The organism is Paraflavitalea sp. CAU 1676 (assembly GCF_029223285.1).
Taxonomy (GTDB): domain Bacteria; phylum Bacteroidota; class Bacteroidia; order Chitinophagales; family Chitinophagaceae; genus Paraflavitalea.
The window spans coordinates 1,038,086-1,153,428 of sequence record NZ_JARHUJ010000001.1 but is presented as its reverse complement, the minus strand read 5'-3'; the positions used below and the strand labels follow the sequence as shown (position 1 = coordinate 1,153,428).

Sequence of the window (115,343 nt, the reverse complement as noted above, 5' to 3'; positions counted from 1 at the left end):
GGATCACAAAAGGATTCTTGACGGGATTGTGAATGATCAGCGGAAAATCCATTTCATTGCTGGAGTAAGTTTTATAACCATGAGTAGGGATATCCATAGTTAATGGCTTGTTGTTATGATTACCACTATCCACCATGATACGGTACTCCAGCTGTGCTTCTTTACCCAACACCCTGCGCAAAGTTTTTGCGAGCAGGTTTACATAATGCTCTTCGAGGTATTCATAAAAGAATTGGCTGGGAACCTGAATCACCAACACATTACCTTTTATTTCTACGGGTTTAATCGGCTCGAACCAAGTTTTGAAATGTTGCCACTCAACGATGTCCTTTATTATCTCCAAACAATTGACCCAAACTTTATCAAAAGACTTTGTCATTATGCTAACAGCAGTTTATTATGTTGAGTTAAGATTATTCCTGAACTAAATCATGCCGCCTAGAACCGCGTTTTTCTATGGATGTTGGATAATGCTATACTTCCAAAAAAAGTTTTGCAGGGGTGCGAATATCAAAATTTCTATCTGAATAAAAAAATGTTTATTCCCTTGTTTTTTTGATCTCACAGACAGATACAACCTCTGCAAATTTGCTGCCTCATTTTCTCTTACCAGAAGTTTTTGGAACAATTGATCACACACGGTACAACAAGTATGTACTGCACTCAGTTCTTAGGGTTTACAATTTTTGTCCGTAGGCGAATAATAAGAAATACTTCCAGCACATAAAATAAGTAAGCGCTGCCAACTTATTTTATTGCATTACATCAGTTCAATGCTTTCGCTACCGCTGATACAAGATTTTAATAACCGGCTTCTGTCACCGGCCAATGGTTGAGTCGTTCTTTGAAAAAACATTCTACACGGTACAATTGAATAACTCCGGGTGGTGTTGCAGGAATGCCCTATGAAGAAAGAAAAGGATGTCATATGGGAAAAAGCTCTCTTCATATATAAGCTGTGATGCTATTGAAGATACAAATAATTTAATACGGACCGCATATTGTTTCCACTTTTTTTACGCCTTGAAATCAAAATATTTATTTGGCCATTCAGCATCCTGTCACCCTAAAAAAAACTAACTTATACACTACCCACTTTTGGGTACTAATACGCTTATTTTACCCATGCTGTTTCCATAACGATAGTTAGTAATCAGCCTTCTGCTGTCAGTACTGCTCTTATTTTGACATGACAATGTTGCTATAATTTTTTTATGGATGAACTTATTATATATAGCTATTTTTGCGCTTCAGCCGACAGCTTGTTCTAAGTCAAACTGTCATCAACCGATTTTTAGGTTAACTGCCTAACATCATGCAACAACAATGTACACTCAAGTTGCTGCCCGCCGAAGCAGCCTCACCCGAAAAGGTGCAACAATATGCGGCTTCCCATTTTGGTATTCCCGTATCGGCTATCAGTGGTTTTCATATCCTCAAACAATCTATCGATGCCCGTAGCAGGCAACCCTGGATACTACTTACGATTCGTGTTTTTATGCACGAACCTTTCCATGAACGTACCATTCAACAACTTGTTTTAAGGGATGTGTCCAAAGCTCCCCAAAAAGTGATCGTAGTGGGTGCAGGACCGGCTGGATTGTTTGCAGCCCTTAAACTCATTGAAGAAGGTATTCAACCCATTGTATTGGAAAGAGGTAAAGATGTGCGTGCCCGACGCCGCGATCTTGCCTTACTCAATAAAGAAGGAGTTATTAATCCGGATAGCAATTACTGCTTTGGTGAAGGTGGCGCCGGTACTTACAGCGATGGCAAGTTGTATACCCGTAGTAATAAAAGAGGTGATGTAAACCGCATCCTTAATATATTGGTGCAGTTTGGCGCCGATGAAAAGATCCTGTATGATGCTCATCCTCACGTAGGCACCAATAAACTGCCCCAGATCATCACCGCTATCCGCGAAAAGATCATCGATTGCGGCGGCCTCTTCCTGTTTGAAAAGAAAGTAACGGACCTTATTATTAAAGACAACATCATTAAAGGTGTTGTTACTGCGAGTGGAGATAGTTTTGATGGAGATGCAGTAATACTAGCCACCGGACACTCAGCCCGCGACATCTTTGCCTTATTGCACCGGAAGAAAATATTGATCGAAGCCAAGCCTTTTGCCCTTGGCGTACGCATTGAACATCCACAGTCCCTGATCGACAGCATTCAATACCATTGCCCCACACGTGATGCCTTTTTACCGCCCGCTTCTTACAGCCTTGTACAGCAGGTTAACGAACGCGGCGTTTTCTCCTTTTGTATGTGTCCGGGTGGTATCATCGCTCCCGCTTCTACCGATGCCGGCGAACTGGTGGTGAATGGCTGGTCACCTTCCAAAAGGAATAATCCCTACGCCAATTCGGGTATGGTAGCTTCGGTAGAGATGCCAGATATTGCGGCGTGGATCAAAAAAGCGGGAGGCAAAATACCTGTATCCGTGCAGGATCCCTTATCGGCTATGTACTTTCAACAATCGGTAGAACAAAAGGCCTTTCAATATGGCGGTGGTAAATTCGTAGCGCCGGCGCAAAGAATGGCCGATTTTACCCAACAAAAGGTTTCCACTACCCTACCCGACTGCTCGTACCTGCCCGGACTCCAGTCTGCCCCGCTCAATGAGGTTTTACCCGATTTCATTTATACTTCCCTCCAAGGCGCTTTCCGCGAGTTTGGCAAAAAGATGAAGGGCTATTTCACCAACGACGCTATAGTGGTGGGTACAGAGTCGAGAACATCCTCACCCGTCCGCATACCCAGGCACCCCGAAAACCTGCAACATCCACAGATTGCCCGGCTGTATCCCTGTGCCGAAGGAGCTGGCTACGCGGGCGGTATCGTAAGCGCCGCCATGGATGGTGAGCGGGTGGTAGCCGAATTTGTTAAAATACGCTAACAAATAATGGCTGCTTCCTGTAATAAATTGACGGTATTGTCTACTAAGAGAGCGGTTCTTTATCTTTAAGAGCCTGGTTCGTTCCAACTAAAACCCTCAATTCATGAATATTCTGGAGGTCAAACACCTTAAAAAGTATTTTGCCACACAGAAAGCTGTTGATGACATCAGCTTTACTCTGGCAGAAGGCAGCATTTTTGGCATGCTGGGCCCCAACGGCGCCGGTAAAACCACCCTGATCCGGATGCTCACGGGCATTACCTTTCCCGATGAGGGAGAGATCATCTTCAATGGGCGTCCGCTCGATCCTGTAAAAGATATTGGCCTTATTGGCTATATGCCGGAGGAAAAAGGCCTTTATAAGAAGATGAAGATCGGCGAACAGGCCCTGTACCTGGCCCGCCTGAAGGGATTGGGCAAGCTTGAAGCCATGGAGCGGGTAAGGGAATGGTTCACCCGTTTCGAAATGCAGAGCTGGTGGAACAAAAAGGTAGAAGACCTGAGTAAGGGAATGCAACAAAAGCTTCAGTTCGTGACCACGGTACTGCACCAACCTAAACTCATCATTCTCGACGAACCCCTTAGCGGCCTCGACCCTGTTAATGCCGACCTGATCAAGAGAGAGATCTTCCGCCTTGCCAAGGAAGGCGCCAGCGTCATTTTCAGTACACACCGTATGAAAGAGGTGGAAGAGATCTGCGACCATATCATCCTCGTCAATAAAGGACATAAAGTGCTCGACGGAACGGTAAAAGAGATCAAGCAACTGTACAAACAAAACTTATTCAGCATCAGCGTCGACAATATACCAGCCACCATCAACACCAGTGCATTTAAAGTGGTGAAACAGGAGGCAGACCAACTACTGGTAAAAGTGCAGGAAGGCCATATACCTAATGAAGTATTGCAATACTTCCTCGCTGCGGGTGTAAACATCCATTCCTTCCAGGAGCAGTTGCCTTCTTTACACGACATCTTCATCCGCGTGGTAGAAGACACGCCCACTGCCCGTCAATTTGAAAAAATAACTGCCTAAAATCTTTGTATGAATAAGACCTGGATTGTTGCACAACGCGAATTCAACAGTAGGGTAAAGAAAAAGACCTTCCTGCTGAGCACTATATTATTTCCCCTGCTCATTTTCGGCTTCTATGCGCTGATGATCTATTTCTCGGTAAAAGGGAACGACGATCTCCGCATTGCCATTGCCGACAGGGCCAATGTATTCAACGGCAAACTGGAAAGCGATAAAGAAGTAAAGTTTGAGTTTGTAAACGATACTTCGAGGGCCTCACTCGACCAAAAAGTGGCTAAGAAAGAGTTCAGCGGTTACATATTTATTCCTGCCAACTATAACCCGCTATCTTCCGATACCATGAATGTCTTTTACAACAAGACCATCGGTATGATCAGCCAGGAGCGTATTGAAAGGCGGGTCAACAAATTGCTGGAGCAAAAGCGGTTGCTGGCGCTCAACATTACCCAAACCCAGCTCGACAGTGCACGCCGTAGTTCTGAAGTAGAGTTCAAGCCTATTTCGGGCGAGAAAGACAAGAACAAGGCCGGCCTTAGCTATGCGGTAGGCTTTATTTCCGGCTTCCTTATATATATCATACTCTTCATTTACGGCACCATGGTCATGCGCGGTGTGGCAGAAGAGAAAGTGACCCGTATAGCCGAAGTGATCGTGAGCAGCGTGAAACCCTTTCAACTGATGATGGGCAAGATCATCGGCATCGGCGCTGTGGGCTTGCTGCAATTCATCATCTGGATCTTACTGGGTACGGTAACGATGGCCGTGATACCCTTATTAACGGGCGGCGACGCATCGGCTGCGCAAAACATTCCCGGAGGCGCCGGCGCCATGGCTACTGCCGCCCAAAGCGGTGCGGGCAGTGCCTTTATGGCCGTGATGGACCAGATCAACTTTGCCCTGTTGCTTCCGTGCTTCCTGTTCTACTTCCTGGGTGGTTATCTCCTGTATTCATCACTCTTTGCGGCCGTGGGCAGCGCGGTGAATGAAGATCCGCAGGATGCACAGAGCCTGATCCTTCCCATCACCCTACCGATCATTTTCGGTATCGTAATCATGACCAAGGCGGTAAACGACCCCACCAGCAACCTGGCCATTTTCGGCAGTTTGTTCCCCCTCACCTCTCCGGTGGTGATGATGGCGCGTATAGCCCATGGCGTACCCGATGGTGTAAGCGCACTCGAACTGGTACTGAGTATGGTATTCCTCGTGGCAGGTTTCCTGTTCACCACCTGGATGGCCGGAAAGATCTACCGTACCGGTATCCTCATGTATGGAAAGAAACCCACCTGGAAGGAAATGTGGAAATGGGCTTTCCGTAATCACTAATAACCCGGCGCCAAATCCTATATCAAGCGCCACGACATAGATTATTGAAGGCCGCCCCTGGACTGCGCTAAGGAATGAGAACATTCCAGGCAGCAATTCGGGGGCGGCCTCTTTATGTAGCCTTGTAACCTAAAAGGACCTAACCCTTCGAATGGCCCAAGGCATCTGCCATACAGGTCACCCACCAGTGCCACCTCCCGGCCACCTGCCCCCCAATTGTTAAAATAATAGCTTTCTCCAGACGCCATGCTACATTTTACGAAACATATCGTACATTTATACGAAGAGCATCGTATTAGTCATCTAAACAAAACCCATTGCGCATGAAAATCAATAAGAACCTCGTTCGCTGGGGCATCCCGGCGCTCGGTGTAGCCACCGCCATTACCCTGGTCGCCTGGAAAGAAAGTCCCCGCCAAACCCCGCACCTACCACAACTTATTCAGGACACCCTGCCCAATCAAAAAAAGAAAGCTACCCGCGAAAAAGAAGAAAAAGACTTCGACAAGGAGATCCGCCAGTTGGAAGAAGCCAAATCAAGCATGAAAAATGTTGACTGGGAGCATGTGAACAAGGCCATGGATGAGGTGCGCAAAAACTTCGACTCAGAAAAGATTCAGCAGCATATTGAGCTGGCCATGAAGCAGGTGGACTTTGAGAAGATAGAAAAAGAGATCGAAGCCTCGCTGAATAAGGTGGATTTTGAGAAGATAGAAAAGGAGATCAATCAATCTGTCAAAACTGCACTGTCAGAAGCAGATAAGAAGTCTATCCAGAAAGAGCTGGCCGAAGCGAAGCTGGAAGTAGACCGCGAACTCAAGAACAAAGACTGGAAGAAGGAGCTCGAAAATGCGAAGATTGAAATTGAAGAATTGAAGAAAATAGACATGAAAGAAGTGCAGGAGGAGTTAAAAGCTGCCCAGTCAGCATTTGACCGGGAAATGAAAAACCTCGATAAGGAGAAGTTTGACCTTAAGGTGGACCTCAAAGATGCCTGGAAGGAGATCGATAAAGCAACACTTGAAATTAAGGGCTACCAGGAAATGGTCTACAGCCTGGAAAAGGAAGGCCTCCTAAGCACCAAAGGCGATTACACCATTAAATACAATGAAGGCACGCTGACCGTTAACGGCAAGCAGCAACCCAAGGCAGTGGCCGACCGCTATAAAAAATATTTTAGCCATGAAAAAGTAACCGTCCGCAAAGAGGACGGCAAAATGGACGTAGATGTAGATTAAAGTGCAACTTTCTCATTTGACTGTAAACGGGGCTGTTCTCAGCTCCGTTTTTGTTTATGGGGAGGGTTAGGGCCCTTCTCTGAACGGATTCCGCACTTCAGAATGCTCCTTATAAATTGATTATCTGTCAATTACAATGCGTTCATTTGCACGTAACCGCACTGAGGATTTTCGCTGGAGTGTACAAATATGCGTACAACCTACTCTCCATCAATAGCTTACCCCTATACTACCAGCACCGGAAAATAGCCCGAACGGCACTGTTTAGTGAATGGCAGTGCGGTTTGTAGTGGATATCAGTGCCGTTATGAGAGGAGTACACCCGAATAACACCCGAAGTATACTAGCAAAAAAACGTGGCTGATAGTAGGCTTTGCCTTAGGCTACACTACTTCTTTTCGTTGCCGTCAACGCCGCCAATCTGCGACTTTTAGGGGAACTAACTGGCTCGCCCGGTAGCCCTAAGGGTGGTCAAGGATCGCAGAGCCGCCGACGGGCACAAAAAAACCGGTCGCGCCAGGGGCGCGACCGGTTGAGTATCTTAAGATTTGACCTGATTATTCGCTATCCATCATCCGCAGGGGATGGAACACATCGCTTTCGTCGTCGGCCCCTTCATTGCTGATGTCGAAGCTCAGTTTTAAAGGAACGCCCTCTTTCAGGGTAACGCCTTCTTTACGAAATGTTTTGTAACCCTTCTTTTCCAGGATGATGATCAATTCGCCGGCAGGCATTTGAGGAACTTTGAAATTGCCGGCCGCATCGGTAGTAACCTCTTTTTTATCCTGGCCTTTACCAGCGATAGATACAGTTACACCCTGAACCGGTTTCTTACTACCCATCTCAGAAACGATGCCCGAGATGGCTGGTTCAGGTTTTCCACGGTCGTCACTGCCATTATTTGCTTTAGCAAGCAAGGCAAGAGGAAGCATTGCAGCAAGCAATAACAGTTTTTTCTTTCCTCTCATAAATTAGCGTTTAAAAGGTTGGCTAAGTTTGGTTACTGCCATTCATCACTGGTTTCGGGTGCCCATCCTTCATAAAGACACGTGGCCCCTAAAGAATGTTGCATAATTCCCCAGAAAGTTACTCAAACTTCCCCACCCATTAAAGCCGATCATGTAATTTAATTACGGAACTTATCAAGACTCGCCCAGGTCGATCTCGGTATTGTCGCCGATGTTGAGGCTGCGGCTCTCTCCCTTTACTTCCGTATCGCTGCCGATGAGGGAAGTGGTGAGCACGATATCGTACAGGTCGGCAAAGGAGCCGATGATGGATTCCTTGATGATGGAATAATTGATCGTGGTCTTTTCACCGATGGTTACATTGGGACCGATGATCGAGTTCTTTATATTACATCCTTTCGCAATGCTTACCGGAGGTATAATGATCGTGTTATCCAGCACCGATTCGGCGGCGATAGACCCGCCAAACTTCTTGAGCATGGTAGCGTTCGACTCGAGCAGAGTTTCCTTCCGGCCGCAATCGAACCAGTTCTGCACCTTGAAGGCCTGGAACCTGGCTCCCTGGGTGATCATACACTCCAGCGCGTCAGTAATACTGAACTCGCCCCGGCTCATCACCTGGTTGCGGATATTGTTTTCGAGGCAATTGAACAGCAGGGAAGATTCCTTGATGCGGTAGATGCCCACGAGGGCCATATTGGATTTGGGGATCTGTGGTTTTTCCACCACCCGGCTGATGAAGCCGTCCTCCCCCATTTCCGCTACGCCAAAACTGCGGGGATCGTCGACCCTTTTCACACCCAGTGACGAACCCGGCATGTCGAGTACAGCCTTCACGTCGTATTCGGCGATGGTGTCGCCCAATACGATAAACATCTCGTCGTCGGCCACGATGTTTCGGGTGAGGGTGATCGCATGGCCAATACCATGACGCTCGCTCTGGTACACGAAATGCGCCTGCAGTCCGGGATATTTTTCCTTGACGTAATCCTGTATCTTTTCGCCGAGATAGCCAACGATGAAAATGAATTCATTGATGCCGGCGTCTTTCAACTGATCAACAATTATGCTTAGAATTGTCTTTCCTGCGAGAGGAATCAGTGCCTTGGGTTGTGTATATGTATGAGGGCGTAACTTAGTACCTGCACCAGCTACGGGAATGATCGCTTTCATTGAAAAACAAGTAAGTTGTTTTTTCGAAGCCGTGAAAATAGGAAAAATTATTCGTACCGATATTATTGCGTACTCCACACATGACAATTAGCAATGTATTTTCGTATTCTGGCAAATTTTATCCCCAACTCCATTTCGTGCGTTAATTGCTTTTGAAGTACTTTTGCGCCATGCAAAAAGACACTTTAGTTTTTGACCTCATCAACCAGGAGCTTGATCGTCAACGCAATGGCATAGAACTCATCGCCTCGGAAAACTTCACTTCCCTGCAGGTAATGCAGGCCATGGGCACTGTTGCTACCAACAAATATGCTGAAGGATATCCCGGCAAGCGTTATTATGGTGGTTGCGAAATTGTTGACCAGATCGAACAGCTGGCTATTGACCGGCTGAAACAGATCTTTAACGCCAGCTGGGCCAACGTTCAACCGCACAGTGGTGCACAGGCCAATGCAGCTGTATTCTTAGCGTGCGTAAAGCCCGGTGATAAAATTCTTGGTCTTGACCTCAGCATGGGTGGTCACCTCACCCACGGCAGCCCTGCCAACTTCAGCGGCAAAAACTACATTGCCCTTCATTATGGTGTGAAGAAAGATACCGGCCTGGTTGATTATGACCAACTGGAATCGATCGCCCGCAAGGAAAAACCCAAAATGATCATCTGCGGTGCTTCTGCCTATAGCCGCGATTGGGATTACGCCCGCATCCGCGCTGTAGCCGATGAGATCGGTGCCGTAGTACTCGCAGATATCGCACACCCTGCCGGCCTTATCGCCAAGGGACTGCTCAATGATCCTTTCGATCATTGCCACATTGTAACTTCTACTACCCATAAAACTTTGCGTGGCCCCCGTGGTGGTGTCATCATGGTACGTCACGATTTCGAAAATCCCTGGGGCATCAAAGATCCCAAGGGTAATACCCGTACCATCACCCAATTGCTCGACCTCGCCGTATTCCCCGGCATCCAGGGCGGACCACTCGAGCACGTGATCGCTGCCAAGGCCATCTCTTTCGGCGAGATCCTCAGCGACGATTTCCTCCAGTACGGCAAGCAGATCCTCACCAACGCTCAGGCCATGGCCAAATCGTTTGTGAACCGTGGTTATGACCTCATCAGTCAGGGTACCGACAACCACCTGATGCTGATCGACCTGCGCAATAAGAACATCACCGGTAAGAAAGCCCAGGAAACACTCGACAAAGCACATATCACGCTCAATAAGAATGCGGTTCCTTTCGACGACAAGAGCCCATTCGTTACCAGCGGTATCCGCGTAGGTGTACCTGCCATCACTACCCGCGGTATGCAGGAAGCCGATATGGAAACCGTTGTTTCCCTGATCGACAAAGTACTGACAAACGCCGATGACGAAAGCGTGATCAAGGCTGTGAAGGGCGATGTACAGGCCTTTATGAAGAAGTTCCCACTCTATCCCGAATTAGGATAATCATTGCGGGCGGCTTGTCTGCACGCGATCAATGTATACGCCTGATGACAGTTCAGGCAACCTGCGAAAGTGCACCTGGTAATACCGGGTGCACTTTTGATTTTTATCAAGGGGCCACGCAGACCTTTCGCCCCACGCCTGTAACAAAAGAACTTGCCTACCGACTAATGGTATAAACAATCAGCTATGTTCTCGTTTGGATTGATCGGTTTATTATGTCTGGCCTTGTGGATATTCGCGCTGGTAGATATCGTTAACAGCCGTTTCCGCCAGGATACCACCAAGATCGTATGGGCGTTGGTAGTGATCTTTATTCCCTTCATTGGCACCATTTTGTACTAACTGATCGGCAGGGAGCAGAAGCTGTAGGTCTCTTCACACATTCACCACTTTCAGGAATCCCTGCTTGTAGCTGCGGCCCAACGGCAGTTCGTGCCCGTCGATATTGATGAGGTCGTTGTTGTACCCCGATATCCTGTCGATGGCGATGATATAGGACTTGTGTATGCGCAGGAATTTATTTTCGGGTAATTTCTCTTCCATGTAGCTCAGTCGCTGATAAGTGATCAATGGCTTGTCGGTGGTAACGATCTTCACATAGTCCTTTACGCTTTCTATGTAAATGATGTCTTTCAGGAATACCTTTCTTACCTGTTTGTTTACTTTGAAATACATGTAGGCTTTCTCAAATGCATCGGGCCCTTTTTCCTGTGCCTCCACCTGCCTTAGCATATTGTACTGATTAAACTTTCCAATTGCTTTCAGGAAACGCTCAAATGAGACGGGCTTTACGATATAGTCCAATACATCGAGGTCGAATCCATCTGCTGCAAACTCCCGGTACGCAGTAATGATGATGATCTTAGGGCGGTCGTTCAGAGAACGGATCAGATCGAGCCCGGTCATCTTGGGCATCTGGATATCGAGGAAGAGGAGATCGACCTTGGTCTTTTGCATAAAGCCAAAAGCTTCGATAGCATTATTGCACCGGCCAACGATCTCCAGGTCGCCCACTCTTTCGATGTAAGCAGTCATCAGGTCGAGGGCAGGTGGTTCATCATCCACCAACAAGCACTTGATCTTCATGTGCAATCATTTTTATTTTAAGCACTACCAGGTACGATTGATCTTCTTCCATACAGCGGAACTCATACCGGTTCTTGTACAATATCTCCAATCGCTGCCGCACATTTTCCAGGCCAATGCCATTGTGTGAGCCGTTCGATTTTGCCGAAGCAGGTTTACTGTTCTCGGCTTTAATGATCAGCCAGTCGTCTTTATACAATACATCGAGCCTGATCCAGCACACATCTATTTCATTGCTGGCGCCATGCTTGAAACAATTCTCTACAATTGGCAGCAGCAGGAAGGGTGATATGCTTATCCGACTGATGTCGTTGAGTACATTCACGGCGATATCCAACCGGTCGCCATAGCGGATCTTTTCCAGTTCAATATAGTTATTGATATACTCCATTTCCTGCTCGAGCGCAATGTTGGTCTTGCGGCTATCGTACAGGGAGTAGCTCAGCAACGAGGAAAGCCGGTAAATGAGGTCGGAGGTCTTGGGACTGTGTTGCGTGGAGAGCGAATAAATATTGTTGAGCGTATTAAAGATGAAATGTGGTTGCACCTGCGATTTGAGCAATTCCAATTGTGCTTCGGCCTTGTCCTTTTGCAGGGTTTGGGTAATGCGCTGCTGTTCGTACCAGGCCTGCAGGTAATAGAACATCGCATTGAGCGCCACGATAAGATAAGTGCCTACGATCTCAAAAAGGACCTTCGGCGCAAACAGGAATGGTTGGTTCAACATCCATTCGGGCTGAAAGGTCTTATAGATAATGAAATAATTGATGGCCCTGCGCGCTATACCGAAGAACAACATGCTGCTAATGAGGCCGATCCAGAACTTGGTTTTCTCTCCTTTGAGGTAGAAGCGGTTGATCAGCACGAAAATAGTAAACAAGGTAGCCCCGATCATGATAGGCGCGAGCAACGAGGTTTGCACCAGGTGCAGCTCGTACTTGCTATCATAAGCAGCGTTGGCCAGCCATTCGTAGAGGAACCAGCAGGTCCAGAATATGAGGTTGGTGCGTACAATCTTATTCTTCAGCATATGCCTGTTTCTTTACTAAAGTTACCAAATTGTCAAGGTGCCTGCTTCATTATTCGACAAACGCCGTATATCGAAAAATACAGCTGTGGGGTGTTTGTTGCAGGCTACCGGTGTCATACATCTAAAAGGCAAATGGAACCGTTAAAATAGGTTGTTACTTTATCATGAAGTTCAAATAAAGCGGCATTCGGTGCAACATGCATCAGCACTGATCGTCCTATTGACAATAAAAAAAGTATAGCCATGAAACACATCACCCTCCACAGCCTGTTGCTGTCGTTTGTGTTTATCTTGTTGCAGGCATGCGCCTCCGGTAAGGTAAGTAGCAGCAACCACCACAGTTCGGTTCCTCCACAGGTACCGGACCTTTCCACCAGCCCGGCACCGGGCGAATCGGTATACCGCAATGAGATCGCCGTCAGGGCAGTGAGACATTTCACGAGCAGTTATCCCGATGCGCAGGAAGAACGGTGGTACCTCATCAACAATGGCTTTATGGCCAAGTTCAGCAAAGACAACGTCAAGATCCGTATCGACTATGACAAGAAAGGCAACTGGTTGTACACGATCCGGTACCTTACCGAAAAGATGCTGCCCCGCGATGTAAGGGCGCAGGTGAAGAGTACCTGGTTTGACCACAACATCTCGAGTGCCGAAGAGATCCAGGTAGGCTACTCGTTCATCTACTTACTGCATATCTATGAAGGCGAAGACTGGAAGATCATCCGCGTGGCCGATGGTGAAATGAGTGAGGTAATACCTCCCGGCAGAGCGGGTTAAGTACGACTCTTTAGTTAGGAGTATAAAATGGGAAAAAAGTGGCGGGATGTAGCTTCCTGCCACTTGCTTTTTGTAGAGTAGCCAGCAACCCCGGTGTTCCCGGGCGAGGTGGGCTGGTGCCGCATCTCCCACGGTTCGCGGCCAGCAAGACCTGCCGATTGCCTTCAGGGGTTTACTGTAAAACGGTGACCTTTAGCGTGATCGGGCAGGTAAGTGGTTTTCTATCCCAACCAGATTGCCTATTTTTGAGATACTAATTTATATCCAGATGATCCAGCGTATACAATCTGTTTGGCTTTTATTGGCTGCTGCAGCCTCTTTTCTTACCATGAAGCTTTCTTTTTACAGTGGTAATATCATCAAAGAAGCGCAACCGAAGGCCTTTTCTTCGCTGGTAGCCACCGACAGCGTATTGCTCGCCATCACTGTAGTAGCTACGGGCTTGTTATCGCTGGTAGCCATCTTCGTGTACAAAGACCGCAAGCTCCAGCTGCGGCTCAGCTTCCTGGCCCTCCTGCTTTCGGCCATCAGCGTGGTGCTCTTTTATGTGCAAACGCGCAAATTTGTTCCTGGGGAAGGCAACTTCGATCTTACGGCCGTGATCGCTCTGGTGATCCCTGTATTCATCATCCTCGCCATCAGGGGCATTTATCGTGACCAGAAACTGGTGAAAAGCCTCGACCGTCTGCGATAGGCGGGGTGAACATGAAACGACGCAAGTACTGAAGCTATCGGGGGAAGGGCGGTCTATTTACCCAATTCTATTTCGTAAGCAACAAAGGTTCTCTTTTCGACCCTGGTGGTGGTCACCTTGAGCCGAATCTCCTGTTTGCCATTGTTGTAGACCGTATGCTGGACATTGTCAATGTCGAACTTATTCGTTTGTCGGTAATTGTTGGCGAGCAGGAAGCCGGAAATTTCCCTGAACTCTTCCTTATCATAGGTGCGGTACGAAAGCATTTTACCTTTCATGTCCCGTACAGCGGCTTCCATATAGCTCACCGAGCGCACGTTGACCGGCGCATCCTCCTTGCGGGAAACATTGGAATACTGGAACAGCGAACTGGTGCTGTCTACATCTTTCTGCATCAACAGGTAACCCTTCCGCTTAAGGGTGGTATCGATCACAAAACTGTCCCAATCGAGCATAGTGATCAGTTCCGGAACACCGATCTGGGCCAATGGAGCTTTGGGTGTTTTAACAGCCACCACTTTGGGGCGCGATAAATTGATCTTCGCCTGGGCATTCACCTGGCTCGAAACGCCTAATAATACCACCACCAATAAGACCCAATATCGCATATGCTGCTTACTTTTCTGCAAAGAAACAGGTTGAAATGTTAAGACGGTGAGAAATTGCCGGGCCGGCCGCAGTGGCATCTTTTTCAACGTATTACCAGCCCTTTGCAGGCACTGTAAAAGCCTTTACAAAAATTTCCCGGTGAAGCTCGCGCTCACTTTCTTCAAGCCGGCCGGCACGCCGGCATATACGATCGTACCACCGCCATCGCCTGCTTCGGGGCCCAGGTCGATGATCCAGTCGGCACTCTTGATCACATCGATATTGTGCTCGATCACTATAATAGAATGGCCCTGGTCGATGAGGGCGTTGAAGGAAGTCAACAGTTTTTTGATGTCGTGAAAATGCAGACCGGTCGTAGGTTCGTCGAAGATGAACAGGATATGCCCCTGCGCCTTGCCTTTGCCCAGGAATGAGGCCAGCTTAACACGCTGCGCTTCTCCGCCCGACAGGGTATCCGATGACTGCCCCAGCTTCACATACCCCAATCCCACATCGCTGAGCGGCTTTATCTTCTGTATAATGTCTTTCTCGGCCTTGAAGAATTCGAGGGATTCGTCGACACTCATTTCCAGCACATCGTAAATGCTCTTGCCATCGTAAGTTACCTCCAGCACTTCTTCCTTGAACTTCTTTCCCCCACACACTTCGCAGGTAAGGTGTACATCGGCCAGGAACTGCATCTCCACTATTTGCTCGCCCTCACCCTTACAGGTATCGCAGCGGCCGCCATCTACGTTGAAGGAAAAGTGCTTCGGCTGAAAACCGCGCACTTTACTCAAAGGCTGTCGTGCATACAGATCGCGGATCTCATCGTATGCTTTGATATACGTAACAGGGTTGCTGCGGGATGATTTTCCAATGGGATTCTGATCCACCATTTCGATCTGCGACAGGTATTCAATATCGCCGGTGATGGCTTTGTGCAAGCCTACTTTATCGGCAAACTCGCCTTTGATCTTCTGCAGGCCAGGATACAGGATCTGCTTTACCAGTGTTGTTTTACCACTGCCGCTTACGCCGCTTACCACGCAAAGGGTATTCAGCGGAAACTCTACCGTTACGTCCTGCAGGTTGTTTTGCCGTGCACCTTCTACTTTCAACGAACGATTCCAGTTGCGTAGTTTCTTCGGTACATCGATCGAGAGTTCGCCTTTCAGGTACTTACCGGTAAGGCTCTTGGGATGGCTGATGAGCTCGTCGTAATTGCCGCTGGCCACTACTTCGCCACCGAGGTGCGATGCGAGCGGTCCCATATCGATGATATGATCTGCTTCACGCATCATCATTTCATCGTGTTCTACCACCACCACAGTGTTGCCGAGATCGCGCAATTCTTTCAACACCTGTATGAGGCGTTCCGTATCGCGGGAATGCAATCCAATGGATGGCTCGTCGAGAATATAGAGGGAATCGGTGAGGTTACTGCCCAGTGAACGGGTAAGTTGTATCCGCTGACTTTCGCCGCCACTCAATGAGTTGGCAAGTCGATTCAGGGTCAGGTACCCCAGTCCTACATCCAGGAGTGTTTTGAGGCGATGGCCAATCTCTATCAGGACGCGCTTGGCCACTTGTTGGTCGTATTCGCTCAGCTTCAGCGATTCGAACCAACGGGTAAGGTCTTTCACCGGCATTTCACAAAGCTCGCCAATGTGTTTGCCACCTACCTGTACGTAGAGCGCTTCCTTGCGGAGGCGGTAACCTTTACAATCGGGGCAAAGGGTGCGGCCCCGGTACCGTGATAACAGTACGCGGTATTGCACCTTGTATAAGTTCTGTTCTACTTCTTTGAAAAAGTCATCGATACCCAATACCCCATTGCTACCTTCCCACAACATTTTGTATTGTGCTTTGGTGAGGTCGATGATGGGCTTGTGAATGGGGAAGTCGATCTTTTTGGCTCCTTTGATGAACTGCTCTTTCCACCAGCCCAGCTTTTCGCCTTTCCAGGGCGCTACAGCGCCTTCATACACGCTGAGCCGTTTATCGGGTATCACCAGGTCGTTGTCGATACCCAGCACCTGGCTAAAACCTTCGCAGGTGGGGCAGGCGCCAAATGGATTGTTAAAAGAGAAGAGGTTAGGAACGGGCTCTTCGAACAAAATGCCGTCGAGCTCGAACTTATTGGAGAAGGTAAGGAGCTTAGTGGTATTCACTTCCAGTGTAAGGGCTCCTTCGCCTTCGTAAAAGGCGGTACCTACGGAGTCGGCAATACGGTGCTGATCGTCTTCGTCGAAATCCTTCACCACGATACGATCGATGAGCACGTAGGTATTCTTTGCCGGTTTCCACTTGGCATCTTCCAGTAAGTCCTCTATCCGCAGGATGGCTCCGTCATACAAACGGGAAAAGCCTTTTTGCATGAGGATATTAAGTTCTTCCTGCACGTTGCGATGCGTATGCTGTTTGAAGGGAATAAGTATAAGCACTTTATCGCCGGTACTGAGCTTGCTCATGGCATCGATCACATCCTTCACATCGTCTTTCTTGACTTCACGACCCGATACCGGTGAAATGGTTTTGCCGGCTCGTGCATATAACAGGCGGAGGTAATCGTATACTTCGGTCATACTGCCTACGGTAGAACGCGGCGTACGGGTAATGACCTTTTGTTCGATAGCGATGGCGGGGCAGAGTCCTTTTATATAATCGACATCGGGCTTTACCATCCGAGCCATAAACTGGCGGGCGTAGGCACTAAGGCTTTCTGCGTACCGGCGCTGGCCTTCGGCGAAGAGGGTGTCGATGGTGAGGGAAGATTTTCCGGATCCGGAAACCCCGGTTACGACCACTAATTTATTGCGTGGAATCTCTACTGAAACGTTTTTCAGGTTGTGCACCCGGGCACCTTTGATAAAAATATTATCAAAAGCTTTCACTGGCCGGATGGATTTTTTTGTCTCGTTTTTTTTAGCTGTATCAGGCATAAGAAAGGATCACAAAAGTATTGCAATTACGTGGGAACTGGTTCAGATATGTTCTGTCAATTATATTACATAATGTTAATATGATATTTGCTAATGAAATCACTTGCGAATTGTCAATAGGTATAACTATTTACCCCTTAATGCATAAAAAGTTTAAAAGTTCTCTTAAAGTTTTGTTTTTTGAAAAAACTCTCTATCTTTAGTTGGTAATTTGTACAATAAATCAGAAAACTAAAATTTTACTGCCTATCGACGTTGTCACTTCTACACAGAAAAGCCGTTCAAAATAAAATCCATTTCAATTTAAATATCCTATCACCTTCAAAACCGTAGAAGTTTATGAATTTACTACGCAAAAAGACCGACCATGAACTCATCCAGGATTTCCAGGATGGAGACCTGTATGCCCTCGAGACCTTAGTGCTTCGTCACAAGGACAAAATGTACACTTCAATTCTTTTCCTGGTTAAAGACAAATATCTGGCTGAAGATATTTTCCAGGACGTTCTCATCAAGATCATCGACACAATTCGTGGAGGCCGGTACACAGAGGAAGGTAAGTTTTTACCCTGGGCAATGCGTATTGCTCACAACCTGTGCGTAGATCATTTCAGAAAGGTGAAACGTACACCTTCTATCCGTACGAGCGACGACCGTGACATTTTCGAAGTCATCAACTTCACAGAGGAAGGTGCCGACATGAAGATGATGAAAAAGCAAAGCCACGACCGTGTGCGTCAAATGCTTGATCTGTTACCTGAAGATCAACGCGAAGTAATTATTCTCCGTCATTACGCAGACCTGAGCTTCAAGGAAATCGCTTCTCTTACCAACTGCAGCATCAATACTGCACTGGGAAGAATGCGCTATGGCCTGATCAATCTGCGCAAAATGATGATGCAGAAGAAGATCGCCTTGTAATTATCCTCCTTGTCTCTTGACAAAAGTTTAACTAGGACCGTAAAAATTGGGAACGGATAACTAATTAGCTTTGTGAACAACCAAAAATGAGACTGGAAAGATATTGTCATTCTGGCCCTCCATCCGACCTTATAATGATGACATTGCTTGCTAGCCGGAAGGCTGGAACAGAATGACGCCTAATTAAATCCCCGCTTCATAGGAGCGGGGATTTTTTATTGGAGACAACCAGCATTTTCAAATAGCTGTATAGGTAAAGAGGGGTTAGCGCCCTTTCTGCGACCGGTCAAATTTGTCCGCTCTCTCTAAAACCGGCTCAGGAGTTATTCCGTACCTTAGGTATGGAAAACGAAGTAAAAGAACCAGCTGTGAGCTACAGCAAAAGACTATATACCATCGAAGAATACCTCGAATCGGAAGCGCGCTCTGATATCAAACGCGAATATTATCAGGGGGAGTTATTTGCGATGGCGGGAGTTGCCCTGCCGCATAATATCATAACTTCTAACCTGCAAACCAGTCTTGGCATTGGCCTCAAGGGCAAATCCTGCAGGCCGTTCGGCAGCGATATGCGTATTCACATTCCCGCGAATACATTATTTACGTACCCCGATATATCTATTGTTTGTGGAACTCCGCAAACCCTGAACAACGATGATTTCAACGTGCTGAATCCTACAGTGATTATCGAGGTGCTGTCCCCTTCCACCAAAAACTATGACAGGGGCAATAAGTTTAAATTATACCGCGACATACTATCGCTGCGGGAATACATACTGGTCGACTCTGAATCGGTCCATATTGAAGACTTTGCAGTCAACGCCGACAATCACTGGGAACTGCAGGAATACCGAACCCTGGAGGAACGGTTGCATTTGAAGGGCATTTCACTTCAAATCCCGCTGGTCGAAATTTACGAAGACACTTCTTTACGCTCATAAAACAAAAGGGCTCACGGGGAGCCCTTTGTATATGCGATTAATGTTGATCTTCTACTTCTGCACTTGCTTGAACGCCTCCAATCCACATTCCAGCCACTCCTTATATTCCTTCTCATTCGGCGTATAACCAACCGGGCGGGTCAATAACTTTTCATCGGGCGTGATCGCTACATACAACGGCTGCGAAACGCTCGTGAAGTTCAGGCTTTGCAGGGTTGCATATACATCCCCAATCGTCTTAATGTCTTTCTTCGATCCATCGGGAAGGGTATATACAAATTGGTCATCGGGCGATAACTTCTTGCGGTCATCGACATAGAGCGATACCAACACATATTCCTTCTCAATGATCTCTTTGATCTCCGGCACCGGCCACACGTTCTCTTCCATCTTACGGCAGTTTACGCAAGCCCAGCCAGTAAAGTCCAGCAAGATGGGCTTATTGAGTTCCTTTGCCAGTTTCAATCCTTTTTCATAATCATTCATCACCTGTGCCTCTACGCCTTTGAAGGCATCTTTACCGTAGATGCTATAAGTAAGCGGCGGTGGAAAACCACTGATCAGGGCCCTGTTGGCATATTTTGAATTGGTAAGGCCAGGCACCAGGTATAGAGTGAAGGCCAGGAAGATTATAGCTAACGTAAGACGGATCTTCGTGAGTTTGGGTTTACCCTCGTGTTTGAATCGTAAGATACCAAACAGATAAAGGGTAAGCAGAATCCCGATAATGATCCAGATACCAAAGAATACTTCACGTTTCAAAATGCCCCAATGTTGCACCAGGTCGGCATTCGACAGGAACTTAACGGCCAGTGCCAGTTCCAGGAAGCCCAATACGATCTTTACCGATGTCAACCATCCGCCCGAACGGGGTAACGACTGCAGCAAGCTGGGGAATAATGCAAATATGGTGAAAGGCAATGCGAGTGCCAGGCCGAACCCGGCCATACCCATCGACAATTGCATGGCGCCTCCATCAGTCGATAAAGAACCCGCCAGCAACGAACCCAGGATAGGTCCGGTACAGGAGAATGATACCAGCGCCAGGGTAAGTGCCATGAAGAAGATGCCACCCAACCCACCAGAGCCGGCTTTTGAATCGGTTTTATTGGCCAGTCCACCTGGCATGGTGATCTCGAACAATCCGAAGAAGGAAAGCGCAAATACCACGAAGATCACGAAGAAGGCTATGTTCAGCCACACGTTGGTAGATATGGTATTCAGTATTTCCGGATTGCTGGAATCGAGGAAATGAAAAGGTATGCTCAGTATAACATAGATCAACAAGATAAAGAAGCCATACATGACCGCATTGAAAATACCCTTTTTGCGAGTAGGCGATTGTTTGGTGAAAAATGAAACTGTAAGCGGGATCATAGGGAACACGCAAGGTGTCAACAAACCGATCAAACCACCCAAAAAGCCAAGGATGAATATTCCCATCAGGCTCTTGGAGCGGTCATCTTCGATACCCGTTCCTCCGCAATCTTTCACCGGTTTGTTCATGTCGATGGAAGTCCTCTTCAGCGCCTGCGCAGCTTCAGCCGACTCCTGCAAGCCACCAGCCTTTGCACTGATCGCTCCCTTGTCATCGATCGCAAACAGGAAAGGCGCCTCCACCGGACTCGGTATTTCATCCCCTTTCATGAACATATAAGTAACAGCCCCTCTGATCTTGCCCAGTCCTTCTTTTGCTTTCACCGTTACAGTGATCTCAACCTGGTTTTCGAAGAATTTGATCTCTGCGTTATCCAACACCGGCTCTTTCTGCTGTTTAAGCTGGCCGTTCTCGATGGTCGATTCTACTGTAAGGTTAGCTGTCGTGGCACTGTCGAACCCGATGCGCGTATTCAACTCGTCGTCTTTGGCGGTGGTAGAAAAGAGGCGCCAGCCAGGTTCTATGTTGGCTTTATAAGTCAGGATGTATTCCTGATCGGCCTTTTTAGCGGCATTGAATTGCCACTGAACCTTGGGGGCAGTCGAGTCCTGGGCCTGAATGGTGAAAAGGGTACTGAGTAAAAAAAGTACGATGAAGTAAATTTTCTTTATCATGATCTGTCTCTGTCTAAAAACAAACGAGCCCCCTAGGCAGGAACCCGTTTGCTTTGATCAATTATTTTTAGTTGGTCGTTCAAAATGCTTAGCCTCCGATGTTCACCGTGAAATCATAATCCGCAGGAGGCAAACACCTTGTATTGTTACATACGGTATATTCTACTTTGCCGGTAAAGTTCGTCTTTACCTTACCCTTCAGCTTTACCACCTGCACAAACTCCACACGCTGCTCGTAATAGTTTACAACAGCATCCAGGGCTGCTTCTTTTTTGGTGATCAGCTTGCCCACTTCTTTGGGCTTGCCGTTTACCAGCACCAATGGATTCCGGTTGAAACTGATCACTGTGGGCGCCGGCATATCGGGGCCTGCATTTTGTGAATACAGGTGCCAGTTGTTACCGATCTCGGCCACGATGCGTACTTCGTAAGTCTTGTTATCGATCTTCCTGGCGTTGGCCGTCCAGTTCACAGCTTTGTCCTGTGCCTGTAACGTAGAGAAGCCTATTGTAACCAACAAGAGTAAAAAATAAGATCGCATAGCGGAAGTTTGAGGGGGTTGGGGGAAAACGTTTATCCGCCGATGTTCACATTAAAAGGAACTTCAACGGGAGGTAAACATTTCTCATCATTACATACCATGTACTCTACTTTGCCGGCGAGGTTGGTTTTGGCAGCACCTTTTACTTTAACGATCTGAACGAAGTTCACCGTCTTCTCGAAGTAATTCACTACGCCATCCCAGGCTTCTTCTTTCTTCTTAATGAGCTTGCCTTCTTCTTTGGGTTTGCCTTCCACCGTCAACAAAGGATTCTTGGTGTAAGTAAAAGTAGTAGGCACTGGTCCGTCTACACCCACCGTTTGGGAATAGATATGCCAGTTGCCGGTAATGTTCGCAGTAAAATGAACTTCGTAAGTCTTGTCTGCGATCTTTTTGGCAGTAAAATTCCAGTTAACAGGTTTCTCCTGAGCGTAAGCACCCGCAAAACCAATAACAGCCAGAGCAAGTAACAAGTATTTCTTCATAATGAGCGTTTCTATTAAAACAGAAAATAAGTGGCAATGTACTAAAGGATATCTTAAATTTTATTTAAAATACCCCTCCCCCTTTATGAATGAAACCCTGAACTTTTTAGCCCTATGCGTTGGCTACGGCAGCTGCAGAACGTGCAGCACCAGTCTTAGCATTCATTAACAATGAATTCAGTATGATACGACCGTCCACATTACCCAGCGCATCGCTGGTAGCCCTTTCGGGGTGCGGCATCATGCCAAAAACATTCCCGTTCGCATTACGGATACCGGCAATATTTCTGGTAGCGCCATTCGGATTGGCCGAAGGAATAACCGCACCGGTTTCATCGCAATAGCGATAGATCACCTGGTTGTTGGCTTCCAGTTCATCCAATACGTTAGCGTCGGCGTAGTAGCGGCCTTCCCCGTGAGCAATGGGGATCTTGAGCGCCTGATCGGGAGATCCTACACCTTTGATATATATGTTCTTGCTGATAAATTGCTGATTAGCATTCCTTAATAATACCCCGGGCAGCAAATGCGCTTCGCAAAGCACCTGGAAACCATTGCACACCCCGAGCACCTTTCCGCCCTTGTTGGCGAAATCGATCACACTTTGCATCATCGGGCTGAAACGGGCAATGGCGCCACAACGGAGGTAATCACCGTACGAAAATCCACCAGGCAGTACGATACAATCGTCTGTCGTGAACATGGTGAGGTCCTTTTCCTTGTGCCAAAGCATGATAACTTCCTGATTCAGATCATTTTGCAGCGCGTCCTGCATATCACGATCACAATTCGAGCCGGGGAAAACTACAACTCCAAACTTCATTACTGGTATTAATTTGAGGAATCGCAAAGATAAGAAAGATTCGGGTTCCTCCCTACCCTAAGCTTGTGTCCAATAACCAATGTACATCGCCCATCCGAATATAATCCAGTGCAGTGCCTGCGGAAACCATTTACTGGTGGGATAAAAATAAGCCGATGCATGGAATGCCGTGAGCGGTACCGCACACAAGAGCCAGTTCACATAGTTATTGCCCCCATTGGCCACGATGATCAGCATTGACACGATCAGGAACACCAGCAGCAGGCTCCAGCTCTTCCGCACGTTGATGAGCATCTTCGTAAGGTTATTCTGCACAAAGAATCCACCTATTATAAATGGGAATATCAATAAGGCAATGCTCACGATCACCGTAATGGAAGTGGGCATCACCGGCAGGTTGAAAGAGATATTCGGCATGATCTTTTTCCAGCTCCATTGGTTGGTGAGGTACAGTACGATGCCCATAAAATAGTAAGGCGTGGTAATTCCGAGCAATCCGATAAGCCATTCCCGCACCCGCAAAGGACGCATAATGAACAACGACATCAGCAGGAAGATGGAGAACACGATGGCCGGCTGGTACATCAGGGTCACCAAACCCATTATCAGGCCCACATTGAAGATGGCTGCTCCCGGCTTGTTGGAATTATACAGAATGCTCACCCGGTAATAGATCCAGATCAGCAGGGAGTTGATCAGCAAAGGCGCCGAAAAGTGATTCCACTCGATAAATAAGGTGGTGATGAGCATATAGGCCATGCCCGGCAGGTAATTGGGCCGCGCCAACATCTTCTGCTCATTGCAGATCTTGTTGAACATGATGGCCTGACTATACAACAGGATAAAAGCGATCAGTGTATAGATGATCGGCGGCATATGCAACGGAGCTAGGAAATCCAGCAACCATATGTAGAGGAAGTGGTCATCCGGTTGCTGCAATGGAGGCAGGGGATGCAGCAACATCCCGAATTTCAATACCAGTCCGTATATCAGCAACACCAATATGTTGCCGGAGTTCTTCTGTTTAAAAAGGCCAGTCACAAGATATGGATAGAAGGGTTAGAAATCTACTTTGGCAAAAGTCAGGTAATTCCGGTACTGGCAGGGAATGATGATGGAACGTCCGCTGATCTGCTTGCCATAACGCGGCATGAATTCGACCGCCCTGTCGAGGCCCTTCAGCGTAGGCCGGCGGGTGATCTGCCCTTCGGGTCCGATGCTTTGGTCGTTCAGCAACAGCGTGCGGCGCTCATACAAATTGAACAGGAAATGTAATTCGCCTCCTGTATTCATCACCTGGTGCGATACCAGTCCTTCGCTTTCATCATCAAACTGGCTCTTCGGTATCACATTGTTCCACTCGAGTTTACCTTCCTTGTCGAAAGACAGTATCATGATGTTTTCTGCATGGTAGCGGGTAGCCTGCGAGTTGCCCCAGCGGTTCCACGGCGAGCCCCAGGAATTATAATACGGCGAATAATAATAATCCATCGGCGAAGCCCAGGGGTTATTCCAGGAGTAATAATCCCAGCGATTAAAGGTTCCTCCCCGCGAAGTGGTGTACATCGACTCGGCCACCATAATGTACCCGCCGTCTCTCTTAACGATCATATTCTTGATGAAATAGTCGTTAAAGGCCAGTTTCACGTTGGCATCGGGCCCCTTGGCCAGCCGGCGCAATTCGTCCGAAAAGGCAAAAGCCGATTCCCGGAGGAGATCATTGGAGGCCTTATCCCAAAGGACCGTGTACAATCCTTCCACATTACCACGCTTCTGCTTATAATACAATGCCGTAAATATATAACGCCGGTTTGTGTTATCTATTTTGATCTTCACCTCATCCAATACCCTTTCGCCTGTTTTAAGATCGGTGATATCGAACTTTTCTTCCTGTGCTTTCTTGCGGATCAACTTTACGTCCGAGACGAAATCGCTCCCGTTCTTCCGGATGTACTTGCCAAAGACCATATCACCCTCGTTATCGACCAGGAAGTCGGTGAAATAGTCGTTCCGCTCCTCCATGGCCAGCTGCATGCGGTGCTTTTGCTGCAACTGCATATCGTTGTTGAACAACAGGGTGGTAAACAGGAAGTTGTTGGGGTTGCGGCTATTGATCTTGAACACGAGGATCTTGCTCTTATCGTCGCTGTAAACCGTCGTATAGATCTTGTTGCTGGCTGCCCAGCCAATACGGGTAGTATCCAGCTCGACCGGATCGGTCAGCATCTTCGCCTGCGAGTTCAGCTTAACACCCATGCAATACACCACCCCGCGGCGTTGGAACTGATAGATCATCCACACGTGATCGGGGTAAGGAACAAAGTCGACATTGATCCACCGGTCGTCCATATAGTCCAGCTTCACCCTTTCTACCAGCTTCATCTCGTTGTCGTATACGCTGATGGCATTGTCGGACCGGTTGTTCTTAAATACCAGTATGTTGGCGCCCACTTTGCCAATGATCTCAAAATTGGTGCGGCGGCTATCGTCGCGTTCCGATTCGGAGTAGAATATTCTTTGAGCTGAAGAGAGCAGCGGAAGGCACGCGATCAGGACAACGGCCAGCAATCTGCCAATTAATGGATTTTTCATCGTAGAGTTACAATGCATTAACACATTCTTGCATGCCAAATTAAGGATTGTAGTACGCCCACCCAAACTTTCCATACAATTTTAAATATTTGAATTTCGTAATAACTGTTAGTAGATGAAAGCCTTCCGCCATCATCACCCTGTCCGGTCAACCACCTGCACCAGTATATATGTAGACGAAAGTTGTGCCTAAAAAGCTGTCAGCCTGCCGGCAGCCTCTCCCGGGCCACCCGGTAGCCATTCGGTTGCCACTGACAAAAGATGTGCAGCTTCAACGAATTACACAAGGCCACACAATAAATCTTGCACTCAATTAGTTTTTTTACGTATACCTTTGTCCTGCCGGGTTCCAGTAACCCGGCATTGTAATTGATGATATTGTTAAACCCTTTGAAACGGGATAAGCTACACTACAGTGAGCAAACAGATTAACAAAGTTACCGCAGCGGGTCTTGTTGTTGCATTAGGCATTATTTACGGCGACATCGGTACTTCCCCGCTCTACGTGTTCAACGCTATTATTAGTGACCGGGTCATCAACGAAGACCTCATTATCGGGGCCCTCTCCTGTATTATCTGGACGATCACACTGCAAACCACGATTAAATATGTCTGGCTCGTATTACAAGCCGACAACCGGGGTGAAGGAGGCACCTTCGCACTGTACGCACTGGTAAGACGACAACGAAAATGGCTGGTCATCCCGGCAATGATCGGTGGCGCAGCCCTCTTAGCCGACGGCATCATCACTCCCCCCATCTCCATTACCTCGGCCGTTGAAGGTTTGCAAAAGATACCCGCTCTCGAGGGAAAGATCGATCACTACATCATTTACATCGTTATAGCCATCCTGGCTCTCTTCTTTTTCCTGCAACAATTTGGAACCGCCTCTATCGGAAAACTATTTGGCCCCATCATGCTCATCTGGTTTTCCATGCTGGCCATCCTGGGCGTCTGGCACCTGTTTGATGATATTACCATCCTCCGGGCCTTTAGCCCCTATTATGGAATTGAATTCCTGAGCACCTATCCCAAAGCCCTGTGGCTGCTGGGCGCCGTATTTCTCTGTACAACAGGGGCGGAAGCCCTGTACAGCGACCTTGGCCATTGCGGCAAAGGCAATATCCGGGTAAGCTGGATCTTCGTAAAGACCTGCCTCCTCCTAAACTACCTCGGCCAGGGAGCCTCCCTGCTGAAACACCATACGGGCCTGCAGATCACTACAGAAGTGAAAAAGACCCTCGGCATCAATGCCTTTTACGATCTGATGCCGCAATGGTTTGTACCGGTAGGCGTAGTCGTGGCTACCACAGCCGCTATCATTGCCAGTCAGGCCATGGTGTCGGGATCCTTCACCCTCATCAGTGAGGCGATGCGCCTTAACCTCTGGCCCAAGTTCAAGATCCGGTATCCATCCGAAGAAAAGGGTCAGCTGTTCATCCCCAGCCTCAACTTCATGATGTTCCTGGGCTGTATCGGTATGGTACTTTATTTCCAAACATCTTCCCGTATGGAAGCGGCTTATGGCCTCGCCATCATCCTCACCATGCTCACCACGACCATCCTCTTCGCCAACTACCTGGTGGCCAAAAGGATCAAGTCGACCTGGATATACATTTACCTGGCAGGCTATATAACAATTGAGATTACTTACCTGCTGGCGTTGCTGCAGAAATTCAGTCACGGTGGTTATATTACCCTCGTTGTAGGCGGTATCATGTTTGCCGTTATGTATATCTGGTTCCGTAGCCGCCGCATCAAGAACCGTTACGTGGAGTTTGTGCGCCTGGAGCATTATATCCCCCAGATACAGGAACTGAGCAACGACAAAACTGTACCCAAATACGCTACCCACCTGGTGTACCTCACGAGTGCCAATAACCCTAAGGAAATTGAGCATAAGATCATTTATTCCATTCTTAACAAGAAACCCAAAAGGGCCGACATCTACTGGTTTGTACACGTAGACACCCTCGATGATCCTTATACCTGCGAATACAAGGTCGATCACATCATCCCCAACGATATCATTCGTGTGGAGTTCAGGCTTGGTTTCCGTATGGAGCCGCGCATCAACCTCATGTTCCGTAAGGTGGTGGCCGACCTGGTAGCCAACAAGGAAGTAAACATCACCAGCCGCTACGAAAGCCTGGAAAGGAACAATGTGGTAGGCGACTTCCAGTTCATCGTTATGGAAAAATACCTGAGCCAGGATAATGAACTGCCTTTCTTCGAGCGGCTGATCATGAAACTCCATTTCACGTTGAAAGATTGGAGCCTGTCGGAAGAAAGAGGCTTTGGGCTCGATACCGCCAATGTAACGGTAGAGAAATTCCCGCTTATTGTGGCACCGGTCAACAACCCCAACCTGAAACGGGTATACGATCCGGAAGAAACCCTGTTATAAATTCCCCGTTCATACGAAGACAGTGCGTGCCCCTTGGGCACGCACTGTTAGTGTAAGCATAAACGCACCACCCAAAGCTCAGTGCTTTATTGTATCTTCAGGGAAGGCAACCCGTCAACGACAAATCAAAACATTATACTGCCTTGCCCGATTTCATCTGGTACATACTCGGTGGCATTGCTTTACTGACTACAGCCGCCTGGCTATTGCAGGACCGTTTTATTTTTAAGCCCGAAAGGCTGCCCGCCGATTTCAAGTTCCGCTTCGATGTACCTTTCCACGAACTGTTCTTCGATATTGCACCCGGCGTACGCATCAACGGACTTCATTTCTACCGCAAGGAACCCAAAGGACTGATCCTTTACTTTCACGGCAATACCCGCAGCATTAAAGGCTGGGCCAAATATGCACGCGACTTCTACCGCTACGATTACGATGTGGTGATGGTCGACTACCGCGGCTTTGGCAAAAGCACCGGCAAACGCAGTGAAAAGGAAATGCTCGCCGATATGCAGTTCGTGTATGCCACCCTCACCCAAACCTATCCTGAACATCATATCATCGTGTATGGCCGCAGCATCGGCAGCGGCTTTGCCTGTAAAATAGCGGCCGACAACAAACCGCGCTACCTTATCCTCGACGCCCCCTACTACAATTTCCGGAAGGTGGTAGAGCGTTTTTTACCCATATTGCCTGTGCGCTACGTGCTCCGCTATCATCTGCGCACCGACAAATGGATACGGTATGTAAACTGTCACACCTACATTATTCACGGCACCAAGGACTGGCTGATCCCCCTGCGCCACAGTGAGAACCTGCAAGCGATCAATCCCTCCAAGATCACCCTTATCCGTATTCATGGCGGAATGCATAATAACTTACCTTCGTTTCCCGAATACCACAATTTTATCCGGGACATCCTGAAATACTAAATGAAGAAGAAGAAAATTACCCGCTGGCTCAGCATTGTACTTATGCTCTATTGCCTCATAGGCATTGGTATTTATTACGGGCAGGATAAGATCATGTTCAAACCCGAAACGGTAGCGGCCGACTACAACTACAATTTCCATGATCGCTACAAAGAAGTGAATATCCCCTACACGACCGGGATTAATATAAACATCGTGCAGTTCACGACCGACTCAACACCGAAAGGAGTTGTACTATATTTTCATGGCAACATGCGGAACATCAGCCGCTATGCGCATCACGCGCCAACATTTACCAAAAACGGCTATGAAGTATGGATGATCGATTATCCCGGCTATGGTAAAAGCACCGGCAAGTTCACTGAAAAGGAATTGTACGATTGGGCGCTTACTTTCTACAAACTGGCACGCGCCCGCTTTGCACCTGATAGCATTATACTGTATGGCCGTTCACTTGGGACAGGCATTGCCACTCAACTGGCATCGGTGCGCAATTGCAAACGCCTCATACTCGAAACCCCTTATTATAGTTTCCCTTCCATTGCCGGCACCTACTTTCCCATTTACCCGGTAGAGCGGCTGATATGGCTAAAGGTCCCCACCTGGCAATACATACAACAGGTAACCGACCCCATCACCATTTTTCATGGAACAAACGATGGTGTGATCCGCTACAGCAACGGCAGCCGACTGAAGCCTTTCCTAAAAACAGGCGATGAATTTATTACCATTGAAGACGGCAGTCACAATAACCTGGGCGATTATCCGCAATACCAGCAGAAGATGGATTCCTTATTGAGTAAGTAATCCTAAATGGGTACCACATTGGCGCTTTTGTTCTTCCGCACTTTATCGGGAATACTGGCAAGTATTTCCTCTTTCAGCACTTCGATGAGGCGCTTCTTCACAAAATCACGGTGTACAACGAGACTAACCTCCCGCATGGGTGCGGGCTTTTGAAAATGACGTATCAGTTGTAAACGCTTATTGTCCATATCGAGGGTCGTGAGCTCGGGGAGGATGGTAATGCCATCGTTCAATTCCACCATGCGGCGCAGGGCCTCGATGCTCCCGGCTTCGTATTCAAAATGCGAACTCATTTCACTGGACTTGCGCAGCTCGCAAAGGTTTACGATCTGCGAGCGGAAACAGTGCCCCTCCTCCATCAGCCAAAGCTTTTCGGGGTCTATATCCTGCGCCAGTACATAGGTCTTTTTATAAGCTACATTTTTCTTCGCCACATAGGCCAGCAACTCTTCGTAGAACATCACATGTTCCTTGATCCCTTTTTCCTGCAGGGGCGTTACTACAATACCCACATCGATGCGTCCTTCGCGCAACCGGGTGATGATATATTCAGTCAGCATCTCCTGCACCACCAACTTTACTTGCGGGTACTTCTTGGCAAAGCCCTGTACAAACAAAGGCAACAGGTAGGGTGCCAGCGTTGGTATGATGCCAATGCGAAGTTCACCCGTAAGGATGCCCTTCTTATTCTGGACAATCTCCTGGATCACGTTCTTCTCAGCCAGTATCTTGCGGGCCTGTTCAATGATCTCTACCCCCGCTTCGGTGGGCACCACGGGCTGCTTGCTGCGGTCGAATATCTTAACCCCCAGCTCTTCTTCCAGCTTTTGGATCTGCATACTCAGCGTTGGCTGCGTCACATAACACCGGCCGGCCGCCATGGCAAAATGCCGGCAGGTATCCACCGCTACCACATATTCCAGTTGAACAAAGGTCATAATAGGTTCTGTCTATGATTGAATAGGTTTAATCAATTGGATTTATTGGCAAAATAAACGAAGTTTTGTATAACAAAGTCAGGAATCACGGCAAACCGGGTTTACGGGCAGAATACGAAGACTGTAAGTATACTGCGTTGAAAGGATTTACAAAGCAGCAGGCACACCGGGAAGTCCCCCCTGCTGCCAATGGGAGTTCAACAAAACTGCGTTAGCTGAAACGATCGGCAATATAGATTACACACAATGGGGGGCATATCGGAATGGTCTGGTATGCCCAATTTTTTATTCTTCGAGGGTCACTTTGTGCTTGGTCACTTTCAGTTTGTACCCTACCCCCACTTTGAGGGCATAGTTTTCTTTTTCGTGACTTACCGGGAAATTGAAACAGATGGGATAATCGTAGTCTTTAACAATGTCGTGAATGATCTCGTAGATCGTTTTGCCGAAGGGGCGTTCGGTATCCTTGTTATCCGTAAAACCACCGATGATCAGGCCGGCGAGCTTATCGAGCTTACCGCTCCGTTTGAGCTGGTACAGCATACGATCTACATTGTACATGTATTCTCCAATATCTTCCAGGAAAAGGATGCGTCCTTTGGTCTTTATATCGGAAGGCGTGCCTATTATATGAGCCAGTAAAGATAAGTTGCCACCCACCAGTTCACCGATGGCCTCGCCCTTCTGGTTGAACTCGTGCCCTTCGCCATGATACCTGGCCGTTTTTCCTTCAAGGGCCTGCTTTAACGATTGCACATACTCGTTCTTATAGCCATCGTCATTAAATGCCGCGGCCATAGGTGCATGCATAGAGGCGATGCCATAGTTGCTGTAAAGGTGCGCATGCAAAACGGTGATATCACTAAACCCGATGATCCACTTGGGGTTCTTTTTGAAGGATTTGAAACTAACCTGGTCAATGATCCTGCCCATGCCATATCCACCCCGCCCGCAGAGGATCGCCTTCACCTCTTCATCATCCAGCATGACCTGGAAATCGTGGAGACGCTCCTCATCAGTACCCGAGAAATAGTTAGTGCTATCGCTGCCCAGCGTTTTGCCCACCTTTACTTTGTAGCCCCATTGCTGAAGCACTTCTATGCAGGTTTGCGCCTTTTCCGCAGCCATAAAACCCGCCGGGCACGTGATGCCGATCGTATCGCCCGGCAATAAATAAGGAGGAGTTTTTATCATACTGGTTGCAAGTTAAGGATAGAGGAGGTCATTTTTCAACAAGGCTCACGGAAGTTGCGTCTACGGTTAGCTGATGCACCACGCCGCACTTCAGCGCAAAATTGTTCTTTTGGTGACCTACCGGGAAATCGAAACATACCGGGAAATCGTAGCGGGAAACTTTTTCCAACACGATGTCCTGCACCGTGCGGCCAAATTCTTCACCCGGATCATCGGGCTTTACTTTGAAGCCACCCACGATCAGCCCCTTCAGGTCTTCCAGTTTACCGGTGCGCGCCAGGTTCCAGAACATACGGTCAATGCTGTACAGGTACTCGCCGGTATCTTCCACAAAGAGGATCTTGCCAGCTGTATTCAGGTCCGACTTACTCCCTGCCAATGTTTCGATCGTCTTGAGATTGCCACCTACCAGCACACCGCTTACAGTACCCAATTTATTGAAGGCAGTAGGCGTGGTTGTATATTTCATCGTTTCGCCCGACAATGCCTTGCGGATAGACAGAATGGTGTCCATCTGTATAGGATCGGCCTTGGTCCAGTCTTCCGGAAAACTGTTGCACATTTTTGAATGAATGGAAGCAATACCATAGTTACGGTTAAGATGACCGTGTAATACGGTTATATCACTGAAACCGATAATCCATTTCGGTTTCGTAACCAATCTCGAAAAATCGAGCCGGTCCACGATCCGCACAAAGCCATAGCCGCCCCTGGCACACATAATAGCCTTCACGCCCGGGTCATTGATCATTTGCTGAAAGTCTTCGGCCCGTTCGGCATCACTGCCCCCAAAAGTAAAATCACGTTTGCCTACCGTGGAGCCCACCTTAATCGTGTAACCCCAGCTTTTCATTTGCTCCATCGCTGGCTCAATTTCCTTGAGGGTGATGTAACCCGCCGGACAGGTAATGCCGATGGTATCCCCCGGCTTCAGGTAGGGCGGAATGATGGGTTTCTTAGTATAATCTGGATAACTATAAGAGGCCGCAGCCGGTATCCCGGGCAACAAAGTGCCACCGGCCAGCATGGAAGACAGAAATCGCTTTCGGTTCATGAATCTTGTTTTATGACAGGCACCCCATTGGGTCTTGACCGTTGAGATGACAGCGCCTATCCCTGCAAGGAAAGCTACAATTTACAATCTGAAAAATAATTTAAAACAATTCATCCAGTTGGTTGTTATTGCTCATTGCTTGCCATATTCAAATAAACACCTATTTAAACCGGCTCATTGCAATTAAGCCGTTAATGCTGTTTTCCATTAACAGTTTTCATGTAGCTTTGCGGCCGCAAACCGAAACCTTTTAGCAAGGAATAGTTAGAACTATGGCAAGGAAATATTGTATCGCGATCATTGGTCTGTTATCCTTTTTTACAACATCCGTTACCGCCCAGGAGAAAGGGTACTGGTCATTTGTAAAGAACGGAAGTTTTTACCTGAGCTGGGGCTACAACACCGAATGGTACACCCGCTCTACCCTCCATGTAAAGCAGCCTTCACTCGGCAACGATTACAAACTGGTAAACGTCAGGGCACACGATCATCCGGGCTGGGATGAAGGACTTTTCTCCAAAGCCATGACCATCCCCCAGTACAATTACCGGTTGGGTTACTTCTTCAACGAAAAGCAGGACCTCGCTATCGAGATCAACTTCGACCACACCAAATACATCATCACAGACGGCCAGCAGGTAACCGTTAAAGGCAACCTCAATGGTCAGAAAATAAACGGAACACGTGAATTTTCCGAAAAAGAAGGTTCCTACTACTACCTGAACAATGGCGCCAATTTTCTCCTGTTCAACCTGGTGAAGAAATTCAAGCTGATAAAGCCCGGCCCCGCTAATAACCTTAAGCTCGACCTCCTGGCCAAGGCCGGTGTAGGCCCTGTTATTCCCCACGTAGAGAACAGCCTTTTCGGTCAGAAGAATGAGCCCGGCTTTCAGATCGGCGGTTGGAATACCGGCATTGAAACTGCATTCCGCCTCACCGCCTTCCGCTACGCTTACATCGAGTTCGCCCAGAAGGTCGACTATGCCCGCTACAGCAACCTTAAAGTATATGAAGGAAGGGCCCGTCAGGCTTTTGGTACTTATGAGCTCATCCTGAACCTCGGCTTTACCATACCTACCGGCAAGCACAATAAAGAATTTGCCCGGCATATCCCGGTAACGCCCGAAACAAAAGCAGAATAAGCTGTTGGCAAAGCACCATCAGCTTACACGATAAAAAGAAGGTCCGGCCTGCACGCCGGGCCTTTTTTATGTTATTCAGGCAAATTTGGCAGATTCCCCAACCTTTCACATCTCTCCTTACGTCAATAGATAGAGTACCGGCATCCGTGTGGCAGAGCAATCAGATACAGTCACCACCTATACAAACCAATCGTGCTAACAAACCGGGATGATATCATAGAAGGCTGCAAAAAACAAGATCCAAAGAGCCAGGAGGCCCTTTACAAAGCTTGTTATCCGGGCATGATCAAGCTATGTGCCCGTTATGCCCGGGACGCCGATGAAGCAGCCTCTCTGTTCAACGAAGGCATGCTGAAAGTCTTCAACACCCTGCATCAATACGAAGGCCGGGGCGATTGGATGGGATGGGTACGCCGCATTATGGTGAATACCTGTATCGATCAATGCCGCCGCCAGGCCAAATTCAATCATCAGCCATTAGAGATCGTATCGGGCGACAACAACTCGATCGACCCGGATATCTACAACCGGTTATCTGCCAACGACGTCATGCGCCTCCTGCAGGAGCTGCCCCGTAATACCGCCCTCGTCTTCAATTTGTATGTACTGGAAGGATTTAAACATGAAGAAGTAGGCCAGCTGTTAGGCATAGCAGCAGGCACTTCCAAATGGCATCTCAATGAAGCCAGGCGACTTTTAAAACACAAACTGGATACATTATTGAATAAAGAAATCTACTCAAATGCGATCTGAACATCAACATATAGACGACTTCTTCCGTAAGAAGGAAGAGGAGTACCAGCACGATTCCGGCGATCCCGGAGCCGGCTGGGAACAGATGAAAGCGCTGTTGACGCCCGGACTGCCCCCTGCCCCCAAAGGCTTCCGTATGCTGTCGACACGCCGCATTGTCAAGTACCTGGGCGGATTTACCGTGGTAACCGTAATGACACTGGTAGCCATTACCACCCTACCTTCCAAAAAGAAGATGGCCACCGGCAAAACGCTGGCCGCCAAATCAACCACTACATCTGGCAGCAGGCAGCAACTGGCAACTACGCAGCCAGCCGATACCCAGATGCCCCGGCCAAGGTTGCTGGAGAAAAAGAAGGAAATACCAACCACAGTTAGAAAGGCGGTAAAACCAACCCTACCGGCAAGCAGCGGCAACGGTCATCCGAGGCCCACGCAATCTGCCCCTGTAAAAAGGGCGATAACGCCAAAGCCTTCAGAGAAGCCACTGCCCCGGCCATCACAACCGGCCGACAGGGCGCAGCACAACACTTCCAAACCGATAAACTCTACAACAACCCATCACAAAACCACCGATAATACCGGCCTCCACAACGCATTGGCCATAGCGGATCCTGGCCGTATCACGCAGCCATCGACCGGGCAAAACAGCTATGTCGCAGGTAGCGAAAAGCCTGTCGATGCACAAAATAATTCACCTGTAGTAAAGCTAAACCTCGGTACAGGGTCGGGCCCCACCGCCAGCTCAGGAACCGAACTTACCGAAGTGATCAAGCTCACCCCCGCGCAGGCAAGGGAGAAACTGAATCAGTTTTACAAACAAATCGATAAGCCGGCACAACGCTATAACTACCACGTAAGCCAGGAAGCCACCATCACTGGTCAGCAGGGTACCCGGCTTATCATCCCCGCCAACGCCTTTGCCAACCGGAAAGGCGAGATCAGGAATGAAATAGTGACCATTGTACTTAAAGAATACTATTCGTACGACGATATGATCGCGGCCAAACTCTCCACCACAGCCGGCGACCAACAATTGATCTCCGGTGGTATGGTATATGTCGAAGCACAGGTAAATGGCGAAAAAGTGAACATTGCGCCCGGCAAACAGATCAACCTGCAAATGCCTACTCCTACAGTTGATCCCGATATGCAGCTGTTCAAAGGCACCCGCAGCAGTATCAAAAATGCCTTCCAGGCAAAATTCATGGACAACCGCATGATCGACACCATCCGGTTTCTGAAGAAAGAAGCCGATGAAAATGGAGAAATCGATTGGGTAGCCATGGGGCAAAGGCCAGGATTTGATGACCTGCTCAACCGGCAGATCAGGGTATTCAATCCTTTCGGAGATCCTTATCTGGTGCGTCACTCCAATAAAATAAAGGCCTGGTTCTATGTTTCTAAAAATTGTAAATACTCCGATCAGGAGATGAAAGAAAAGATCAGGGCGCACTCCAATTACTATTACGACAAAATAAAGATCAGGCGGGTACTGGTAGCGCCCGTCGCCAATTACAATTCGAGAGAAGATGTTGCCTCGATCGCCGGCGACTCAGTATACATGACCTTCCGGCAGGCATTGCGTAAAAAACTGCTTACCACCGAAGACAGTCTGCAAGTGTTGACACAACTGCGCCAGGAAGATGAACGACAGAACCAGCGCCGCGAGCTCATGAACAAATACAGCTTCCCCATCACCGGGCTCGGCTGGTACAATTGCGATAAGTTCAACAATGTAGAAGGCCCGAAAATCCTGTTCACCTTTAAAGCGGGTGAAGGATTTGAACCCGGCACAATGGTCTCACACCTGGTATTCACCCGTTACAAATCCATCTTAAGGGGCGCTTATGATGGTAACAAGATAGAATTTGGCCGCGTGCCCAAAGATGAGCCGGTGAAAGTTGTATGCATTGGCATCAAAAACGGAAAAGTGATGGCCTGCGTGCAGGAGCTCAACACCGGACGTGAAGCGATCGGACAGCTGGCCTTTAGAGAAACATCGCCCGACCAATTCAGACAAAACCTGCAAGACCTGGCCAAGGTGCTTCCCTAACGCATCACCGCCTTCCTATAGCAAAAAACAAACAGGGGCTGCCATCCGGCAGCCCCATTTCCGGGTTCTCCGTCAAATAGCTATTTTTGCAGACATTTGCGGCAATCAACGACAGCCAGCGGCTGACATGCCCGTAATTAAGCAGTAAAAGACGATTTGACAATGACAGACTTTAAGAGATACCTGGTAACCGCCGCACTTCCTTACGCCAATGGGCCCATTCATATCGGGCACCTGGCAGGTTGTTACCTTCCGGCCGACATTTATGTACGCTTTCAGCGTGCCCGCAAAAAAGACATCAAATTTATCTGTGGCAGTGATGAACATGGAGTGCCTATCCAGATCCGCGCCATGCGCGAAGGCACTACACCGCAAGCTGTAGTAGATAAATACCATAAACTGATGGGAGATACCTTCGAACAAATGGGCATCTCCTTCGATATCTATTCCCGTACCTCCAACAAGATCCACCACGAAACAGCGGCCGCATTCTTCAAGAAGCTGTACGATGATGGGCTATTCGAGGAAAAAGAATCGGAACAGTACTACGATGAAAAGGCTAACGCCTTCCTGGCCGACCGCTACATCGTTGGTACCTGCCCGGTTTGCGGCAACGAAAACGCCTACGGTGACCAATGCGAAAGGTGTGGCTCCTCCCTGAGCCCCGAGCAACTGATCAACCCACGCAGTACACTCAGCGATGCCGTGCCCGTAAAAAGGAAAACCAAACACTGGTACCTGCCGCTGCAGAACTACGAGCCCTGGCTCAAAGAATGGTTGCTGGAAGGCCACAAAGACTGGAAGAATAACGTATACGGCCAATGCAAAAGCTGGCTCGATAACGGACTGCAACCCCGCGCCATGACGCGCGACAGCAGCTGGGGCGTAAAAGTGCCCCTGCCCAATACAGAAGGGAAAGTGCTGTACGTTTGGTTCGATGCACCCATCGGCTACATCAGTGCCACCAAAGAGCTTACTGAACAGTGGGGCGATTATTGGCAACAGAACGATACCAAGCTGGTGCATTTCATTGGCAAGGACAATATCGTGTTCCATTGCATCATTTTCCCTGCGATGTTGAAGGCGCATGGCAATTTCGTATTGCCCGAGAACGTGCCGGCCAACGAGTTCCTGAACCTTGAGGGAGATAAGGTATCCACCAGCCGCAACTGGGCCGTGTGGGTAGATGAATACATGAAGGATTTTCCCGATCAGCAGGACCTGCTGCGCTATGTACTTTGCGCCAACGCTCCGGAAACCAAAGACAACGACTTTACCTGGAAAGATTTCCATACGAGGGTCAATAGTGAACTGGTAGATATTTTCGGCAACTTCGAGAACCGTGCACTGGTACTGATGCACAAACTTTGCGGTGGCAAGGTACCCGCCTTCCATGCAGATATAGCCGATAAGGCTGATGAAGACCTCATCGCTGCTTTTGAAAGCACCAAAACGAAAGTGGAGAACCTGCTGGAGCAATATAAGTTCCGCGATGCCCTGTTTGAAGTGATCGAACTGGCGCGGAAGGGCAATAAATACATGCAGGATAAAGAGCCCTGGATCGTAGCTAAAAGTCTGGCCGAAAAACCAGCAAACCAGAAGCGCATCGACAACTGCCTGCACGTGTGCCTACAGCTCACCGCCAACCTCGCCATCCTGATCAATCCCTTCCTGCCATTCACGGCGAAGAAGATGATCCATAAGCTGAAGGTGGTAGAGAAAATGCTCGAATGGGAAAATGCCGGAAAGGCAAAGTTGCTCAGTGTAGGCTATAGCCTGCGCGAACCGCAATTGCTGTTCCGTAAATTAGAAGCTCCCGAAATACAGGCACAGGTCGACAAACTCAAAGCCGGATTGGTGAAACCAGCCAATGCCGCTAACAGCGCCGGCAAGGATGCGAAAGAAGCACCCGCCTCCACGGAGGAAGCACCTGCATCTCCGGTTAAGGCCGAGATCGTTTATGATGATTTCGCAAAGATCGATTTGAAGGTGGGTACCATCCTCACAGCAGAAAAGGTAGCCAAGGCCGATAAGCTGCTGAAGCTCGAAGTAGACCTCGGTTTTGAAAAGCGCACCATCGTATCAGGCATCGCCCTGCACTTCAAGCCCGAAGAGATCATCGGTCAGCAGGTAGTGGTAGTGACCAACCTGGCGCCGCGCAAAATGAAAGGTATTGAAAGCAATGGCATGATCCTGATGGCAGAAGACAAAGCCGGCAAACTGCATTTCGTCAATCCCAACAACAAAGTCGACGAAGGCTCGGGCGTTAGCTAAACTATTCAAGTAATAAACATAACAAGAAAGCTCAGCCAACAACCGGCTGAGCTTTCTTGTTATAGGGAAAACCATCTGATATGACTTACGGATTTATTGGCCTCGGAAGCCTGGGCACACCCATTGCCCTGAACATTTTGGAAAGAGGCCACTCGCTGCTGGTGTACAACCGCACCATCGAAAAAACAAAACCACTCGCCGACAAAGGCGCCACTGTTTGCCATACTATCGCAGAACTGGCCGCCCAAGCTGATATCGTGTTCACGATGGTCGCCGATGATGCGGCGCTAAAAACCATTACTGCCGGTGAAAACGGATTGTTGCAGCACCTGCAGCCCGGCGCCCTGCACGTGTCGATGAGCACCATCCTGGCACAAACTGCCGGCGAACTGGCGGCCTTACACGAAGCGAAAGGACAACAGTATCTCGCAGCCCCGGTATTTGGCCGGCCTGATGCGGCAGCGGCGCGCAAACTGAACTTCGTGATCTCTGGTCCGCAGGCTGTCCGCGAACAAGCCACCCCTCTGCTGAAAGATGCAGGCGGCGCTGGCGTGTGGGATTTTGGCGATGATGTACTTACCGCCAACACCATAAAGATCTGCGGTAACTTCCTCATTGCATCAGCCATGGAGGCCATAGGCGAAAGCGTATTACTGGCAAAGAACAGTGGTGTTGATCCGCACAAAATGTGGGAAATGTTTGGTCAAACCATCTTCAACACACCGCTGTACCAGAACTACAGCAAGATCATCCTCAACCAGCAATTTGAGCCTGCGGCTTTTACTGCCAAACTGGGCCTCAAAGACCTGAACCTGGTCCTGGACCAGGGCGCTAAGGCCAATCAATCACTCCCCCTGGCCGACCTGCTTAAAAAGCATATGACCCGCCTCGTGGAAAATGGCCAGGCCTCCATCGACTGGAGTGCCGTTTCTCTCGGGGCAAAATAACCAATACCCTGTACCCTCACTCAACCTGTGTGAGGGCACAGGGTATCAGCATCTTATATATAAATTGTTGCCGGCCTCCCCTTACAACGCCCCCTTCCAAATCCCGTCGCGATGCAACCGCTGCTTTTACCCAACCTTACCACAACTCCGCCAGACTTAACGCTGCAGCACTTTTTTATTCCCCCTTTTTTATTACCTTCGGGTTAAATAGTTGTTTAACTAACTAATTATTCTATGTCAAAACGCCTCATCAGGAAAGTCGCCGTACTGGGTAGTGGAGTCATGGGATCAAGGATAGCTTGTCATTTTGCAGGAGTAGGTTTGCAGGTGTTGTTGCTCGACATAGCTCCCTCAGCGTTGACCGATACCGAAAAAGCCAAAGGATTGAACACCGATCATCCGGCTGTAAAGAACCGTATCGTCAATGAGGCACTCACCGCTGCCATCAAATCGAACCCCTCGCCTGTTTATACCAAAGAGGTCGTGAAGCGCATAAAGACCGGCAACTTCACGGATAACATGAAAGATATCGCCGGTTACGATTGGGTGATAGAAGTTGTGGTAGAAAGGCTCGATATCAAACAACAGGTATTTGAAGAAGTAGAAAAATACCGCAAGCCCGGCACCCTCATCACCTCCAATACCTCCGGCATACCCATTCACCTGATGGCAGAAGGCAGGAGTGATGATTTCAAAAAACATTTCTGCGGCACGCACTTCTTCAATCCGCCGCGTTACCTGCGTTTACTGGAAATTATCCCCACACCGCATACCGATCCCGCTGTCATCGATTTTCTGATGCACTACGGAGATCTATATCTTGGTAAAACGACCGTGCTGTGTAAGGACACACCGGCTTTTATTGCAAACCGTATCGGCGTGTTTGGCATCATGGCCATCTTTGGCCTGGTTGAAAAGATGGGCCTCACCATCGATGAGATCGATGCATTGACCGGCCCCATCATCGGCCGTCCCAAATCGGCCACCTTTCGCACGGCCGATGTGGTAGGAATCGACACCCTGGTAAAAGTAGCCAAAGGGGTACATGACAATTGTCCCAACGACGAAGCAAAGGATATTTTCAACATACCGGCCTGGCTCGATAAAATGGTCGAGAACAAATGGCTGGGGGATAAAACCGGTCAGGGCTTTTTCAAGAAGACCAAAGGCGGCGGCGGCGAAAAAGAGATCCTCGTACTCAACCTCAAGACCCTGGAGTACGAAGCGCGCAAGAAACCCAAATTCGCGACAGTCGAAGCTGCCAAACCCATCGACGATCTTAAAACAAGGCTGAAGGCCCTGTGCACAGGCATGGACAAGGCCGGTGATTTCTACCGGCAGTTTCACTATGGCCTTTTCTCTTATATATCACACCGCATTCCTGAGATCAGCGACGACATCTACCGCGTGGATGACGCTATGATGGCCGGCTTCGGTTGGGAGATCGGCGCTTTTGAAAGCTGGGATGTATTGGGCGTGGAAGGCTCCGTCAAAAAAATGCTGGATGCAGGATACGCCGTAGCCCCCTGGGTACAGGAGATGCTGGCAGCCGGCATTAAAACTTTCTTTAAAGTAGAGAATGGCAAAAAGCTCTATTACGATATAGCGTCTAAAGCTTATAAGGCGCTGCCCGGCGGTGAGGCATTCATTGTCATGAAGAACTTTGAGAACCAAACCGTATGGAAGAACAGCTCCTGCCGCACCTATCACCTGGGCGATGATGTGATCGGACTGGAATGGTATACCAAGATGGGCAGCATTGGCGGAGAAGTACTCGAAGGCATTCAAAAATCAATCACCCTCGCAGAAAACCAGTACAAGGGTTTGGTGATTGCGAATGAAGGCACTAACTTCAGTGCCGGTGCAAACGTAGGCATGATCTTCATGCTGGCCATCGAACAGGAATACGATGAGCTCGATATGGCCATCCGCCTCTTCCAGAACACCATGATGCGGGCACGTTATTCCGGTATACCGGTAGTAGTAGCACCACATGCATTATCTTTGGGAGGCGCCTGCGAATTGAGCCTGCATGCTGATAAAGTATGCCCCGCTGCAGAAACTTATATCGGACTGGTAGAACTGGGCGTAGGTCTTATTCCCGGCGGCGGAGGAACCAAAGAATTCGTACTCCGTGCTGGCGATGAAATGCACGAAGATGAGCCCGAGACAATAACATTGAAAAACCGCTTTCTCACGATTGCTACAGCCAAAGTAGCCACTTCTGCCGCAGAAGCCTTCGATCTCGGCATCCTGCGCAAAGGACATGACGAAGTGATCCTCAACCAGGGACGCCGTATAGCAGAAGCAAAGAAAAGTGTACTCGAAATTTACGATAGTGGCTATGTAACACCCGTACAACGTACCGATGTAAAAGTGCTTGGCCGTTCCGCATTGGGCGCCCTGTACGCAGGCATCAACGGTATGTGGCGCGCCGGTTACGCAACCGACCACGATGTGGTAGTGGCCAAAAAACTGGCCTATGTAATGTGCGGAGGCGATCTGAGCGAACAATCAACTGTTTCGGAACAATACCTGCTCGACCTGGAAAGAGAAGCCTTCCTGAGTCTGTGCGGTGAAAAGAAAACACTCGAAAGGATACAAAGCGTACTGAAGGCCGGAAAGCCCATACGCAACTAAGGATACTGTTAACGTTCAATTTCAAAAGGGTCACATGAGAAAGCCCGGGCGTAACCACCATGGTTACGCCCTTTTTTTATATCTTCAGCGTCCCTAACCCCACCACCACAAACGAACGACCTCATGGGAGAAGCCGAACTCAACAGATCGTCCCAGCAACTCACTATACATTCCATATTTTACTTTTATGGAGAAGCTGCCACAGCGAGCCTGGCTATCAAAATAGCCGACGATATCAGCCAGTGCTGGAACGAACCCGAGGCCACCATCACCATTCACCACCACCCGTATAACGTCAGGTTTCAGATAGAAGGTATCTACGCACCCGATCTGCAACCCGACAAAGTATGGTACAACGATCAGCCCCGGCTCAACTTTTTCCGCATCGAAGAATTTGTAGGCGGCAACGTATCGTTTGTCGATGAGATCGGCAGCAATACCGGCTATTTCAAACTCGAGAACCTGCTGCAAACCCCTACCACCGCAGCGCATGAATACGGGCATACCCTCGGCCTTAAACACCCGAAGAACCTCGATCTCCGCGGAGGCGGCATGCCCTGCATTATGCACCCAAGAGGCACCCTCGTAGATCCTCCCCTGCAGTATTACCCCACGGCAAAGCCCGGCGAAAACGGCGGCACCCTTAATCCCATTTACCGTAAAGTACTGCCGGTCGATATCGAAGCCCTCAGGCTGCACAAACTCGATTTCAACCAGCAGGGACTTGCCACCGTTGGCGAATACAGCAGCCTATACCACGAAAAACACCGCCCGGAGGATTTCCAACAGTAAAAAGAAATCACCATCTTTATACCTAATCAACTTATCCATGGCAATTCTCTCCGTCGATAACCTGCGTAAGCATTACGGCCCGGTACAGGCATTGAAAGGCGTTAGCTTCAATGTTCCCAAAGGAGCAGTATTCGGCATCCTGGGGCCCAATGGAAGCGGGAAAACGACCCTGCTCGGCATCATCGTCGATATCCTGAGAGCCAACTCGGGGTCGGTGATGCTGTTCGACGAAAAGCCCCGCCCCGAACATCGCCGGCGGATAGGCACCTTCCTCGAAACTCCGAACTTCTACCATTACCTCAATGCCGTGCAGAACCTGGAGATCGCCGCCGCCATCAAAGGCCATGGAAAAGAAGATATAGAACACGTACTGCGCCAAGTAAGCCTGGACCAACGCAAGCATTCCAAGTTCAGCACTTATTCATTGGGTATGAAACAGCGCCTGGCCATTGCTTCCTGCATGCTGGGCAACCCCGAAGTAATGATCTTCGACGAACCCACCAATGGCCTCGACCCGGTAGGCATAGCAGAAACCCGCGAGCTGATCAAAAAACTGAACCGGGAAGGAAAAACCATCATCATGGCCAGCCACCTGCTCGATGAAGTAGAAAAAGTGTGTACCCATGTAGCCATCCTGCAAAAGGGCACCCTGATCACCCACGGCCATGTAGATGAGATATTGGTGCAGGAAGACATCGTTGAAACCAACGCTATCGACAACAACCGGTTACTATCCGCCGTACAACATTTTCCCGGTGCTATCAAAGTTCATTTGAATGGACAACATGTGGAACTGTCCTTCGAACCGGGCACCGCCAACCTCGAAGCGATCAACAGGCATTGCTTCGACCAGGGTATCGTACTCAACCACCTGCGCCTGCGCAAAAAGAGTCTCGAAGCCAAATTCTTTGAACTTACCCAAAACAACAACTGATCATGCGGCAACTACTCGCTATAGAATGGATGAAACTGAAGTCCTACCGCACCTTCTGGATACTCTCCGGCTTATACCTGTTCAGCATACTTGGGCTCAACCTCATTGCATTCCGTGTTCAACAATCGATCTATGAAGCCAAGGAAGCGCAGGGCATGGCCGAAATGGTACTCGGAAGTACACCTTATTCCTTCCCAACTACCTGGCAGATGACCTCCTTTATGTCCAGCTTTCTGCTGTTCATACCAGGCCTCATCATGGTCATCCAGCTCACCAATGAATTCAGCTACCGCACCCACCGGCAAAATATCATAGACGGATGGAACAGGCGTGAATTCATCACTGTTAAGATCATGCTGGCCATGATCATGTCGGCCATTTCTACTTTGATGGTCATCGTTACAGCCACTATCTTCGGCTTCGCTGATGGCAACCGTTCATTCAGTGTCGAAAACTTCCAGTATATCCCTTATGCCTTTTTGCAAGCTTTCAGCTACTCGATGGTAGCGCTTCTAATTGCCGTCCTGGTAAAAAGAGGTGGATTGGCTATAGGCATTTACTTTATGTATTCTGTGATCATTGAAGATGTCGTAAAGCTATTGCTGAATATGCATGGAGGCTCTGCAGGTCGATACCTGCCGTTGCAATCGAGCGATGAACTGATCCGACTTCCCTTGCTGCAAAACGCACAGGATAAATTCTGGGCGCCAGCCAATCCAGTCATCATGCTTATCGTCGCGTTGACCTACCTGGCAGCGTATATCTTCTTTGTAATCCGGAAATTCGAGACCGACGATCTGTAGCTGGCATTGCAGCAACCCAACAACAGGGTTTACTCAATGCTTTTTAGTGAGATCATTTAACGCCGGCTCGATCGTGGGATACAGGAACTGAAATCCCTCGTGGCTGATCTTACTATTGCTAACGGTAGCACTCTTCAGCACTTCAATGCTTAAACCGCCCACTACGAGCTTCAATACAAAAGAGGGAACATAGAAAGGAATATAGAACCGGCCTTTTACCTTCTCAGCCAGTTTGAGGACGAAATTCTTATTGGTAATTGGTTGCGAAGCCACAGCATTGTACACCCCCTGGATCTTTTCGTTTTCAATGGCGTAGAGGAACAGTCGCGCCAGGTCATCAATATGAATCCAGCTGATCACCTGCTTGCCGCTGCCAAGGATAGCCGCGACACCAAACTTCACCGGCTTCAGGAACTCCGTAAGCGCCCCACCCTCTTTACTCAGAGCCACCCCAATGCGGAACTTTACCAGCCGCTTGCCCGGCATCTCCTGCACAGGATCCACACTGGCTTCCCATAACTGGCAGGTTTTGCCCAGGAACTCATCGTCCGCCGCATCCGTTTCAATAAAAGCCTGCTTGCCACGCGGCCGCTTAATATCATCACCATAATAGCCAATGCCGGAAGGGTTGATCAGGAGCTTTACCTTATTCTTCTCCTCCCGCAGGGTCTTTACCAGCAACTCACCGCCACGCACCCGGCTGTCAATGATTTCCTGCTTTCTCTTTTTGCTCCATCGCTTATCGGCCACGCCGGCGCCGGCCAGGTTAATGATACAGTCGGCCTTTTGCACTGCTGCTACGTCGATCACTCCTTTGTCCGGATCCCAATGCGCTTCGGAATATTGTTCCTTACCGGTAGTCGCCTGTTTCCGGGTAAGCACGATCACATCAAAGCCTTTACTGATCAGCAATTGAGTCACCGCTTTCCCTACCAATCCTGTTCCGCCGGTAATGAGAATGGTTGCCATAAGGAGTTCCGTTTATGAGTATGGTTCAGGGTTCCAAGTTACGCCAAAAAAAAATCCCTCCTGAGGAATCAGGAGGGAAACAACTAAAAACAACAATCGCTGCATGTTTAAATAGACTTCATTTTTTGCAGGGACTTGAGGTACAGAAAATATTTAGTCGGGCTTCTTACCATCGAGAAAAGTGTTGATGGTAGTGAGGTGCCCGTTGTTATTGTCGTCGGCCTTGACTTCAACATTGCTGTAGAAATTCTCTACGTTGGTGATGGTGTTGTAGAGTTCCAAATTGCGGCGGATGTAAGCCGGCACGGTTTCAAACTCATTGTTAGGATCGGCAGCATTGATGTTGAATGACAGATTACGTAATTTCTGTATCCGCTCAGCTGCCCGGCGTTTTTGTTCCTCTGCTTCGTCCTGCGGAGCAGGTTCCTCAACAGAAGCGTTCGCCATAACAATTGGGTGAGCATGATGGGCCCCAGGCTCCTCCGCCGCTGGAATGTCGTCTTTGAACACGAGTTGCATGTCATTGGAAGGTTCTTCTTCCTGGGTTGTTTTAGCACCCGTATGCAAGACAGGTTCCTTCACAGGAGCATGTTCTTGGATGGATTCCTCTCTTTTCGGTTCTGCATAAATATTGGTAGGCCTGGCCAGGTATCCTCCGGACGCTGCAGACGTCGAAGAATTAGTTATACCGGATTGAGTGGTAGATGTTGGTTGAGAAGGTACGGTAACGGGAGTTTCGGCAGGTTTGGATGGCTGCGAAAGTACCCATTCAATCCTTTCAGATTCTGCTTTTACCTCGGGATTTTTGTCCACAGTATTTTTACTAGGCTCCTCATTCGTAAAAAGCTCCAGCGGTGTAAACTTCGGCAAAGGTTCCGCATCCACCAGCTTGGGCGCCAGCTCTTCCCGGATCGTAGGCTCCAACGGAGCAGGCTTGTCCTTCTTAGGCTCCGGAGCCACCTTTGCTTTAGGCTCGGACTGGGCATTCAACGACAACACGATCTTTTCTTCCTTTTTGGGCGCCGCGGCCTTCTTTTCTTCACGCTTGGTGAAAGGATCTTTGTATTCAAAACCGGTAGCGATCAGCGTAATACCGATCTGGTCGCCCAGCGATGCATCATAACCCATACCCAATATCACATCCGTGCCCTCGCCTGCCTGTGACAGCAAGTAGTTTTGGATAATGTCCACTTCATCCATGGTAAACTCATGCTCGCCTTCGGCAGAGTTGATGTTGATCAGTATCCATTTGGCACCGCTGATCTCGTTATCGTTCAGCAAAGGAGAGTTCAGCGCTTCTTCGATCGCACGTTGAGCCCTGTCTTCACCGCCCGCAGCAGCATTACCCAGGATCGCCACACCACCGTTACGCATAACGGTGCAAACATCCGCAAAGTCAACGTTGATCTGACCGGTACTATTGATAACATCCGTAATACACTTGGCTGCGGTAGCCAGTACATTATCAGCTTTATTGAAGGCTTCCTTCATCTTCAGGTTACCAAACTGATGACGCAGTTTATCATTGCTGATCACCAGCAGGGTGTCCACGTATTGCTTCATCACCCGGATACCTTCTTCCGCCTGCAACTGACGCTTCTTTCCCTCATAAGAGAAAGGAGTCGTTACGATACCTACGGTAAGGATACCCAGGTCACGGCATATCTTGGAAATGGTAGGAGCACCACCCGTTCCAGTACCACCGCCCATACCGGCGGTGATGAATGCCATCTTGGTGTTCACCTCGAGGATACGTTTGATCTCCTCCAGGCTCTCCTCTGTGGCCAAACGGCCAATATCTGGATTAGCGCCTGCACCCAACCCTTGAGTAAGATGTGGCCCTAATTGAATTTTGTTAGGCACACGACTCTGCGCGATCGCCTGAGCATCCGTATTACAAATAATGAAGTTCACCCCTTCGATCTGCTGACCGAACATATGGTTCACCGCATTACTACCACCACCACCTACACCAATGACCTTGATGATAGATGATTTTTCCTTTGGCAAATCAAAATGAATCATAGCTTTCTTTTTTTGTCTCACCAGGCCTTGCTTCCCCGAAAGCCCATCTCGAGACTATTAAAAATAACAGGTTAGTAAAAATCAAGGAGTACCGGAACAATAACCACTCCAATAATTGTTAACGTAGGGTCGGTACATAATTCCTTGCATAAATTTCCATAGGCAAGCAATTCAAGCGGAACACCATCCAGCGCATCGATCATTCACCATGCACATCCGGCATTCATGCTGCAATCACTTACAGCGCATGATCTTCTTCCTCTTTGAACAGATCGATGATGCCGTCCTTGAATTTGCCCCAGAAATCTTTAACGCCTTTCCTGTTGTTCTTGATCCTTTCTATTGGTGCTTCTTCTGTTGTATCTTCCACTTCTTCTACTTCGGCTGTCTTTTTCAGCGCTTCTGGTATCTCCACCTTTTTGAAGCGGTGCTCAAACTGCTTTCGGTTGCTCTCGTAATCACTGTATCCTTTCAGAATGAGACCGATACAGGTTGAGTACGTAGGCTTGGCCAGTTCTTCAATATGTCCCGCAGCCAGATGCTCGGTAGGATAACCGATCCGTGCATTGAGGCCCGTTACATATTCAGTCAGTTGTATCAGGTGACGCAATTGCGAACCACCACCCGTGATCACCACACCACCATTCAGCACGCGGTTGTCCATACCCACCTGCTTCAGGTGGTAGGTCACGAAATCCATGATCTCGCTCATACGCGCCTGTATGATGTTTGCCAGGTTCTTCACGCTGATCTCCTTGGCAGGCATGCCGCGCAGACCAGGAATGGTAATGAAAGCATTGCCACGGGCCTCATTGGCGAGGGCACTGCCAAACTGCACTTTCATTTGCTCTGCCTGGGTCTTCAAAACACCCAGACCGGTCTTGATATCGTTGGTAATGTTCTCTCCACCAAAAGGAATAACAGCGGTATGCTTCAGGATACCTTCGTAGAACACGGCGAGGTCGGTAGTACCACCACCAATATCGACGATGGCCACACCGGCTTCCAGGTCTTCATGACCCATTACAGCGGCAGCTGAAGCCAGCGGCTGCAATACCAGGTCTTTGGTGATGAGGCCACTCTTTTCCACCGCCCGGTTGATATTGCGGATAGCATTCTTATCACCGGTAATGATGTGGAAATTAGCACCCACCTTTACACCACCATACCCAATCGGGTTGGGGATGTTCTGGAAATTGTCTACCGTAAACTCCTGCGGTATCACATCGATGATCTGATCACCGGCAGGGATATAAGTCTTGTACTGATCACCGATCAGCTGATCGATTTCACGTTGCGTAATTTCTTCTTCGTTTTGATGACGCACAATGTCGCCACGGGTTTGAAGGCTCTTGATATGATGGCCTGCAATTCCTACATACACTTCGCTGATCTCGAGATTGGGGTTCGAAGTGTAGCAATTCTCCAAAGCCATTTGAATGGCCTTGATCGTTTCATCGATATTCAATACCTGTCCATGCTTCACACCATTGGAGTTGGCGCGGCCAAAACCAATGATCTCCAGCTTGCCGAATTCGTTCTTTCGGCCGGCAATCGCTGCGATCTTTGTCGTTCCGATGTCCAGCCCGACAATGATGGGTTGTTGCTCGTTGTTCATGCTATCCTGTTTTTAGTTGTTGGTATGTTGATTAGTTGCACACAATGTCGGTACGCATGAACATACTTCATGCGTATCACTACGGTTAATGGTTAAAACTTGCTTCCCGGCTCGCGGTCCCTACAGACCTTGAGCCCGTCCTTGTTAAAGAACTTTCCCTGCTGATTCGCCGGCGTACTATCTGCTTCGCTTCGGCATTACAGCCTTGGGCTGTGGCTTTGCCGGCCCTTGCCGGGCGCCCGGCTTCTTCACGGGTTTGGATGAGGTTTCATAGGATCGGCCTTTCACAGGAAGAGATTTAGGGGAGTTGCTCGTTCGCTTCTGTACATTCGACACGGTGGGTATAGGTGGTTTTTCGGTCGTCGATGCTTTGGCCGGTGAATTGTTCACCGACGATAAACTAACCTGATTAACGGCCGTTTGCCGGCTGGCGGAATCACTCATGGCCCTTTGTGCCGAAGTGATGAGGCCTTGAATACTCCTCGCAGCCTGCGCAGAATCAACCCGCGCCACATAGCTGCCCTTCTTGATGGCGATCACCTGGCGATCGTATTGAACATTCAGCCGCTCGTACACATCCATGCCGGTCTTACTCAACACCAGCTTGTAGAACTGGAGCAGGCGGCCAAACTTTTTCTCATACTCACTGCCGTCGCCAAACTCGATCACATGATTACCCACCATCGGGATCATTTCAAACTTGCGGTCGGGAACAATATCCGTTTGTTCGATCTGCGCCATCCAGAAAGAATCGCGCTGAATGAACAGACTTACCTCTTTGATATGCGCCAGCAACAGGCTGTCGGCCCTGCCCACTTTTACCTTATCGGTAGGAAATCCAGTAAACACCGGCAACCTCGCTGATACTTTCTCCGACAAAGGCAGCCTTTCGCAGCTGCTGTCTATATAAAAACTGTTCCCCGTAGAAGTAAAGATTCTTGCGACCGGTTCCCGCTCGGTGATCTTCACCTGCAATACTTCATTATTATCAAAGAACAATTCAGCATCCCTGATCCATACATTGCGGCGAAGCTTCGCTTCCATCGCCCGCAGGTCGAAGCGCTTCATCGACCGGCCACGGATCACGGTAGAACCATTATTGGTAAGTATCTCTACAACCTCTTTTTTGTTCATGAACCACTGACCACCATTACCAGCCATCGAAATATCGTAGCCAGCGCAGGTCTTGTCATTCCTGTTGCGGATAGCCGCTACCAGCAATACCACCACACCGGCCCCTATGATAGTCCAGAGGGCCATAAACATCAACTTTCTGATATGACGGTTTAGCTTCATTGTTTCGTGCTGTCTCCTAATCGGCCAAGGTCTTTCCTTCGGGTCGTGCCGCAACCTCCGGCTAGTGCCTTCCGAAGCGGATTATATTGACTAATACTTTTCTTCTATGCTCTTCTTAATGGGCTGCACCAGCGCATCGATATCCCCAGCGCCAGCTGTGATCAACAACCAACCCTTACGCGTACCCTTTCCTGCCTCCACATACGCTGCCAATTGTCCATTCACCCATTTCAGTAAGTCTTCCTTACCCAGCAGCTGCTTCTGCTCATTCTTCATTTGTCCAAGGATCAGCTCACTCGTTACACCCTCCATGGGTAATTCCCGGGCCGGATAGATTGGCAACAGGATCACTTCATCGGCCATATCGAGCGTCGCTGCAAACTCCGGGGCAAAATCCCTGGTCCGGCTGAACAGGTGCGGCTGAAACAGCACCGTACAATGCAGGTCGGGAAATAAATTCTTTGCACCGGTGATCAATGCCCTTAACTCCTCCGGATGATGCGCGTAGTCATCGATGAACACGAGCCCTTCCTGCTTTTCGTCTGCCTGCTTCTTCACGATATATTCAAACCGCCGTTTTACCCCTTTAAAGGCATCAACGGCTGCCTTGATCTTTTCATCTTCGATGCCCAGCTGATGGGCAACGGTGATCGCTACGATCACATTCTCGATATTGTGCAGCCCTCCCATATTCAGCACCACATCCTTCAGCGTCCAATCCTTCATCACCACGTCGAAGCGGTAGCTGCCATACAGGTTGCGGATATTGCTGGCATACACGTCGGCCCGCTGGTCATTTAAACTATATGTGAGCCGATTAGGCGTCTTCAGGTCCGCCGATCTTTCCAGGCTGTACTTGCTCAGCAACCATCCACCTTCCTTCACCTTGCCCGAAAACTCGATGAACGCTTCTTCCATTGCTTCCGGCGTACCGTAAATATCCAGGTGATCAGGATCCATAGAAGTGATCACCGCCACATTCGGGCTCAGGCGCAAAAAGCTACGGTCATATTCATCGGCTTCTACCACACAAACATTCCGCTCATCACTCCAGTAATTACTGTTGTAATTCACGGCAATGCCACCGAGAAAAGCATTACAGCCATAACCGCTATGACGCAGCAAATGAGCCGTCATGGTACTTACGGTCGTTTTACCATGCGTACCTGCCACACAGATATTGAAAGAACTATTGGTGATCAACCCCAGCACCTCACTGCGCTTCATCAGGGGATAATTGTGTTGCTGGTAGTAAACCAGCTCCTTATGCCCCTTCGGAACAGCAGGCGTATACACGATCAACTGTGCATCCTGCGGCGCCTGGGAAAGATCTTCTTCATAATGCACCGGAATACCTTCTTCGGTCAGCTTACGGGTGAGGGGTGTTTCCGTTTTATCATAACCGCTCACTGCGCGGCCATGAAACCTGAAATACCTGGCCAAAGCACTCATCCCGATTCCGCCTATCCCGATGAAATATACCTTCTGAATATCTTTAAAGTCGATCATACACTACAGTCATAAACTTATACACTTCCCACATTCGCATCCACCACCTTCAGTATCTCTTTAGCGATCACCTCATCTGCATTGGTAACCGCCAGTTTTGCAATATTGTCTTTCAGCACCGCCTGCTGCGCTTCATTCTTTGCCAGCGCGATCACCGTATTCACCAGCTTTTCCCTGGCCTCGCTGTCTTTCACCAAAATAGCCGCCTGCTTATCGACCAGGTGTTGCGCGTTGACCGTTTGATGGTCTTCGGCTGCAAACGGGAAAGGCACCAGCACCGCCGGCTTTTTCACCACACACAATTCAGCAATCGCCATAGCGCCTGAGCGCGAGATCACCACATCGGCCGCCGCATAGGCATACTCCATCTGCGTAATGAAACTATTGGCCCACACATTCATGTTCTCCACAGCGCGTTCGCTCGCCCGCTCCACATAGGGCTTACCCGATTGCCAGATCAGCTGAATATCATTTTTAGCAAAGAGTTCTATTTGCGCATCCAACGCTTCGTTGATGCCTTTGGCGCCCAGACTTCCCCCAGTCGCCAGCACGGTCTTCTTACCGGCATCGAGTCCAAAGAACTTCATGCCTTCTTCACGGCTGATGTTGTTGGCCGCAATGGTACTGCGTACCGGATTGCCGGTGATCATCAGCTTATCGGCCGGGAAGAACTTTTCCATCCCATCACCTGCTACAAAAACCCGTGTAGCCTTCTTTCCCAGCATCATGTTTGACTTACCCGCAAAGGAATTCGACTCATGAATGAAAGTAGGGATACCCCTTGTTTGAGCATACCGCAACACCGGGAAACTCGAATAACCGCCCACACCGATCACGGCATCGGGCATGAAATCCGTAATGATCTTCCGCACCTGAAAAAAGCTTTTCAGCAGTTTAAAGGGCAGACTGATATTCTTAAGCAAAGAACTTCTGTTGAAACCAGCTATATCCAATCCCTCGATCGGGTAACCGGCCTGCGGCACCTTCTCCATCTCCATTTTCCCTTTCGCACCGATAAACAATACTTCAATGGAAGGCTCGATCTTCCGGAGCGCATTGGCAATCGCAATGGCCGGGAAAATATGCCCGCCAGTGCCACCTCCTGCTATGATGATCCTTTTGTTCAATGGTCTTGATCTTAGTATTTATGCTTCCGCCGTGGCGGCCTTATCCAAACCAGCCTTTCCTTCCGTTTGCTCCACATTGCGCGCCACACTTAATATGATACCTATCGACAAACAGGTAAACAGGAACGAGCTACCACCCATACTAACCAGCGGCAGCGTAACCCCCGTTACCGGAAACAGGTTTACCGTAACAGCCATATTGATCAGCGCCTGGATCACCAGCGTAAAGCTGAGGCCCAGCGCCAGGAAGGCCCCGAATGCATAAGGGCATTTCTTGAATACCCGGATGCTCCTTAACAGGAACAACAGGTAGATCAATATGATAAAAGCCCCTCCCACTATACCGTACTCCTCGATGATGATCGCGAAGATGAAATCCGAATACGGGTGCGGCAAAAAGTTGCGGCTCTCGCTGTTACCAGGTCCCAGTCCCAGCATGCCACCCTTGGCGATGGCGATCTTGGCCTGGTTGATCTGGTAGTTGTCGTCCTTATCGGCCGTCTTGCTGTCGTATACGAAATTCTGCACCCGCTTGATCCAGGTAGGCATACGACCTGCTTCGAGGATCGTTGGCAGGTCTTTCATTTTTCCTTCCTCTTTATCGTAATACGCCACGGCGATGGTAACAAGAATAACTACCGGTATGGCAACTATTCCGATCGTCATCAGCAAATGCTTCGTGCTTACCCGCCCGATAAACATCAGGATCATACTGGTAGCGCCCACCAGCAACGCAGTCGACAGGTTGGCTGGCGCGATCAGTATACAAATGATAACAACCGGCAGCATGACCGGTATGAACCCCTGTTTAAAATCCTTGATCTTTTCCTGCTTCTTACTCAACAACCGGCTCAGGTACATGAACAATGCCAGCTTGGCGAGGTCAGAGGTTTGGAAGGTCAAATTGATGATAGGCAGCCTGATCCACCGGCTACCTTCATTCAATCGAACACCAAAGAACAGTGTATATATAAGGAGTGGAATGGAGATCAAAAACAATATCCTTGCCACTCTTGAATACAACGTATAGTTTACGCGGTGCGAAAAATAGATCACCGCCATGCCCACAATGATGAACATGATCTGTTTGAACAGGTAGATCTCTGTATTGCCCCGGTTGTATTTATACGCCAGCAAGCCGGTAGAGCTATACACTACCAGCATCGACACCAGCGCCAGCACCAACACGATGGCCCAGATGGTCTTATCACCTTTCGTCCTGCTCAAAAGACTGCCAGGGCTTCTACCGATAGAAGCCATCTCTTCAAAACGTATATCTTTTGAGTTGCTCATTTACAAGTTCTCCTTCTTCAGCTTCCGCCTTCTTTCATTTCCTGCACAATACCTGCTTCACTGCTCTTACGCTGCATTCACCACCCGGCAGTCAGCTTACTCGTGCGTTACGTCCCTGCAATAAGATCGCCGTTACCGGCGTTTTATTAAAGTTCGCGCACAGCAGCCTTGAACTGATCGCCCCTGTCTTCATAGTTCTTGAACAGGTCGAAGCTCGCACAGGCAGGGCTCAGCAACACCACATCGCCTTTATTGGCCAGGTGAAAAGCAGCCTGCACCGCTTCGCGGGCACTGCCGGTATTGACCATTACTTCCACATCATGCTGGAAGGCTTCGTGAATCTTCCTGTTATCTACTCCCATGCACACGATCGCTTTTACCTTCTCTTTTACGAGATCGGTGAGCAGTGTATAATCATTCCCCTTGTCAACCCCACCCAATATCAGGATCGTTGGCTTGTCCATGCTTTCCAGGGCATACCAGGTACTATTTACATTCGTTGCCTTACTATCGTTGATGAAAGTAACACCCCGTACCACAGAAACCGGTTCCATCCGGTGTTCGAGGCTTTCAAAAGTTTGAACGGCATCACGGATCTTTTCCTTACGGATCCCGATCGTTGCCCCCGCTATCCCTGCTGCCATTGTATTGTATTGATTGTGTTTACCCTTCAGGGCAAAATCATAAATACTCATCTGGACCTTCTCGTCGCCACTCGCGATGGTCATTTTTCCATTTTGGATGAAAGCGCCGCGATTGATTTCTCTGCTCATAGTGAATGGTAGTGGGTTAGATTTGATAGTAAAATGCCCCAGGTTCTGCATGGTCACAGGGTCATCCTCACAATAAATAAAATAATCGTTTTCGGTCTGGTTCTCCACGATCCGGAACTTACTGTTGATGTAGTTCTGGAACTTATAATCGTATCGATCCAGGTGGTCTTCCGTGATATTGGTAAGGATTGCTATATCTGGTCTGAACGTTTTGATATCGTCCAGTTGAAAACTGCTGATCTCGGCTACATACAAAGGCTTGGGATCGAGCGCCACCTGTTTGGCAAATGAATACCCGATATTGCCTACGATCGCCGCATCCAGACCACCCACCTTACAGATATGATAAGTAAGTGCTGTGGTGGTCGTTTTGCCATTTGCGCCGGTAATACCAATGATCTTGCTATCACCCTTGTGGCGGTAGGCCAGCTCGATCTCACTGATCACCGGAATCCCCTTCGCCCTGATCTTCTTTACCAGCTCATTCTTTTCGGGAATGCCCGGACTCTTCATCACTTCATCTGCATTCAGGATCAGGTCCTCGGTATGTTTACCGGCTTCAAAAGGAATATTGTAGGATTCAAGCTCTGCGCGATAGTTGTCTTTGATGGCCTGACCATCCGATACAAAAACGTCGTATCCCTGCTGCTGACCCAATATGGCAGCACCAACTCCACTTTCACCGGCTCCGAGTATTACCAAACGTTTGCTCATGTATCTTCCAAAATCATTTAATGCCAGTTGACCGCTATAGTAGCGGCGGCCAGTTCATCGGGTTTATCCACGAATCGGATTAAGGGGGTTTTTCGGTAGTTTGAACTTTATTCCAACTACACTCTACTATGTTGGTTTTTCGTAAGAGGAACTTAGAGCACTAACTGATCAGAGGGCTAACCAAACTACTATGTATGTTTCTACTACCTGATCTTCAATGTAACGATCGCAAACACGATGCACAGAATGGTCACGATCCAAAACCTCGTCACGATCTTCGCTTCATGGTAACCCAACTTCTGGTAATGGTGGTGTAACGGGCTCATGAGAAAGATCCTTCGCCCCTCACCATACTTCTTCTTCGTGTATTTGAAATAACTCACCTGCAGTGTCACACTCAGCACTTCTACCAGGAACACACCACAGAATATCGGGATCAACAATTCCTTTCTTACAATAATCGCCAGGGCAGCAATGATACCACCCAGGGTCAGACTGCCCGTATCGCCCATAAACACCTGGGCCGGATAGGCATTGTACCAGAGGAAACCCACGCAGGCTCCTATCAGGGCTCCAATGAATATCGATAGCTCGCCCAGGTTGGGGATGTACATGATGTTGAGGTACTCGGCAAACCGCAGGTTGCCGCTGGCATAGGCAAATATGCCAAGACAGGCTCCAATGATCGCACTCACACCGCCCGCAAGTCCGTCAATACCATCTGTAATATTCGCCCCGTTCGACACCGCTGTGATGATAAAGATCACCACGACCACATACAGTATCCAGGTAAAGCCGCGCAGCGCCTCGGGCAGCAGCTTCGAATAGTTGAACTCATGCGACTTCACAAATGGGATCGTCGTAATGGGTTCATTCGCCTCAACAAAGTATTTTGCCTGTCCGTCCAGCGTTCTCTTGATGATCGTGGTGTCGCCAGGCTTCACCACGCCGGTATATTCCCGCCAAACTTTCGTATTGTCATTGAACATCAGCACGGTGCCTACCACTATACCCAACACTACCTGTCCCAACACCTTGAACCATCCTGCCAGTCCGTCCTTATCACCTTTCTTATAGGGAATCCCTTGCTGCTGGGCAATTCGCTTGGCACGCAGCTTCAGGTAGTCATCGATAAAACCAACGATACCCAGCCAGATCGTCGTGAAGATCATCACGCGGATATAGGCTTTATTCAGATCGGCCAGCAACAGCGTAGGTACCAGGATCGCCAGGATGATGATGAGCCCACCCATAGTTGGGGTACCCTTCTTTTGTTGCTCGCCCGCTAAACCCAGGTCACGCACCGATTCGCCCACCTGCCGCTTACGGAGGTAATTGATCAGCTTTTTGCCAAACACAGCCGAGATCACCAGCGATAAGATCACCGCTATCAAAACCCTCGAAGTAATGAACTGGAACAGTGCACTACCCGGGAATTTTACTCCCGCCTCCTTGAACCACTCGAATAAAGAATACAACATGTTGGCTTGTTTGACCAGGAATTAAAGAGCAGAAAAAGAAAAGAGAGGTAAGCTTCTTTCGTTCAAGGGTTTCGTCGAGTCATAAATACGATCAACATCTTCAATGGTCATCTCTTCGCTTCCCCTACTCTTTTTTACTCCTGGCTTTATATGGAACCGTCCGTAATTATTATCTTTCAAAAAGTGAGAACATTTCTGCCAGCACCTGCTTGTCGTCGAAAGGATGTTTCACCCCTTTGATCTCCTGGTACTTCTCATGTCCCTTACCCGCGATCAACACGATATCATCCGCATTGGCCATACTGATCGCCGCTTTGATGGCTTCGTGCCTGTCAACGATCGCGATGTATTTTCTCTTGGCAGCCGTGTTCAATCCAGCCTCCATATCGCGTAAGATCTGCTCGGGATCCTCACTGCGTGGATTGTCGGAGGTAAAGATCACCCGGTCACTATGCTCGCAGGCTACATCTCCCATCACAGGCCGCTTCGTTTTATCGCGGTCGCCGCCGCAGCCAACCACCGTAATGATCTGCTCATGGCCTTTGCGAAGTCCTTTAATAGTCGCCAGCACATTCAGTAAAGCATCGGGTGTATGCGCATAGTCCACTATTCCGATCACCCTGTCTTTCGACGAGATCACGTAATCGAACCGTCCTTCGGCACCACTCAACTCACTCAACACCCGCAGCACTTCGAATTTATCTTCACCCAGGCAAACGGCTGCACCGTACACTGCCAGCAGGTTATAAGCATTGAATTCACCGATGAGCCGGAAATGAACTTCCTGGTCGTTGATGATCATCACCAGCCCGGTGAGGCCATTCTCCAGTATCTTTCCTTTGAATTCCGCCATCGTACGCAGGCTATACAGATATTTATGGGCCTGTGTATTCTGCAACATCACTGCACCTCTTTTGTCATCGGCATTCGAGATAGCGTGCGCTTCCGATGGCAATGAATCGAAGAACGACTTCTTTACACGGATGTATTCGTCAAACGTTTTATGATAATCCAGGTGGTCGTGCGTGATATTACTGAAGATCCCGACCACATATTTCAACCCGGCAGTACGGTGCTGATGGATGGCGTGCGAACTGGTTTCCATGAATACATGGGTGCATCCCGCATCTACCATTTGTTTCAGCAAGGCGTTCAGGCTGATGGCATCCGGCGTCGTATGGGTAGCGGGTATCACCTCGTTGCCGATATGATTCTCCACCGTACTCAGCAACCCGCACTTATAACCAAGACCCGAAAACAATTTGAACATGAGCGTCGCGATGGTCGTTTTACCATTGGTGCCTGTAACCCCTACCAGCTTTACCTTCTCGGAAGGCTGGCCATAAAAGTTGTGGGCCAGGTAACCCGCTGCTTCTCCGCTGTTCTCCACCTGCACATACGTAACACCCTCTTTCAAAGAAGCCGGCATCACTTCACAAACCACGGCAGCGGCCCCTTTTTCGATCACGCTGTCGATATACTGATGTCCATCGGCAGCAACCCCTTTAATGGCAATGAACACATCCCCCTTACCCACTTTACGGGAATCTATATGAAGGCCCTTCACCTCTACACCGGTATTACCGTGTACAGAGCGGATCCTTACCTTATATAATATGTCCTGTAATATTGCCATATACTTCTCCCTTGTTGAAAGGGTTCAATAAATTATTGTTGTTAGTTCAATTCGATGGTTACCGGCATGCTCTTCACAAATGGCGCACCGGGCTCTACACTCTGCACTTTCACCTTGCCCCGGCCTCTCACGATCACTTTTGCCTGCATATTCTCCAACAAGTACAGGGCGTCTTTCAAACCCATGCCCCGTACATCGGGCATATTCTTTTTTGAAACCGGTTGTCCGTTCATCACCGGTGCGTAGTTCTCGGCATACAAGCGGGTCCATTCATGAACACCTGCCGAATCCTTATAGCGCCACTCCAGCGTCTTCATTACCTGTTGCATGTCTTCAGTAGCGCCGGCATATAAATAATAAGAACTGTCTTTTTTAGGAGCAGGGATCGTTTTCTTATCCTTGTCTGCATTGATCGCGTACAGTTTGTCGGCCAGTTCTTTGAACACCGGTCCCGCGATCCGGGCGCCGTAGTAAACTGGAGCAAAGGGTTTGTTCTTTACCACCACAATACAACTGTACTGGGGGTTATCCGCCGGAAAATACCCTGCAAACGACGACTGGTAAATATGATCCCTGTAGCCGTTGGCACCATTTGCCATCAACGAGGTACCCGTTTTACCCGCCACGGCATAAGGCGCTCCTTTGAAAAGCGTGAACCCTGTGCCGTGTGGATCATTACACACCCCCTTTAAAAGCTCCTGCAGTAATTTCAACGTTTGCTCATTGCAAACAGCTTGCTCCAACACCTCTGGCTGATTTTCCTTCACCACCAAACCATTCTCTTTAATGGCATTGACGAGGTAAGGTTTCATCATCTTGCCATCATTGGCGATGGCATTATATAACATTAAGGTTTGCAGGGGACTTACCAGCACTTCATATCCGAAACTCATCCAGGGCAGTGATGTGGCGCTCCAGCTTCTGTTCTTAGGGGTCTTAACAACCGGTGTTGTTTCCCCCAGCAGATCAATACCGGAGTATTGATGAAATCGCATGCGCTTAAGGTGATCCACAAACTGAGTCGGCTTTTTAGCGTAGTGGGCCATCACCAGCTTAGCCATACCCACATTCGAACTCATTTCAAAAGCCTCTTTTATCGAAACATCGTATCCGTGATTCTCACTGTCGTAAACCGTTCTGCCATTTACCGTCCACGCACCACCTTCGAGGTTCACATGCTGGTTGAGGTTGATGTACTTATCTTCCAGCAGCGATAACATGGTAGCCAGCTTAAAGGTCGATCCTGGCTCGGAAGCGCGGATCGCGTAGTTCATATCCTCCCAGTAGGTGCCATCCGTACGGCGGCCCAGGTTGGCGATGGCCTTGATCTTTCCGGTCTTCACCTCCATTACCAGGGCGGTACCATATTCACATTCATTCTCCGTCAGCACCTTCAGCAAAGCATTTTCCGCGATATCCTGGATGTTCACGTCCAGGGTGGTGATGATGTCTTTGCCATTCTGCGGCTCGATCTCCGATCCATCTACCGGTACAAAAACACCGGCTGCCACTTTCCGCATCAGGCGTCTGCCGCCCTCCCCTTTCAGGATCGTATCATAGGTCTTTTCCAGCCCTACGTTCGTGTTCCTGATCTTCCCGTCGCTATCCAGATATTCTCTCGATAATCCGATCGTTCTGTTGGCCAGCAAGCCAAATGGGTTCAGTCGTTTGTCTTTCACTTCGGGAATAAAACCGCTCTTGTCCCTGCCCTGTTTTACCAGCGGCATCGTACGGAGGGTTTTATAATCCTGGAACGACAGATTCTTCTTGAAAAGAAAATAGCGATCCTTCTTCCGGTAGCCGTTCTGCAACAGCTGCCTGTATTCAGTGGCCGTTTTATCCTTGAAGTAATCAGCCAGGCTGATCGACAAAGAATCGATATTATCCTTGAAGCGCTTTCCGTTCTTTTCCCGGAGGCCTTCGGCCATAAAATCGATATATATGTTAAAGAACGGAATGGAAGTGCTCAGCATGCTTCCATCTTCACTATAGATCGTTCCCCGCTCGGCGTCGATCTCCACGAATCTTTGCTGTTGTTCTTTCGCCTGCTCCAACCAGAAACTACCCTGCACCTGCTGAATGTAAACCGCCCTGATCAGGATCACCACACTAAACAACACTATGCCGATAAAGCATAGATACACTCTCCATAATATGTCGCGCTTCACTTCCAAGGCCCAGGTAATCTATATGTTTGGTTGTCGTCTTAATACTATTCTTCTTTTTTCAGGCTTGCCGAGTCGGTCAGTACCACCGGCGGCGTTACCAGCTCTTTCAGGCCCAGCGGCTCTACCGCTTTTGCCATTTCGCTCTGCTTGCTCCTGAACATCACTTCACTCTTCAAAGTCTTGTACTCGTACTGCAACTCTTTCAACTCCTTACTCACTTTGTTGATGCTCCGGATCGTTTTGTCTGCATAGTGACCGTTGTATATATACACCACTGCCAAAGCCGACAGGAACAGGAAGAACGGAATATTTTTAACGATCCAGCGATAGCTGAACAATTTTTTCCGCTCCCGTTTACGCTCCACTTCCTTTACTTCTTCTTGTCCTTTTTCTTCGTTCATGGTTGTAAGATTAGCGGCTGAGCAGTTACTCACCACTCAACCGCTAATGAGATTGCTGAATGTTCTACCTGGTCTTCATACAGACATTGGAATTTATACCCTTTATTTTGATGATAAGAACTCGAAACTTAGTGCAGGAAACGCTGCTTAGTACCTCCCGCAATAACCAGCCATACAATCCCATAGCAGGGTTACGGCTTTTCGGCCACCCTGAGCTTGGCACTCCGCGAACGCGGGTTACGCTTAAGCTCTACCGGTGAAGCAGTGATTGGTTTTTTGGTAATTACCTTTAAAGGAGCCTCAGGAACATTACGGGCAAAAGGATCGGTATCTACCGTCTCCTCAGTGTCGCCTTTACGGAAGAAGTTCTTGACGATCCTGTCTTCCAGCGAATGGAACGTAATGATGGCAACACGACCTCCAGGCTTTAGTAGCGAAGGAATTTGTTGCAGCATTTCTTTCAAAGCCCCCAATTCATCATTCACTTCAATGCGCAATGCCTGGAATACCTGGGCAAAGTACTTGTTGGGATTCCCTTTCACCACGTCATGCAGCGCCTGTTTAAAATTGGCAATCGTTTTAAGGCTCATCTTATCCCGCACCTGTACAATGGTCCTGGCCAGTGTTTTGGAATTGGTCACTTCGCCATACTGCTCAAACAATTTGTGCAGTCGCTGCTCATCGTAAGTATCCACCACTTCGAAAGCCGTCAACGTTTGCCGTTTATCCATTCGCATATCCATATCACCTTCAAAACGAATAGAAAATCCGCGATCAGCCTCGTCAAACTGGTGGCTACTTACGCCGAGGTCAGCCATGATACCATTTACCTGTGTTAATTTATGAACCCGCAAAAACCTCTGCAGGTGCCGGAAGTTGTGGGGAACAAAGACGATCCGGGGATCATCGGGAATGTTCCGCCTGGCATCCGCATCCTGATCAAAGGCCAATAATTGCCCGTTTTTTCCAAGCCGTTTCAGTATCTCTTTGGAATGACCGCCACCACCAAATGTGCAATCCACATAAATGCCATCTGGTTCTATCTGCAGCCCGTCTACCGTTTCCTGCAACAACACCGGAACATGATATTCCGGATTGTCGCCGGATGAATCGGCAGAGAAATCAGCGCTATGGTTATCCTGCTCACTCATGATCTTGCTTAAAGCTGAATTCCCGGACCACTGCCGGCCGCCATTACCTGTTGAGCCAATTGACTGAAAGAGTCGGGTGAAAAAGATTCAAAGAACTTTTGGTACTTATCCTTATCCCAGATTTCAATTTTGTTCATCGCCGCCACCAACACAATGTCTTTCTCCAGCCCGGCATGCTCCTTCAAATTGGAAGGAACCAGCAACCGCCCCGCACCATCCAGCTCTAAAACCGTCGCTCCATTCAAGAAGTATCTCCTGAATTCCCGAACTTTGGGATCAAAATCATTCAACTTACCGATCTCAGCAAATATGGGCTCCCAACTTTTCATGGGGTATAACGTAAGGCACTTTTCAAACCCCCTGTTAATAACAAACTGGTTTCCGGCCTCTTCCGGCAGCTGCTTTTTAAAGCCAGCCGGTAAGAGGAAGCGACCTTTTGCGTCCAAAGTTGCTTCGTATTCACCTAGAAAGCCATTCATTTTTAACGACTTAACTCCTTATCGTTTCTAATTACCACAAAATAACACTTTTTCCCACTTTCTAACGAGGATTTGGAAATTTTATTTTTTCCACAGGCCTTGATTTATCTGCAATTAGCTATGATGGCGGTCTGGCGGGCTTTGAGAGGAAGTGGGAGCTCATTCGCGTGTGTATTTTCTGTGAATTCAGGCGCATAACCTGTGGATAAGCCCCTGCCCGATGTGCATTGCCAGGTTTTATGGAGATTCAGACAGGGCACCGTTCAGCCAATACCGTCCGTAAGCAGTCCTAAGGGCTGTTGGGCCGTTTAAACAATGCCCAGTAAATTTGCAGCGACAGGACGAACAGGCAGGGTTTTCTCCCACCAAATCCCACAACATGGCAACAACCGGTTATTCGGGTACCCCATTATTGAAAAAACTAGGCATCAAGGAAGCCATGAAGCTGTGGCTGCTTCATGCCCCGGACAATTACAACCAGTTGCTGGAGGCCGACCTAAGCCATCAATTGGTGGGAAAAAAGGAGCTACCCGACCTCATTCACCTGTTTGTGACCAGTAAAAAACAATTTGAAACAGAAATGCGGAGCCTGAAAACGGTATTTCAAAGCAACCCATCCGTTATTACCTGGGTCAGTTGGTATAAAAAAAGCGCCGGTATTCCCACCGACTTAACAGAAGATGTGATCCGCGCTTATGCCCTCCAACATGACCTGGTAGATATCAAGGTGTGCGCCGTGAGCGATCAGTGGAGCGGCCTGAAGTTAGTAGTACCAAAAGCAAAGCGATAAAAATCAACGGCGCATGCCGTACCCAATATGCATCCCAAGCGTTTAGCCATTAAAGATTTCACTTACGAATTGCCGGACGAACGTATAGCCAAATACCCGCTGCCGGAAAGAGACAGTTCAAAACTATTGATCTTCAAAGAAGGACAAATTACAGAAGACGTATATCGGAACATCGATCAATTCCTGCCTTCCGATTCATTACTCTTATTTAATAATACCCGCGTGGTGGAAGCCCGCCTCCTGTTCCAGAAAGCAACAGGGGCTTCGATCGAGATCTTTTGCCTCGAACCCCACGCTCATTATCCCGACATCACCACGGCCATGTCGCAAAAAGGCAGTGTTCAATGGATGTGCCTCGTGGGCGGGTTTTCTAAATGGAAAGCCGGACAGATCCTCGAAAAATCGATCTCCCACGCAGGAGGTCATATCGAACTGCGTGCCCGCTATCTCGAAAAGATCGGCGACAGTTTTTCCATCGAACTCTCGTGGTCACCCGCCAACCTCAGCTTTGCCGAAGTACTACACCTGGCCGGTATGATACCCCTGCCGCCTTACATCAAAAGGCAGGCAGAGGCGTCGGACGCCAAGCGTTATCAAACCATCTACGCGCGTACCGAAGGTTCGGTAGCAGCCCCAACGGCTGGTTTGCATTTCACCGAATCGCTGTTCGAAAAACTGAATGCGAAAAACATACAACGAAGTTACGTAACACTCCACGTAGGAGCCGGCACCTTTCAGCCGGTAAAAAGCGAGCACATGGAAGGGCATCCCATGCATGCCGAATTCATCGATGTGCCCACTACCTTGATCCAACAAATACTGGAATACACCAATAAGCCGATCACCGTAGTAGGCACCACTTCCCTACGCACGGTAGAAAGTTTGTATTGGCTTGGCGTTAAAACGATCCTGCAGCCCGGTATAGAACCCGCGGCACTAGAGATCAACCAATGGGATGCCTATGAACTGGAAGCAGATGATATCTCCGTAGAATACGCGCTCACTTCCCTACTGCAATACATGAAAAAACAGGAATGGGACAGGATCATTACCAAAACAAGACTGCTCATCACCCCCGGTTACAGGATCAGGATACCGCAGGCGCTGGTCACGAATTTCCACCAGCCCCAATCAACTTTATTGTTATTGGTAGCAGCCTTTATCGGTAAACAATGGAAGAGCATTTACCAGTATGCGATGGAACATGAATTCCGGTTTCTCAGCTATGGTGATGGATGCTTGCTGTTTCGTCAACAGGCTTTTTCTTGAGTAGTGGCAATTCCAGGGTGAAGGCCGACCCCTTGCCCAGTACGCTTTCCACCTTGATCTTCCCGTTATGGGCGTCAACGATGGTCTTCACATAGCTAAGACCAAGTCCAAATCCTTTTACGTTGTGGATGTTACCGGTATGTGCGCGGTAAAACTTCTCGAAGATGCGACGCACCGTTTCTTTACTCATACCGATGCCGTTGTCTTCCACACGGATCACGAGGTTCTTGCTCGTACTGTGCGTGGTGATCTTCAGCTCCAGGTTTTCTTTTGAGTACTTAACGGCATTATCGATGAGGTTGGAAATAAGATTGCGGAAGTGTACAGGATCAGCTTCAATGTAATCCTGGCGGGCACTCAGGTTAAGGTCGGCATGACCATTTTTATCATCCAACTGCAGCACATAGTTGTCCATGATCTCGTTGATGAGGTCGTGCACATGAATAGGTTGCTTGTTGAGCTGCAACTCCTGGCGGTCCATCACAGCAGCCTGCAGAATCGTTTCCACATGCTTGTTCATCCGCTTGTTCTCTTCTTTGATGATGCTGCTGAAATAATCCATCTTGGTGCGGTCCTGCATCACCTTGTCGTTGCGGAGGGCATCCACGGCCAGCGAGATGGTGGCCAGCGGGGTTTTGAACTCATGCGTCATATTGTTAATGAAATCATTCTTGATCTCACTAAGTTTTTTCTGACGCAGCAGCGCTGTTACCGTCACATAGAAAGCAGCGATGATCATGATCGTAAAGAAAGCGGCCCCCACGATCATCCATTTCATTTGCTGCAGGATGATCTTCTTTACATTGGGTACGATAACGATCATATTCTCTTCCGGCACCAGGTTTTCCAGGTCACTGCCGCTGGGCGGAGAGAAATAATAAATAAACGTGATATTATTACCATTGGCGGTATCGATGTCTTCTGCCGCCTTCATGAAGCCTTTCGACTTCAGCTCGTACGACATCAGGTTCACATTCGAGTTGATCGCGAATTCAAACTTGAGGTTGTGCAGGTCGTGGTTGTCGAAAGCTTTACGCAATTTCTCCTCCACTTCAAATTCCGTAAACTTTTGAGCGATGGTGGGCGGCTTCATCAATTCCATCTGGAACTGTTCGGAAGGCCAGTTGAATCCCGGCTTGGTGCGGTAGTTCTTGAGTGAGGGCAGGGTGCCTTTCTGCTCCATGAGCAGCTTGCCCACTTCATCCATGCCGCGCGTCATTTTGAACTTGAAATCTTCATGCTTATCCGCGAGCATGGTTTGCAGCCAATTGTATTGCACATATATCGTCCCTATCAGCGAAAGGCTGATCAATACGATGATGATAGGGAATACTTTCCTTAATTGCAACTGATATGTTTTTAGCGCCACCTCCATTACCTGCCTGTTACACAGCAATTCAGCCATCTGGCGAGCCGTTGGGACTTTTCTTCAAAAGCAGACAATTTCCAATCGGCAAATTTACTAAACAGGCAACAGAACCGCCAGTGGTAAGGGATCGGGCAAAATGTATTTAACTAAGTTTTATCAAGGATGACGGCCCCGCTCCTCTCCGGAAACGACAACGCCATCCGCCAAAACGCTAACTTAGGAAGATTTGTGTAACGAATCCCAATTTTTAAACAATCATTTTGCCAGCAGTATATAAGTCTTAATTTAGGAATATGATAAAACCGGGACCAGGAACGTTGTTGATAGCAGAGCCATTTCTCAAAGACCCCAACTTTATGAGAACGGTGGTTTTTCTCTGCGATCACCAGGACGAAGGCAGTTTCGGATTCGTCATCAACCGGGCTTATGAACACACACTGAATGAGTTAATGAATGACCTGGACGAGCTCAAACTCCCTGTTTTTTACGGCGGCCCCGTTCAAATGGACACCATACATTTTCTGCATCAATACCCCGCCCTCATTCCCGGCAGCTTCCAGGTACTGGATGGCATCTACTGGGGCGGCGACTTCGAAACGGCTATTAACCTTATCCGTGACGGATCGATCGACCTCAACAAGATTCGCTTCTACATAGGCTACTCCGGCTGGGGCAGCGGACAGCTCAACGACGAACTTAAAGAAAACTCCTGGCTCACCGCCGAAGCCACCAGGAAGATCGTCTTTCACGGCAATACCGCCGAGATCTGGAAAGACTCGCTGAAACTACTGGGCGGCGATTACGAAATGATGGCCAACTTTCCCATCGACCCGCAACTCAATTGATCGCATTACAACTTGTATACAAAAAACCAGGCCCCGCAACAAAGTGCAGGGCCTTTCTCATCAAACTTTCAGCACCAGAAAAATCTTTTATTGAAGGGGGAACTTTACGCCTATTCCGGCGCCCCAGTTATCCATTCCCTGCAGATCATTATAATTAACAGGCATGCAGTTGTAATCGGCCCGTAGCGTGATGCCCGCCGGCCCGCCCTTGCGGAAAGGAATGAACACACCAGCCTCGGGCCTTGCCGCAAAGCCGAATTTCGTTTTGCTGCTGCCAAACTCACCCAGGAACTGGCGATACAGGATCAGGTTGCCACCTACTCCAACCCCTACATAGGGCTGCACAATGGCTTGCGGACTAAAATTATACTGCACCTGCGCCAATACAGGAATAGCCTGTACCGAGTTAGATACTACTGCGGAGATATCACCGCCGCCTTCCAGCTTATACGTATCCCGTGGATACTTTTGGTAGAAATCCTGGAAGCCCGTTCCCAACCCTACCGACACCTTATCGTTGATGCCATACAGTAAAGACGCGGCCCAGCTCCGGTAAGTTGTCTTATTGATAAAATCCTTGAAATCGCCCACCGGCGTACTGATCGTATAATTGATGTTGAGGTGTAAGCGCCCCTCCTGTGCGCGTGCGGCGCCCGCCACGAAAAGTCCGGCTACCAGCACTGCGAATATCTTATAGGATGTTTTCATTGTTTAATCGTTTTTACGTGCAGGAATTATTGATTCGCCTTGAAGTAAGCCGATTGATCGAACAGCCGGCTGATATGCGTGGGAACGTTGGCAGTCCTGAATACACCCGATCCGCGTACCAAGCCCATCCAGATGCCATTGATCTTTTTATCGGCGCCGGCATCTTTCAAATCGAGCGCATCGATAGAAAGCGCTCCTTCTTTGATCGAGTAGGTACCATAGTAAGAAGGAAACCCATACCCATATCCCGGATAGCCCCAGTAGAAAGGGTCATAGTAGCCATAATAACTACCCCAGTAATCAGGATAACTTACAATGCCGGTGTAGGTATTGTAGATGCGGCTCACGTTAATACCCAGGTCCGGATCCTGGTCTTTGCCCACCAGGGTATAGCCCTGCTGCTGCAGCCTGCTTTTCAATGCCGCGATCACCGCCACATCGAAATCAGACACTGCTTTTCCCTCCAACCGGTTGTTGGAGATAACGGCCACAGAGTCCACAATACTGAAGGTCTTATAACTACTAAACTGCGCAGTACTATCGTAATTGGAAATGTAGATACGGCTTTCGTCTTCTGTGAGGTTATTGAGCGGTTCCTTGGTACAACTTCCCAATAGCCCCAGCGTCGCCACTGCACTAATCGTTAAGAGGATGTTTTTCATTGCGTTATTGTTTTCGCTTATGTAGACGAAAAAACAAGTGCCATGGTTCAGTAGTGGAACATCCTTAACAGTGCTATAACAGATATTAAAACGTCGTTAAAAAGCACCACAAAATCGTGCATAAAGACACCCAACTATGCGGCATAAGCGGCCGGGGAAACGGGCATTTTCGCAACGATCAGTTCTTCACCTTGCGGCAAAGCCACAAGATCACGATGCCCAGGAGGGACAATAACATAAGCGCATAACGCAACCCTGTTTGATGAGCAATGAAACCGATCATGGGCGGCCCTACCAAAAATCCGGAGAAGCCTACTGTACTCACAGCCGCCAACGCGGCACTCGTACTCATCGTGGTGGTTTTGGCGCTCAAACTATATACAATCGGGATCACGGTAGCCACGCCAAAACCGATCAATCCAAATCCGATGATCACCGCCACCGGGAAAGCAAGCGTAGTGGCAACGATCAGGCCGATGGTGATCAGGATACCATCCAGCACCAAGGCGCCTTTATAACTCAGCCTGCCGATCACCACATCACCGATCAGCCGGCCCAGCGCCATCATGCAGGCAAATACCATATACCCCGTGGTGCTTACGCGCTTCAGATCGTTCAGCACCTGTTTGTAGAACAAAGAACTCCAGTCGGCCATCGCTCCTTCACAGATCGCACAGCAGAAACAAATGGCGCCCAGCAGCCACAAAGTTTTATCGGGCCAGGCAAAGATCTTTTGCTCGCCCGCAGGTTTTCCTTTTCGGATGGTATAAAACACGGCCATCGTGGAAAGGACCAGCACGATACCCGCCACGATCAAAAAATGTCCGCGCGTGGTAGCACCTGTCTTCATCGTATAACCGCCCAGCGCGGCCCCGATCATCGCACCGATGCTCCACAAACCATGAAACGAAGAGAGCAAGGATTTATCATACATTTCTTCCTGCACCAGCAGGGCCTGCGTATTCATGGAAATATTCAACACATTACCGCAAAAGCCAAAGAAGAACAAGGAAGCCGAGAGCAAAGCGACTGAATGGCTATAACCGATCAACAACAATACGATAGCATAAGTGATCGCGGCGATGTAATTGATGAGCCGGCTGCCCAATACCGATACAGCCCATCCAGCCAGCGGCAAAGCCACCAACGCACCCAGGGGCAACATGAATAGCACTGCTCCCAGTTCGGCCTCGTTGAGGTGGAACTGATCTTTAATGGCGGGGATCCGGGAAGCCCAGGTGGCAAAAATAAACCCGCATACAAAAAAGAAGCAGGAAGCTGCAATACGATGTGTTAAGGGTTTATAGCTGCTCATGTTTGCGCAAAGATAGATGGCCACCAAATTAAATTGGCCAAAAAACTTAATACGTTGGCAGCCGATGTTATTTTCCGGACCAGGATTCTACCAGCATTTTCATGGGGATTTTACCAGCCCCTTGCAAAACCACTCGATTTTGCCGCTTTTCTGCATTCATAACATGCCAATGGATCAAATGGTATAGTAATTGTATTTTTTGGAGCACGAACCCAATCATCCGTACCGGGGCTGCCTGTAACGATCAGCATGGAATGCCATCACCAGCCCCTAGTTTGTTGACCCTAAAATCAAACCTCTATGAAAACCACGTTACTCATGGTGAGCCTCCTCGTGTGCCTGATCGTAAGCGCACAACAGGTAGAAAAAAGCCTCACAGCAGCCAATGGTCAAAGGATTGGATTCTTACAGTACACCCCCACCGATTACGATGCCACCGGTCCTAAGTATCCACTCATCATCTTCTTACATGGTACCGGACAAAAAGGCAATGGCACCACACAATTACAGAACGTAACCCAGGAGAGCGTACCCAAACTTATTAAGAATGGTCATAACATGCGCTTCTTCTGGAATGGCAAATGGCAAACTTTCCTGGTACTGTCGCCCCAACTTGCCGACACCTACGGCTGGTGGTACAATTTCTATGTAGAAGAAATGATCAAATACGCTAAAGCCAATTTGAATGTAGATACCAACCGTATATCATTGATAGGCCTTAGCCTGGGCGGCGGCGGCACCTGGGATTATCCCGGCGCGTCGATAGCCAATGCGAAACAACTCAACGCCATCGCCCCAACTGCCCCCACCTGCCAAACCAACGATTATTGCAATATCGCCAGGGCCAATTTACCGGTGTGGGCCACGCATTCACAAAACGACGGCACTACGCAGGCCAATTGTACCAGCGCCATCGTAGGCGGCATCAACAATTGCGGCGCCGCCGAAAAAGCCTACCTGGACATTTACCCCACCGGTGGTCACAACTCGTGGGACCGGGCCTTCAGTACCAACTATAGCAGCCACAATCCCAATGTATACGAATGGCTGCTGGGGAAAGATAAAAGTAAACCGGTCAACAGGCGTCCCATCGCCAACACAGGCAATAACCTCACGATCTCTACAGGAACAGGCTTTGCTTACCTGAGCGGCGCCCGCTCAACCGATGCCGATGGTTATATAGAACGGTTTATCTGGAAACAAACGGCCGGGCCCGTTACCAGTAGCATCGTAACAGCGGTATCTACCGACGGACTGACACGCATCAACGGACTCACCACTGCCGGCACTTATACCTTCGAGCTGAAAGTAGTGGACGATCGCGCCGACTACGTAACCAAGACCGTGAACATCACCGTAGTGGCCGGCACTGCCAGCAACATCGCTCCTGTAACGGAAGCAGGCGCCGATCAAACTACCGATGTATCGGCCGCTACCTTACACGGCAGCGACTCTTACGATCCCGATGGCGCCACCCTTACTTATAAGTGGACCAAAGTGAGCGGCCCCGCCATGTATACTTTCTCAAACAGCACAGTGGCCAATCCCGATATTACCAACCTGTTGATAGGCACCTATCAGTTCCAACTCGAAACCACCGATGCAGGTGGCGCCAAGAGCACCGATATCGTAACGGTCAACTCTTCAGCGATGACCATGCCCACCCAACTCAGCTGGTTCAAAGGCAACAACCAAAAGGGCACTACTACCCTCACCTGGTCAACCGCCCAGGAAGATGACAACGACCATTTCGAGATAGAGCGCAGCAGCGATGGCCAGCAGTTCACCACCATTGGCACCGTGAAGGGGGCAGGAAACAGCCTGTATGCGAACAACTATAGTTTCATTGATGCTACCGAACACCCCGCAACGCAGTATTACCGGTTGAAGCTGGTGAACAGCCAGGGTAAAACCACCCACTACTCATCGCTGGTGAAGATCACAGGCAATCGTCTTATCAGCCGGCTCGCCTATTATCCCAACCCGGTAAAGGATCAACTAACGATCGAAATAAACGATTCAAACAAAGGCATACTGCAAATAAAATGGATCAGCCTGGAAGGAAGGATCGTGCAGCAGCAACAATGGAACAAGCAGGAGGAGCAGCTTATCATCAAACTGCCCGCCAAAACGATGAACCCGGGCATCTACCTGTTGGAAGTAACGATTGGCGGCAAGCTGCGTGAGATCCGGAAGATCGTGAAGCAATAACACAGTGCGCCTTTATCATCGCGCCTCAACCTGCATAAAAAAAGCCAGGAAAGCTTATAGCTTCCCCGGCCTTAAACAAAATATCATCAAGAGCTTTTTAGACGAATAAAACCATGAACATTGATTCTACTCGCCGGGCCGCTTCGTGCGGCCTGGCCTGTTTTTGCCCCTTACTCAGTCGCCAGTTTTTTGTCCGACCGCTTGATCATTTCAAACACCATCGGTATCAGCACCAGGATCAGCGTAACCAGGTAATACCGGCTTTCGCCTGCCTGCGTCGATACAAAGTGAATGCATAACCACAGCGGCAATAAGATGAGCGACCAGGCGCGCAGCAGCACCGGTAAATACCGGAAGCAGAAGAACCAGGCCAGCGGCAAAAAGCCCAGTACCCCATATATCTCGATAAAAGCCTGCACACCATATTTACCGGTAAGATTGAACTTGAGAACCGGTAACCCGAATGGCAGGTTGTGTTCTATAGCCAGGCCTGGCGGGCGATAGCCATAGTGTGCCCGGATGGCCATGAATATAGCGACGAAAGCAATGAGAGAAACTATAGTAACTATCCAGGTAGTACGCGGAGGATTGCGCAGGAAAGGAATTCCAAACAACTTCTTTTCGTTGGCCGGGTCAACAGCCGCCGCCAGAAAATAAAGGCCGGGGATCATCAGGGCCGTTTCCCGGTTAAGGATACCCAAAATGGTGATCGGTACAATCCACCAGCCGCTCGCCTTATACAATACCACGCAAGCCATCCACAGGAATAGCATGAGATCGAAATAAGTATTGAGCGAGAGGTCGCTGTTGAACACGGCGTTCCCCATCGCGAGCGAGACAAGAAAAATACCCAGCGCATTGAGCCATTGGTTGCGCGTATAATAAGCGAAGATGGAAAACGCAAAGAGGTAGATCATCACATTCAGCAAAAACCGGAAAGCCGCAAACACGATGAGGTAGATAATCGCGTCCTTTCGATTCACCAGGGTTTCCTGTTCAACCGTAGAACCTGCCGCCTTCACCGGATCAAACTGCTTGATCTTCTCCAGTGGCACCACTTTATCGACCGTATGTTCGTAAGCCCATTTACCGCCTTCTACCACATACGGACAAAGCACCCGGTATTGCCAGGGATTGAAGAAAGGCGATTCGCCGCGCATGAAATCGAGGTGACGCTGGTATTGCCAGAAACCCAAACCATGATCGAAGTTGCGGTGAATGGGATACAGCGAAGCCACCAGCAAGCTCACGATCAGTACCAGTTTCCTGTACCATGGCCCTTTCCATACAGCCAATAAGGGTTTAAACATATTCAGTTGTTAAGAAGTTTCAGAAGGATTGGCTTTCGGAACAGGACAAAGGAGGGAACTTAATGAAACAAGGAACTGCAAAATTAAAAAGTAACCCGGCTACCGGGCGATTCTTACCCACGTGCAACAACTTACCGGAAGGGCTGATAAAATCCATGCCTGGCCAATGCCAGCATCGGCTTGTCGCCACTGGTATCACCATAACAATATACATCGCCGTAGGCAGTAAGATCGTAAGCCGCCTTGATACGCCTTACCTTCTCTTCTCCATAGCAATTAATGCCCTTGATCTTACCGGTGATCTTATCATTCTTCACTTCCAGCTGCGTACCCATCAGTGACAGGTTGAGCGTAGCACACCAGGGCTGCAGCCAGTTCTCCGGCGAAGCAGAAACGATAACCACCTCGGCGCCCGCTTTCTTCAGTTTATCAATTTCCACCAACGCTTTGGGGCGAATCAAGGCAGGTATCTTTTCCGCAGCAAACTGCTCACAGAAAACACGGAACTGCTCCGTTGTCATTTTACCAAAGAACAGCTTCAGCACTTTTTCTTTGGTCGATTGATTCGACACCAAGCCCAGCTTCATCAACACCAGCCAGGGGCTGTGCAACAAAAAGCCGAGGTAGAACTTAGCTTTCCCATGCCGGTATTTGATGATCTCCAGCAGGGTATCTTTGGTAGTGATGGTACCGTCGAAGTCGAAGAATGCAATAGGCCTGCTCAAAGTTTCAGCTTTTTAAACATAAACTCGGGAATCGATTTGATGATCAGCATGATCCAGCGCCAGAACCACTTTACATACACCACGTTCTTTTTGTTGGCCACCGCCTTGAACACCGTGTCGGCCACCAGCTCGGGCTGGGCTGTCAATAATGGAGGCAGCGTGAGGTTTTCCGTCATACGCGTATACACAAAACCAGGCTGCACACTCACTACATGGACCTGCTCATGGAACATCCGGTTGCGAAGCCCCGACAAGTAAGCTGTAAAACCAGCTTTGGCACTGCCATAAATATAGTTGCTCTGCCGGCCACGTTCGCCTGCTACCGAGCTGATGCCAGCAATCACGCCTTTCTTTTGCGCAGCGTAGTAATTGCTCACCACGTTTAGGATAGATACGGCGCCGGTATAGTTGGTATGAATGATCCTTTCACTTTCGGCCCAGTTGCCGCGTGCCACTTCATTATCGCCCAGGTAGCCGAAAACACAAATGGTAATATCCGGCTTCACAGACAGGGCATCGAAGAAAGCCTGGTGCGAGGCAAAGTTCAGCGCATCGAATTCATGTGCCGTGCAGGTTGTGTTGTACCTGATGGCGATATCCGATTCAAGCGCTTTCAGCCTTTGCACATTACGGGCAGCCAGTTGAACGGCATGTCCCTGCGAGGCATATTTTTTCGCAATGGCCACAGCCATATCCGAAGCTGCTCCCAAAATCAAAACGGTAGACATTCGATACGATCAATTAATTGTTGGTCAGTAATAACCGGTCCGATTGCGTAGAGCGTATCTTACCGTCCGGGTTGTATTTCTTTACGATAGCTTTAAATTCATCCAGTCTTGGATAGCCGGCCTCCAGCACGCCGGGCTTCATACGGGCATCCTTGCTCATGTACAGGCGGCCGCCATGTTGCAGCACGATCTGGTCCAGCTCATCGAGGAACTCGAAAAGGCCTGCACGCACCGGAATGTCCAGCGCCAGCGTATAGCCTTCCTCGGGAAAAGAGATCAGGCTGTTCTGCTCACCAAATACTTTCAACACCGCCAGGAAAGAACCAATGCCCTTATCGCTGATGCGTTGCAGTATCTCGATCAATCCCTGCTTGGCATGCATGGGCACCACAAACTGGTATTGGATGAATCCTTTTTTACCATAGCCGCGGTTCCAGTGTAAAATGGCATCCAGCGGATAATAAAAAGGCTCATAGCCCACCACATTGTTGATCTCCCGCTTGAAGTTCTTGCCGTAATACAGGAAATTGAATGCCTTTACCGTAAAGGTATTGAGCACCCAGGAGGGCAGGTTGAAAGGAAAAGTGATCTGCTTCTTCTTGGGGAGCTTTAGCGGCTCTTTCGCCTGTTGGGCGTTGAGGTCGCTTACTTTCGCGTGCTCACCCAGGATCATGATGCTGCGGCCGAACCCTTTGCCTTTCTTGAGGCAGTCGATCCAGGCCACGGAGTATGTATAATGCTTGTATTCGTCAAACAACTGCAGGATATGCTCGAGGTTATCGGCCTTGATCTGCTTTTGTTTGATGTAGGAAGTTTCAATTTTCTTGAGGCGGAACTTAACCCGGCTGATCAGCCCGGTCAAACCCATGCCGCCGCAGGTGGCATCAAAAAGGTCGGCATGCTGGGTGGGAGAACAGGTAATGGTGCGCCCCGTCGACAACACCACATCCATATCTACAATATGGTTCGAAAAGGAACCATCTACGTGGTGGTTCTTACCATGTACATCGCTGCCTACGGCACCGCCCACGGTGATGAATTTGGTGCCCGGTGTTACCGGCAGAAACCAGCCTTTCGGCACGATCACTTCCAGTATCTTATCGAGCATCAGGCCGCTCTGGCATTCGAAAACGCCGGCCTGCGTATCAAAAGAGAGTATCTTGTCGTATTTGAGCGTAGAGATCGTTTGCACACCCAAAGAAGCATCTCCATAACAACGGCCATTGCCCCGGGGAATAAAAAGGGAAGCCTCCTTCACGATTTGCTGCAACTGGTCATCATAGCTGAACTGCTGTTCATTACTTTCCATCACGGGGTAATTTCCCCAGTTGGCAATTTCTTTTTTCATGCGAATAGACCTTTTTTATTTGAACACAGTGATATCCTTCATATAAAGGATAAAATAAAAACTGGCCATCCATAGAACGAGGGTAAGCTGAATAAAACGGTCTTTGTAAAGGATTTCGGTTGGAGAGCCGGCCTGGTTCATGACAAAGGTGATCTGCAGGTAACGCATGATGCCGGCAATAACGAATAAAGAGGTATAGTATAAACGGTGCCCAAAATCTTTGTACAGGGCGCCGGATACAGTATAATTAATATAGGCCACGATCAGGATCGCGCAAAAAAGCCCCAGCAGGGTATTCAGGAATTCGAGGCTATAACCTTTGATCGATTTCCGCATATCGGTGCCGGTAGCCACTTTCAGCATCACATCGTCGCGACGCTTGGCGATGGCCATGAACAAGGCCAGCAGGAAGGTCATGATGATCAGCCATTCGGTGGTATGGATATCGCCCAGCACCGCACCGCCTTTCACCCGCAGCACGAAGCCTGCCGATACGATCAGGATGTCGAGAATGGAGATATTCTTCAGCCCAAAGCAATAGCCAAGGTTCAGGCCATAATAAATGCCCGTCATGAAGAGAAACTTGAGCGATGGATCCAGCAACGCACTGATACCCAAGCCGGCCACAGCCAGCAGGATGCAGATCGTTAAACCAATTCCTTTCTTCACTTTGCCCGAAGCCAATGGCCGCTTGCATTTTTTAGGATGCTTGCGATCGTCCTCGATGTCCCTGTAATCGTTAAGAATGTAGATACTACTGGCAAGGAAGCTAAACGCCAGGAAGCCGCCGAGCAGCATCCCAAATTGCGTTTTGAATTCCAGGGGGTCAAACAGTTTGCCTGCAAAGAAAGAGGGGATGAACAGGAAAAGGTTTTTTGCCCAGTCTTTCGGTCGTAATAATTTAATGTAATCCCGCATTTATCGTCTATTCCGGGCACAAGATACAGCACAAAAAGCTGTGATGCAAGCCCCCGGGCGATTCCATACATATGAATTATTGATTAATTCATTTTAGGGGCCAAAATTTACCCAATCGCCCTTAGTATCAGGTAAACAAGTCATTATGACACAAAACAAAGTACAATTACTTTGCACATTATTTTTTCAACCGCTACTTTCGCATAACCTTAAACCGGCCTCCGATCACGCTTCATTATATTCAACCGACATGAAACGAATATTATCCACCGCAGAGATCCTGATCATTGTGATCATTGCCCTGGTGCCCATTTTTGCCACCCTGCCCTACCGCATCAATATCTTTTTGTCGTGGGAAGGCGCCTATCGCCTCTACCTGGGGCAAACGCCTTTCAAGGACTTCGGCATGCCCGTAGGCTATATGTACTGGGAAATACCGGCCATGTTCTTCAAGATCTTCGGCCCCCAGATGATCACCCTCGTGAAAGCACAGGCTTTCATCAATATCCTGTCGGGGCTGGCTTTCCGCTCTATCTTCAAAAGCCTCGGCATACAACCCGGTATACGCTTTGCCTCGGTACTCGTATTTTGCCTTTCCTACACTTTCTTCAACTACTGGCCCTGGTATAACAATACTGTGATCATGTACGAACTGGTGGGACTGGCTTTCCTCATGAAGTACATCTTCTCCACCTCTACCAGCAAGGGGAAATATGGCTGGCTGGTAGCGTCGGGCTTTTTCATATTCTGCTCTTTCTTTACCAAACAGGATGGCGGCGCCCTCGGCCTGCTCATTTGCCTGGCCCTGCTCGGCTACCTGGCGCTGGCACACAAACAGTGGCTGGCCCTTGGCGTATTCGTTGGCTCTGTGTTCGTGACTGGCCTCGCACTCATACTGCCTGTAACCGGCACCTTCGGCTATTGGTTCAACCACGGCCAACCGCCGCACAGCTCGCGTATGTCGATCGGTGAGATACTGGGCGATTTCCTGGGAGCCTCGCAGATGATCAAATTCTATATCCTGCTCATCGTGTTGCTGCTGATGGTAGCCGTGAAGAACTGGAAGGAATTCTGGCTCAACAAGCAGCAAATGATCTTCACCCTGCTTACCCTGGGCATCCTGGCCGAGGCTACCATCTTCCAGGTAACCAGTTACGTGCCGGTCGATAACAATATCTTTTTCCACAGCTTTGCTTTCGCCTTTATCATATACCTGTTCTCCCAACTGCTGCCTATCCGGTTCGATAGCTGGAAACCGGTGATCGTGTTAGCCGCCGTGGTCATGCTCTGGTGGAGCCAGGTGTACTGGCGCTACATCGACCGCTTTGTCCTGAAAAGCGGCGGCGAGGCTTACACCACTATGACCCACGAAGGACTGGTGTATGCCAATGTGGTGAACCGGAATACGTTTATGATCCACCAGGATTCTACCGACATACCCCTCGATCAATGGCGCGTACCCAAATTAAAATCGTTTGAGCGCATTATGATGCCCAACCCGACCGTGGATGGAATCGAACGACTCATGAATATGGATTTAGTGAAGAATGGCAAGAACCTGAAAGTGCTGAATATGTCGGAGCTGACGCCCCTCGCAGCCGAAGTGCCATTTGCCCTGGAAACGGGCCCCGAGTACCCGCTCTGGTTCCATAAAGGCGTGGGCATGTTTGACAAGGAAACGGATATGTTCGTGAACCGCATTCAGAACAAGCACTACGACCTGGTGTTGTTTGAATACATCCCTTACCTCAACAATTTCTACCCCTTCAAAGTGCGCGAAGCCCTGCAGGCGAATTACAAGAAGGTGGATGTGTTTACAGCCCCCCGCAAACCCAGCTCTACGGCCTGGGTGGAAGTGTACGTAAAGCCATAAATTAGCGCAGTAAATTTCAAATATTGGTCGCCAGGCAGTCGCCTGGCGATTTTTTTTGGCATTTTAGTCAGCGTCAGGCTTGTTTTCGCTATTACCAAACTATTGCCTTGTTCGGTATTTGTTCGGTAGTCGCTTAGGAAAATGCGCTTTAACTACGAACAAGGTACGAACAAGGCCCTGCCCAGGTGCATTCAAAGGCCGTCGCAGGAAATAGCCAGGTACGACCGAGACCCATCCAGGAATAGGCCCCGATAAGGGGCCACCAAAGCTCATACAGCCAGCGCCTGGAATATACATGTTCAACATTTCGGTTGCAGGAAAATGTTAAAATGCCACGGAATGCCACTGAATGCCACGGAATGCCACACTTTGTAACCATGACCGATCCAAAAGCCAGGATACACCGTAGCTTTAAGTAAAATCAACATCATGGCACGTCTTACCTCCAGGCCTCCGTTCATCGGCACTGTTGGCCCAGTGACCATTTATCAAATGTATGACGAGTACTATTTACGCACCCGCAGTTCGCTCGATGCAAAAAGGGTGAAAACCGATCCCGCATTCCGAAAAACCATGCAATATGCCAATCTGATGGCCACAGCATCTCCTATCGGATCGATCGTCTATGCGCAGGTACCGCTCCATCGAAAAAAACATAAACTATACCGTAAGATCACCGGCGAAGCAATGACCTGGCTTAAATACCAGTGGCAGCAAGAAGAGGTCATTGAATACCTGCTCCGGCGGTATGCGGGTAAACAACCGGCTCCACAGGATGGCGCAGCAACAAAGCTTATCAAAAGCAGTGGCGCACGCAACGGGTCAACACGACTGTTGCGGGCACTCAGGAAAAAAACAGCACGCCCGTTCGACGAATTGGAATTGCGCACCTGGCAAAGGCGTACTGCGGCATTCCGGAAAGAATACTTCAAAACCTTTACAGAATTTGACTGGAGTGCAACCCTCATGAGGCCAGACTGAGTACTCCACAACTTGCTAAACAACATCGGCCATGACTGGTATTGCACCGGGATGAGCATTGTATCCAGGGCATTGTCAAATTTGCATTTCTGGGCAAATTCTACCAAGCCGGCTGTTGATTCATTTCGTATATTTAATTAAACTAATTCAATGAAATACCTGCTGTCTGTCCTGATGGCGCTACTATTACTGGGAAGCACCACCGCCCATGCGCAGAATCCGGAACAGGAGCGGCTCGACCTGCCGGGCGATAACCTCAACCTGTATGCAGTATTGAAGCTGTTCCAGGAATCGCCCACGCTTGAAGGCTTTGAGCGGGCATTGAATGGTGATTCTGCCAACATCAACAACCTTGATCTTAATAACGATGATCAGATAGATTATATCCAGGTGGAAGATGATGTACAGGGCGATATCCACAACATTGTACTGAAGGTTGCCGTCGATAAAGATGAAGTGCAAAACGTAGCCGTGATCATTGTAGAAAAAGATCGCGACGGTGAAGCCAAAATACAGGTCGTGGGTGATGAAGATCTTTATGGCAAAGATTATATCGTTGAGCCCAATTACTCGGCCAACAACAAACCCGGCGAAACACCCAATCCTGGTTATTCAGGTCAGGCGCAGGTAACCACCACCACGACCGTTACGCCGGCCGCTGCACAGCAAGCCACCGTACAATACACCACCACCTACCAGGTAGCCACCTGGCCCATAGTCATGTTCATGTTTCAACCTGCTTATGTGATGTGGCGCTCGCCCTGGTACTGGAGTTACTATCCGCCTTACTGGCGTCCCTGGAGGCCCATCTACTGGCACCAGTATTATACCTATCACTATTATTGGGACTTCTATTATTTCGGCCACTACCGTCGCTGGAATTATTACCGCTTCCCGGGTTGGCACAACCACTATTATGGAGCCGGTGGCTGGCGCCGACGGGCACCGATCGTACACGTACATATCACGCGGGGCGATTTCAACCGCACGTACAGCCGCCCCGATATGGCGCAGACGGGTATGAACAACTTCCGGCGCGACAATCCGAAAGCACCAACCTTCAACAACAAAATGCCGGTATTCGATAAGGGCGGCAGGCCCGAGATCACGCGGCCAGCCCGGCCCGGCGGCACCACCCGCCCCATTACCAGGCCCACCAATCCCGGTGGCAACACGCGACCCGGTGTTATCAATCCGGGCGACAATACCCCTCCCGGCGTCACGCGGCCGGTGATACGGCCTACCGATCCAGTCACCCGCCCTGGCGTAAAGCCGGCGCCCGGCACCAATCCTGGCGATAATACCCGACCGGTCATTCGCCCCACCATTCCTACCAGGCCCACCAACCCGGGTACCCTGCCTACAAATCCGTCAACAAGACCTACCAATCCTTCTACCCGGCCCACGAATCCTTCAACACGGCCAACCAATCCGTCTACAAGACCCACACAGCCAACTACCCGGCCTACGCAGCCCGGTACCCGACCAACAGTGAAGCCAGCGCAGCCATCCACGCGACCGGCTACGCGGCCCGCGGGCGGCACCAGTCAGCCATCGCGACCTGCTCCCCGCCCTGCGCCCAAACCGGCGTCGGGAAGTTGAGAATACCGTGAAATTCAGCCCCGTCACTTACATTTGCGGCAAAGTTTTTTTTATCAGCAGCAGGGGCACACACATATTGGCCAGTCCGATCGAATACCTGAAGGGGGTAGGCCCCCAACGGGCCGAGCTTTTGCAGAAAGAGCTGGGAATCTATACGTTCAAGGACCTCCTGGAGCATTTTCCCTACCGGCATATCGACAAAACCAAGGTGAGCCTCATCCGGGATATCAGTCCCATGACCGATTTTATCCAGATCGCCGGCCGCGTTACCAGTGTGGGCATCATTGGCGAAAAAAGGAGCAAACGGCTGGTGGCCGAATTGCGCGACAGCTCGGGCACCGTAGAGCTTACCTGGTTTCAGGGCATCACCTGGATCCAGAAAATGTTATCGGTTGGCCAATCCTACCAGGTGTTTGGAAAAGTGAGTTTTTTCCAGGGTACCCCCCAACTCACCCACCCCGAAATTGAATCACTGAGTGAAGAACCTTCGGCACGTAATTTCCTGGAGCCGGTCTACTCCACCACCGAAAAGCTGAAAGCCAGGGGATTAGGGGCCAGGCAGATCGCTAAACTAACGCAGGCCCTGTTCCTGCATTTCACCGAAAAGGAACTGCCCGAGAACCTGCCCAATTACGTCATCAAACAATTACAACTGGTGCCCCGCTACCGGGCCCTCAGCCATATCCACTTTCCCCCTTCCAACGAAGCCTGGCAACAAGCTATGAACCGCCTCAAATTCGAGGAGTTCTTTATTGCCCAATTGCGGATGAACCTCGTGAAATCGAGGCGCCACCGCTATTCGAGGGGTGTCATCTTTGGCCAGGTGGGCGAGATCTTCAATACCTTCTACGACAAATACCTCCCTTTCGAGCTCACCGGTGCCCAAAAAAGGGTGATCAAGGAGATCAGGAAGGATACCGGCAGCGGCCGGCAGATGAACCGCCTGCTGCAGGGTGATGTAGGAAGCGGTAAAACCATCGTAGCCCTGCTCGTGATGCTGCTGGCTGCCGACAACGGTTACCAAAGCTGCCTCATGGCCCCTACCGAGATCCTGGCCCGCCAGCATTTTGCCGGCCTCACCCGCTTGCTGAAAGACCTGCCCGTCAACATCCGCATCCTCACCGGCAATACCAAAGCGGCCGAAAGGCGGCAGATATTGAAGCAATTGGAAGAAGGCGAAATACAGCTCATTGTGGGTACCCATGCCCTCCTGGAAGACACTGTCAAATTCAAGAATATCGGCATCGCCATCGTCGACGAACAGCACCGGTTTGGCGTGGCCCAGCGGGCCAAATTGTGGGCCAAGGCCCCCGTGCCGCCCCATATGCTCGTCATGACCGCCACGCCCATCCCCCGCACCCTGGCCATGACTGCCTACGGCGACCTGGATTACAGTGTCATGGACGAACTGCCTCCCAACCGAAAACCCATTTTGACCGTACATCGGTATGACACGGCACGCAGCCAGGTGATGGGATTTATCAAGGCAGAAATTGCACAGGGACGGCAGGCCTACATCGTATTTCCCCTCATTGAGGAATCGGAAAAGCTCGATTACGAGAACCTGATGAAGGGATACGAAAATGTCAAGGCTTATTTTCCCGAACCGAAGTACTGGATGAGTATGGTGCATGGAAGGCAAACCAACGACATACGGGAAACCAACATGCAACGTTTTAAGAACAACGACACTCAAATCCTGGTCGCTACCACCGTGATCGAAGTGGGTGTTGATGTGCCGAATGCGAGCGTTATGGTGATCGAAAATGCCGAGAAATTCGGCCTGTCGCAATTACACCAGCTGCGCGGACGCGTTGGCAGGGGCGCCGAAAAGAGTTTTTGCATATTATTAACAGGCTCGAAACTCAACAATGACGCGCGCGAACGGATCAAGACGATGTGCGACACCACCGATGGTTTCAAAGTGGCGGAAAAAGACTTAGAATTGCGTGGGCCAGGCGATATTGAAGGAACCCGGCAAAGCGGCATGTTGAATTTCAAACTGGCCAATATCGTACAGGACCGGCAGTGGCTCGAGGCAGCAAGAGAAGTGGCAGAGAAGATAGCCGAATATGATCCCGAACTCAGTGCACCCGAAAACGGGGTGCTGAAGGAATACCTTCAGTCGTTACAGGGCAAAACGGCCTGGAGCAAGATCTCATAGATTCATCCGATATCCATTGAAAGAGTAGCTACTCTTTTTAGCCCCCATCAACTGTTTATACTGCTTAAAAAAGGAATTAAAATCCTTCCGGCACGCTTTTGTGCGGGAAAGTATTGAAGTTATTATTCAGTAATTTGTAAAAAATAAGTTTTGGGTAGGAAAAGCTTGATAGTAACCGTGCTCCTTATTGCCGCCACCCTACAGATCACTGCACAGGATGGCGTTTCTGCGTTTGAGTTTACCGAGAACAAGGGCCAGTGGGATAAGCAGGTACGGTTTAAAGGGGAAGTTTCGGCCGGTGCCTTTTACCTGCACAACAATGGCTTTACGGTAGTTCAGCACAATGGCGATGACCTCACCAGTTTTTTTCACCGTCACCATAGGGTGGCGGAAGAAGGCAAAGGCGGCATCAGCCGCCCCGACCGTGGTCCCAATGGCAAACCCGGTCAGCCAGCCCCCGATCCCGGTATACCACCTCCTCCCACCATCCGGTCGCATGCTTACCGGGTACAATTTGTAGGTGCCAATGAGCATCCGCTCATCCAGCCCGATAAGCAGGTGCAAACCTCCGTCAGCTATTTTCTCGGCGATGATCCCTCCAAATGGGCGGTAGACGTACCGGTGTTCCAGGCCATCGTGTACAAAGACGTTTATCCCAATATCGACATACGCTACTATTCGGAATATGGCCGGCTCAAGTACGATATCATCGTGCGGCCCGGCGGCGATCCACGTCAAATAACCATGCGCTACGAAGGCGCGGATAAGATATCGATCAAAAAGAACGAGCTGATCATTAAAACATCGGTAGGTGAGTTGAAGGAGATGTATCCCTACACCTATCAGTTCGATATGCAGTCGGGCAAAAAAGAGATTGAATGTAGTTATGTATTGAGCGAAAAGAATACGGTACAATTCAGCGTAGCCAATTACACCAAAACGGCCACGCTGGTCATCGACCCTACGCTCGTGTTCTGCTCATTCACCGGCAGCCCGGCCAACCAATATGGCTTTACCGCCACACCCGGTCCGGATGGTTCCCTCTTCTCCGGCGGTATCGTTTTTGGACAGGGATTCCCCACCACACCGGGCGCTTACCAAAGCGGGTACGGCGGTGGCAATAGTGTCAGCGACCTGGGCGGCATCGACATGGGCATCTTCAAGTTTACCCCCAATGGCCGGCGCGCCTATGCCACTTACCTCGGCGGCAGCGGCAACGATTACCCCCATAGCCTCATTTGTGATGGCGCCGGTAATCTCGTGGTGATGGGTAAAACCTATTCAAACAATTGGGTAGGTAAACTGGTGCCAGGAGCAGCAGGTGGCGGCGGTGATATCGCCCTGGCGAAATTAAACGCCACGGGTACCCAGCTGATCGGAGCATTGCGCGTCGGTGGATCAGCAGCGGATGGAGTCAACATCACCAACCAGATCGAAGGCAGGGGTGTAAAGACATCTACCATGCGCTTTTATGGCGATGATTCAAGAAGTGAAGTGATCCTCGACGACGCCAACAATATTTACGTGGCTGCGCAAACACAATCTACCAGCGGCAGTGCAGAAAACCGCTTTCCTACCACTAGCAGTGTATTTCAAGGCACCCCCGGCGGCGCACAGGATGGCGTGGTCATGAAGATCAGCCCCAATTGCGACGCCATTATCTGGTCCAGCTTCCTGGGCGGCAGCGGAGACGATGCGGCTTTCGTATTGTCGCTGAACCCCACCAATAATGAATTGTATGTGGGCGGCGGTACCACCAGTACCAATTTCCCGGGCACCGGATCGGGCGGTTACCAGACGGCCTTCCAGGGAGGTGTGGCAGACGGGTTCGTTGCGCGGATCTCCAACAACGGAACAACCCTGATCAGATCAACCTACCTCGGCACCGACGCCTTCGATGGCGTATACGGACTCAAATTCGATCGCAAAGGATTCCCTTATACCATGGGCGTTACGGAAGGTAAATGGCCCGTAGAGAATGTGACTTACAAGGTCGACAACTCCAAGCAGTTCGTTACCAAACTGAAGCCCGATCTGTCGGGCATCGTATATTCAACTGTATTTGGCAACGGCTCGGCAAGACCCAATATATCACCAGTGGCATTTCTCGTAGACCGTTGCGAGAACGTATACATATCCGGCTGGGGTGGCTGGATAGAGCCCCGTACCGATCCATTCAACATGGACGGCATCGGCAATATGCCGCTCACCAACGATGCGCTTAAAAAGACTACCGATAACCGCGACTTCTATTTCATCGTGATCAAACGAGATGCAACGGAATTGCTGTATGCCACTTATTTTGGGCAGAACGGCGGCGAAGGCGAACACGTCGATGGCGGCACCAGCCGCTACGATGCGCAGGGTGTTATATACCAGGCCATTTGCGCCAACTGCTTTGGCGGATCGGTGTATCCCATCACCAAATCGTTCCCTACCACGCCGGGTGTGTGGGCCGAGCGCAATGGCAGCGCTGCCTGTAACCTGGCCGCGGTGAAGATCGCGTTCAATTTTGCAGGCGTGGCATCGGGTCCCAAATCCTATTTCCTCAACCGCCCCGACTCGATAGGTTGTGTACCTTTTGAAGTGGTATTGCGCGACACGGTGCGCAATGCCAAAAGTTATGAATGGGATTTCAATGGCGACGGGGTTACGGACCTCGTCACCACGGGTTATGAAACCTCCTACAAGTTCACCACGATCGGCACTCACCGCGTACGCCTGATAGCTGTAGACTCATCAACCTGTAACCAAAGGGACACGGCTTACATCAATATCCGGGTGAAGGACGACCCCGCCAATATCAATTTCAATGCGGTGAAAGACGGTCCGTGTACCTCACTGACCTTCAAATTCAACAACCTGTCTACTGCGGCCAGCAAGCCTTTTACGGCCAGTAGCTTTATGTGGGATTTTGGAGATGGCACCACCTCCGCGCCTACGGGTCTGGGCTCTGTAACGCATAACTACCAATTCGTCGGCACGTATCCGGTGCGACTGATACTGCTCGATACCAATTATTGTAATGGAGGCGACTGGAAGCAGGTCAACCTCGGCGTAGTGGCCAATGTGGAAGCAAGGATCGAAACGCCGCCGGTGGGCTGTGCTCCTTATGATGCCTTCTTTAATAACGTTTCACTCGGCGGGCACGATTACATCTGGAATTTTGGCGATAACAGTCCGGAGTCGAATGAAATGAGCCCAACACACACCTATCAGAAGGGCACCTACACGATCACCCTGCAGGTGACAGATACCAATACTTGTAACAAAGTAAGTACTACGTCTGTTACCATTAAAGTATACGATAAACCAACGGCAGAATTCAGCTTTTCGCCGACGGTACCGGAGGTCAATAAACCGACTACTTTCACGAACCTCTCCTCGATCGATGTAGTGGAATCACGCTGGTACTGGGGCGATGGCGATTCGACCATTACGCAGGGAAGACCTACGGTGAATCACCAATACAATGCAACCGATACCTATGCAGCCGGCCTGGTGGTGATCAATCAGGATGGATGTACCGATACGATCTACCACGATATATCGGCCCTTATCGATCCGCTGCTCGATGTGCCCAATGCCTTTACACCTGGTAGGGGCAACAGGTCCAGCATCGTAAAAGTGGTGGGCTTCGGTATCGATCAGATGACCTGGCGCATTTTCAACCGCTGGGGGCAAAAGGTATTTGAGACCAGCAACTGGAAAACCGGCTGGGATGGCAACTTCCAGGGCAAACTGCAACCGATGGATGTATACACCTATACACTCGATGTGGTGTTCGTAGATGGTAAAAAACTGCGCCGAACGGGAGACATCACTTTGATCAGATAAATAAATACGGGCAAAATAATGAGAGATAGCCAACCCATCATGCCCGAAAAAACGTAAATTGATATAGCAGCTTTCGTGAGGGGATTCGCAATAGAAACATAAAAAAAACGACTATGTGTGAGCAAAGAGCGATGCAACAGGAAGAAGCGGAACAACAGCCCGGAGTAATCTCATTTTGCTTCCGCGCCACCATGCTTTTACTGATCTGCGGCCTGTTAAACAGCCGCCCCGCTGCTGCACAGGACCTGCACTTCTCGCAATGGTTCAATAGTCCATTACTCACCAATCCCGCCAATACCGGTTTTATACCCGATGCCGATTACCGCCTGGGAGCCAATTACCGCAACCAGTGGTCCAACGTGATGTCGATACCCTATAAAACCATGAGCGTATGGGGTGATGCCCAGGTATACCGTAGTCGCATCGAAAGCGGCTGGTTGGGCTTGGGTGGCGTTATCCTGCGCGATGTGGCGGGCTCCAGCCAGCTTACCTCTACCAAGGTATACGTATCGGCAGCCTATCACCAGATGATCGGCATTGCCCACCTGCTTTCGGCAGGTTTTAACGTGGGTTGGTCCAACAAACGCATCAACACCAGCGCGCTTAAGTTTCCTGATCAGTTCGACGGCAAATTCTTCGATTCCAACTTTCCCTCCGATGGAATACCGGAAGCCACCAGCGTTAACTATTTCGATGTGCAACTGGGCGTCAACTACGCATTTTTTCCAACAGATAAAATATATGTCAACGGCGGCGTGAGTGCCATGCACATCAACCGTCCACGGGAATCATTCTTCAACACCGACCCCACAGGTTATGATTCCAGGATTTCACCGCGGTACAATGGATTCGTAAACGCAAGCCTTAAGTTAACCGAAGATGTGATACTCAACCCTATGGCTTATTACAGCCTGCAGGCCAAATCGAACGAACTGGTAGCAGGCGCCTATGCGCAATACAATTTATCGGGCGAAGGTGGTGAGATGCAGGTACTCGGCGGATTGTATTACCGCGCGGGTGATGCATTTGTACCCATGATCGGCTTTGAATACAAGAATATTCGACTTACATTCACTTACGACGCAACTACTTCTTCTCTGAAACAATACAACAACAGCCGGGGAGCTTATGAATTTGCGCTGACGCACCGGGGCTATTATGATGAATACAATGGAGACAGGAGACAATCCCTGTGTCCAACGTTTTAAAGATCGTACTCAACATTCGGAACCATACAGGAATTATCATGACTGGTTAACATAGGGCAGGTGCCAATGGCCTCCTTATGCCAATTTGTGTACCATTAAAGCGTTGCCATTTGGACAGGAAAAAGCTTATAGTGATTCCGATCCTCCTTGCTACCTTGCACGGAGCCGCGCAAAGTGGAGCCTCCTCCTTTGATTTCACCGAAAACAAAGGACAATGGGAAAAGACCGTACGCTTCAAAAGCACCCTCTCTACCGGAGCCTTCTTTTTACAACAATCAGGTTTTACCGTAGTACAGCACAATGGTGATGACCTTACCTACTTCTTCGATCGCAATCACGAAGGAGAATCGCATGGTCAAAATGCCGATAAGATCAGTCGTCCCGACAGGGGGGCTCACCCTACGCCTACTCCACCACCCGGCGCCACCATCGTACGTTCGCACGCTTATGCAGTCAGGTTCGTCGGCGCTAATGAGCAATGCATCATTCAACCCGAAAAACCGGTACCCACCCATACCAGTTATTTCATCGGCAATGACCCCACGCAATGGGCAACCGATGTACCCGTGTACCAGGCTATTGTATACAAAGACCTTTACCCTAATATCGATATCCGTTATTACTCCGAATATGGCCGGCTTAAATACGACCTCATTGTACATCCCGGCGGCGACCCCAACAAGATCGCCATGCAATATGACGGGGTCGACAAACTCTCCATTAAGAAGAACGAACTCATCATTAAGACTTCGGTGGGTGAATTAAAAGAACTCTATCCTTACTCGTACCAGTTCGATATGGCGACCGGTAAAAAAGAAGTGGCCTGCTCCTACGATCTTGGCAGCAACAATACCATCAGATTCAGAATAGCGCCCTATTCCAAAACCAGCACCCTCGTTATCGATCCTACACTCGTATTTTGTTCATTCACCGGCAGTGCGGCCGATCAATATGGCTATACCGCCACGCCTGGTCCGGATGGATCATTGTTCTCGGGTGGCATCGTATTTGATAAAGGGTTTCCCGTAACTACGGGCGCTTACCAGGTCGACTTTCAGGGAGGCGCCGGTAATGGAAAAGGCGTAGATATGGGCATCTTCAAATTCACGCCTACCGGACAACGCGCCTATGCCACCTATATCGGAGGCAACGGCAACGATTATCCCCACAGCCTCATCAGTGATGCCCAGGGCAACCTCGTGATCATGGGCAAAACATTTTCGAGCAACTACCCTGGTATTGTAAAAGGAAAAGGCGGCGGATCGGATATCGCCGTTACCAAGCTCAATGCCAGCGGCACGGCCATCATTGGCTCCATGCGCATTGGCGGCACCGGCAATGATGGCGTCAATATCAAGGATCAATTGGGATCGGCCATGTCACCCAACGCCACCTTCCGTTTCTATGGAGATGATTCGCGCAGTGAGGTGATCATGGACAGGGCCAACTACATCTATATATCGGCACAAACCCAATCAGCCGGCCCTACCGACGGTATGCCCGTTACGGCCGGTGTATTCCAGCCAGCCAACCGGGGCGGCCAGGATGGCACCGTCATCAAGATCAACCCTACCTGCACCGATATTGAATGGTGCAGTTACCTGGGCGGCAGTGGCACCGATGGCACCTTCGTACTTGCCATCAACCCAACCAACCAGGAGCTTTATGTAGCAGGCGCCACCACCAGCGAAGACCTGCTGCCCACCAATAAACCCAACGTTTACCAGAACAGCTATCAGAAAGGCGCTACCGATGGCTTTGTATCCAGGATATCCAACGACGGCACTAAGCTCATCAATACCTCGTACATGGGCACCCCGGCATTTGATGCCATCTACGGTATACATTTCGACCGGAAGGGATATCCTTACATCATGGGGGTTACCGAAGGCACCTGGCCTGTGCAAAATGCCGCTTACAGCAATCCACGCTCCAAACAGTTCATCGCCAAATTGAACCCCGACCTGTCGGGCTTCATATACTCCACCGTATTCGGCAATGGAGCAGCAAAGCCCAATATATCGCCCGTGGCCTTCCTGGTAGACCGCTGTGAGAATGTGTATATATCCGGCTGGGGCGGCTGGCTGGTGCCCAATCCCAACTCAGCCAATATGGACGGAGTAGGCAATATGCCCCTAACCCCCGATGCGATTAAAAGCACTACCGATAACCGCGATTTCTACTTTATCGTGATCAAAAAAGACGCAGCAGGACTGCTCTATGGAAGTTACTTTGGGCAAACCGGCGGCTTCGGCGAACACGTGGATGGCGGCACCAGCCGCTACGACGAACAGGGCGTCATTTACCAGGCCATCTGCGCCAACTGCGCGCAAGACCGCGATTGGGCCATCACCCAACGCTTTCCAACAACACCGGGCGCATGGGCTACCACCAACGGCAGCCGCGATTGTAACCTCGCCGCCGTGAAGATAGCGTTCAACTTTGCCGGTGTGGCCGCGGGCCCCAAGGCATATTTCAATAACCTGCCCGATACCATGGGTTGCGCCCCCTTCACCATACAGTTTCGCGATACGGTGCGCAATGCCAAAAGCTATGAATGGGATTTTGATGGCGATGGCGTCACCGACCGGGTTACCACCAACTTCCAGGAGCCCTATACCTTCAACAATATCGGCACCTACCGGGTAAGGCTCATCGCCATAGACCCTGCCACCTGCAACGAACGGGATACCGCCTACATCACCATACGGGTGCGCAACGATCCCGCTTTGATCGATTTTACCACCGTAAAGGAAGGCCCCTGCGAGTCATTAAACTTTCTGTTCACCAATACCTCTACCCATCCGCCCGGCAAACCCTTTGGCCCCAAGAGCTTTGCCTGGGACTTTGGCGACGGTACCACCAAAGGGCCTATCGACAATGCACCGTTTACCCACGCTTACCTCGCAGCAGGCTCCTACCCCGTGCGGCTCATACTGCTCGATACCAACTTCTGTAACCAGGGCGATTGGAAACCCGTCAACCTGGGGGTGGTGGCCAATGTAAAAGCAAGGGTAGAAACACCGGGAACAGGCTGCGCCCCGTACGACGCCTTCCTCAACAATACCTCGATGGGTGGGCATGACTATACCTGGACATTTGACGACGGTAGTCCGGATTCGCATGAGATGAGTCCTACGCACCGCTTCAACAATGTGGGCACCTTCCGCATCAAACTGATCGTAAAAGATTCCAACACCTGCAATAAGATCGACTCGGTTGAATTTAGCATTACCATCAACAAGAAACCAACGGCGGCATTCAGCATTTCACCCACCAAGCCCGAGGTCAACAAACCAACAACCTTCATCAACAGCTCGGTAGGCGGCGTACGCTACAAATGGCTCTTTGACGATGGCGACAGTGTTCTTACCACCAGCCAGGAACCTTTATTACACCAGTTCAATGCTACCGGCAAATACCACGTGCAACTCATCACCTACAATGAATACGATTGCTTTGATATCGATACCCTGGTGGTGGAAGCTTTGGTAGACCCCTTGCTCGACGTGCCCAACGCCTTTACACCCGGCAGGGGCAACAGGAGCAGCATCGTGATGGTGATGGGCTTTGGCATTGGCAAAATGAACTGGCGCATCTTCAACCGCTGGGGACAAAAGGTATTTGAGACCGCCAACCGCCGCGATGGCTGGGATGGCACTTTCCAGGGCAAGCTGCAACCGATGGATGTGTATACCTATACCCTCGATGTAGTGTTCACCGATGGAAAAACGCTACGGCGAACCGGCGACATCACCCTCATCCGCTAGTATTTGACCAGTGGCCACACCAGCCACTGGATTTTAACTTACATTACAGGAAATAACCTGCTATGAAATCACACCTACTGGTAGCCTTGCTGGCTGTAGCAGTCAGCGGGCAGGCACAGGAACTTACCGACTCGCGCCAACAGGAGATCGTTTTCCGCAATGTGAATGTAATTCCCATGGACAAGGACCGGGTAGTGCCCAACCAGGTGGTGGTCGTGAAAGATGGCCGGGTAAGCCTCATCGGTGATGCCACGATGGTTAAATACAGCGCCAATGCCACAGTGATCGATGGAACAGGTAAATACCTGATGCCGGGCCTCACCGAAATGCACGCCCACGTACCTCCTATCGATGATATAGAACCCATGAAAAAAGTGGTGCTGCTCTTCGCGCTCAAAGGAGTAACCACCATACGCGGCATGCTGGGCCATCCCCGCCACCTGGAACTTCGTAGCAAATTGCAAAGCGGTGAAATACTCGGACCACGTTTGTATACCTCGGGGCCTTCCATCAACGGGCAAACCGCCAGCAATGTGCCAACCTCCATCAAGATGGTGCGCGATCAAAAGGCAGCCGGTTATGATTTCCTGAAACTGCATCCCGGACTAACCCTGGAGAACTTCAACGCTATCGTACAAACGGCCAAAGAGGTCAAGATTCCATTTGCGGGCCACGTATCATTCAAGGTAGGCGTATGGCGGGCCATCGATGCAGGTTATGCCTCCATCGATCATATGGATGGATTTGTAGAAGGACTGGTGCCCGGCATTGAAAATATCCCCGAACAACAGGTGGGCCTGTTTGCGATGTTCATCGCCCAACAAGCCGATACCACCCAGATACCTAAACTAATGAAAGGCCTGCGTGAACACCAGGTATGGGTAGTACCCACGCAGTCGCTGGCCGAAAGGTGGATATCGCCTGCACGCTCGCCCGAAGCACTCGGTCAGGATCCCGAAATGATCTACATGCAGCCCAATACCGTTAGCAACTGGGTCAATACCAAGAAGACACTCATGAACAATCCCAACTACCGTGCCGCAGAAGTTGAGCGGTATGTGGCCCTGCGCCGCAAACTCATCAAAGCCTGCCAGCAACAGGGTGTTGGCCTGCTGCTGGGCTCCGACGCACCGCAGGTATTCGATGTGCCGGGGTTTTCCCTGCACCATGAATTGGGATATATGGTAAAGGCGGGCCTCACGCCCTATGAAGCTTTGCGCACAGGCACCGTCAACCCGGCGCGCTTTTTCAAACAGGAAGATGCGGGCGTCATCAAAGCAGGTGCTATTGCAGACCTCATCTTACTCAACAGCAATCCATTAAAGAATATTGAAGCCAGCAGCGATATAGCAGGCGTATGCCTCGCCGGGCGCTGGCTAAGCCAGGCGTATATCGACGCAGCTTTAAAGAAACTGGCACAGGAGAAAACGAATTAAGATAGCAGAAGGTTACCGGTGTTGATCATAAACATGAAGGGGGATAGCATTTCGAAACAGCTCCAGCTCATCGGCCGATAGTAGGGTCGAATCGATGGTCTTCAACGCTTCATTCAATTGCTCCGTATTCCTGATGCCAACGATGGCCGCAGTAATACCCGGTTGTTGCAACACGAAACGCAACGCAACCTGCGTAGCACCGCGCAATGGAGTAACGCAGTGTTGTACTGCCCTGGCAGCCTGCTCCACTTCTTTCTCAGAATAGTTAAGATAAGTGGCGGCGGGTTTATCGATCAATAGCCCTTTGGCCACACTGCCGCGCGCCAGCACGCCAATTTCCTGTTGCTTCAGTAAAGGCAGGCAGCTTTCCTCGGGCCGGCGATCGAGCATACTGTATTGCATCATTACACTCGACATCTTCGAACGGTCTACATACTCCCTGATCACATTGGGCCTGATGGACGAGATACCATAATACCGGATCTTTCCTTCCTGCTGTAATTGTTCAAACGCCTCGATGGTTTCGTCGATAGGATCATCGATAGTGCCACCGTGCAATTGAAAGAGATCGATATAATCGGTACCCAGGCGCTTCAGACTTTCTTCCACCGCCGATAAAATATATTGTTTGCTGGCGTTCCAATTAAACCCATTACCATCTTCCCGCAGTTGATTACCGGCCTTGGTAGCGATCAGTACCTCCTGCCTTTTACCCGCAATGGCTTTACCTACTGTGATCTCATTAAAACCTTGCTGATAGACATCGGCCGTATCGAAATAATTGATACCGCCATCGATGGCCTGTTGAATGAGGGTTGCATTGGCAGCGTGGTCATTTCCCAACGACATACAACCAAAGCCGATAGCACTTACTTCCAGGGTGGATTTACCGAGTATATGATAATTCATGGAGGACGCTTTTAACGGTTCTCTAACAGCCGACATTAGGATTTCTTTAATAAACCCAAACATCCACTGATGGTCTTATATACAGAAACAGCCAAAGAACATTAATCACAAAACATAAAATTATGAAAACGATCTTAACATTCCTGATGCCGCTCATCGCCATCGTTTCCGGAATATTCAGCTTTACCATGTTCAGCGAACAATATCATTATATGTCGGCCATCCTTACAGTGGTAGCTTACTTATCGGCAAGTGCCTGGGTATACCTGCTCACCACCCGCACTAAAGTGGCCTATCATTAATACTTTGGTTTATTCAGGGTTTACATAGGGTTTATTTCAGGTGTTATTGAATCGGGGCGCCCATTGGCGCCCTGATCTTTTTCAACACCTCCGCATCGTGCACACCGGTACATTTTAATGGAGCACGGCGCCAGCCATGCAGAAAAATCGCTGTATATTGAAGCATGAAAAAGATCATTACTACCAGCCTGCTTGCCCTGTTGCTGATCACCCTGTTCACCGCAACAGCCACAGCACAAACTAAAAAAGCCACCCTCAACCATATCGCCTTATCGGTCAGGAACCTGGCCAAAAGCACCGCCTTCTACAGCAAGATCATCCAGTTGGATACCATCCCGGAGCCCTTTCACGACGGCAAACATACCTGGTTCAGTATCGCCGCCCATAGCCACCTGCACCTCATCGAATACAGCGACCCTATCATCGTACCCGCCAAAGGTACCCACCTCTGCTTCAGCGTACCATCCATTGAAGAATTCATACAACGTCTCGAAAAACAGCAGCTCCCCTACTCCAACTGGCAGGGAGAGAACAAAGCAGTTACCACCCGCGTTGATGGCGTGAAACAGATCTACCTGCAAGACCCTGACGGTTACTGGATCGAGATCAACAACGATAAGTGAAAACCAGTAGGCCACAGGCTGCAAACGGGCCACAAACCATAGCAGAAAGTTGATTTAAGACAAAAAAATAAAGGTCAGATTGACGTTGTGGAAAAATAAGTAATACTACGGATCATTGCGATTCGGGTAGCTGGTAAATTGGAATACTGTTTAACCGTTTAACCTAAGCCAGCTACTTATGCCCGAAAAAAAATACCCCTTTGAGAATAAGTCCATCAAGGACATCAGAAATGAATCCTGGAAAGATATACCCGGGTTCGAAGGCATTTACCAGGCCTCCAGCTATGGGCGCATCAGATCACTCGACCGCACCATCCTGCACGCCCGGCTGGGCCAGCAATTCGTGGGTGGTCGCATATTAAGCCAATCTATCGCCGAAAACAACAATATCAAGACCGGCGAGCCCATGATCGACTTACGGGTATCCTTAAGCCTGGATGGTGTACAGCATTATTTCAATACCCGCCGCCTCATCTATATGACATTTGTCAACAAAAAGATCAATTACCAGAAAGACGGCCTGTATGTGATCAATAAAGACGGAAACGGTTACAACAATAAGGTCACCAACCTGCAACTGGTTACCAAAAGCGAGAAGCAAAAAAGGGTATTCACCCGCGACCGGCAGGATAGCTACCTCAAGATCGCCGACCGCTCCAAATGGCCCAAGACCTATGGCGGCTACACCCGCCGCAAACCGATCAAGCAATACACCCACCGTGGCAAGCTGATCGCCAAATACGAAAGCGTGAGCGAAGCCTCGCGGCAAACAGGCATCGGCGAAAAGGAGATCATTCAGGTGGCAAAGGGAGTTTACTCACAATGGAACGGCTTTAAATGGAGATACGTGAACCCATAACACCATTGCTTTCGTCATAAATCATTAAGCGCCGCGCCCCATCCGGGCGCGGCGTTTGTTTATAAGTCTGCGGGCTTTGTTTCAGCCCCCGGCATCACAGCCTTGTCTGCACGACCACTACGAAAGTCACTGCACTACCCTCTTAGGGCATCAGATCTTCCCACCGGTAAAAATGAAAGGTCTTATCGGTACTCATCGCTACAAATAACCCTTTGGTGAACACCCCGTTCAGCGGCAGGGCCACTACTTCCGAACCATCGCTTTCCAGTGTGGAGAGATGTACCTTCTTAATAAACCTGTGCTCATGCGGATTGCCCGGCACCCCTTCGCGTGTGAAGAGTTGAAAATGATTGGTCTGCTGGTCCGACACGATCAGGTACCCTGTGCTATCACTGGTCGCATAAATAGAAATACCCTCATGATCCTGTTTAAAACCCTTCCGCCCAAAAACCGTCAGCTCTTCATTCCCCTTTTCCGGATCGGCATAATACTTTCTAACGCCATAGCCCTCATCCGAATAATAAACATAGCCCAGCACATCATCTACAGCAATGGCTTCGATCTCCTTGATGCCGCTGAATTGACCAAACTTACGGACCAGTGTAGCCTTTACCCTTCCCTGGCCATCATCTTCGAGCAGGTATTGCCATAAATAACCGCCTTCACGCGGACCCGTTTTACGACCCACGATCGCATAGACCTTACCAGCCTTGTTTTTATACAGGGCAATGCCCATCAGGTCCCGGAACTCAGTGCCTGTTTCACCTTCAAACACCGGCAACCCATCGCCGTCTACCGGCTTACAGTCGGGCAGCGAAAACACCCGCAGCTTGTGGGTAAATCGCTCAGTGACCACCGCGATATCGGTAGGCTTACCGTTTAACGATAACCCATATTCTATATCCACATTATTAGGTCTTTGCAGGTTGCGCACCACTTTATCGTGCTGCACCTTGCCTTGCAGGTCAAATACATACAGCGCACCGTCCTGGTCCTTATCGGTGCCCAGGATCAAACTGGCAGCCGGATTGTCGCGGTTGATCCAGATAGCCGGATCATCAGAGTCATAACGTACCGTATCGGTAACGATCACGGGTTTAATAGCAGGAAGGCCGGTATCCCCCGTTCTTGCCATGGAAGTACAGGCCACCTGGAATACATACAGGAACAAAAAAACAATCGCAACAGAATATCGCATGGGTAAGAAGTAAAGAGTAAATAATTATTTTTCAAGGGTGAGCATAATATCATCCGTTTCTTCATCTTCCAGCTCGCCTTTCAGTTCGAGGGTAAGCTGTTTGCCCGTTATTTTGAAGCTGCCCTTATAGACAAACTCCGCAAACTTCCCTTTTCCCAGTTCCAGCACCTCCCCAAATTCAATATCGCCTTCCAGCTCATCATCAGCCAACTCTTCGATCTCCGTCTCTATTTCAATCTCCTTGTTCTTGGTTTCGGCACTCCCGCATTCATTCACTACCTCGGTGGCTTTCAGCTTCACCACCACCTTGATCTCGCCATACTCTACTTCGAACGTGATCTTTTTAACATCAGCCGCTGTAAGCCCTTTAATATCCTCGCTCACCAGGCCAAACAGCGTCTTAAATCGGGTAAAAGCGGCTGCATCTTTCGAATCAAGCTCCCACTCGCCATAAATAGCTTCATCGTCTTGTACGGAGTAAGTAAAATCGGCCGTCTTATTGGCCTGCACGGCAACATTGTTGCCTGCTGTACCGGTAAGTTGAATGGTCAACTCCCGCTTCTTCGTATTGAAAACGTCATCATCGAACAACGCATCGTCTACCTCAAACTCCACCTCTACTTCTTCCACACCTGCAGGAAATTGTACCGAGCCCAGTCCGGTATTCACATCGAACTGCAAGGGTATCTTAATACCCGCATCTTCCGAAGTGGTGCAGTCATCGATCTCATAGAAAGCTTTGGCGTCCTTTATATAATCCGACAACTTATTGAACCCTTTAAAGCCTGTCACCTTAAAATTTACGGTAACTGCCTCTTTGAGCGGTGTGATCTTTCCCGCAGGCGCTGCGCCCGTTGCATCGGCCCTGTCGAGCAGCGTGAGCTTGAAACTGAAAGCATCTTCATCTTCCAGGCCGCCATCGCCCTCATCATCCAGTACAATAACCTGTGGAAATTCATCCGCCGACAACGGCTTTACCAGGTCATCATTTTCCTTATCGCAGGCTGCAGCCAACAACAGCAGCAGCACGAAGCACAACCATGATCTTGTCATATAAAAAGTTTGTAATAGTAAAAGAGGAGATTTACAGTACAGTAATTACCAATCGAACTTTACACCAAAGCGTCCCCATTGGCGGTAATACTCGCGTTGAATGAGTTGGTCTTTGGTAGCCATATACCTTTCAAAAGGCTGGTTGGTGATATTGAGTACTTCGGCAAACAACCGCCAGTGGGCATTGAACGCATAGCCTGCACTGATATCCGCCTGCAGCCTGTCCTTCACGAAAACGTCTTCTTCGCTGGTAGCACCAACCTCGCTGAGGTATTCGCCATTGAAGTTGAAAGACACACGGGCGTTGAACTTCTTCCTTTCGAAAGCGAGCGAGATATTGCCCACATGCGTGGCCTGCCCGGGCAGCCTCAACTTCTCGGTGGTGTTCGGCTTGGCGGCATCGGCTGTTCTGCTTTGTAAAGTAGCTGCCGAATGAGCGTAAGTATAGTTTACATACAGGCTGAAGTATTTGAGCGCACCGGGCAAAAAACTGAGGTTGTTCTGGAAAGCGAATTCAAACCCCGTAACGTTGGCCTGGTTGCCATTTTGCGCCTGCACAACATCGATGCTGTTGAGGTAAGGCGTACCGGCCAATGGGTAAGGACTGTTGAACAATACCCGGCGGTAAATAAAGTCATTGAGGCGTTTATAAAAGAATCCTCCCGAAAGCACACCCACATTACCGAAATAATGCTCGCCCAGCAGGTCGAGGTTGAAAGCCTTCACCGGCTTCAGTGCAGCATTACCGGCCGTGGCGATATTGTCTTCCTGGTTGATCTCCTGCGATGGAATGATCTCACTAAAATTGGGACGTGCGTACGAGAAAGTCGCCGCTGCACGCAGGTTGGTGAACTTACTCAATTGATAACGCACACTTGCCTGGGGCAACAGGAAATCGTAGGAACTGCTGCCGGTAACCGGTACGATCTCCTGCAGATCACCCGCCCCATCGATCACCACATCTTTCGAATGGTAGCTGACCTTGGTTCGCTCATAGCGCACACCACCCAGCACCATCAGTTTATTGAATTGCTGACGGGCCATGGCATAAGCGGCAACAACATGCTCTTCAGCATCATAAGCTTCCAGCGCTTCGTCGATCGCTTTGTCTTCGGGTGAAGAAGCGAAAGCAGCGGGGTTGGCATTGAAGTAGTTGATAAATGACCCTACCGATAGCGGTTTACCCAGCTCATACCGGCCGCCCAGGAAGGAAGACTTGATGGGTCCTTCTTCAAAAGCATCGAGCGTGGGTACATCGGCAATAGCTTCATAATAATCCTGCGTAATGGAATAACTCTTTTCTTTCCGGCGCAGTTTGGCGCCTACCTTGATCAATCCGCTGTTATTGTTCAGTTTGTAAGGGATGCCCAAATCAAACTTGGCGGTGATGTTCCTGTCTTTGGCCAATGTATGTCCGAAACCCGCTTCATCCAATTCGTACGCCTTATTATCAGTAAAGTCATCGGCAGTAATGGAAGGATATTTTGGGTTTTTGAAACCAAGCACCGAAGGGATGCCTGCAATAAAACCTATCTCATTATCGTAAGGGGTATTTTGACGGCCATTCGAAAACTGGGCTTCATAGTTGAGGAAAAAGGAATTGAAATTATGCTTGGCACCCAAGTTGATAGTGGTAATGGACTGTGCTTCGAAACGATCCTTCGTCAGCTTCTCGATCTCTTCATCTTCGGGTTTGAAAACATATCGTCTTCTCCACTCCCGGTCGGTGAACCGGCTGTAAAGGGCGCGCAGATACACTTCATGACGTGGATTGAAGCGATAGTCGATCGTGCTGCTGAGCCCCAGCCGGGTGCGGGTAAGGGAGTAGTCGCGTAACTCGACTTCGTTGTCTTGCGGCGACCTTTCTATATTATCCGAACCGAGATCGTTGTGGTAATAGCTGCTGTTGAACAGTACACCCAGCTTCTCTTTATTACCCAGGCGCTGCGCATACTGCAACTGTCCCTGGATATTCGTAGCGCGCATCAGTTGGTTATAACCGCCGGCCAGCGAGGCATTGATGCGGGGCTTTTTACTTTGCGCCGTGCGGGTGATCAGGTTCACCGAACCGCCTACGGCATCGCCATCCATATCGGGTGTCAGTGACTTGCTGACTTCAATAGAAGCCAGTTGATCGGCCGGGATGGCATCGAGCGCTACAAAACGCACATCGGCTTCGGGCGAAGGTATTTGCTCGCCATTCACACTTACATTGGTGAACTGCGGCGCCAGTCCGCGTACAAAAACATACCGCCCTTCACCCTGGTCGCGTTCGATATTGACACCAGGCACCCGCTGCAACGCCTCTGCGGCATTCGGATCGGGAAAGCGGCCAATCTGGTCCGACGCGATCACGTTGCGGATATTGTCCGCATTCTTTTGTTGGTTGAGGGCCTTGGCCTGTCCCTGCAGCAACCCCATCACGATCACACTGCTCAGGCGTGCATAGCTGCTCGACAATCCGATACGCAATACCCGTGTTTCGTTGGGTTTCAGCTCGAGCGTAATGGTAGAGTCGCTGTAGCCGAGATAACGTACCACCAGGCTACGCGTACCACTGCCTGCATAAATAAAGAATTCGCCATTGACATCGGTCACCGTACTGTTGTTGCTGCCCAACAGGCTAATGGTAGCGCCCGTAAGCACCTCCTTATTCACGGCATCGGTAATGGTTCCTTTAACAATGGCCTGCTGCGCCCAGGCACACCAGGGAAATAAAAACAATAAGCAGCTGGCGATCCATTTGGTCATCATAATTTGAGTTTTGTTCGATGCGCAAATTTGAACACCGGCCCGCCTATCTGGATAAAACCACCGTGAACAAAAGGGCTACAGTCGTTGCAACAGCGTGAACAAAGGGGCAGCAAACCCGTTACAGAAAAGCTTAAGCAATTTGAGATCAATTAGTTGAGGAAATCACAAATAGCCATTAAGGAATTGTTACCGCAATATGATGTGAATGTTTCGTACCAATCAAGAGGGCACTCCATGCAACCAGGCAATACTTATAAATTTTGAATAAACCCGGTGAGCGACTCCCCTTCGGCGAGGTTGAGTTTCTTGCGCAGGCGGTAGCGGGCTACCCGCAAACTATCCTGCGAAATACCGAGTAAGGTGGCCATATCGCCCGAGCTCAGGTTCATGCGCAGGAGGGCTACGAGCCGTAGCTCGGCGGGCGTGAGGTTGTCGGCATGCCGTTTCAGGTTGGCAAAAAAGGTCTGGTGTACCTGGTCGAAGATGGCGCGAAAATCATCCCAGTAATTATCCTGGTTAAAGCTGAGGCTGATCTTTTGCACCAACTGCCTGAGCTGTTTTTTCTGATCGCGTTTATCGTCGTCCACGATCTCCTGGAGCTTGCTCCGGAGCTCTTCCAGCAATTGGTTCTTTTGAATAAGGTGCAACGTATGGGCCGAGAGTTCATTGCTACGTACGCCGAGCGTTGTCTTCAACTGCTCTTCCTCCAGTTGCTTATTGCGCAGCTCCACCTGCATCAGCTCCCGGCTTTTCTCATAGATATCTTTGTTCTGTTCATTCAACGCCTTCTCATTCCGGATGCGCAGGCGCTGCCGGCTGATGACCACAATACCCAGCACGATCAGCAAACCAACTACGAGGGCAACGGAAATGGTGATAATAATATTGATACGTTTCTGTGCCGTGAGGCGCAACAACTCACCGTTCTTTTGCTCAACTTCGTACACTGTTTCCAGAAATGCGATCTGTTGATTATTGGAAGCGGCATAGATCTTTTCGACGAGACTTCTCGATTGTTCATTATAATAATACGCGCTGTCAAATACCTTCATCAGTTCAAACCCACGGGCCATATCCCGGTGAGCCGAAGCCAGTTGATACTGCGATTGCGTTTGCTCCGCAAGCATCAAAGCCTGTCGCGTAAAACGAAGTCCGTCATCGTAGTGACCCGTTTTACGGTACACATCCCCCAGGTTATTCAGGATCTCGATCTGTGCAATCGCATCATTATGCTGGCGGTTGATCGCCAGCGCTTTTTCAAAACATAACCGGGCCGAATCGTACCGGGCATAGTCTTCCAGGATGCTGCCCATGTTCTCGAATATCTTGGCCATGCCTACACTATCGCTCATTTGAACATACAGCGACAGGGCTTTCTGCTGGTAGCGGTAAGCGGTATCATACATCAATTTCTTTTCGTACCAATGCCCCATATTGCCATAGGTAAACGCCTGCCCCTTCAGGTCCTTGCGTTCTGTATTGATGCGCAGCGCTTCGGAAAACTGAAGCCCCGCCAGCTCCACCTGTTTATTGGAGTAGTAAACGGTACCAAGGTAATTGAGGGTAGCAGCCAGTCTGTCAAACGCAGGAATGGCGCGGAAGATCTTTTCGGCCTGCAATAAATAATCGATCGACTGGGTAAAGTTGCTGTAATTATAAAAGATATGCCCAATCTGTTGCAGGCAGATGCCTTCCACCAGCAGGTCATTCTTTTCGCGTGCAGTCGCTACCAGTTCCTTCAACACGATGTAGGCAGAGTCGGGCTGTCGCCTCGCCAGTTGCTCCGTTTGCTCGAGCGTAAACAGCCACTGCTTTTGTTGCGCCATCAACTTACCCGATGGAGTACAACACAATACAGTTAAGAAACATAGCAGTAAAAAAGAACGGGAGAACCGGAGTGCATACATAGGCCACAGTAGAATTCAGCCTGCTAAAGTAAGCTACCACCCGTTGGTAAAGATTCCTTAACACAAACTTAATGCAGCTTTGAAAAGCAACGTAGAGTCGCCGACCGGCAGACTACCTACTCCGCTCTACAGGTTTGCGTGTTGCACCTTCTGATTGAAACGTTGCCACCTCCACTTAATGCGACTTCTTCTTGAATAGGCCCCATAGCTGATCGTGCCAGGAAATGAGGTTGCCGATCAGGAAATTCTCTTTCAGGTTGTTCTTGATGCTGCTGCGCATAATGCGCACCACGATATCCTTCTCCACCTCTCCTACTTCTTTTACCCGGAGCAGGAATTCGAGCGAGAAGAAAGCAAGCCCTGCCCCGATCAGGAACAGGAAGTTCATATCGTGCAGCGATACCAGGTGAAATACCTTATTCAACTTAGGCCCTGCCCATGCGGCATTGATCACCAATGACCGATCAGCAAAATAATCTGCCAGGATACCACCAATCAGGGGGGCCACCGACGAAAAAACAGCCGTTATGATATTCTTGGTGGAGAGATAGACGATAGCATGTTCGTTCGGCGCCAGCTTCAACCCGATATTTGTGAGCGATAAATTGATGCCTGCCGTAGCCACGCCTGTGAAAATATGGATCAACACCAGGAGGATCATATTGGCCAGGAACTTCGAGTAGATGCCCACGAAACACCAGCCGATGATGCATAGAATATATACAGGAGCTGCAATGGCCAGGATGGTCTTGTTACTATACCGGTCCGAGAATCGCCCCCACATACGAATGGTGAGGATGCTGCACAGCTGGCTCACCACCGTAAGGCCGATCACATACGTCATCGACAAGCCGAGATGCTTCAGCATGTAAACTGTAAAGAAAGGGATGGCGATATTCAGGGCAAAAACCCAGGCCGAGTTGAACATCAACAGCTTCCTGAAATTCGCATCCTGCAATGGACGTTTGAACAACAGGAAAATATTTTCCCGCGCCAGCAGCGATTCGGGCTCGGGCACCCGCACCAGAATAAAGGCTCCGCCAATGCCAATAACACCGGCCGTGATGAACATTACGGAGTAGGTAGCCAGCTCATAAGCAGGATAGTGATCCTTCATATAATCGATCAAAAAAGCCAGACAGAGGCTCAACACAACGTTCAACGTTTGCATATAACTGCTGCGCCGCGAAAAATAAGCTCCCAACCGATTGCCAGGCACCAGGTCTTTCATCCACGCATTCCAGCTCAATCCGGCAATAGAGGCAAACAAATAATAAAAGAAGAGAAAGAAGATCAAAACCTGAATCGAGCCGGAAGCAAAGAACGATAGGCAACCGATCACGACCAGCGGTAAGCGAGCAAGCAGCGAACCCGTAACACTGATCACCCGCCGGTTATTATAACGCTGCACCAGCCAGATGGAGAGTAACTGAAAAATATTGGTAAAGGTGGGCAAGGCAGCCAGCAACCCGATCTGCAGGTTGTTGGCACCCAGTAACAGGGCCATGGCCACCAGGAAAGCGCCCCCGATCAACGTGGTCATAGCTTCCGTTGCCAACCCTTCAGTAACCACCAGCTTTAAGCCGGCCTGCACCTCGCCTTCAGACAGCGATTTCTTGGGCCTTACATTCATAGGTTAATTTCCGTTCAAAATTGAGCAAAATAGGACCATTCAACGTCGGGCCATCTCAAGGCATACATCCAATAGCAATCACGATAGCACTACGAAAGTTTTCTGATCAAATGCAAAATGAATGCCTGCCTTTTACAGATAGTAATAATTACCAAAATAAAACCAACTTATGCAAACGTATGCTTAAGTTTGAAGAGTATCGGGTGGATGATTTGAAGGGAATGGTTCTTGTTGAAATCCATTTTTTTCCTTTACCTTGTACATACGATTCCAACTACTGCATTGCCCAACCATATGGATTACAAAGTATTTGACGACGAAATACTGCTGAAACTGCTTAAAACAGGCGACGGAGCTGCCCTCGAAGAGATTTACAAGAGGTACAGTGAATCCGTATTTCTCGCCGCTCTCCGGAAAGTTCGCTCCAAAGAAGTAGCAGAAGAACTCGTACAGAACATCTTCATTAGTTTATGGGCTAAAAGAGAACAGGCACAGATCGGTAAGCTCGAAGCTTACTTACATACAGCCGTTCGTTATCAGGTCATCGATTATATCCGATCCAAAATATTGCGCGAGCGCTATACCCAATTTGCCAAAGACCAATTGAATATCGACGAAAACGCTTCTGAATCAAAGCTTTTATTACAAGAGCTCAGTGTAGCCATCGACAACACCATCAAAAAGCTTCCCCAAAAAACCCAGGAGATCTTCCGGCTGAGCCGTTACGAACACCGCTCCGTAAAAGAGATCGCCCAATACATGAATCTTTCCGAAAAAGCCGTTCAATATCATGTAACTCAGTCTCTTAAATTCATGCGGCTCCACCTGCGCGACTTCATCCTGATGAATACCCTCATAGGCTCCTTCACCCGTTTTCTGCTTGAGGTAAACAACTAACGGCGAGCAGGTTACATAAACAAATAATAGTCCATTATTTTTTTTAGAGAATCTTAGGGTAGCGGTTCGCCCCACCGACAATTAGTTAAGTCGTTTCAACCGAAGATCGATTTAACTATTTCCCATGAACCGAAGAGCATTTTATCATTTACTGCAACGTTACTCCGACGGCACTTGTACGGAAGAAGAAAAACAGCTGGTAGAGCAATGGTACGAACTGCTCGACGACGATCATGAGGCAGCCGTAAGCAATGAAGAAGCAAAGACGATCGTAGACAGGCTTTGGCCCGTGATCAAAGAAAAAACACTACCTCAACCCGAACCGGTAATAATAGATCGTCCTGTACGCAGAATGCCAGCCTTCCTGCGCTGGACAGCCGCTGCCGCTGCCATGGCAGCAATAGCATTCGGCCTCTACTGGGTAATAGCACCCGGCAGTTCTGAATCATCCGAAACAGTAGCCTACCTGACCAATCGGTTGTCGCGCACTATCAACAACGGCAACACACCCGATACGGTTTATCTGCCCGATAAGAGCCGCGTCATCCTTGAACCTAAAGCCACCCTGTATTATCCCGACAGCTTTGAATTGGCTAAACGGGAAGTTTACCTCGAAGGGAACGCCTTCTTCGAAGTGACCAAAAACCCCAACGCCCCATTCTATGTGTACAGCAACAACATCGTAACACAGGTACTGGGAACCAGCTTTTTTGTAAAGACCGATGCCCTGACCAACGATGTGGAAGTATCCGTGAGAACGGGTAAAGTAGCAGTCTATGAAAAGGAAACACCCAAAGGCAGTAAACAACGCCAGCAGGAATCGACCGGCGTGATCCTGAAACCCAACCAAAAGGTGATCTATAACCGCATAGACGGGCACTTCCGCACCATGCTCGTAGATGTACCCCTTCCGCTTATGCTGGCCGGGAAACAGGAAGAGACCATCACCGAACTGAATTTCGTATTTGAAGAAATGCCCCTTTCAAAAGTACTCGCAAGATTGGAAGAGGCTTATCATATCGAGATCATCACCGAAAACGAAACGCTTGAAAAGGCACTTTTTTCGGGTGATATCAAAGGGCAGAACCTGTACGATCAGCTGGAGATCATTTGCCAGGCAGTACAGGCAACCTACGAAGTACGCGGCACCCGCATACTCGTAAAAGGAGAATCAGAGAACCAGTAACGCTAATATAACATTTATCAACTCACCAAAACTAAGCAAATATGAAACCCTCTAACTACATCACCTAAACCCATCACCTCCTTAAAAAACAAAAGCTGACAATGCTACCAACATTGCCAGCCGGGCATCCGCCGGGAGGCGGATACATTATTGTACGTGCCTTGAAATTCAGCGAACAATAACAATCAAATTTATGAAAAAACAACGACTTGTTGCCTTAACTGCCATTGCAATGAGAATAGCGATCATACAGGTTTTCCTGGTCTTTTTCCTGACTTCCATGGCTTACGATCATCATGCTGATGCACAAGGAGTAATGGATAAAGTAGTGACCCTTTCTGTAGACAAAGGACAACTGAAAGATGTATTCAATTCATTGAAAACCCAAACGGGAGCGCGGTTTGTGTTTAGCTCCAGAACCATCGAAGCAAATAAGAAAGTAACCATCAGGGCCAGGGACAAAAAACTGAGTGATGTACTCGAAGAGTTACTCACTCCCTTCGGCGTAAATTATAAGATCGTGAAGGACCGTATAGTCCTTTACAAACCCAAATCCATCGGCGATATCTTTGGCAATCCTGCCGAAACCAATGAACTGCTGGTGAGTCTCGAAGATCTCAACAAGGAGATCAAAGGAACGATCACGGATGAAAAGGGGGCTCCCCTGGCGGGCGTCAGTGTCGTGGTAAAAGGAACGACCAAAGGTGTCAACACCGATGCCAATGGAGCTTTTACCATCAGCATACCCGATGATGCCACCACCCTGGTGATCACCTACATCGGGTTCACTCAACAGGAGGTGGACATCGCTGGTAAAGCCATCGTAGCAATCACCATGACCCCCAACGCGGGCCAACTGAGCGATGTAGTGGTGGTAGGTTATGGAACACAAAAAAGAGTAACGGTAACAGGTGCGGTAGCACAGGTAAAAGGTTCCGACCTCGCCAAAGCACCCACCGTTAACCTGTCGAACGCACTGGCTGGCCGCCTGCCCGGCGTTACCGCCATCCAATCAACTGGTGAGCCTGGATACGATGGTTCTACCATCCGTATACGGGGGTCCAATACGCCTAACAACAGTGGCGCTTTGATCGTTATCGACGGGGTTCCCGACAGGGCAGGTGGTCTGGAGCGTTTGAATCCCTCCGACATCGAAAGCATGTCTGTATTGAAAGATGCGGCAGCTGCGATATATGGATCACGTGGTGGTAACGGCGTTATCCTCATTACCACCAAACGTGGCAAAACCGGTAAACCGGTGCTCTCCTACGACTTCAACCAGGGATGGGCGCAACCAACCCGCATTCCTAAAATGACGGATGCCGTAGAATATGCCAACCTGGTGAATGAACTGAACATCTTTGATCAAAAGATCGAAGACCTTCCCCCTTCCCAGTGGAAAGCCGCCTGGGACGCTTTTAAAGCAACCGGCACCTATACCACTCCAGCTGGGAAAGTGTATAACGCAACCTATTCACCAGATGTCATAAAAAAACACGGCGACGGTTCAGATGTCTGGAGATACCCCAACACCGATTGGTTTGGAACCACGCTGAAGACCTGGTCGCCCCAATCAAGGCATAACCTGCAGGTATCAGGTGGTACAGAGGCCGTTAAATACCTCGCCTCTATCGGATACAGCAATCAGGATGGTTATTACAAGAATTCGGCAACAGGTTACAAACAATACGACATGCGTTTGAACCTCGATGCCAAGATCAACAAATACATCAACACCAGCATTGGATTAACAGCCCGCGAAGAGTTCCGCTTCTTCCCCACCAGGGGTGCACAACCGATCTTCCGTATGCTGATGCGTGGCAAACCCACGGAACCCGAAGTATGGCCCAATGGCCTGCCGGGACCTGATATTGAAAACGGTGAAAACCCTATCGTGATCACCACCAATGCAACTGGTTACGACAAAGACAAGCGCGATTATTTTCAAACCAACGGCAGGGTGGAGATCCAGATCCCCGGTGTCAATGGCTTGAAGGTTACAGGGTTTGCTTCTTTGGACAAGTATATTCGCCGTACCAAAAGATGGGAAACACCCTGGTCTTTGTATAACTGGGATAAAACATCGTTTGAAGCTGACGGCGTAACACCCAAGCTCCAAAAGTCTGTTCGCTCAACATTTACCGATCCAAGATTGACTGAGTCGGAAGAAGATCAGATAAACATAACGCTTAACGCGTTTGCGAATTACGACCGCACATTCGGCGATCATACCATTAATCTGCTCGCAGCGATCAACCGGGAAACGATCGACAACCAGAATTTCAATGCTTTCCGCAGAAATTATATCTCACCAACCATCGACCAGTTGTTTGCTGGCGGCGATGATGCCCTGAAGAATAACAACGGGGGAGCATTTGAGCGCGCCCGTTTGAGTTATTTCGGCCGGGTAAACTACAACTATCAGGAAAAGTACATCGCAGAGTTCCTCTGGCGCTATGATGGGTCCTATATATTCCCGAAAGAAGAACGCTGGGGTTTCTTCCCGGGTGTGCTCGTAGGCTGGCGTATATCGGAAGAAAGTTTCATGAAAACTTTCTCCTTCCTCGACAACCTGAAGCTGCGTGGCTCCTGGGGACAAATGGGTAACGACAACATCATCTTCAATGGCGTGTTACAGGAATACAGGTTCCTCTCCCTCTACGACTTTGGCTCTTATGTAGCCGGCAACAGCGTATTGAAAACCCTGCGTGAAAGCAGCGTACCCAACCCGCAATATACCTGGGAAGTAGCCAACAACTCCAACGTAGGATTGGAAGGTTCGGTGCTGCAAAACAAACTGAGCTTCGAGTTCGACTACTTCTACAACGTGCGTAGCAAGATCCTGATGGCCAATGAAGCCCAGGTGCCTGCCTCCGCCGGTATGGAATTGCCGCCGCAGAACCTCGGCAAAGTAAAGAACAAAGGTTTCGAATTCCTGATCAGCTACAGCGATAAAGTGGGTAAAGACTTTAAATACACCGTAAGCATCAATGGCGGTTATGCCAAGAACGAAGTCGTTAAACTCCCTGAGACACCAGGGTTGAAACCGCACCAGCTTTCCAAAGGCCATACATTCGGCACCAATGGAGCCGCCTTCCTCGTGTATGAGTCTGATGGCGTATTCTATGACCAGGCTGAAATAGATAAGAATACCATCAACTACAGCGCTGCCATCGGCAGCACCGGCATCTTGCGGCCCGGCGATTTGAAGATAAAAGATGTGGATGGCAATGGTAAGATCGATGCCGATGACCGCGTGCGCCTCGACAAGAACCGCGATCCCCTGTTTACCGGAGGTATGAACATCAATATGCAATACAAAGGTTTTGATTGCACCATCCTCCTCCAGGGAGCCGCCGGTGGATTGCTCTTCTGGGGAACAGAGTCCGGAGCCATAGGCAACTTTCTGCAGTATTCCTACGACCACCGCTGGTCGATCGAAAATCCCAGCAGAACCGACCCTCGCCTCACCAACCGTGGCAACACTTATTATTCTGGCGGCAATGCCTTTAGCGGAAACACCTATTGGCTGCGCAACAGCGATTACCTGCGTTTGAAGAATGTAGAAGTAGGTTACAACTTCGCCAGCAAACTCACGCAGCAGGTAGGGATCAGCAACCTGCGTCTGTATGCAAATGGCATCAACCTGCTCACTTTCGATAAAATGAAAATATGGGATCCGGAGTCCACCAGTGGAAGCGGGCAATATTATCCGCAGTCAAGGATCATCAACGTAGGCGCAAGAGTAACCTTTTAAAACTGAACAAGATGAAGAAATTGCTTAAATATATCACCCTTCCTATCGTTTCCGGCATCTTTTTAACAGGCTGCAAGCAGGAGTTTCTCGATACCAAACCGCTTGACAAAGCATCGTCGGTCGATACCTGGAAAGACCCTGCGTTGTCAGAAGCCTTTGTCACAGGCCTGTATTCAGGTTTGGGCCAGGGAGGTTTCGACGAACAAATGCTGGCTTCACTCACCGATGAAGCAGTATTCACACACCCCAGCCGGGGCATCAATGTTATCAACGAAGCAGTTCTTAATCCTTCCAACCTTGGATGGGTGAACGTAAATTATCGCTGGGGAAAGGATGGTAGCAAAAACGATATGTATGGAAGGATCAGGCACGCCAACCTGGCGCTTGAGAACCTGCGCACCGCAACCTTTGAAGATGTCAACGGACTTAAAAAAAGGTTACAGGGAGAAACACACTTCCTGCGTGCCTTCTATTACCATCAATTGGTAAGGTATTATGGAGCTGTGCCCATCATTGACAAATCATACAAACTGGATGATGATTTTTCTATTAACCGCAATACCTGGGATGAGTGCGTAACCTTTATCATCAAAGATTGCGACAGCGCCATCACTGAGTTGAAAGACAAGTCTATGCCCGATGGCAAAGCCAACGAGATCGCCGCAATGGCATTGAAAGCACGCATGCTGTTGTATGCAGCCAGTGACTTGCACGACATCCCAACCGCCAAAGCTAAATCGGCCACCATCGCTGCATACAGCAAACCTGAGTTTTTGGGTTCTCCAGCCGGTGATCGTGCCGCCCGTTGGAAAGCAGCCAAAGATGCAGCCAAAGCGATCATGGACAAAATTCCTGGCAGGGGTTACAAACTCGACCTGGCAGCACCGGTATCCCCGGCAGATGGCAAAATGAATTATGTCTCTTTGTCCATGGGCGGCGCCAGCAAAGCTCCTGGTCTCGATGACACCAAAAAGGAAATCCTCTTCGGACGCTTCTTCACCTCAGCCCGCGAAGAAGGGGGTATGCAGATGGGACTTTACAACGGCCCCAACGGCTACCACAATTGGGCTGGGAACTCACCCATTCAGGAACTCGTGGACGACTACGAAATGATGGATGGTACCAAATTCAGCTGGAGCAATGCCACTCAAAAAGCAGCCCCCTACAAGAATCGCGATCCCCGTTTATATGCCACCGTCCTGTACGATGGCGCCGACTGGAAACCACGCGATAAAGCCTCTGGCAACGTCGACCCCGTCAGTCAGATCCAAGTGGGTCGGTACGATTTGGGCGGTGGAAAGTTCATTGATGGCCTGGACACCCGTTCCAGCTCCATTGAAAACTGGAATGGCTCCTGGACCGGTTATTATATGCGCAAATTTATCGACCCCGATCCCAACCTGGTCGATAACAATGCACGCCAAACTGTTCCCTGGCCTTTCTTCCGTTATACAGAAATCGTATTTAACTATATAGAAGCCTGTATAGAACTGGGAGAAGACCTCGAAGCCCGGACCTGGCTGAACAGGATTCGCTTCCGGGCAGGTATGCCGGCCATTACAGAAAGCGGTGCCGCATTGAAGGCCCGTTATCAGAACGAACGGCGTGTGGAACTGGCCTACGAAGACCATCGCTACCACGATGCACGACGCTGGATGATCGCTCCTACCACACTGGGGCGTCCCATTAATTACATCAATGTAGTAGGCACCCTCAAAGCAGGAGCAACGCCACCGAGCCCCTATCGCTTTGATGAAAGCAAATACACGTATACCTATACACCAACGCCAGGGGCATTGGAATCCAGGAAATGGGATGATAAGATGTACTTCCGACCCATCCCGCTCGATGAAATGAACACTAATACCAAGCTGGTGCAAAATCCAGGCTACTAATAATGTGTGGAGCTGCCTCGTGAGGCAGCTCCACACTACCTTACCTTGTTCTATGATTGTAGTTATTTGAGATCAAAACCACACCTGTCCATAGCAATTATTTCGTTTGGTGTTTTTGTTTTCGTTTACCAAGTCAGGTCGCTGAAAAGCGGCCTGATTTATTTTAGAGAATCAGTAAATTCAGACAATAAAACCCGATAACATTGTATTCCACCAACAACTACTGCACCCTTCTGCTGGCTGCCATATGTACATTCTCATTTGCTTGCAGTGATCAAAAGCCTGCTGCAGAAAAGCCGGCCGATGGCCCTCCCCTGTTCACCCTGCTGACGCCCGAACAAACGCATGTCGACTTCAGCAACACACTCACCGAAGGGCTCAACACCAACGTGCTGATGTATGAGTACTTCTACAACGGCGGAGGTGTTGCGGCCGGAGATATCAACGGCGATGGCCTCACAGACCTGTACTTCTCCGGCAACATGACCGACAATAAGCTCTACCTCAACAAAGACAAACTGAGCTTTGAAGACATCACCACATCAGCCGGCGTGGCTGGCAGACCCGGCCCCTGGAAAACCGGCGTAACCATGGCCGATGTAAATGGAGATGGGAAGCTGGACTTGTATGTTTGCTATTCGGGAAAACTCCGGCCCGAAAAAAGACGCAACGAACTCTTCATCAACGAAGGCAATGATACGCAGGGCAACCCGCGCTTCAGTGAGCAGGGAGTGCAATACGGCCTTTCCGACTCCTCCTACAGCACACAGGGATATTTCTTCGACTATGACCGCGATGGCGATCTTGATCTATTGCTGCTCAACCACAACCCGGTAAACCTGCCTGTACTCGACGAAGCCCGTACATCGGCCATCCTGGCCCAGGAAGACATAGCCTGCGGTATACGTCTATACCAAAACGACAACAATCATTTCAGCGATATCACCAAAAGATCCGGTATCAGCAGTTCGTCGCTCACCTACGGACTCGGTGCAGGCATCGCCGACCTCAATGCCGATGGTTGGGAAGACATCTATGTATCCAACGACTATGCGGTGCCCGACTACCTCTACATGAACAATGGCAATGGCACCTTCACCGATCGCCTGCACACCAGCATCGGACACAATAGCCAGTTCTCCATGGGCAACGATATCGCCGACGTCAACAACGACGGCCGGCCGGATATCTTCACCCTCGACATGTTGCCCGAAGACAACCGCCGGCAGAAATTACTCTTCGCGCCCGACAACTATGAAAAATTCGACCTCAACATACGATCCGGATTTGGTTACCAGTATATGCGCAATATGCTGCAGATAAACAATGGACCTATACCTGAATCAGCAGCAAGGGGACTTGGCAAGCAGGACGTTTATTTCAGCGAAGCCGGCCAACAGGCAGGCATTTCCAATA

General features: G+C 49.4%; 87 protein-coding genes (2 of these 87 running past the window's edge). 42 read left to right on the top strand and 45 right to left on the bottom strand.

Translation table 11 applies throughout. The features are described 5' to 3' along the window. Window positions 1-379: the start of a chromosomal replication initiator protein DnaA gene (gene dnaA / locus P2H89_RS04585; RefSeq protein ID WP_275825353.1), read on the bottom strand. Its footprint begins 1,055 nt before the window's first position; only the first 379 of its 1,434 coding nucleotides appear in the window; the start codon lies at window positions 377-379; its stop codon lies off the left edge, out of view. Window positions 380-1,315: 936 nt separating this feature from the next. Here dnaA and P2H89_RS04580 point away from each other — a divergent pair. The 4 genes from P2H89_RS04580 (at window position 1,316) to P2H89_RS04565 (ending at window position 6,502) form a co-directional block, all read left to right on the top strand. Continuing rightward, window positions 1,316-2,902, top strand: coding sequence for an FAD-dependent protein (locus P2H89_RS04580; protein ID WP_275825352.1), 1,587 nt, complete (start codon window positions 1,316-1,318; stop codon window positions 2,900-2,902). Window positions 2,903-3,005: 103 nt separating this feature from the next. After that, window positions 3,006-3,938, top strand: a complete 933-nt coding sequence (locus P2H89_RS04575) for an ATP-binding cassette domain-containing protein (RefSeq protein ID WP_275825351.1) — start codon at window positions 3,006-3,008, stop codon at window positions 3,936-3,938. A 9-nt stretch (window positions 3,939-3,947) separates the two neighbouring features. Continuing rightward, on the top strand, window positions 3,948-5,264 hold the full coding sequence (locus P2H89_RS04570) for an ABC transporter permease (protein WP_275825349.1): 1,317 nt from the start codon (window positions 3,948-3,950) through the stop codon (window positions 5,262-5,264). Between the two features lie 323 nt (window positions 5,265-5,587). Beyond that, entirely contained in the window at window positions 5,588-6,502 is a 915-nt protein-coding gene (locus P2H89_RS04565; protein ID WP_275825348.1) for a hypothetical protein, read from the top strand. A 557-nt stretch (window positions 6,503-7,059) separates the two neighbouring features. Here P2H89_RS04565 and P2H89_RS04560 read toward each other — a convergent pair. After that, window positions 7,060-7,470 (bottom strand): carboxypeptidase-like regulatory domain-containing protein, encoded by a 411-nt coding sequence (locus P2H89_RS04560; RefSeq protein ID WP_275825347.1) that lies wholly within the window; start codon window positions 7,468-7,470, stop codon window positions 7,060-7,062. A gap of 174 nt (window positions 7,471-7,644) precedes the next feature. Continuing rightward, on the bottom strand, window positions 7,645-8,643 hold the full coding sequence (locus tag P2H89_RS04555) for a sugar phosphate nucleotidyltransferase (protein ID WP_275825346.1): 999 nt from the start codon (window positions 8,641-8,643) through the stop codon (window positions 7,645-7,647). 170 nt (window positions 8,644-8,813) lie between these two features. Here P2H89_RS04555 and glyA point away from each other — a divergent pair, with 170 nt between their 5' ends. Together glyA and P2H89_RS04545 are read left to right on the top strand one after the other, a co-directional pair. After that, a complete protein-coding gene (glyA, locus tag P2H89_RS04550) occupies window positions 8,814-10,094 on the top strand; it encodes a serine hydroxymethyltransferase (protein WP_275825345.1) in 1,281 nt (426 codons plus the stop codon). 186 nt (window positions 10,095-10,280) lie between these two features. Next, complete coding sequence (locus P2H89_RS04545) at window positions 10,281-10,436, top strand: PLDc N-terminal domain-containing protein (protein ID WP_275825344.1); 156 nt, start codon at window positions 10,281-10,283, stop codon at window positions 10,434-10,436. 33 nt (window positions 10,437-10,469) lie between these two features. Here P2H89_RS04545 and P2H89_RS04540 read toward each other — a convergent pair whose 3' ends face one another. Next, window positions 10,470-11,180 (bottom strand): LytTR family DNA-binding domain-containing protein, encoded by a 711-nt coding sequence (locus P2H89_RS04540; protein ID WP_275825343.1) that lies wholly within the window; start codon window positions 11,178-11,180, stop codon window positions 10,470-10,472. Then, complete coding sequence (locus P2H89_RS04535) at window positions 11,152-12,210, bottom strand: histidine kinase (protein ID WP_275825342.1); 1,059 nt, start codon at window positions 12,208-12,210, stop codon at window positions 11,152-11,154. Before P2H89_RS04535 ends, P2H89_RS04540 begins: the two co-directional genes overlap by 29 nt. A gap of 243 nt (window positions 12,211-12,453) precedes the next feature. Between P2H89_RS04535 and P2H89_RS04530 the strand changes: the two genes are divergently transcribed. Both P2H89_RS04530 and P2H89_RS04525 read left to right on the top strand, forming a co-directional pair. Beyond that, a complete protein-coding gene (locus tag P2H89_RS04530; protein ID WP_275825341.1) occupies window positions 12,454-12,990 on the top strand; it encodes a hypothetical protein in 537 nt (178 codons plus the stop codon). A gap of 268 nt (window positions 12,991-13,258) precedes the next feature. Then, window positions 13,259-13,684, top strand: a complete 426-nt coding sequence (locus P2H89_RS04525) for a DUF4293 family protein (protein ID WP_275825340.1) — start codon at window positions 13,259-13,261, stop codon at window positions 13,682-13,684. 53 nt (window positions 13,685-13,737) lie between these two features. Here P2H89_RS04525 and P2H89_RS04520 read toward each other — a convergent pair whose 3' ends face one another. Together P2H89_RS04520 and uvrA are read right to left on the bottom strand one after the other, a co-directional pair. Next, window positions 13,738-14,292, bottom strand: a complete 555-nt coding sequence (locus tag P2H89_RS04520; protein ID WP_275825338.1) for a hypothetical protein — start codon at window positions 14,290-14,292, stop codon at window positions 13,738-13,740. A gap of 123 nt (window positions 14,293-14,415) precedes the next feature. Further along, complete coding sequence (gene uvrA / locus P2H89_RS04515; protein WP_275825337.1) at window positions 14,416-17,169, bottom strand: excinuclease ABC subunit UvrA; 2,754 nt, start codon at window positions 17,167-17,169, stop codon at window positions 14,416-14,418. A gap of 387 nt (window positions 17,170-17,556) precedes the next feature. On the opposite strand from uvrA, the gene P2H89_RS04510 reads away from it, so the two are divergent. Then, entirely contained in the window at window positions 17,557-18,138 is a 582-nt protein-coding gene (locus P2H89_RS04510) for a sigma-70 family RNA polymerase sigma factor (RefSeq protein ID WP_119053595.1), read from the top strand. Between the two features lie 341 nt (window positions 18,139-18,479). After that, window positions 18,480-19,079, top strand: coding sequence for a Uma2 family endonuclease (locus P2H89_RS04505; protein WP_275825336.1), 600 nt, complete (start codon window positions 18,480-18,482; stop codon window positions 19,077-19,079). A gap of 51 nt (window positions 19,080-19,130) precedes the next feature. Here P2H89_RS04505 and P2H89_RS04500 read toward each other — a convergent pair whose 3' ends face one another. From P2H89_RS04500 to P2H89_RS04475, 6 genes are all read right to left on the bottom strand, one after another. After that, window positions 19,131-21,131 (bottom strand): cytochrome c biogenesis protein CcdA, encoded by a 2,001-nt coding sequence (locus P2H89_RS04500; RefSeq protein WP_275825335.1) that lies wholly within the window; start codon window positions 21,129-21,131, stop codon window positions 19,131-19,133. A gap of 88 nt (window positions 21,132-21,219) precedes the next feature. Then, window positions 21,220-21,672, bottom strand: a complete 453-nt coding sequence (locus P2H89_RS04495; RefSeq protein WP_275825334.1) for a protein-disulfide reductase DsbD domain-containing protein — start codon at window positions 21,670-21,672, stop codon at window positions 21,220-21,222. Window positions 21,673-21,704: 32 nt separating this feature from the next. After that, the gene (locus tag P2H89_RS04490) at window positions 21,705-22,157 is read right to left on the bottom strand and encodes a protein-disulfide reductase DsbD domain-containing protein (protein ID WP_275825333.1); all 453 of its coding nucleotides are present in this window, start codon (window positions 22,155-22,157) and stop codon (window positions 21,705-21,707) included. Between the two features lie 112 nt (window positions 22,158-22,269). Beyond that, window positions 22,270-22,980, bottom strand: a complete 711-nt coding sequence (purQ, locus tag P2H89_RS04485) for a phosphoribosylformylglycinamidine synthase subunit PurQ (RefSeq protein WP_275825332.1) — start codon at window positions 22,978-22,980, stop codon at window positions 22,270-22,272. 57 nt (window positions 22,981-23,037) lie between these two features. After that, on the bottom strand, window positions 23,038-24,021 hold the full coding sequence (locus tag P2H89_RS04480; protein WP_275825331.1) for a DUF6427 family protein: 984 nt from the start codon (window positions 24,019-24,021) through the stop codon (window positions 23,038-23,040). A gap of 18 nt (window positions 24,022-24,039) precedes the next feature. Further along, entirely contained in the window at window positions 24,040-25,572 is a 1,533-nt protein-coding gene (locus P2H89_RS04475; protein ID WP_275825330.1) for a hypothetical protein, read from the bottom strand. Between the two features lie 415 nt (window positions 25,573-25,987). Here P2H89_RS04475 and P2H89_RS04470 point away from each other — a divergent pair, with 415 nt between their 5' ends. The 3 genes from P2H89_RS04470 (at window position 25,988) to P2H89_RS04460 (ending at window position 29,718) form a co-directional block, all read left to right on the top strand. Further along, a complete protein-coding gene (locus tag P2H89_RS04470; protein WP_275825329.1) occupies window positions 25,988-27,979 on the top strand; it encodes a KUP/HAK/KT family potassium transporter in 1,992 nt (663 codons plus the stop codon). A gap of 143 nt (window positions 27,980-28,122) precedes the next feature. Beyond that, on the top strand, window positions 28,123-28,911 hold the full coding sequence (locus tag P2H89_RS04465) for an alpha/beta fold hydrolase (RefSeq protein WP_275825328.1): 789 nt from the start codon (window positions 28,123-28,125) through the stop codon (window positions 28,909-28,911). Continuing rightward, window positions 28,912-29,718: an alpha/beta fold hydrolase gene (locus P2H89_RS04460; protein WP_275825327.1), complete on the top strand. Its 807-nt coding sequence runs from the start codon at window positions 28,912-28,914 to the stop codon at window positions 29,716-29,718. 2 nt (window positions 29,719-29,720) lie between these two features. Here P2H89_RS04460 and P2H89_RS04455 read toward each other — a convergent pair whose 3' ends face one another. The 3 genes from P2H89_RS04455 to P2H89_RS04445 form a co-directional block, all read right to left on the bottom strand. Then, window positions 29,721-30,656: a hydrogen peroxide-inducible genes activator gene (locus P2H89_RS04455; protein ID WP_275825326.1), complete on the bottom strand. Its 936-nt coding sequence runs from the start codon at window positions 30,654-30,656 to the stop codon at window positions 29,721-29,723. 285 nt (window positions 30,657-30,941) lie between these two features. After that, the gene (locus P2H89_RS04450; RefSeq protein ID WP_275825325.1) at window positions 30,942-31,850 is read right to left on the bottom strand and encodes an LD-carboxypeptidase; all 909 of its coding nucleotides are present in this window, start codon (window positions 31,848-31,850) and stop codon (window positions 30,942-30,944) included. Between the two features lie 28 nt (window positions 31,851-31,878). Beyond that, window positions 31,879-32,904: an LD-carboxypeptidase gene (locus P2H89_RS04445; RefSeq protein WP_275825324.1), complete on the bottom strand. Its 1,026-nt coding sequence runs from the start codon at window positions 32,902-32,904 to the stop codon at window positions 31,879-31,881. A gap of 272 nt (window positions 32,905-33,176) precedes the next feature. Here P2H89_RS04445 and P2H89_RS04440 point away from each other — a divergent pair, with 272 nt between their 5' ends. From P2H89_RS04440 to P2H89_RS04400, 9 genes are all read left to right on the top strand, one after another. Then, a complete protein-coding gene (locus tag P2H89_RS04440) occupies window positions 33,177-34,046 on the top strand; it encodes a hypothetical protein (protein WP_275825323.1) in 870 nt (289 codons plus the stop codon). Window positions 34,047-34,238: 192 nt separating this feature from the next. Next, entirely contained in the window at window positions 34,239-34,799 is a 561-nt protein-coding gene (locus P2H89_RS04435; RefSeq protein ID WP_275825322.1) for an RNA polymerase sigma factor, read from the top strand. Then, window positions 34,789-36,855 (top strand): hypothetical protein, encoded by a 2,067-nt coding sequence (locus tag P2H89_RS04430; RefSeq protein WP_275825321.1) that lies wholly within the window; start codon window positions 34,789-34,791, stop codon window positions 36,853-36,855. Before P2H89_RS04435 ends, P2H89_RS04430 begins: the two co-directional genes overlap by 11 nt. Before the next feature lie 162 nt (window positions 36,856-37,017). Next, window positions 37,018-39,129 (top strand): methionine--tRNA ligase, encoded by a 2,112-nt coding sequence (metG, locus tag P2H89_RS04425; RefSeq protein WP_275825319.1) that lies wholly within the window; start codon window positions 37,018-37,020, stop codon window positions 39,127-39,129. Window positions 39,130-39,209: 80 nt separating this feature from the next. Continuing rightward, a complete protein-coding gene (locus P2H89_RS04420) occupies window positions 39,210-40,076 on the top strand; it encodes an NAD(P)-dependent oxidoreductase (protein WP_275825318.1) in 867 nt (288 codons plus the stop codon). A gap of 234 nt (window positions 40,077-40,310) precedes the next feature. Further along, the gene (locus P2H89_RS04415; protein ID WP_275825317.1) at window positions 40,311-42,716 is read left to right on the top strand and encodes a 3-hydroxyacyl-CoA dehydrogenase/enoyl-CoA hydratase family protein; all 2,406 of its coding nucleotides are present in this window, start codon (window positions 40,311-40,313) and stop codon (window positions 42,714-42,716) included. 123 nt (window positions 42,717-42,839) lie between these two features. Beyond that, window positions 42,840-43,508, top strand: a complete 669-nt coding sequence (locus P2H89_RS04410; RefSeq protein ID WP_275825316.1) for a peptidase M10 — start codon at window positions 42,840-42,842, stop codon at window positions 43,506-43,508. Window positions 43,509-43,545: 37 nt separating this feature from the next. After that, window positions 43,546-44,442, top strand: coding sequence for an ABC transporter ATP-binding protein (locus P2H89_RS04405; protein ID WP_275825315.1), 897 nt, complete (start codon window positions 43,546-43,548; stop codon window positions 44,440-44,442). A gap of 2 nt (window positions 44,443-44,444) precedes the next feature. Beyond that, complete coding sequence (locus P2H89_RS04400) at window positions 44,445-45,245, top strand: ABC transporter permease (protein WP_275825314.1); 801 nt, start codon at window positions 44,445-44,447, stop codon at window positions 45,243-45,245. Between the two features lie 33 nt (window positions 45,246-45,278). Here the strand turns inward: P2H89_RS04400 and P2H89_RS04395 are convergent, their stop codons facing one another. The 14 genes from P2H89_RS04395 to mraZ form a co-directional block, all read right to left on the bottom strand. Beyond that, the gene (locus P2H89_RS04395) at window positions 45,279-46,214 is read right to left on the bottom strand and encodes a TIGR01777 family oxidoreductase (RefSeq protein WP_275825313.1); all 936 of its coding nucleotides are present in this window, start codon (window positions 46,212-46,214) and stop codon (window positions 45,279-45,281) included. 153 nt (window positions 46,215-46,367) lie between these two features. After that, window positions 46,368-48,239 carry a cell division protein FtsZ gene (gene ftsZ, locus P2H89_RS04390; RefSeq protein WP_275825312.1) on the bottom strand — a complete coding sequence of 624 codons (1,872 nt, stop codon included), beginning with the start codon at window positions 48,237-48,239 and terminating at the stop codon, window positions 46,368-46,370. 238 nt (window positions 48,240-48,477) lie between these two features. Further along, window positions 48,478-49,857, bottom strand: a complete 1,380-nt coding sequence (gene ftsA, locus P2H89_RS04385) for a cell division protein FtsA (RefSeq protein WP_275825311.1) — start codon at window positions 49,855-49,857, stop codon at window positions 48,478-48,480. A gap of 177 nt (window positions 49,858-50,034) precedes the next feature. Next, complete coding sequence (locus tag P2H89_RS04380) at window positions 50,035-51,117, bottom strand: hypothetical protein (RefSeq protein ID WP_275825310.1); 1,083 nt, start codon at window positions 51,115-51,117, stop codon at window positions 50,035-50,037. Between the two features lie 126 nt (window positions 51,118-51,243). Further along, complete coding sequence (gene murC, locus P2H89_RS04375; RefSeq protein ID WP_275825309.1) at window positions 51,244-52,662, bottom strand: UDP-N-acetylmuramate--L-alanine ligase; 1,419 nt, start codon at window positions 52,660-52,662, stop codon at window positions 51,244-51,246. Between the two features lie 17 nt (window positions 52,663-52,679). Next, a complete protein-coding gene (gene murG, locus P2H89_RS04370; RefSeq protein WP_275825308.1) occupies window positions 52,680-53,789 on the bottom strand; it encodes an undecaprenyldiphospho-muramoylpentapeptide beta-N-acetylglucosaminyltransferase in 1,110 nt (369 codons plus the stop codon). An 18-nt stretch (window positions 53,790-53,807) separates the two neighbouring features. Continuing rightward, window positions 53,808-55,082: an FtsW/RodA/SpoVE family cell cycle protein gene (locus P2H89_RS04365; RefSeq protein WP_275825307.1), complete on the bottom strand. Its 1,275-nt coding sequence runs from the start codon at window positions 55,080-55,082 to the stop codon at window positions 53,808-53,810. A gap of 146 nt (window positions 55,083-55,228) precedes the next feature. Then, the gene (gene murD, locus P2H89_RS04360) at window positions 55,229-56,569 is read right to left on the bottom strand and encodes a UDP-N-acetylmuramoyl-L-alanine--D-glutamate ligase (protein ID WP_275825306.1); all 1,341 of its coding nucleotides are present in this window, start codon (window positions 56,567-56,569) and stop codon (window positions 55,229-55,231) included. A 203-nt stretch (window positions 56,570-56,772) separates the two neighbouring features. Further along, entirely contained in the window at window positions 56,773-58,050 is a 1,278-nt protein-coding gene (mraY, locus tag P2H89_RS04355) for a phospho-N-acetylmuramoyl-pentapeptide-transferase (protein WP_275825305.1), read from the bottom strand. A gap of 169 nt (window positions 58,051-58,219) precedes the next feature. Beyond that, window positions 58,220-59,686, bottom strand: coding sequence for a UDP-N-acetylmuramoyl-L-alanyl-D-glutamate--2,6-diaminopimelate ligase (locus tag P2H89_RS04350; RefSeq protein WP_275825304.1), 1,467 nt, complete (start codon window positions 59,684-59,686; stop codon window positions 58,220-58,222). 41 nt (window positions 59,687-59,727) lie between these two features. After that, window positions 59,728-61,830 (bottom strand): penicillin-binding protein, encoded by a 2,103-nt coding sequence (locus tag P2H89_RS04345; protein WP_275825303.1) that lies wholly within the window; start codon window positions 61,828-61,830, stop codon window positions 59,728-59,730. Between the two features lie 68 nt (window positions 61,831-61,898). Continuing rightward, window positions 61,899-62,255: an FtsL-like putative cell division protein gene (locus tag P2H89_RS04340; RefSeq protein WP_275825302.1), complete on the bottom strand. Its 357-nt coding sequence runs from the start codon at window positions 62,253-62,255 to the stop codon at window positions 61,899-61,901. Between the two features lie 191 nt (window positions 62,256-62,446). After that, window positions 62,447-63,406: a 16S rRNA (cytosine(1402)-N(4))-methyltransferase RsmH gene (gene rsmH / locus P2H89_RS04335; protein WP_275825301.1), complete on the bottom strand. Its 960-nt coding sequence runs from the start codon at window positions 63,404-63,406 to the stop codon at window positions 62,447-62,449. Window positions 63,407-63,414: 8 nt separating this feature from the next. Then, window positions 63,415-63,885, bottom strand: a complete 471-nt coding sequence (gene mraZ, locus P2H89_RS04330) for a division/cell wall cluster transcriptional repressor MraZ (protein WP_275825300.1) — start codon at window positions 63,883-63,885, stop codon at window positions 63,415-63,417. Window positions 63,886-64,264: 379 nt separating this feature from the next. Between mraZ and P2H89_RS04325 the strand changes: the two genes are divergently transcribed. Continuing rightward, complete coding sequence (locus P2H89_RS04325; protein WP_275825299.1) at window positions 64,265-64,675, top strand: hypothetical protein; 411 nt, start codon at window positions 64,265-64,267, stop codon at window positions 64,673-64,675. Window positions 64,676-64,702: 27 nt separating this feature from the next. Further along, the gene (locus P2H89_RS04320; RefSeq protein WP_275825298.1) at window positions 64,703-65,944 is read left to right on the top strand and encodes an S-adenosylmethionine:tRNA ribosyltransferase-isomerase; all 1,242 of its coding nucleotides are present in this window, start codon (window positions 64,703-64,705) and stop codon (window positions 65,942-65,944) included. Here P2H89_RS04320 and P2H89_RS04315 read toward each other — a convergent pair. Further along, the gene (locus tag P2H89_RS04315; protein ID WP_275825297.1) at window positions 65,895-67,292 is read right to left on the bottom strand and encodes a HAMP domain-containing sensor histidine kinase; all 1,398 of its coding nucleotides are present in this window, start codon (window positions 67,290-67,292) and stop codon (window positions 65,895-65,897) included. The two genes, P2H89_RS04320 and P2H89_RS04315, sit on opposite strands and share 50 nt — an antisense overlap. A 314-nt stretch (window positions 67,293-67,606) precedes the next feature. Here P2H89_RS04315 and P2H89_RS04310 point away from each other — a divergent pair, with 314 nt between their 5' ends. After that, window positions 67,607-68,158, top strand: a complete 552-nt coding sequence (locus tag P2H89_RS04310; protein ID WP_275825296.1) for a YqgE/AlgH family protein — start codon at window positions 67,607-67,609, stop codon at window positions 68,156-68,158. 87 nt (window positions 68,159-68,245) lie between these two features. On the opposite strand, the gene P2H89_RS04305 is transcribed toward P2H89_RS04310, so the two are convergent. From P2H89_RS04305 to P2H89_RS04295, 3 genes are all read right to left on the bottom strand, one after another. Next, entirely contained in the window at window positions 68,246-68,866 is a 621-nt protein-coding gene (locus P2H89_RS04305) for an outer membrane beta-barrel protein (RefSeq protein ID WP_275825295.1), read from the bottom strand. Between the two features lie 26 nt (window positions 68,867-68,892). After that, entirely contained in the window at window positions 68,893-69,528 is a 636-nt protein-coding gene (locus P2H89_RS04300) for a DUF4136 domain-containing protein (RefSeq protein ID WP_275825294.1), read from the bottom strand. 178 nt (window positions 69,529-69,706) lie between these two features. After that, the gene (locus P2H89_RS04295; protein WP_275825293.1) at window positions 69,707-70,843 is read right to left on the bottom strand and encodes an MFS transporter; all 1,137 of its coding nucleotides are present in this window, start codon (window positions 70,841-70,843) and stop codon (window positions 69,707-69,709) included. 300 nt (window positions 70,844-71,143) lie between these two features. On the opposite strand from P2H89_RS04295, the gene P2H89_RS04290 reads away from it, so the two are divergent. After that, on the top strand, window positions 71,144-73,054 hold the full coding sequence (locus P2H89_RS04290) for a T9SS type A sorting domain-containing protein (RefSeq protein WP_275825291.1): 1,911 nt from the start codon (window positions 71,144-71,146) through the stop codon (window positions 73,052-73,054). A gap of 170 nt (window positions 73,055-73,224) precedes the next feature. On the opposite strand, the gene P2H89_RS04285 is transcribed toward P2H89_RS04290, so the two are convergent. The 5 genes from P2H89_RS04285 to P2H89_RS04265 all read right to left on the bottom strand — a co-directional run bounded on the left by P2H89_RS04285 (window position 73,225) and on the right by P2H89_RS04265 (window position 78,083). After that, window positions 73,225-74,364, bottom strand: a complete 1,140-nt coding sequence (locus tag P2H89_RS04285) for a hypothetical protein (protein ID WP_275825290.1) — start codon at window positions 74,362-74,364, stop codon at window positions 73,225-73,227. A gap of 131 nt (window positions 74,365-74,495) precedes the next feature. Further along, window positions 74,496-75,089, bottom strand: coding sequence for an HAD family hydrolase (locus tag P2H89_RS04280; RefSeq protein WP_275825289.1), 594 nt, complete (start codon window positions 75,087-75,089; stop codon window positions 74,496-74,498). Further along, on the bottom strand, window positions 75,086-75,817 hold the full coding sequence (locus tag P2H89_RS04275) for an SDR family oxidoreductase (protein WP_275825288.1): 732 nt from the start codon (window positions 75,815-75,817) through the stop codon (window positions 75,086-75,088). Before P2H89_RS04275 ends, P2H89_RS04280 begins: the two co-directional genes overlap by 4 nt. A 13-nt stretch (window positions 75,818-75,830) precedes the next feature. Continuing rightward, window positions 75,831-77,165, bottom strand: a complete 1,335-nt coding sequence (locus P2H89_RS04270) for an FAD-binding oxidoreductase (protein ID WP_275825287.1) — start codon at window positions 77,163-77,165, stop codon at window positions 75,831-75,833. 15 nt (window positions 77,166-77,180) lie between these two features. Further along, a complete protein-coding gene (locus P2H89_RS04265; RefSeq protein WP_275825286.1) occupies window positions 77,181-78,083 on the bottom strand; it encodes a UbiA prenyltransferase family protein in 903 nt (300 codons plus the stop codon). 250 nt (window positions 78,084-78,333) lie between these two features. On the opposite strand from P2H89_RS04265, the gene P2H89_RS04260 reads away from it, so the two are divergent. The 8 genes from P2H89_RS04260 (at window position 78,334) to P2H89_RS04225 (ending at window position 94,954) form a co-directional block, all read left to right on the top strand. Further along, window positions 78,334-79,956 carry a hypothetical protein gene (locus P2H89_RS04260; protein ID WP_275825285.1) on the top strand — a complete coding sequence of 541 codons (1,623 nt, stop codon included), beginning with the start codon at window positions 78,334-78,336 and terminating at the stop codon, window positions 79,954-79,956. A gap of 429 nt (window positions 79,957-80,385) precedes the next feature. Further along, complete coding sequence (locus P2H89_RS04255) at window positions 80,386-80,937, top strand: hypothetical protein (protein WP_275825284.1); 552 nt, start codon at window positions 80,386-80,388, stop codon at window positions 80,935-80,937. 150 nt (window positions 80,938-81,087) lie between these two features. Beyond that, a complete protein-coding gene (locus tag P2H89_RS04250; RefSeq protein ID WP_275825283.1) occupies window positions 81,088-82,539 on the top strand; it encodes a hypothetical protein in 1,452 nt (483 codons plus the stop codon). Window positions 82,540-82,546: 7 nt separating this feature from the next. Beyond that, window positions 82,547-84,703 (top strand): ATP-dependent DNA helicase RecG, encoded by a 2,157-nt coding sequence (recG, locus tag P2H89_RS04245; protein WP_275825282.1) that lies wholly within the window; start codon window positions 82,547-82,549, stop codon window positions 84,701-84,703. 150 nt (window positions 84,704-84,853) lie between these two features. Further along, on the top strand, window positions 84,854-88,540 hold the full coding sequence (locus P2H89_RS04240) for a PKD domain-containing protein (protein WP_275825281.1): 3,687 nt from the start codon (window positions 84,854-84,856) through the stop codon (window positions 88,538-88,540). 113 nt (window positions 88,541-88,653) lie between these two features. Beyond that, the gene (locus tag P2H89_RS04235) at window positions 88,654-89,748 is read left to right on the top strand and encodes a PorP/SprF family type IX secretion system membrane protein (protein ID WP_275825280.1); all 1,095 of its coding nucleotides are present in this window, start codon (window positions 88,654-88,656) and stop codon (window positions 89,746-89,748) included. 131 nt (window positions 89,749-89,879) lie between these two features. After that, a complete protein-coding gene (locus P2H89_RS04230; RefSeq protein ID WP_275825278.1) occupies window positions 89,880-93,518 on the top strand; it encodes a PKD domain-containing protein in 3,639 nt (1,212 codons plus the stop codon). Window positions 93,519-93,580: 62 nt separating this feature from the next. After that, window positions 93,581-94,954, top strand: a complete 1,374-nt coding sequence (locus tag P2H89_RS04225) for an amidohydrolase family protein (protein WP_275825276.1) — start codon at window positions 93,581-93,583, stop codon at window positions 94,952-94,954. 12 nt (window positions 94,955-94,966) lie between these two features. Here the strand turns inward: P2H89_RS04225 and P2H89_RS04220 are convergent, their stop codons facing one another. Then, window positions 94,967-95,863, bottom strand: coding sequence for an aldo/keto reductase (locus P2H89_RS04220; protein ID WP_275825275.1), 897 nt, complete (start codon window positions 95,861-95,863; stop codon window positions 94,967-94,969). Between the two features lie 122 nt (window positions 95,864-95,985). Here P2H89_RS04220 and P2H89_RS04215 point away from each other — a divergent pair, with 122 nt between their 5' ends. From P2H89_RS04215 to P2H89_RS04205, 3 genes are all read left to right on the top strand, one after another. Beyond that, window positions 95,986-96,165, top strand: coding sequence for a hypothetical protein (locus P2H89_RS04215; protein WP_275825273.1), 180 nt, complete (start codon window positions 95,986-95,988; stop codon window positions 96,163-96,165). A gap of 164 nt (window positions 96,166-96,329) precedes the next feature. Next, window positions 96,330-96,788, top strand: a complete 459-nt coding sequence (locus P2H89_RS04210; protein ID WP_275825272.1) for a VOC family protein — start codon at window positions 96,330-96,332, stop codon at window positions 96,786-96,788. Window positions 96,789-96,966: 178 nt separating this feature from the next. After that, window positions 96,967-97,647, top strand: a complete 681-nt coding sequence (locus P2H89_RS04205; protein ID WP_275825271.1) for an NUMOD4 domain-containing protein — start codon at window positions 96,967-96,969, stop codon at window positions 97,645-97,647. 142 nt (window positions 97,648-97,789) lie between these two features. Here the strand turns inward: P2H89_RS04205 and P2H89_RS04200 are convergent, their stop codons facing one another. From P2H89_RS04200 to P2H89_RS04180, 5 genes are all read right to left on the bottom strand, one after another. After that, window positions 97,790-98,845, bottom strand: coding sequence for a phytase (locus P2H89_RS04200; protein ID WP_275825270.1), 1,056 nt, complete (start codon window positions 98,843-98,845; stop codon window positions 97,790-97,792). Between the two features lie 24 nt (window positions 98,846-98,869). Continuing rightward, a complete protein-coding gene (locus P2H89_RS04195; protein WP_275825269.1) occupies window positions 98,870-99,898 on the bottom strand; it encodes a hypothetical protein in 1,029 nt (342 codons plus the stop codon). 45 nt (window positions 99,899-99,943) lie between these two features. Beyond that, on the bottom strand, window positions 99,944-102,652 hold the full coding sequence (locus P2H89_RS04190) for a TonB-dependent receptor (RefSeq protein WP_275825268.1): 2,709 nt from the start codon (window positions 102,650-102,652) through the stop codon (window positions 99,944-99,946). A 251-nt stretch (window positions 102,653-102,903) separates the two neighbouring features. Beyond that, window positions 102,904-104,559, bottom strand: a complete 1,656-nt coding sequence (locus tag P2H89_RS04185; protein ID WP_275825267.1) for a tetratricopeptide repeat protein — start codon at window positions 104,557-104,559, stop codon at window positions 102,904-102,906. Between the two features lie 175 nt (window positions 104,560-104,734). Further along, window positions 104,735-106,192 carry an MFS transporter gene (locus P2H89_RS04180; protein ID WP_275825266.1) on the bottom strand — a complete coding sequence of 486 codons (1,458 nt, stop codon included), beginning with the start codon at window positions 106,190-106,192 and terminating at the stop codon, window positions 104,735-104,737. A 294-nt stretch (window positions 106,193-106,486) separates the two neighbouring features. On the opposite strand from P2H89_RS04180, the gene P2H89_RS04175 reads away from it, so the two are divergent. From P2H89_RS04175 to P2H89_RS04155, 5 genes are all read left to right on the top strand, one after another. After that, window positions 106,487-107,089, top strand: coding sequence for an RNA polymerase sigma-70 factor (locus P2H89_RS04175; RefSeq protein ID WP_275825265.1), 603 nt, complete (start codon window positions 106,487-106,489; stop codon window positions 107,087-107,089). Between the two features lie 124 nt (window positions 107,090-107,213). Next, window positions 107,214-108,275, top strand: a complete 1,062-nt coding sequence (locus P2H89_RS04170; RefSeq protein WP_275825264.1) for a FecR family protein — start codon at window positions 107,214-107,216, stop codon at window positions 108,273-108,275. A gap of 193 nt (window positions 108,276-108,468) precedes the next feature. Next, window positions 108,469-112,032 carry a TonB-dependent receptor gene (locus tag P2H89_RS04165; RefSeq protein WP_275825263.1) on the top strand — a complete coding sequence of 1,188 codons (3,564 nt, stop codon included), beginning with the start codon at window positions 108,469-108,471 and terminating at the stop codon, window positions 112,030-112,032. An 11-nt stretch (window positions 112,033-112,043) separates the two neighbouring features. Then, a complete protein-coding gene (locus P2H89_RS04160) occupies window positions 112,044-113,927 on the top strand; it encodes a RagB/SusD family nutrient uptake outer membrane protein (RefSeq protein ID WP_275825262.1) in 1,884 nt (627 codons plus the stop codon). Between the two features lie 203 nt (window positions 113,928-114,130). After that, window positions 114,131-115,343, top strand: partial view of a VCBS repeat-containing protein gene (locus P2H89_RS04155; protein ID WP_275825261.1) — the 5' end (the start) only. It continues 2,156 nt past the right edge of the window; only the first 1,213 of its 3,369 coding nucleotides appear in the window; it begins with the start codon at window positions 114,131-114,133; the stop codon falls past the right edge of the window.

What these genes read in the sequence shown, in the direction of transcription:
- P2H89_RS04195 (WP_275825269.1), bottom strand. Translation starts at nt 99,898, where the DNA reads ATGACAAGATCATGGTTGTGCTTCGTGCTGCTGCTGTTGTTGGCTGCA.
- P2H89_RS04205 (WP_275825271.1), top strand. Translation starts at nt 96,967, where the DNA reads ATGCCCGAAAAAAAATACCCCTTTGAGAATAAGTCCATCAAGGACATC.
- P2H89_RS04510 (WP_119053595.1), top strand. Translation starts at nt 17,557, where the DNA reads ATGAATTTACTACGCAAAAAGACCGACCATGAACTCATCCAGGATTTC.
- P2H89_RS04180 (WP_275825266.1), bottom strand. Translation starts at nt 106,192, where the DNA reads ATGAATGTAAGGCCCAAGAAATCGCTGTCTGAAGGCGAGGTGCAGGCC.
- P2H89_RS04430 (WP_275825321.1), top strand. Translation starts at nt 34,789, where the DNA reads ATGCGATCTGAACATCAACATATAGACGACTTCTTCCGTAAGAAGGAA.
- P2H89_RS04420 (WP_275825318.1), top strand. Translation starts at nt 39,210, where the DNA reads ATGACTTACGGATTTATTGGCCTCGGAAGCCTGGGCACACCCATTGCC.
- P2H89_RS04300 (WP_275825294.1), bottom strand. Translation starts at nt 69,528, where the DNA reads ATGAAAAACATCCTCTTAACGATTAGTGCAGTGGCGACGCTGGGGCTA.
- P2H89_RS04460 (WP_275825327.1), top strand. Translation starts at nt 28,912, where the DNA reads ATGAAGAAGAAGAAAATTACCCGCTGGCTCAGCATTGTACTTATGCTC.
- P2H89_RS04495 (WP_275825334.1), bottom strand. Translation starts at nt 21,672, where the DNA reads ATGCGATCTTATTTTTTACTCTTGTTGGTTACAATAGGCTTCTCTACG.
- P2H89_RS04265 (WP_275825286.1), bottom strand. Translation starts at nt 78,083, where the DNA reads ATGCGGGATTACATTAAATTATTACGACCGAAAGACTGGGCAAAAAAC.
- P2H89_RS04260 (WP_275825285.1), top strand. Translation starts at nt 78,334, where the DNA reads ATGAAACGAATATTATCCACCGCAGAGATCCTGATCATTGTGATCATT.
- P2H89_RS04290 (WP_275825291.1), top strand. Translation starts at nt 71,144, where the DNA reads ATGAAAACCACGTTACTCATGGTGAGCCTCCTCGTGTGCCTGATCGTA.
- P2H89_RS04575 (WP_275825351.1), top strand. Translation starts at nt 3,006, where the DNA reads ATGAATATTCTGGAGGTCAAACACCTTAAAAAGTATTTTGCCACACAG.
- P2H89_RS04175 (WP_275825265.1), top strand. Translation starts at nt 106,487, where the DNA reads ATGGATTACAAAGTATTTGACGACGAAATACTGCTGAAACTGCTTAAA.
- P2H89_RS04325 (WP_275825299.1), top strand. Translation starts at nt 64,265, where the DNA reads ATGGCAACAACCGGTTATTCGGGTACCCCATTATTGAAAAAACTAGGC.
- P2H89_RS04340 (WP_275825302.1), bottom strand. Translation starts at nt 62,255, where the DNA reads ATGAACGAAGAAAAAGGACAAGAAGAAGTAAAGGAAGTGGAGCGTAAA.
- P2H89_RS04555 (WP_275825346.1), bottom strand. Translation starts at nt 8,643, where the DNA reads ATGAAAGCGATCATTCCCGTAGCTGGTGCAGGTACTAAGTTACGCCCT.
- metG (WP_275825319.1), top strand. Translation starts at nt 37,018, where the DNA reads ATGACAGACTTTAAGAGATACCTGGTAACCGCCGCACTTCCTTACGCC.
- P2H89_RS04505 (WP_275825336.1), top strand. Translation starts at nt 18,480, where the DNA reads ATGGAAAACGAAGTAAAAGAACCAGCTGTGAGCTACAGCAAAAGACTA.
- glyA (WP_275825345.1), top strand. Translation starts at nt 8,814, where the DNA reads ATGCAAAAAGACACTTTAGTTTTTGACCTCATCAACCAGGAGCTTGAT.
- P2H89_RS04570 (WP_275825349.1), top strand. Translation starts at nt 3,948, where the DNA reads ATGAATAAGACCTGGATTGTTGCACAACGCGAATTCAACAGTAGGGTA.
- P2H89_RS04350 (WP_275825304.1), bottom strand. Translation starts at nt 59,686, where the DNA reads ATGGCAATATTACAGGACATATTATATAAGGTAAGGATCCGCTCTGTA.
- P2H89_RS04210 (WP_275825272.1), top strand. Translation starts at nt 96,330, where the DNA reads ATGAAAAAGATCATTACTACCAGCCTGCTTGCCCTGTTGCTGATCACC.
- mraY (WP_275825305.1), bottom strand. Translation starts at nt 58,050, where the DNA reads ATGTTGTATTCTTTATTCGAGTGGTTCAAGGAGGCGGGAGTAAAATTC.
- P2H89_RS04365 (WP_275825307.1), bottom strand. Translation starts at nt 55,082, where the DNA reads ATGAGCAACTCAAAAGATATACGTTTTGAAGAGATGGCTTCTATCGGT.
- P2H89_RS04450 (WP_275825325.1), bottom strand. Translation starts at nt 31,850, where the DNA reads ATGATAAAAACTCCTCCTTATTTATTGCCGGGCGATACGATCGGCATC.
- P2H89_RS04190 (WP_275825268.1), bottom strand. Translation starts at nt 102,652, where the DNA reads ATGATGACCAAATGGATCGCCAGCTGCTTATTGTTTTTATTTCCCTGG.
- P2H89_RS04165 (WP_275825263.1), top strand. Translation starts at nt 108,469, where the DNA reads ATGAAAAAACAACGACTTGTTGCCTTAACTGCCATTGCAATGAGAATA.
- P2H89_RS04500 (WP_275825335.1), bottom strand. Translation starts at nt 21,131, where the DNA reads ATGATAAAGAAAATTTACTTCATCGTACTTTTTTTACTCAGTACCCTT.
- P2H89_RS04405 (WP_275825315.1), top strand. Translation starts at nt 43,546, where the DNA reads ATGGCAATTCTCTCCGTCGATAACCTGCGTAAGCATTACGGCCCGGTA.
- P2H89_RS04170 (WP_275825264.1), top strand. Translation starts at nt 107,214, where the DNA reads ATGAACCGAAGAGCATTTTATCATTTACTGCAACGTTACTCCGACGGC.
- P2H89_RS04565 (WP_275825348.1), top strand. Translation starts at nt 5,588, where the DNA reads ATGAAAATCAATAAGAACCTCGTTCGCTGGGGCATCCCGGCGCTCGGT.
- P2H89_RS04285 (WP_275825290.1), bottom strand. Translation starts at nt 74,364, where the DNA reads ATGTTTAAACCCTTATTGGCTGTATGGAAAGGGCCATGGTACAGGAAA.
- P2H89_RS04455 (WP_275825326.1), bottom strand. Translation starts at nt 30,656, where the DNA reads ATGACCTTTGTTCAACTGGAATATGTGGTAGCGGTGGATACCTGCCGG.
- P2H89_RS04520 (WP_275825338.1), bottom strand. Translation starts at nt 14,292, where the DNA reads ATGCGATATTGGGTCTTATTGGTGGTGGTATTATTAGGCGTTTCGAGC.
- P2H89_RS04185 (WP_275825267.1), bottom strand. Translation starts at nt 104,559, where the DNA reads ATGTATGCACTCCGGTTCTCCCGTTCTTTTTTACTGCTATGTTTCTTA.
- P2H89_RS04400 (WP_275825314.1), top strand. Translation starts at nt 44,445, where the DNA reads ATGCGGCAACTACTCGCTATAGAATGGATGAAACTGAAGTCCTACCGC.
- P2H89_RS04445 (WP_275825324.1), bottom strand. Translation starts at nt 32,904, where the DNA reads ATGAACCGAAAGCGATTTCTGTCTTCCATGCTGGCCGGTGGCACTTTG.
- P2H89_RS04220 (WP_275825275.1), bottom strand. Translation starts at nt 95,863, where the DNA reads ATGAATTATCATATACTCGGTAAATCCACCCTGGAAGTAAGTGCTATC.
- P2H89_RS04490 (WP_275825333.1), bottom strand. Translation starts at nt 22,157, where the DNA reads ATGAAGAAATACTTGTTACTTGCTCTGGCTGTTATTGGTTTTGCGGGT.
- P2H89_RS04415 (WP_275825317.1), top strand. Translation starts at nt 40,311, where the DNA reads ATGTCAAAACGCCTCATCAGGAAAGTCGCCGTACTGGGTAGTGGAGTC.
- murC (WP_275825309.1), bottom strand. Translation starts at nt 52,662, where the DNA reads ATGATCGACTTTAAAGATATTCAGAAGGTATATTTCATCGGGATAGGC.
- P2H89_RS04160 (WP_275825262.1), top strand. Translation starts at nt 112,044, where the DNA reads ATGAAGAAATTGCTTAAATATATCACCCTTCCTATCGTTTCCGGCATC.
- P2H89_RS04545 (WP_275825344.1), top strand. Translation starts at nt 10,281, where the DNA reads ATGTTCTCGTTTGGATTGATCGGTTTATTATGTCTGGCCTTGTGGATA.
- murD (WP_275825306.1), bottom strand. Translation starts at nt 56,569, where the DNA reads ATGAGCAAACGTTTGGTAATACTCGGAGCCGGTGAAAGTGGAGTTGGT.
- P2H89_RS04225 (WP_275825276.1), top strand. Translation starts at nt 93,581, where the DNA reads ATGAAATCACACCTACTGGTAGCCTTGCTGGCTGTAGCAGTCAGCGGG.
- ftsA (WP_275825311.1), bottom strand. Translation starts at nt 49,857, where the DNA reads ATGAACAACGAGCAACAACCCATCATTGTCGGGCTGGACATCGGAACG.
- P2H89_RS04475 (WP_275825330.1), bottom strand. Translation starts at nt 25,572, where the DNA reads ATGAAAAATCCATTAATTGGCAGATTGCTGGCCGTTGTCCTGATCGCG.
- P2H89_RS04295 (WP_275825293.1), bottom strand. Translation starts at nt 70,843, where the DNA reads ATGAGCAGCTATAAACCCTTAACACATCGTATTGCAGCTTCCTGCTTC.
- P2H89_RS04270 (WP_275825287.1), bottom strand. Translation starts at nt 77,165, where the DNA reads ATGAAAAAAGAAATTGCCAACTGGGGAAATTACCCCGTGATGGAAAGT.
- P2H89_RS04320 (WP_275825298.1), top strand. Translation starts at nt 64,703, where the DNA reads ATGCATCCCAAGCGTTTAGCCATTAAAGATTTCACTTACGAATTGCCG.
- P2H89_RS04380 (WP_275825310.1), bottom strand. Translation starts at nt 51,117, where the DNA reads ATGGCCCTCTGGACTATCATAGGGGCCGGTGTGGTGGTATTGCTGGTA.
- ftsZ (WP_275825312.1), bottom strand. Translation starts at nt 48,239, where the DNA reads ATGATTCATTTTGATTTGCCAAAGGAAAAATCATCTATCATCAAGGTC.
- P2H89_RS04540 (WP_275825343.1), bottom strand. Translation starts at nt 11,180, where the DNA reads ATGAAGATCAAGTGCTTGTTGGTGGATGATGAACCACCTGCCCTCGAC.
- P2H89_RS04235 (WP_275825280.1), top strand. Translation starts at nt 88,654, where the DNA reads ATGTGTGAGCAAAGAGCGATGCAACAGGAAGAAGCGGAACAACAGCCC.
- P2H89_RS04395 (WP_275825313.1), bottom strand. Translation starts at nt 46,214, where the DNA reads ATGGCAACCATTCTCATTACCGGCGGAACAGGATTGGTAGGGAAAGCG.
- P2H89_RS04305 (WP_275825295.1), bottom strand. Translation starts at nt 68,866, where the DNA reads ATGAAAACATCCTATAAGATATTCGCAGTGCTGGTAGCCGGACTTTTC.
- P2H89_RS04310 (WP_275825296.1), top strand. Translation starts at nt 67,607, where the DNA reads ATGATAAAACCGGGACCAGGAACGTTGTTGATAGCAGAGCCATTTCTC.
- P2H89_RS04215 (WP_275825273.1), top strand. Translation starts at nt 95,986, where the DNA reads ATGAAAACGATCTTAACATTCCTGATGCCGCTCATCGCCATCGTTTCC.
- P2H89_RS04525 (WP_275825340.1), top strand. Translation starts at nt 13,259, where the DNA reads ATGATCCAGCGTATACAATCTGTTTGGCTTTTATTGGCTGCTGCAGCC.
- P2H89_RS04200 (WP_275825270.1), bottom strand. Translation starts at nt 98,845, where the DNA reads ATGCGATATTCTGTTGCGATTGTTTTTTTGTTCCTGTATGTATTCCAG.
- P2H89_RS04580 (WP_275825352.1), top strand. Translation starts at nt 1,316, where the DNA reads ATGCAACAACAATGTACACTCAAGTTGCTGCCCGCCGAAGCAGCCTCA.
- P2H89_RS04410 (WP_275825316.1), top strand. Translation starts at nt 42,840, where the DNA reads ATGGGAGAAGCCGAACTCAACAGATCGTCCCAGCAACTCACTATACAT.
- P2H89_RS04250 (WP_275825283.1), top strand. Translation starts at nt 81,088, where the DNA reads ATGAAATACCTGCTGTCTGTCCTGATGGCGCTACTATTACTGGGAAGC.
- P2H89_RS04255 (WP_275825284.1), top strand. Translation starts at nt 80,386, where the DNA reads ATGGCACGTCTTACCTCCAGGCCTCCGTTCATCGGCACTGTTGGCCCA.
- rsmH (WP_275825301.1), bottom strand. Translation starts at nt 63,406, where the DNA reads ATGAGTGAGCAGGATAACCATAGCGCTGATTTCTCTGCCGATTCATCC.
- P2H89_RS04530 (WP_275825341.1), top strand. Translation starts at nt 12,454, where the DNA reads ATGAAACACATCACCCTCCACAGCCTGTTGCTGTCGTTTGTGTTTATC.
- purQ (WP_275825332.1), bottom strand. Translation starts at nt 22,980, where the DNA reads ATGAAGTTTGGAGTTGTAGTTTTCCCCGGCTCGAATTGTGATCGTGAT.
- P2H89_RS04440 (WP_275825323.1), top strand. Translation starts at nt 33,177, where the DNA reads ATGGCAAGGAAATATTGTATCGCGATCATTGGTCTGTTATCCTTTTTT.
- P2H89_RS04560 (WP_275825347.1), bottom strand. Translation starts at nt 7,470, where the DNA reads ATGAGAGGAAAGAAAAAACTGTTATTGCTTGCTGCAATGCTTCCTCTT.
- P2H89_RS04275 (WP_275825288.1), bottom strand. Translation starts at nt 75,817, where the DNA reads ATGTCTACCGTTTTGATTTTGGGAGCAGCTTCGGATATGGCTGTGGCC.
- P2H89_RS04535 (WP_275825342.1), bottom strand. Translation starts at nt 12,210, where the DNA reads ATGCTGAAGAATAAGATTGTACGCACCAACCTCATATTCTGGACCTGC.
- mraZ (WP_275825300.1), bottom strand. Translation starts at nt 63,885, where the DNA reads ATGAATGGCTTTCTAGGTGAATACGAAGCAACTTTGGACGCAAAAGGT.